Source organism: Natronomonas gomsonensis (assembly GCF_013391635.1).
Classification (GTDB): domain Archaea; phylum Halobacteriota; class Halobacteria; order Halobacteriales; family Haloarculaceae; genus Natronomonas; species Natronomonas gomsonensis_A.
In genome coordinates this window covers 1,442,473-1,548,298 of record NZ_JACAWU010000001.1, presented here as the reverse complement: position 1 = coordinate 1,548,298, position 105,826 = coordinate 1,442,473, and the positions used below count along the sequence as shown (strand labels likewise).

Genomic DNA, 105,826 nt, shown 5'->3' with positions numbered 1-105,826 from the left:
TTGGCGAGCATGACGGCGCCGTCCAGTGCCGCGTCCAACACGATTGCGATGGTGATGAACGACACGAGGAAGCCCTCGCTGGCGAAGTCGCCGGCATCGAGGTTGAACATCGCATAACCGATGGAGCGGGTTATCGATCCCTCGGCGAATCCCGTGGCGGTGCCGAATCCCGACGTGAGGAACACCGCCGAAAGGAAGCCGAACAGGGCGACGGCGAGGATGCCCGCGGCCTTGCTCGTTTCGGTGTGGAGCTGTGGGCGCGTCGTCATTGTGCCACCTCCTCGGCTTCGGGAGCGGGGTCCCGACGAACCAGCATGACGGCGAAGGTGATCAGGATGAGCACCCCGCCGACGTACACGAGTACCTGCATCGCTGCCAGGAACTCGGCGCGTAACATCACGTAGTGGACCGCGACGGATAGCAACGCTACACCCAACAGTAGCGCGGAGTGCCACACGTCACGGACCAACACGACGCCCAGACTCGCTCCGACGGTCAACAGAGCGAACAACAGGAACGCCAGTGTCTCATACGGTACTACAGCCATTGTTTACCTCTGCAGTCGGGTTCCCTTTGAAGATTTCCGTTTCCGCCCACGTATCTCCGTACGAGCGCGCACGCGAGGGGCGAACGAGGTTCTCCAACATCCACCCTATAAAAAGAGTCGCCGTGGGCCGGTTTACATCTCGACGACGTTGCCACAATCCGGACAGGTGAGCGTCACGCCCGACTCATCAACCTCGGTAACGTGGTAGTCGGCGCCGCACTCGGCACACGGGAGCTTCGCGCGCGTCTCACCCATCCCCTTGGGCGCGCCCAGCGCCAGCGCGCGCACCCGGTCGTCGCTCTCGTTGCGACCCTCTTGATATTCGCCGGGGCCGAACCGGACGACCTCGTCGGGGCCGACCTCGTAGTCGTCCTCGGGCGTCTGGAACGTCGCCGTCCCGTCAATCACGTAGAACACCTCCTCTTGGTCCATGTGGGTGTGCATCCCACCGGAGAAGGACTCCCCCGGCGCCAACTCGTAGTAGTTCAGCGCCATATCCGAGAGCCCGAGCGGTTCGGTGGCGTGTTTCTGTACGTCCGCGACGCGCGGTTCGTTGTCCAACTCGTCGATGGATACCTTCTCCATGGCGAACGAGTGGTATCGTGGGTTCGTGGTAAGTTTTGACATTGCGCGCCGCGATTGCCGGAGGTGTCGAGTTCAGTTTGGTACACAGCAGAGCATCGGCACAAAACACTTCACCGTATGTGCGGAGCGTTCCGATATGCCCTCCCGGCGCGAACTCTCGGTCGCTCTCGCAATGGCGCTCGCCGGCTGTTTCTCCTCGGAGTCGTCCGACTTCGACCCGGACAGCCACGTCCCCGACGAGTGGCACGACGAACCGAAGCGAGGCGTAGCCGAATCCCTAGAACGGTCGGTGGAGATAGACCCGTCCGATTTGAGTGGTACGCTGGAAGACGAATGCGACGACGCTGCCGGCAGGAACGTGTCCGATGTCGTCAGGGACCGACTCGACGACCCGGATAATCTGGTCGTCCTTTGTTGTAGTGACGTAGACGGACACGAGAAGTCGGTCATGGTCACCCGCCGAATGTCGGTTAGCCGAGACGGAAATCTACTCTCCGCCCCCGATTTCACGTTCGAAGCACTCCGTGAAGCCACGCCGGAATCAGTGACGATTACTGCCAGTATGTACGACGACGAACACACGTGTTCTGCCCCCGTATTCGTAGAGGACGTACTCGAACGAGAGGCGTGAGATAGAGTAGGGTTTGGTGAGACATTACGGCGCCTTCAGCGTAGAAACACCATCACCGACTGTTGGGCGAAAGGAGCATCCGCGAGGCGCGCGAAGCGCGCCGAGCGGTTCTCCCGCGCGACCGTAGGGAGCGCGGGACCGAGGGCCGACCAACGGGAGGCCCGATGTGTCTTTTTCATCGAAGTTTTTGCCGGTCGCTCGCCGACGGCGAGCGACCGTGCAAAAAGTTCGGGGTCTATTGATAGTCGACTTCCCCTTCGCCTTCCCCAATCCACGCACCACGGTCGGGTTCGCGCGAGGCGAGGGGGTCGATGTCCTTGAACCACGGGACGTTCTTCAGTTGCTCCTTGTTGTAGGCGAGGTCGTCCTTCGTGTCGCCCGTGAACTCGAAGTTCTGGGTGAGCAGGATAGCGTCGACGGGGCAGACCTCCTCGCACAGTCGGCAGTAGATACACTGGCCGATGTGGAGGTTGTACTCCTCGCCGTTGCGCTGGTCGTCCGTGATAATCTGGATGGTGTCGTTCGGACAGACGTTCTCACACTGGCGACACCAGATGCAGCGCTCCTGGGAGAACTTGTGGACGCCACGGAACCGCGGCGACACGTCGGGTGTCTCCTCGGGATACTGGACGGTGAACTTCTCGCCGTCCAGCGCGTGTTTCATCGTCGTTGCCATCGATTTGAGCATTCCAATCATGGTTAGGCGATCACCCCCACGATAACGGCAGTGAGGACGAGGTTCGCGAGCGCGAGCACGAGCATGCCCTTCCAGCCCACCTCGATGAGCTGGTCGATGCGGAGTCGCGGCAGCGCCGAGCGCGCCCACTGCGTGAACAGGAAGACGGCCCAGATTTTGATGATGAACCACAGGATGCCCGGCAACACCGGTCCGGCGGGGCCGCCGAGGAACAGCGTCGCGATGATTGCGCCGCCGAGGAAGATGTGGATGAACTCACCGAGGTAGATGAGCACGAAGTACGCACTCGAGTACTCCGTCTGGTAGCCGGCGACGATTTCGGTCGGCGCCTCCGGGATGTCGAAGGGGTTGCGGCCGACTTCCATCAGGTTCGCGACCATGAACAGCACGAACGCGAAGGGGTTGACGAAGACGTACCACGACGGAATCGCGACGCCGCCGAGGGAGACGAGCGTCTCGGTCTGTGCGGCGACGATTTCGCTCATCTGCAGCGAGCCGGCAAAGAGGACGACCGACGCCGCGATGAGTATGAGCGGAATCTCGTAGGCGAGGTTCTGTGCGACCGCGCGCAGCCCGCCGAGCATCGAGAACTTGTTGTTCGACGCGTAGCCGGCCATCACCAGCCCGACCGAGGCGATGGAGGCGACGGCGAAGACGTAGACCAGTCCCGCTTCGGGGTCGGCGAGGTGGATGCCGTTACCCATCGGGATGACGGCGAAGCCCAACAGCGCGGAACTCGCGATGACGATGGGTGCGAGGTCCCACGCCGGACGGTCGACGCCCTCAGGGACGATGAGTTCCTTCGACAGCAGTCGGACCGCGTCGGCGACGATGATGAGCAATCCGGCGGGGCCGATGCGGTTGACCGCATAGCGGTCCGTGAACGCGGCGGTAATCTTCCGTTTGGCCCACGGGCCGGCCAGCGCCGTCATCGTCAACATCAGCGTGCCGACGAGCGCCGCGCCGATGAACGACGCGATGAACGTCTCGCCGGGACCCATGTCGGTGCCGAACCCCAGCAGGTCGCCGATGATGTCGGGCAGCGGCGTCTGGGTCTGGGCCGGAATCATCGGTCCACCTCACCCAGGACGATGTCGAGGCTGCCCAGCGACGCGATGAGGTCCGGGATGTACTCGCCTTCGGTCATCTCTCGCAGCGTGTGCAGGTTACAGAAGCACGGACTGCGAATCTTGAACCGAGCGGGCTTGTCGGTACCGTCCGAGCGCATGTAGATGCCGAGTTCGCCCTTCGCGGCCTCGACGCCGCGGTAAATCTCGGTGTCGGGGTCGGGTTTGAGCGTCCGCGGAACGTTGGCCTGAATCGTTCGCTCCTCCTCGGGCCACTCTTCGAGCAGGTCGACACACTGCTCGATGATCTTCGCGGACTCCTCGACTTCGCGCATCCGGACGAGAACGCGGCTATAGTTGTCACAGCCGTCCTCGGTGATGACGTCCCAGTCGAGTTCCTCGTAGTAGCCGTAGGGGTCGTCCCGGCGCAGGTCGATGTCGACGCCGGAGCCACGGGCGACGGGGCCGGTGGCGCCGTACTGTTTTGCGACCTCCGGCGGGAGTTCGCCGGTGTTGACACACCGGAGCTGGAAAATCTCGTTCGAGGTGATGAGGTTGTGATACTCCTGGGTCTTCTCCGGGAGGTCGTCGAGGAAGTCACGGACCTTCTCGAAGAACTCCTCTCGGGGTTCGGGAATGTCCCAGGCGACGCCGCCGAGACGGAGGTAGTTGAACATCAGCCGCTGCCCGGTGAGGTCCTCGAGGATGTCTTGGACGACCTCCCGATCGCGGAAGGCGTACTGGAAGACGGCCGTGAAGTCACCGAAGACGTCCAGCGCGAACGTCCCCAGTGCGAGCATGTGACTGGCGATTCGGCACAGTTCCGCGGACATCGTCCGGATGACCTGTGCGTACTCGGGCACCTCGATGTCCGCCATGTCCTCGGCCGCGCGGGCGTAGGCCCACTCGTTGAGGATGCCGGCGGAGACGTAGTCCCAGCGGTCGGGGTACGGCATAATCTGGTGCCGGTAGGTCGACTGCTGGCACATCTGCTCCTCACAGCGGTGGAGGTAGCCGATGTCGGGTTCCACGTCGGCGATTTGCTCGCCGTCGAGGACCGTCTCGACGTGCAGGACGCCGTGGGTGGCGGGGTGGTGCGGTCCGATGTTGATGAACATCGTATCGGACTCCGACCCCTCGCCGCGCTGATCAGGCTCCAGAGGGTTGGCGTGTTCGCGGAACGGGACGACCTGCGGCTTCTCGGGGTTGTAGTCCTTCCCGAGGGGGTGTCCTTGCCAGGTCTCCGGCAGCAGGATGCGACGCAGGTCGGGGTGGTCGGCGTACTCGATGCCCACGAGGTCGTAGGCCTCCCGCTCGTGCCAGTCGGCCGTCCGGTAGACCGCTTCGCCGGACTGGCTAATCGGTTCGTCACGCGTGGTGGGAACGACGACGCCGACTTCCTGTGTCGGGTCGTCGTACTTCTTCAGGTGGTAGATGGACTCGTAGCGGTCCTCGTACTCCTGGGCGGTGACACACGAACAGTAGTCGAAGCCCGCCTCCTCGCGGAGCGCGCCGAGGGCTTCCTGTACTTCGTCCGGGCGGACCACGAACGCCGGCGCGTTGACGTGTTCTTCCCGGCCGATGACGGCGTCGCCGAGCAGCGCCTCGAGTTCGGCGTAGTCGACGTTGCCGTCGGGCGTTTCACCGACGTCCGTGGGTTTTGGTTCTTCCAGACTCATGGTGAGTTCGCCCAGTTGTACCGCATGACGAGGTCATCCTCGTCGATTTCGTCTGCGAGATGCTGTACCAACTCGTCGCGTTCGAGGTCGCCGAACTGTTCGAGTTCGTACGGTTTGACCGTCACCGGCGAGGTTTCACCGTTCGCGACTCGCTCCTGCAGTTTGGCGATGCCGTAGATGAGCGCCTCGGGGCGCGGCGGACAGCCGGGAACGTGGATGTCGACGGGGATGACCTCCTCTGCACCCTTGATGACGTTGTATCCCTCCTGGAACGGCCCGCCGGAGATGGTACACGACCCCATGCCGACGACGAACTTCGGTTCGGGCATCTGGTCGTAGACGCGCTTCATCCGCGGGGCGAACTTCGAGACGATAGTCCCCGGGACGATAATCACGTCGGCCTGTCGCGGGGAGGCCCGCGGCACACCCGCGCCGAAGCGGTCGAGGTCGTGCTTGATGGCGTAAGTGTGAATCATCTCGATGCTGCAGCACGCGATACCGAACTGCAGCATGAACATCGACGAACCCCGGACCCAGTTCATGAACTTGTCGAACTTGGTGAGGATGAACGGCGAGGAGCCGAAGGCCTCCCGAAGTTTCGAATTGAACCGGTTGTCGACGCCGTCGCCCATCCGGGCTTCCTGCGTCGAGACTGTGTCGTGGATTTCCTGTTCGCTACTCATAGTTCACTCTTGATTTCCGCACGTTCGCTCTTGACCCAGCGAACGGCACCGTTGCGCCACGCCCACCCGAGTCCGATAACGAGAATCGCGAGGAAGACGAGCATCGGGCCCAACACCGGTGTCAGACCGAACTCGGCTACTGCGTCGCTGTAAATCAGTGCCCATGGGAAAATGAGCACCGTCTCGATGTCGAAGACGACGAACAGCAGCGCGATTAGGTAGTACTGGATGTTGAACCGAATGCGCGTATCGCCCGTCGGAATCTCGCCGGATTCGTAGGTGGCGCGTTTACCTTGTTCGGGCACGCTCGGCCGGAGGAGACTCGATATCCCGATCATCGAGAGGGGTATCGCGACTCCCACCAACGCCAGCGCCCCGACGGCGATCCATGGATTGCTCATCGCTTCTGTATCGTATGACGGTTAGGAACACCGATACATAAGAGTTGATTTGTCCGGCGGCGACGCCGACTCACTGCCGATTTTCGCGGAACGCCTCGGTTCCCTCGCGGTGAAGTGCCATCGACACCTCGCCGACGCCGTCCTGGAGGTCGTCGTGGTACGCTTCCAGGCGGTCTTCGAGTTCGGGGTGTGCACGCGAGAGCGTCTGGACTGCCGACAACGCCGCGTTGAACGACTTGCCCGCATCGACGGCGACGATTGGCGCGCCCGTCGGCATTCCGATAACCGAGTCGACGGACTTCTCCTGAACTGGGACGCCGACGACCGGAATCGGGTAGGCGATGGAGGCGGTCATATTCGGGAGGTCCGCCGATTTCCCGCCCGCACCGGCGATGATTACGTCCAGTCCACGCTCCTTGGCCGTCTCGCCGTAGACGTACATCAGTTCGGGCGTCCGGTGAGCGGAGACGACGAACGTCTCGAAGGTGAACCGCGACGCCGGCGGGTCGTCGTAGTCGGTCACTTCCTCGAATCCGAGTTCCGTCAGCGCCTCATAGGCCCCGTACATGGTGTCGAGGTCCGAATCCGAGCCCATGATGATGCCAACGTCGGGCGTCTCCTCGTCGGAGCGGTCCGCCTCGGCTTCGGCCTCCAGTAGGTCGATAACTTCCTGAACTTCCGCAGAGCGTGTCATACGCGTGTCCCCGAAGGGAGGGCGCTTTGTCGTTGTGGTTGCGCGTGGGTCGTGTCACGACATATCCGTGTGTCCGACTACCGAGGACACAAAAACCACCACACATCGACGGCGGTGAAATTACGACAGTAGAGTTGTCGAATACAATTGAAATGCATCGCAGACGGACGTTTCTGAAAGGCGCTGGAATCGTCGGAACGGCCGGCATCCTCGGGGTCAGCAACGTGGCGGCGACGACCACGACGGGAATCGACGACGCACTCGACCTTACGGGTGGCGTACAGGACGCGATTGCCGTATTGGACGCCGACGCGGCGGTCGAGGGAATCGCCGAGGAGATAACGGACCTCGATGTCGACGCCGAAAGCCGAGCGTTTGAGGTGTTGCCGCTCGTGTACTTCCGAGCGCCGGGGGCCGTCATCGAGACGGTCGCCGAACTCGACGGCGTTCGCTACGTCGCCGCCAACCGCGAGTTGGAGTACTACAACGACGACGCCGCCGAAGTGACCGACGTGAATGCCGCCCGGTCGAGTCGGAACGTCGACGGCTCGGGAACCCACGTCGCCGTCATCGACAGCGGCATCGACGCACTCCACCCCGATTTGACCGTCGAGAACAACTATCAGTGGGCGGGCAATCCCATCGGGTCGCCGACGCTGTGGGTGCCGGCTCACGACCTCGACACCGACGAACTCGGCCACGGCACCCACTGCTCGGGCACCGTCGCCGGGCGGGGCGACACCGACGGCGGAATGGCCCCCAGCGCCTCGCTGACGGGGTATTCGACCGGCGCAGCCGTCTCCGTGTTGAAGTCGGCCGCGGCGTTCGACCACCTGCTCGCGAATCACGCCGACGCCGTCGACGTGGTGTCGAACTCCTACGGCGCGGCCTCGGGTGCCGATTTCGACCCGAACGCGCCGCTGAACGTCGCAACCGAGACGGCCACCTTCGATGAGAACCTCGTCTGCGTCTTCGCGGCCGGTAACGACGGCCCGAGCGCGAACACCCTGAACGACTACGCGAAGGCGCCGTGGGTACTGGGCGTCGCCGCGACGAACGACGACAAGGCGCTGATGGACTTCTCCTCGCGGGGGCGTCCCGGCGGGAAACACGACCGCTCGGCCGCCCTCGACGACGAGACGGGTATCTACCGCCCCGGCGTCGCAGCCCCCGGCAACCAAATCAACAGCACGATGTCGCCGACCGACATCCTCCAGGCGACCGCGCCCGACACCGACCCCTACTACGCCGCGATTTCGGGCACGTCGATGGCGTGTCCGGTCGTCTCCGGCGTCGCCGCGCTCATGCTGGAGGCCGCAAGCGGCACGCCCGACGCTCTCGAAGTCATCAGAACCATCGAGGCCACCGCCGACGACATCGGCTTCGACCCCTACGAGACCGGTCGCGGGTTCGTCGACGCCGACGCCGCCGTCGACCGCGCCGCCTCCGGCGACTGGGCCTGACTACTCGAAGGTCAGCCCGTCGCGCAGTTCTCGCGTTTCTTCCAACAGCTCCGAACAGTCGGAAGCCTCGTCGTCGACCAACGTGACGTGGCCCATTTTCCGGAGCGGTCGGACTTCGCGTTTCCCGTACCAGTGTAGCGATGCCTTCGGCGCCTCAAGGACCGAATCGGTCCCCGAGAGGGTCGCGGTTTCCGTTTCGTCCACATCGCCAAGCAGATTCGTCGTCACGCTCGGCCCGCGGCGCTCGGCCGAACCCAAGGGCCACCCCAACACCGCACGGACGTGCTGTTCGAACTGCGAAGTTCGTGCGCCCTCGATTGTCCAGTGCCCGGAGTTGTGCGGCCGGGGGGCGATTTCGTTGACGAGTATCTCGCCGTCGACTTCGAACAGTTCGATACCGTAGACGCCCCGACCGTCGAGGGTTTCGAGGACGTCGAAGGCAATCTCTCGGGCTCGCTCCCTCGTTTCGGGGTCGGTACGCGCCGGAGACGCCGTCTCTCGGAGAATCTCTTCCTCGTGAATCGTCTCGGTGACCGGGTAGGCACGAACCTCCTCGGCGCCTTTCACGCCCATCACCGCGAGTTCGCGCTCGAAGTCCACCATCTCCTCGGCCAAGGCGGGGCCGCCGAGGGCTTCCAGAACTTCTTCGGCCTCCTCGGGACCGTTCGCTGGCATGTTTCCACGACCGTCGTAGCCGCCCTCTCGTGCCTTACACATCAGCGGCCAGCCCAGTTCTTCGCCCGCCGCGCGCAGGTCGTCGGCGTCGTCGACCTGTCGAAACGCGGGAATCGGGATTCCCGCGTCGGTGAGCGCGCGGTTCTGGACGAGTTTGTCCTGAATCGTCCGCAGGGTATCGGGGTCGGGATGGACCGGCGTGTCCGTCTCCTCGCTGACGCGCTGCATCTCGTCGGGGTCGGCGAGTTCGATTTCGAAGGTGAGTACGTCGACCCGCTCGGCCAACTCTCGAATCGCGTCGTAGTCGTCGAAGTCGCCGACGATTTGCTCGCGGACGACCGGCGCGGCCGGACAGTCCGGCGTCGGGTCCGAGACAACCAACTCGACGCCCAGCGGGCCGGCGGCTTCGCCCATCATCCGTCCGAGTTGTCCGCCGCCGACGACGCCCAACGTCGCGGCTGGCGTGGTGTGGTTCATATGTACTTCCGGGTAGCCACCGGCCGAGAAAGTTGCTATCTGGAACGGCCCCTCACTCCAGCCGCGATTCGTCGACGTAGAAGACGAACGGCGTGTCGAAGGTCCGCATCAGGTGGACGCGAGCGTCGTAGCGGTCGTCGATGCGCTCGTCGACGGCGCCGCGTTCGTCGGCGTGGACGATGACGACCGGCGGGTTCTCGGCCAGCGTCGATTCGAGCGTCCCGTTGTCGGGCGCACAGTCGACGTTCATCTCGCCGGCTTCGAAGTACCACGGCAGCGGCAGCGAGTTGAACCAGTTCGAACACGTCGGCCGCCGCTCTAGCTCCCCATCGCCGGTCGGGTTGTAGAGATGGTCGCCGTACAGCACCACGTCAGTCCCTTCGTTCTCGTCGGCGAGCGTGCGCATATCGGTAAGCGTCGGTTCCACGTCGCCGGAGGGCTGGGCGTACTGAACGAGGGGATTGTCGTCGGATTTCGGGTCGGCAAAGCTCGTCGCGTAGCCGGTCCAGGCCATCGACCCGACGAGGACGATGCCGAGGAGGACGACCAGAGCGACGCTGACGGTGTCGTCGTCGAGTTGGGCGTCCCGGCCCCACCGATAGAGGATGCCGAGTCCGTAGGCGGCGGGAATCGCCAGCGGTAGGACGATGTGGACGACGAGCCACGCCGACCCGCCGATGTCGGTGATGAAGGGGTAGCCGACGAGCGAGGCGGCCCCCCAGTAGAAGCTGAACGAGACGAGGTCGTCGGGCCGGTCGGCGGCGTACAGCGTGACGGCGAAGCCGACCAGCGCCATCGCGACGAGCGCAGTCGAGGACTCGGCGGTGATGAGCGCCATCTCACCGAAATATTCGAGGTACGGATTGGGGTCGTCTGTTCGGGGCGTTATCCACTGACAGCCGTACAGTTCGGCGGTCGAACCGAGCGTGAACGCGAAGAGGTGCGGGAGTTCCAGCGGGTTCACGAGTGCCTCCCCGAGCGTCGGCGCGGCGCCCACGTCGAAGTAGCCATCGTAGCCGCTACAGGAGCGGTAGTACAGCCCCTGTGATGGGAGGCTGCCGCGCGGCGCGTACACGTACGTGACGGTTACGAGGAACAGCGCGACGCTGCCGGCGATGGAGCGAGCGTGGCGGACGACGCTGCCGAGCGCCCACGCGAGATATCGTCGAAGAACATCCATCGGGGATTGCTCACCGAGCCGGGCGAACAGCAGTCGGTGATGGAGGAGCAGGACCGTCGCGCCGACGAACGCAAAGAGGTACGCCAGCACGTTCTCCTTGGCGCCGAAGCCGACGGCGAGGGCGAACGTCGCTCCGTAGAGATAGCGGCCGTCGTCGAAGTCGATGGCTCGGACGAAGCAGGCGAAGGCGAGAAACGAGAAGGTGGCCGCGAGGATGTCGCTCCGCATGAACCGCGAGAAGTACAGCAACACGGGGTTCAACGCGAGCAACAGCGCCAACGAGACGACAGTCTCATCGCGCAGTCGGTGTCGGAACAGCAGTGCGGTAAGCGGCAGGAGGCCGCCGACCAAGGCGGGAAACAGCCGCATCACGAAGTCGGTCGCGCCGAGCAACTCGAACAGCGGCGCGTTGACGAGGTGCAACAGCGGGCCGTGGATGATGGGCCGGTAGAACGTCACCCCCGAGGCGGCGTAGTCAGCAATCCAGTAGGCGACGCGACCCTCGTCCCAGTGGGCGACGCGACTGCCGAGAAAGGCCAACCGGAGGGCAATCGAGACGACAGTGAGACCGAGAACGGCGAGCAGCGTTCTGTCGCGACGAACGTTCATCGGCGGTACCCAGACGCCCGGGGATTAGAATCCTTCTGGTCCGTAACTAGTCGTGTGATAACACGTAACAAGAGTCAAGTCGGTCCGAGCCCAACTCTTTTGAGACCATGTCGAGCGAACGCCCCATGTTCGAGACCCGTGACCGCAGAGAACTGTACGAGTTCATCGACTCACGCGGCGAGGTGACCTACGACGACCTCGTCGAGTCGGACCTCCTGACCGACCCCGACCGGTATCGGCAACTGGTCGCGGTGATGAAACGGGACGGCATCCTGGAGGAACACGACGGGACGCTCCGGCCGGCGCTGGACGCCGGAACCGAAGAGACACACCACATCGACGGCACGGAGGTGACCATCCGGCCGGCGAGACAGGAAGACATCTCCGGCATCCTCGGCGTGATGCGACAGGTAGCCGAGGAGAAACGCTACATCGTCGCCGAGGACGTAGCCGAGCAGTTGTCGAGCGACAGCGCCCTCGTCCGCCAGGACCTCGAAGACCAGCGGTTCTTCGTCGCCACGATAAACGACGAAGTCGTCGGGTGGTGTGCCGTCGAGACGCCCCGACTCGACAAACTCGCCCACACCGGCGAACTCACCCTCGGGGTCTTAGAGGAGTACCGGGGACGAGACATCGGCAGCCACCTGATGCAGCGGGCGCTGTCGTGGGCCTCGAAAGCCGGCTTCCACAAGGTGTACAACAGCATTCCGGCGACGAACGCCGCGGGCATCGAGTTCCTCGAAGAACACGACTGGAACACCGAAGCCATCCGCCGGGACCACTACCGCATCGACGGGGCGTTCGTCGACGAAGTGATGATGGCGCTGCAGTTGAACGACTAACCGTCGCCGGCCGTTCGGCGGTCGTTTCGGCAGTTCTTTTAGGCGCCCTGACCGAGCGACAGTCATGGTAGCGCTCGGGCTGGTAGTCGCGCAGTTCAACAAAGAGCGGCCGATTACCCACGAGATGGAGGACCGCGGACGGGCGGCCGCCGACGACGCTGATGCCGACATCGTCGAAACTATCGAGGTACCGGGGGCCTACGACACGCCGCTGGCCGCCGACCGACTGGCACGGCGGGAAGACGTCGACGCCGTCGCCGTCCTCGGTGCCATCATCACCGGCGACACCGACCACGACCAGGTCATCGCCGACGCCGCCGCACAGGGGTTGACCGACGTATCGTTGGAGCGGGACACCCCGGTCGCCTTCGGCGTCATCGGCCCCGGAATGAGTCAGGCGGAGGCCGAAGAACGAATCGAATACGGGGCGACCACCGTCCGGAGCGCTATTGAACTCGCAGAGGAACTACAATGACAATGGATTTCGCAGACCGCCTCGAGCGCGTCGAACCGAGTGCAACGCTCGCTATCAGCAACCTCGCATCGCAACTCGAAGCCGACGGCGTCGACGTCGTCGACCTCTCGGTGGGTGAACCCGACTTCCCGACGCCGGCGAACGTCGTCGACGCGGGCAAGCAGGCCATCGACGACGGCCACACCGGCTACGCCCCCTCCAACGGGATTCCCCCGCTGAAGGAAGCCATCGTCGAGAAACTCGACGGCGACGGCCTCGACTATTCGACCGACGAAGTCATCGTCACTCCCGGTGCCAAACAGGCGCTGTACGAGACGTTTCAGGCGCTCATCGAAGAGGGCGACGAGGTTGTCCTCTTGGACCCCGCGTGGGTGAGCTACGAGGCGATGGCGAAGATGGCCGGCGCAGACATCTCGCGTGTCGACCTCTCGGAACACGACTTCCAGTTGGCGCCGGCGCTCGAGGAACTGGCGGCGACGGTCTCCGACGACACCGAACTGCTCGTCGTCAACTCGCCGTCGAACCCCTCCGGAGCGGTCTTCGGCGACGATGCCCTTGAGGGCGTCCGCGACCTCGCCGTCGACCACGACATCACCGTCATCTCCGACGAGATTTACGACGCCATCACCTACGACACCGAGCAGACCTCGCTGGGCTCGCTCGACGGGATGGGCGAGCGAACGGTGACCATCAACGGCTTCTCGAAGGCCTACTCGATGACCGGCTGGCGACTCGGCTACCTCGCCGCGCCCGAACCACTCGTCGAGCAGGCGTCGAAACTCCACAGCCACTCGGTGTCGTGTGCGACGCACTTCGTCCAGTACGCGGGCGTCGAGGCACTGGAGAACACCGACGACGCCGTCGTCGAGATGCGCGAAGCCTTCGAGGACCGCCGCGACATGCTCGTCGACCTCTTCGCCGAACACGGCAAAGAGGTCCCGGTTCCGGACGGCGCGTTCTACATGATGCTGCCGGTTGATGACGACGACCAGGCATGGTGTGAGGGCGCCATCGAGGACGCCCACGTCGCCACCGTCCCGGGGAGTGCCTTCGGAACGCCCGGCTACGCACGACTCTCGTATGCGGCCAGCGAAGAGCGGCTCCGCGAGGGCGTCGAGCGGTTGGCCGACGCTGGCTACCTGTAATCGAACTGCTTACGACATCGATACGTTTCTCGGAGGAAGACGTCCGCGGCTCAGAACGGAGACGTTCAGGGCCGGCGGTAAAGTGCATCCCCACCCCGTCCCCCAGACGCCGGCGAGTCGAAGACCTCGATAGAGGGCGGCGGCCGTCTTTTGCGGCCGCGATGGGTTCGGCGACCACCCCACCGCCGAATCCCGAGTGAGGTCTCCACCTACGGCTGGCACCCACTGCGGTATGAACAGTTCTTCTAGTCCTCTAGATGCTGGAGGTACGCTTCGACGAGCGCCTGCTGTGCGTGACGGAGGTGGTAGTGGAACGTCGGGGAGCTGATGTCCATCGTGTCGGCGATGTCCTCGGCGGTGGCGTCCCGCGGCCACGAGAAGTAGCCGCCGAAGAAGGCGTGTCTGAGCGCCGCCTGCTGTTTGTCGGTCAGTCGGTCGTCGATGCCGTCGTGGAACGCCTCAACGGTCTGAACCGGCCGTTCGACCTCGTGTTTCGACACCAACTCGGCGTCGTAGAACTCCTTGGCCGCCTCGACTATCGGGCGGGGAGACGAATCGCCCGGAACTTCCGCGACGAAGGTGGTCTCTCCGTCCCGGGCCTCGAGGGATACCGGCGACGCGCCGGCCTCCAGCAGCCGACGGGTGAGGGAGTCGGTCGTCACGACCTCGAAGACGCCGTCGTCGCCGTTTGATCCGACGTACTCCGCTGATTCGACCGTCGGCGTCTCCTCGGCAATCGCCTCGACCCGTTCCGGCGGGAGCCCCGAGACCGTGATGTAGTGGCGATACCGGTCGGCGCCCGCCGGCGTACTCCACTCGTGTCGACAGGGACCGTCGGCGAGCGTCGACACTGACGCGAGGAAGGCTTCGGGACTCTCGATGCGGAAGGTGAGTCGCGTCGCGCTGTCGGAGAGGAGCAGGCGTTCGGTCTGGACGGCGTTGATGGCGAACCCGACGATTTCTCCGAGGCGTCGGAACGCCGCCTGCTCGCGGTCGTTGAACGCCTCCGACCGCGAGGAGTACACGACGAGGACGCCCAGGACGTTCCCCCGGTGGACCAACGGAACGGCGACGCCGGATTCGATGCCGCGTTCGACGGCCGCCTCCCGAACGGGGTCGGGGAACGACAACTCCGGGATTCGCTGTGCCGCCTGTGGCTCGCCGGTGTCGAGCGCTTTCTGTGCCGGTCGGGTCCACTCGAGGTCGTTGAGTCCCTCGATTACCTCGAGGAAGTCCTCGCCGACGCCGATGCCTGTCTCCGGCCTAATGCTCTCCTCGGGCGTGTTCCGTCCGACCCACACTGCCCGATACAGCTCGGAGGCGGCCAGTCGTTCACACACCGTCGATTCGATCTCCTCCCGGGTCGCGGCGTCGACGATACCTCGGATGACTCCGTGAACCGTCTCGCTGATTCGGTTCATCGTGTCGAGTTCGTCGCGCTGTCGCCGGAGGGCAGCCTCCCGGTCGTGGCGAAGCGAGATGTCGCGTGCGATGCTCACGAGCACCGTCTCGTCGCTAACCTCCAAGACGGTGCTGTTGAACTCGTGGGGAATCCGTCGGCCGTCCGTCGTTAGAACCTCGAACTCCATCGTATACCCCGGCGGGAGCGACTCGAAATCCGCGAGAGCCTCCCTCGCGTCGCCGCGCTGCTCGGAGGAGAGCAGGTCGAAGCCGTCCATCTCCGAGAGTTCCTCGTCGTCGTACCCAGTCACCTCCCGAACCTGGTCGTTCCACCACAGCAGCCCGCCATCGAGGTCCAGAATGTACACTAAATCCGGGAGTGATTCCAACAGTTTCGCCGTCGACGCGTCGATATCGAACTCCGACATATCCCACCCTACTCGCCACTCACGACGCTGAAACAAAAAACAGCCGGCTGGTGGTTCGACAGTCAGTCGTCGAGTGCGTCGGCGACGCGCTCAAGCTCGCGTCGGATGTCGTGGAGCTCGTCGCGGACCTTCCGGACCTCACGGACGAGCTCTTCGTTGTCCTCACTTTCGCCGCGGGCACCGGGGCCGCCGGGGCCACCACCCATACCGGGGGCGCCGCCCGGACCGCCGCCGCCCATCATGCCGCCCATCATCTGGGCGAACGGACTGCCGCCACCGCCGCCCATACCGCCGGGGGCGCCGCCCGGACCGCCGCCGCCCATCATCTCTTCGAGTTTCTCCTCGCGGCTCAGGCCCTCACCCTCGCCACCCTCGCCTTCGCGCTCCTCGGCTCGCTGCTGGCGAATCTCTTCGACTCGCTCGCGGAAGGACTTCTCCTCGCCGCCTTCCTCGCCGCCCTCTGCTTCGTCGGACGCGTCGTCGTTGTCCGTCATGACCCCCTCTTTCGTCTCACCGCAGAAAAGTCCACAGGTCTCGGCTACCGGAGGCGACGCAGCAGCGCGACCATTCCGGCGATAGAAACACACAGCACGGCGAAGTTGAGCCCGATTCGAGCGAACGGCTGGAACCGGTCGGCGACCCACACGTCGATGACCGCCGAGAGACTCGTATAGAGACCGATTCCGGCGACGACAGCGAGGATACCGAGTGCGACGAGGCCGCCCCACGACAGGTACGCGAGGACCGTCTCAACGTCGACGTTCGGGCCCTTCGAGCTCTCCTCCGCGGCGACCGCTTCGGGGTCGTCGCTCATGCCGACCACCTCCGGGCGGCGAACAGCGAACCGAGAAGTGCCACGACGGCGACGGCGGGGCCGAAGCCGGGTTGACCCTCACCGGCCGTCGGTGACTCCCGGACAGGACGGTCGGCGCCATCGCCGCCCGTCTCGAAGTCGCTGGCCTCGAAGGCGACCGCACGGCGCGTCTCGTTGGCCGCAAGCGTCTCCTCGGGATTGAGGTTCGCGACCGACCGCGTCGAGTCGAGAATGACGCCGTCGCGCCACAACGTCACGTCGAGGTAGTAGTTGTAGTTCTCCGGAACCGACAGTTCGACGCTGGGCGTCGCGGTTCGACCCGGTTCGATGGCTCCGACGGTCGTCTCGGTGCGTGCGGCGACGACGTTCGAGTCGGACTGGCGTGCGGTGACGACGAGACGGAGCCCCGATTCGGGGGCGTCGCCGCCGTTGGTGAGATAGCTCGTCACATCGAGCGTCGTCGTCTCGCTGTCGCTGGATTGGATGGTGTACTCGACGGCCGGTTGGGCGGAGAAGCGATGGAACGCGACGTTGGTTTCGGCGTACGGCGGCGTCAGCGCCGAGACGCCGCTAACGCTCGCCCGTGCGGCGTCGACCCGCTGGCCGTCGACGTACAGTAGCGCGGATATCTCGTAGCCACCTTCGCGTGGGACGGTCACCGAGACGGGTGCTTCGTGTTCGGTTTCGCCCTCGACCGAACCGAGGTCCGTTCTGGCGGTGTCGGCGACGAGGCCGCTGTCGGCGTCCGTCGCGCGGACGACGACGGTCACGTTGTCGGCGGGGCCGCCGCGGTGGGCGAGATACACGGTCACGTCGAGCGTCGCCGTCTCGCCGGTCACCTCACCGACGGCCAGCGTCGTCTCGGAGACGTCCAATCGGGCGGGCGGTGCGTCGCGTTCGGGTGCCGGGTCGCTGACGAACCCGGGGACCAGCGCGGCGATAGCCACCGTCGCGAGGAGGGCGACGACGGCAACGCCGGCGAGGAGGGCATCGGTTCGCATGCAAACGACTGGCAGAGCCTCGGATAAATGTCTTCTGCGGTCGAAACTCAGCCGAACGCGCCGAGACTCGACTGCAGCTGCCGGGCGGAGGACCCCTCTCGGAGTTCGTAGCCGACGAGGTCACGCATGTCGACGGCGAAGGTCCCCCCGTCTCGTTCGAGGAGGAGTACCCGACCTTTCGTCCCGAGGACCGTCCCCGAGGCGAGCGTCTCCGCGACCGGCGCGGCCTCGAGGTCCAGTCCGTACTCGAAGGCGTACGTTCCCTGTACGTCGAATTGCGAGAGCAGTCGGCTCCACGCGGTCTCGTCGACAGTCCGTCCCATCCCGTCGATTTTCGCAGGCACGCGGACGGCGTCGGGAATCGGGATGTCAGCGGCGAGTTCCGCCTCGATTTCCCTCGCGATGCGGCCGTTTTCGACGGTGTAGATGTGGGCAGCGCGGTCAGCTCCCTGCTCGCGGAAGCGGGTCTCCAGCCGGCGTAGTTTCGTCACGCCGACCTTGAACGTCTTCGGCGCGAACGCGGCGAGGTAGACGGCATGTTGCTGGTAGCAGTCCATCTCCGCCTTCAGGCACGTTCCGGTACAGCGGGCACACACCCACGTCGAGTCGTGGGACTCACAGTACGGCGCCGTGGAGTTCTCACAGGCGAGGTGGTCGGCGCCGTCGACGGTGCCGGCACAGCGGCGCTCCCCGAGTGACCACTGGAGTTGCCGCCCCGACTCCAGCGGTTCCCGCTCGACGACGCCGTCGGTGGCAACCAACAGCGCGGCCGCTGTCTCTCGGCCCACACCCGTCTCGTAGCCGACGACTTGCACGTCCCCACGTAGCCGCGGCGCGGCTTTAGGCGTTTCTTCGCTGGTTCGTGACAACCCTTTTATGTAGGAGAACGAATGGACTCCATGCTCGATGCGGCGCTGGAGGTGACCGTCGGCGACGGCGTCCACTTTACGTTCACCGTCACCAACCCGGGGGACACTCCACTCGAAGTGACGTTTCGGGACGCCTGTCGGGCCGACTTCGCCGTCTACGAGGACGACACGGAGATGTGGCGCTACAGCGACGGCAAGGCCTTCGCACAGGTCCTCACCCCGGCGGACTTCCAGCCCGGCGAGTCGGCCACGTTCGAGGAGACGTGGCCGGACCCGACCCCCGGCGACTACACCGCCGAGGCGACGCTCCGGGTCGTCGAAGACGAGATATCGGCGCGAACCCCGTTTTCCGTGTAATTACTCGAAGTCGGCCGCCAGCAGTTCCCGGACCGCCCGCCGGACGGCGTCGTCTGAGGAGCCCTCCGGCGTCCATCCGAGACCCGCCAGTTTCTCGACGGAGAGTCTCATCCGCGGCACGTCGCCGACCCACCCGCGGTCGCCGCCGGTGAAGGAGTAGGCGGGGTCGAGGTCCATCTCCGCGGCGACGATGTCGGCGATAGTGCGTACCGAGGTCGTCGTCCGCGTCCCGAGGTTGTAGGTGTTCATCGCCGCGTCCGCGTTTTCGATGACGTAGCACATCGCGTCGATGCAGTCGTCGATGTGCATGTAGGACTTCTCCTGTCGGCCGTCACCGAGGATTTCCAACTCGGATGGGTCATCTCGGAGTTTGTGGATGAAGTCGGGGATGACCGCGCCGAGCTGGAGCCGCGGGCCGACGATGTTGGCGAACCGGAAGTTCCACACCTGGAAGTCGTGGCTGTTCGCGTACACCGACAGCAGTGACTCCTCGGCCAACTTCGCGGCGCCGTACATGCTGATGGGTTCCAGCGGCGCGTAGTCCTCGGGCGTCGGGCGCGGGGCCTCGCCGTACACCGTCGAGGAGGACGTGAAGGCGACGTGCTTGCAGCCGACCGACCGCATCCGTTCGAGGACGGTCGCGGTCAACTCCGTGTTCAGCCGAAACTGTTCGTTCGGCGCGTCGCTGTCGACTGCCTTGTCGGCGGCGAAGTGAAACACGGCGTCGGTGTCCTCGTCGATGGCTTCGGTGACGGCCGCGTCCTCACGAAGGTCGCCTTCGACGAGCTCGGCGTCGTCGGGGACCCACTCGCGGCGGCCGTTGCCGAGGCGGTCGACGACGACGACCTCGTTGTCGGCGACGAGGCGGTCGGCGAGGTGCGAGCCGACGAAGCCCGCGCCGCCGGTGATACAGAGCCGCTTGCCGGAGAGGTTCATTGGCGGCGCTGGGAGTGGCGAGCGTAAGTCGGTTTCGAGAGCGGCCGTTCCGAAACCCCCTAAGCCGTCGACCGGATAGCAGCGGGCATGCAACAGGAAAACGAGGTGTGCGTCCTCCGTCTCGGCCACCGCCCGGGCCGGGACAACCGGATGACCACCCACGTCGGACTCACCGCGCGGGCGCTCGGCGCCGACCGGGTGGTCATCTCGGGTGACGCCTCGCAATCGGCCGAGACCATCGCGGACATCACCGACCGCTTCGGTGGCCCCTTCGAGGTGGAGGTGACCGACAGCCACCGGAAACTCCTCCGGGAGTTCGACGGCGTCGTCGTCCACCTCACGATGTACGGCCTGCCGGTACAGGACGTGGAGGCCGAGGTTCGGGCCGACCTCGAGGAGAGACCGGTTCTCGTCGTCGTCGGCGCCGAGAAGGTCTCCTTCGACGTCTACGAGGCCGCCGACTACAACGTCGGCGTGACGAACCAGCCCCACTCGGAGGTGGCGGGACTGGCGGTGTTTCTCGACCGACTGTTCGAGGGGCGGGAACTCGACCGCGAGTGGGTCGGCGCCAGCCACGAAGTCGTCCCGAAGGCCACGGGCAAGCAGGTCGAGCCAGTCGGCGAGGAGGAGTAGAATCCGGGAGCGGAGCTTTTAAACGACTCGCTGGCGCACGTTTACACAATGGCTTTTGACGAACTGTTGAACGACCCCGTGATTCAGAAGTACCTCCACGAACTCGTGGGGCCGACGGGGATGCCGGTCGCGGCCGCACCGCCGGACGGCGAGGTGACCGACGAGGAACTCGCCGAGGAGCTCGGTCTGGAGCTCAACGACGTTCGTCGGGCGCTGTTCATTCTCTACGAGAACGACCTCGCGACGTACCGTCGGCTCCGCGACGAGGACTCGGGGTGGCTCACCTACCTGTGGACCTTCGAGTACGAGAACATTCCCGAACAGCTCGAAGAGGAGATGCACCGGCTGTTGGAGTCGCTCGAAGAGCGCCGCAGCTACGAACAGGACAACGAGTTCTACCTCTGTAACAACTGCCAACTCCGCTTCGAGTTCGGCGAAGCCATGGAGTACGGCTTCGAGTGTCCCGACTGCGGCGGCCCGCTGGAGACGATGGACAATCAGCGACTCATCGACGCGATGGACCGCCGCATCGAGGAGTTGCGCACGGAACTGCACATAGACGAAGAAGCCGACGGGGCGGAAGCGTAGTCGATGGTCGTTCTCGCAACGAAACTGTACGTCGGCGGCGACGCAAAACAGCGGTCCCTCGATTCGCTGACCTCGCTCGTCGAAAACGACCTCGCGGACCTCGACGTGGAGTTCACCGTCGGGCTTCGCGACGACGGCTTCCCGTCGGTGACGATTACCGGCGAGGACGCTCCCGTGGCACGGAACCTGTTGGCCGAGGAGTGGGGCGCAGTCACGCCACACCGCGACGCCGGCGAAACGTACGTCGGCACGCTGGAGTCGTGGGACGACGAAGGGTTCATCCTCGATGCGGGCGAGCCGGTCCGGATTCCGGCCGACGAACTCGGCCTGGGACAGGGCAGTCCCGACCAGATTCGCAGGCGGTTCGGCCTCGTCCAGCACATGCCGCTTCGGTTCGTCGAAGGCGAAGCGGACGAACCGGCCCGCCTCGCCGACGACGAGCGGGACCGACTGTACGAGTGGACCCGCGGAACCGACCGCGTGAACGTCAACAGCGCCACGCGTGCTGAGGTTCGAGCGACCGTCAACCGGGCCGGCCACGCCGAAGACATCGTCACCGTCGAGCGCCTCGGCCTGCTCGAACAGAGCATCATCTGCCGTGAGGAGACCGACGGCCCGGGACTGCTCTCCGACATCGGCCCACACCTCCGCTCGGAGTTACTCGTCGTCGTCACCGACTGAGCCATGAACCGACGCCTCCTCGCCGCCGTCGCCCTCGTCTTTTTCGTCGGATTATCCGGCTGTACGGCCATCTTCGGCGCCAATATCGACGACCCCGAGGCGCTGTCGGCCGACGCCGAGTACGACTACGACACCGACTACGACGCCTCGCTCGTCCTCAACCGCGACAACTACACCGCCGTCTACAACGTCTCACGGAAGACGGTCGGCGACGAGGGCGAAATCGAACTGTACACGACCGACGCGCTGGCGGTCGAGCGACCCCTCGAACTCAGAGGGCTGCAGTTCCGCTACCCCAACGGGACGGTGTTGCGCTACACCAGCGATGGCGATGTCGTCCGCACCGACACCGGCGAAACAGTCGACACCCTCGAGGTTGACAGCACCCGACAGCGCTCCATCGTGGAGTTGCCAGCAGAGGAGGGCCAACTCGCCTTCACGACGCCGCGAAACGGCAAACAACTCACCGTCGAGACGCCGGTCAACGGCAGTTACGGGGTCGCGCTCCCGCCGAACACGGACGCCTCGATTCCGCTGTTGTCACAGGTTCGCCCCGAAAACGACGACCGCCGTGAAGTCGGCGACCGCGTCGTGCTGACCTGGGAGAACCTCGACACCTCGGTGTTGGTCCTGCGGTGGTATCTCAACCGCGACATCTGGCTGTTCGGCGGGCTGGCAGCCATCGGGACCATCATCGGCCTCGTCGGCGGCGTCTACTACTACTTGCAGATACAGCGAGCGAAGGAACGCCGCGAGGCGGAGGGCATCGATATCGACTACGACGACGACGGCGACGGGCCGCCACCCGGAATGCGTTGAGGTTTACCGGGTGGCTCACCTACACCGTGTATGAACATCGCTGTGGTGTGTGTCGGTGACGAACTGCTCTCCGGCGACACCGTCAACACGAACGCCGCCTGGCTCGGCGAACGACTCACCGAACGCGGTGCGACAGTCGAGCGGACGACGGTCCTCCCCGACCGCGTCGCCGACATCGCCCGCGTCGTCAACGAGTATCGAGCGGAGTACGACGCCGTCGTCACGACGGGCGGTCTCGGCCCCACGCACGACGACATGACGATGGAAGGCGTCGCCGCCGCCTTCGGCCGGAGCGTCGAGACGAACGAGGCGGCGCTCGAGTGGCTCGACGCCGAAGGGGGCTACCAACACGCCGACCTCGCGGCGGGAACCGCCGACCTCCCCGTCGGCTCGGAGCCGATACACAACACCGAAGGCGTCGCTCCGGGTTGCGTCATCGAGAACGTCTACGTCCTCCCGGGCGTCCCAGCGGAGATGGAAGCGATGTTCGAGGCGATAGAAGACGACTTCGAAGGCGAGCGACGCTACATCACTGAGGTCGTCGTCGACGAACCCGAAAGCGCCCTCGTCGAGCGGTTCGCCGAGTTACAGGAGCGCTTCGGCGTGAAAGTCGGGAGTTACCCCGGCGAGTTCGTCCGTGTGAAAATCGAGAGTACCGACGAGTCGGCTGTCGAAGCGGCCGAAACGTGGCTCCGCGAGCGAGCCGACGCGGTCGAGGCCTGATTATCGGTAGAGATACCACAGCCAGCCGACGGTGATGAGCAGACAGGCAGCGAAGACGAGCCAGCCGGAGGCATCGATAGCGAGTTCGTTGACGTTCTCCTGCAGTGGGACGTACATGGCATGGAGTTGCCGGGGGCCGCTCTTAATAAATTCCCTTTCGAGCGATGGAGGTGACGGACCGCGTCGTTTTTGGCCGGGGCGGCCCGTACTCCGGTATGCGACGCATCGGGCTCGTGGTCAACCCAATCGCGGGGATGGGCGGCCGCGTCGGGCTGAAGGGCACCGACAACAAGGTCGAGGAGGCCCGCCGCCGCGGTGCCGAACCGCGTGCACCGACCCGCGCCCGACAGGCGCTGGAACACCTGCGCGAACAGCCCGTCGAGGTCGAGTTGTACACCTACGGCGGCGTGATGGGCGAAGACGAAGCCGTCGCCGCCGGGTTCGACCCCGTCGTCGTCGGCGACCCCGAAACTGACGAGACCGCCTCCGCGGACACCCGCAAGGCCGTTCGGCAACTCGTCGAGGCCGGCGTCGACCTCGTGTTGTTCGTCGGCGGCGACGGCACCGCCGTCGACGTGGCCGAGGCCCTGGAAGACCTCGACAGCGACGTTCCGGTGCTGGGCGTCCCCGGTGGCGTGAAGGTGTACTCGTCGGTGTTCGCGGTCACGCCCCGAGCGGCCGGCCGCATCGCCACCACCTTCGAGCGAACCGAAACCCGCGAGGTCAACGACATCGACGAGGACGCCTACCGCGGCGGCGACGTGAACACCGAACTGAAAGCGCTCGTCGAAGTCCCCGTCGGCGACGAGATACAGTCCTCGAAGCAAATCGGCGGCGGTACCGTCGAAGCGCTCGCGGCCGCCGTCGCCGGCGACATCCGCGACGACGACGCGACATACGTGCTCGGCCCCGGGTCGACCGTCGACGCCGTGAAAACCGAACTCGGCTTCAACGGGTCGCCGCTAGGCGTCGACGTGTGGCGCGAGGGCAGCGTCCTCGCGACCGACGCCGGCGAATCTGACATCCTCGCCGCCCTCGGCGAGCGCAACGTCATCGTCGTCTCCCCCATCGGCGGACAGGGGTTCATTTTCGGCCGTGGCAACGACCAGATATCCCCCGAGGTCATCCGCCGTTCGGACATCGAGGTCATCGCTTCCAAACAGAAACTCGACGACATCGGTGTCCTCCGGGTCGACACGGGCGACCCCGAGCTCGACGAGGCGTTGCGCGGCTGGCAGCGCGTCCGCGTCGGGAAGTTCGAGCGCCGCCTCCTGAAGGTCGTCTAACCCTCAGTTCCACTCGGGGAGGTACTCGCCCTCGATTGGTGGGTCGGTGCTGACCCACTCCGCGCGGGCGGCGTCGCTCGTAATCGTCGTCGCCGGACCGCCGTCGACACTGTAGGTGAGCGTCAAATCCGACAACGAGCAGTGCGCGTTGTACCTGAGGGCGTCGTCCGGCGCCATGTACGACACCGTCTGCCAGTGGTCGGTGTCGGCCTCGACTGTCGCCTGCAGTTCGACGCCCTCGCCCTCCCCACGGAACCGCCAGTGGCCCGGTTCGTCGTGGAGCGTCCGGTTCGCCGAGGGACTCCACGGGACCACGTGTTTCACACGATTGAGTGGGTACACCTCGCCGTCGATGCGGAAACACAGCGAGAGGTTGTCGTCGAGTCGGAGCGCCTCCAGGACGGCCGTCTCGTCTTCGGCGAAGTCGTTACACTGCACCCACGTCCACTCCTCGGGCGGGTCCGTCGACAGCGTGTGCCCCTGGTGGCCCGGCGCGTCTTCGAGTTCGATGGTCCGGTCGCCGACCGTGATTTCGCCCGACATGAACACGGATTGGTTCCGGCTCCAGTGTTTGCCCGTCCCGATGGTCTTCGACAACACGTCGGTGAGTCGCTGGCTCCGCAACGGCGTGAACGCGTAGGTGTCGGGGTCGTATTCGAGGTCCCACGCCACATCGCCGACACTACCGGTCGCCGACGAGGAGGTGAGGACGCCGTCGCCGATGGTCAACTCGAAGGGGTCACTGTCGGGCCAGACGTCCTCGAAGGCGAAGGCCTCCGAGACGAACGTCGAGTTCTCCGGGGTCTCGCGGTCGGTTAGCGCCGCCCACAGCCGACCCTCCTGTCGGCCGCTTTCGGTCGACAACAGCGTGTACCGATACCAGAAGGCGACCGAGGCGTCCCGCGGACTCACCAGCGAGTACCACACCTCACGCCCGGGGTCGCCGACGGCGAGGGGCCACTCCATCACCGGGTCGTTGGGGTCGGGGTTCATGTGTTAGGTCCCCGAAAGGAGAGGAGTTATAGATTGGTGGTCGGACCGTAGGAAGTGTAAGAAGTATTATAATAGTCCCGGGCAGATTCGAACTGCCGTCAACGGCTGTCTTTCGCACGGGGCAACACCCGATGCGTCCAAAGGCCGCTATGATTGGCCACTACACCACGGGACTGCGAGTAATCGTAGTTGCTGCCCGCACAATAGGTTTACCGTTTCCGCCGCCGAATCAGTCCGCCGCCTCCGACTCCAACGCCACGTCCAGCAGTTCGCAGGCGTCGGTTTCGGCGTCGAAGCAGTCCGGACAGCAGTCCTGTCGGTCGATGATGGTGTCGAGTCGCTCGGCGACCGTCTCGTCGATGACGCTTTCGAGCTGTTTGGCCTCCATGCGGAACTCCTCGACTTCGAGGACTTCCCAGAGGAACCGCTCGATGATGCAGTACGTCTGGAGGGCGTCGCGTGCCCGGACGATACCCTCGTCGGTCAGTGAGACGCCTTTGTACTTCTCGTGGTCGGCGAGGCCGTGGCCTTCGAGTTTGCCGATCATTTCGTTGGCGCTGGCGGGGCTGACCTCCAGGAGGTCCGCGATTGCGCCGGTCGAGGCGGGCCCGTCTTCCTGCTCCTGTACGAGGTAGATGGCCTTCAAATACTGGTCCTGTGTGTTCATGCTCGCGTCTCCATGAGTTCCGTCACTTCCTCGACGCCCTCTTTTTCCTCCTCACGAATACCGCGAAGCGTCTCGAGCAACCGTTCGCGGTCGACGGTGAACTGTACGTCCGAACTCTCGATGGCCTCGATGAGGTCGTCGTAGAACTTGTAGGCGGTCTCTTCGTTGCACAACTGGTCGTAGAGCACGCCGTCGAAGTCGGTGTCCGACTCGTAGCGGGCGGCGACCAACTGCTCGATTTCGTCGTAGGCCACGGGGTCGGCGTCGAGTTCGTCGACGAGCGTTTCGAGGCGTTTGCGGTGCTCGGCGGACTCCTCTGCGGCGTGTTCCAGAAGCGAGACGATATCGGGGTCGAGTTCCGCATCGTCGAGCGTCTCGTAGTGTTTGTGCGCCCGGGCCTCGACGACCTCTTCGAGGACCATCCCGATTTGCAGCAGGCGCGCGAGTTGGTGGTCCGACGCGACCGGGTAGGTGAGACTCATCGTTCCACCCCGCGGTCGGCGAACGGTGCGCCGGTCATACTCACGCGTCGGCACCGCGGCGACTTAAGGGGTTCCCTTGGGCCGCTATTTTTGCGCTCTCCGAACGAAGTGTCGGTATGTCAGACGACGAGCCGGCAGACCGGATGCGAGAGCGGTCCCCTCGGAGTACGGTGATCCTGTACCTCCTGTTGGATGCGGATCGGAAACTGATAACGACCGGTATCGTCGGAGCCGTCTTCGTCGGCCTCGTCGCCGCGTCGCTCGTTGTTCCGGGCGCCGAATCCGCGCTTCGAGCGACGGATTCGGTCGATACCGCCTTTCAGGCGCTCATCGGTGCGACGGTCACCGGCGTCACGCTCGTGCTCACGCTGAATCAGTTGGTGCTGTCACAGGAACTCGGCGCCGTCGGCGACCAGCGCGAACGCATGGATGGTGCGATGACCTTTCGCGACGACGTTCGCGACCTCCTTGGCGAGACGCCACCCGCCGAACCGTCCGAATTTCTTCAGGCGATGGTCGCCGAAATCGACTCTCGTGCGGCGGCGGTCCGCGATTCGGGCCCGCTCGACGACGACCTCGAAACCATGATCGAGGGAACGGTCAGCAACGCCGATGTCGTCATCGAACGACTGGAGGACGCCGATTTCGGCGAGTTCGAGGTCGTGCGTGCGGCCCTCGATTTCAACTACTCTTGGAAGATTCACGTCGCGCGTCGGTTTCTCGATGGAGAACTCCCCGATGAAACCCGCGAGCCGCTGGCGGCGTTCGCCGACGCCCTGGAACTGTTCGGACCCACTCGTGAACACTTCAAGACGCTCTACTTCCAGTCGGAACTCATCGACCTCTCGCGGACCGTCCTCTATACGGCCGTCCCGTCGCTCGTGGTCGCCCTCGGCGTCACGTTCTACGTCGACGTCGCCATCTTTACCGACTCCATCCTCGGTGTCAACACCGGCGTGTTGCTCGTTACTGGGGCCGCAGCTGTCGTCATCTCGCCGTTCGCAGTGCTCCTGGCGTACGTGCTCCGTATCGCGACGGTGACCGAACGAACTCTCTCTATCGGACCGTTCATCCTTCGAGAAACCGACGGTGAGACCGACCGCTAAGCGGTGGTGGACTGGACGAAATAAAAAACGGCTCGCGTTACTCCCGTGCCTGCAGTCGGTCGCGGATGCGACTTTCGAAGTCCTCGCGGAGTTCCTCGACCTCGATTTCCTCGAGGACGGGGACGTAGAACCCTTCGACGAGCATGTTCTTCGCCAGTCGCTCGGGGACGCCACGCGAAGTCATGTAGAACATGTCCTCGGCGCTGACCTGCCCGACCGTCGCGCTGTGGGAGGCCTCGGTGTCGTGGTTGTTGATAATGAGTTTCGGGGAGGCGTCGGCCTCGCTCTCGTCGCTCAACATCAGGGTGTTCTCCCGCTGGTAGGAGTTGGTGTCCCAGGCCTCGCGGCCGACGTTCTGGACGCCCTCGTACACCGACCGGGCCTCGTCGTCGATGACGCCGCGAGTGACGAGGTCCGCCGTCGTGTGTTCGGCGTTGTGCCACACGCGAGCGTCGATGTCGAAGTGCTGGTCGTTGTGGCCGTAGAAGGCGCCGACCATCTTCGACTCCGAGGAGTCGCCATCCAGGTGGCTCTCGACGGAGGACTTCGTGAGATGCGACCCGATGTTACAGTCGACCCAGTCGACGGTGCCGTAGGTGTCGACGGTCGCTTCCTTCAGGGTGTACGTGTAGGTCGTCTCGTCGAGGTCCTGGAGGTTGCCGAACTGGACGTAGCTGTTCTCGGCGGCGGCGACTTCGACGATACCGCTGTAGTAGCGGTTGCCGTCGACTTCGTCGCCGGACTCCTGTCGCTCCAGAATCGTCACCGACGACGATTCCTCGGTGACGACGAGCGTGTAGTTGAACAGCGACCGGGAGTTCATCGTCGTCCGAATCTTCACGTCCTCGGCGTCGACGCCCTCCGGAACGTAGACGACGGTTCCGGTCGTGAACAGCGCCGTCGACAGCGCCGTCAGGTAGTTCGTCTGGGGGTCGACGACGCTGCCGAACCGCTCTTCGAGCAACTCGCCGTGTTCCTCGACGGCCTCGGCGAAGGGGAGTACCTCCACGTCGTCGGGACCGACCTGGTCTTTCTCTTCGGCCGCGTCGAGGGGGTCGACGAGGCTCTCGTAGTCGAGCTCCTCGAGGTTCGTCCACTTGCGACCGGGCGTCTGGATGACATCCGGGAACGCGATGTCGTCGAGGGCTTCGAGGGCCTCGAGACGCGTCTCGAGTAGCCATTCCGGCTCGTCGAGTTCCTCGGAAATCTGTCGGACCGTCGCCTCGTCGATGGATGCGTGTACCTGCGTGCTCATCCGAGCGACCCCTCCATCTCGAGTTCGATGAGGCGGTTGAGTTCCACCGCGTACTCGATGGGCAGTTCTTCCGTAATCGGCTCGATGAAGCCGGCGACGATCATCTGCTTTGCGTCGTCGTCGTCCAGTCCGCGCGACTGGAGGTAGAAGACGTCCTCGTCGCCGATCTTGCCGACGGTCGCCTCGTGGGCCACGTCGACTTTCGACTCCTCGATTTCCATGTACGGCATCGTGTCGCTGGTCGACTCGTTGTCGAACATCAGCGCGTCACACTCGACGGACGTCGAGGAGTTCTCGGCGCCGTCGGCGATGTGGACGAGGCCACGGTAGTTCGTTCGGCCACCGTCCTTGCTGATGGATTTCGACTCGATGGTCGATTTGGTGTTCGGCGCGTTGTGATACACCTTCGCGCCGGTGTCGATGTTCTGGCCCTCGCCGGCGAAAGCGATGGTGATGTGGTTGTCCGTCGCACCGGGGCCCTTCAGGATGGTACAGGGGTACAGCATCGTGGCTTTCGACCCCATGGAACCGGACACCCACTCCATCGTACCGTCCTTCTCGACGATGGCACGTTTGGTGTTGAGGTTGTAGGTGTTCTTCGACCAGTTCTGGACGGTCGAGTACTGGACGTGGGCACCCTCTTTGACGAACACTTCCACGCCGCCGGAGTGGAGGTTGAACGCCGAGTACTTCGGCGCCGAACAGCCCTCGATGTAGTGGACTTCGGAGTTCTCCTCGGCGATGATGAGGGTGTGCTCGAACTGGCCCATCCCCTCGCTGTTCATCCGGAAGTACGCCTGCACCGGCATGTTGACGGTGGTGTCCTCCGGGATGTAGACGAACGAGCCGCCGGACCAGATGGCGCCGTGCAGCGCAGCGAACTTGTTGTCGCTCGGGGGAACGCACTTCGTCATGAAGTACTCGCGGACTATCTCTTCGTGCTCCTGGACGGCCTTGTCCATGTCACAGAAGATGACGCCCTTCTCCTCCCACTGCTCCTGCATGTTCTGGTAGACGATTTCGGACTCGTACTGGGCGCCGACGCCCGAGAGGGCGTTCTTCTCGGCTTCCGGAATGCCCAGTTTGTCGAAGGTGTCCTGAATCTCCTCGGGGAGGTCCTCCCAGTTCTCGGCGCCGCCGCGGGTTTCGATGTCCGGTCGGATGTACGGGACGATTTCGTCGATGTCGACCTCGCTGAGGTCCGGCTGGCCGGGCCAGTCGGTCGGCATCGGCATCTCCTGGAACTGCTCGAGGGCGCGGAGACGCCGTTCGAGCATCCACTCCGGTTCGTCCTTGTCGTCGGAGATGATGCGGATGGTCTCCTCGGTGAGACCCTTCTCGGTCTGGAAGGCGGAGCTCTCCTCCTTCTTGAACTCGAATCGGGCCTCGGTGTCGGTGTCTTGTAGGTCTTCGGAACTCATTGTGTGGTGTTTACGTCTGTGTTCATATGAGGCTATGCGTTACCGAAACTGGTTACGCGGCTTCGTAAACTTCCTCGCGGACCCAGTCGTAGCCCTTGTCCTCGAGTTCCTCGGCGAGGCTGGCGTCGCCGCTCTTGGCGATTTGGCCGTCGAGCATCACGTGAACGTGGTCCGGTTCGACGTAATCGAGGATGCGCTGGTAGTGGGTGATCTGGAGGATGCCGGTGCCCTGCTCGTCGCGGAGGGCGTTGATGCCGTCGGAAACGTCCTGCAGACGGTCGATGTCGAGCCCCGAGTCGATTTCGTCCAGCACCGCGATGGACGGTTCGAGGATGGCGGCCTGCAGCACCTCGTTTTGTTTCTTCTCGCCGCCGGAGAAGCCGGCGTTGAGGTAGCGGTGGGCGAACTTCTCGTCCATGTCGAGCAGTTCCATCTTCTCGGCGAGCAGCTCCTGGAACTCGGCGACGCCGACGGCGCCATCATCCATGTTGCCCTCCATCGGGGAGGTGTCGTAGCCGGCTTCGTCGTCGTCTTCGGCGTCTTCCGCATCTTCGTCTTCGAACAGTTCCTCGCGCTCCTCGAGTTTGGCGTTGAGTGCCGTTCGGAGGAAGTTGACCATCGTGACGCCCTCGATTTCGGCGGGGTACTGGAAGCCGAGGAAGATACCGAGCGCGGCGCGCTCGTTGGGTTCCAACTCCAGGAGGTTCCACGTCAACTGGTCGTCGTCGACGTCGATGCCCTCGAACTCGTCTTCCTCGATGTGGAGGAGTACTTCCCCGTCGGTGACCTCGTAGGCAGGGTGGCCGGCGATGATCTTCGCTGTCGTCGACTTCCCGGAACCGTTGGGGCCCATCAGGGCGTGAATCTCACCGGAGTTCACCTCGAGGTCGACGCCGCGGAGGATGGTCTCTCCACCCTCTTCGGCGACCGCTGCGTGCAGATTTTTGATTTCTAACGTCGCCATAGTAGATGCTGTCTGAACGGTGGGGCGTGACGCTGATAATGGTTTCGGGTTCTGATGGTTTGGGTTGTGGTTTCGAAAAATAATTTTTCTTTGCGGTAAGTCACCACACCACAAATACGGCCGGAAGACAGCCGGGGCGACGGTCCCTCAGAAGTAATTGCCCAGCCCGGTCTGGGTCTGTCCGGTCTTGACCTCGTCCCACGAGATGTCGAGGGCCTCGAGGATGCGAGCGATGGGGCCTTTCAGCGTCTTGTCGAGCATCTTCTCGTAGTCGACTTCGAAGGCGTCAGGAACCTGGTCGTCGAACTCGAAACAGATGACGTCGGGGTCGCGTTTGAACTCCCCGTAGAGGGGGTCCTCCGAGGGGTCGAGTCCCATCTCGGCCTCTACCTCCCGGAAGAACTCCGGGTGGACCTTCTTCAGGTACAACCGTTTCGGCTTCGACCCGCTGGCGAAGTTCGTCCCAAGGAGGAGGTTCGCGTACTTCGCACCCCGCACCTGAGCCGTGTCGGTGTCGTAGTTGTCGAGTTTCTTGCCGATTCCACCCGGAATCCCGATTTCGTCGAGGCTCACGTCGCCGGCCTGCACGCGCTCGATGACCTCGTGGACGTACTCCTTGATGTCCTCGGGGTCTTCGCCGGTGACAATCATCTCCAGGACGCGCTTCTGGACCTCCTTCGTTATCGGCGCGATGTCCGAGCGCTTGTACTCGAAGCCCGTGATGTCGATGTCGTCGACGTCCTTTCCCTCCTTCCAGACGATGTGGCCGGCGTAGCGTTTCTTCTTGCCCGCCTGGAAGAACCGCCGATACAGTTTCTCGAACTCGATTTGGAAGCGGTGGGAGTCGGCGTTGAGATCCGCCGCGAACTCGTCGTAGGCGTCGTTGATGTGTTCCTCTATCTCGAAGGACTGCTCGATGGCTTCCTCTTTGGAGATATCGTGTTCTAACTCCAACATGACGGAGTCAGTATCACCGTAGATGACCTCCATATCGAGTTCGGATGCGGACTCCTCCGTGAACTCGATAACCTCTCTCCCTGTGGCGGTCACTGCCGCGCCCATCTCCTTGTCGTAGAGCCTGAATCGGTCCCATCCCAAAACGCCGTACAGCGAATTCATAATAACCTTGACAGCTGCCTGCTGTCGGTCGTAGGTCTCGTAGGCGTCGGTGCCGGGGTCGTTGTCGTTGCGGAGCGATTTCTTCTCCTCGCGCTCTTCGAGGAGTTCGTCGACCATCGCCCGTATCATGCCGTCCGGCTCTTTCCGGAAGTGGGTGCCGTTGGGAGCGACGTAGGTCTCACCGTCGTAGGATTGGGGGTCGACCTTCGTCTCAGGAGACGCGTTGATGGTCACCATACACATCGGGTAGAGCGACTTCAGGTCCAGTACGGAGACCATCTCCTTGACGCCCGAAATCGGGTCGAAGACAGCGCCACCTTCGTACTCCTCGGCGTCGACGGCGCCTTTCGAGGGGAGTGCGTACTCGCCGTGAATCTTGTGGAGGACGTACATGTCGACGGCGTCGCCGGGCGTCGTCGCGTCTTCGAGTTTACAGCCGACGAAGGAGGCGACCTCCTCCCAGAAGTCGACGATGTTCTGTTTGCGGTCCAACTCGACGCACAACTCCACGTCACGGAGGTTGTACTCCAGCAGGCGCTCGGGGTCGTCCTCCCAGAGGTCGCCGATGTCGCCGGGATAGCGCTCCTTGCCGACGCCTAACTCCTCCTCTCCGACGGCGTCGAGGCGGTAGGAGTCGAGTTCGGAGAACTGCGTCCGCTGGTAGGCGTACAGCAGGTCGAAGACGACCCGGCCCTTGACGTTCGGCCCACCCCACCCGGAGTCCCACACCTCGTTCACCCGGGAGAGTCGGTCGGAGTTCAGCCGGTCGTGTCGGGAGGCGAGGCGGTCGATGCGGTCGATGAGGTACGGCGCGTCGAAGTCGTCGAAATTCCACCCGGTCAGCACGTCGGGGTCGGTCGCGTCGATGTAATCGAGGTAATCGACGAGCATCTCGGCCTCCTCGGAGAACCCGCGCACGTCGATGTCGATGTCGCCCTCGCCGATGGGTTCGTATTCCTCGACGGCATCCGGGCTGGGAACGCCCTCGGGCGACTCGTAGAGCCAGACGACGTACTCGTCGTCGAAGGAGTCGTGGGCGGTGAGACAGATGATGGTCTGTTCGCCGTCCTCGGGGAAGCCGTGGCGGTCGTCGACCTCGATGTCGAGGGTATGTACGCGCGGGGCGACCGAGTAGTCGACGGCGTCGAGTTCCGTGTGGTGTATCTTCAGGCTGCCGTCGTCGAGTTCCCGAACCGGGACCCGGACGCCGCTCGTGATATCCTTGTCGATGAGCAGGCGGTTGGGAAAGAGGATGTCGGCCTCGTAGTGGTCGAAGCGGTCCCGGAGTTGTCCCACGTCGCGGGGCGTCTGGCCGAACACCTTACACAGTTTCTCGCCGCGGATGGATTCGTAGACGACGACCTCGCGCTCGTCGTGCTCGCCGATGTCTTCGCCGTCGGCCGCGCGCTCGCCGTACGTCTCGACGCCGGTCAGGCGGTCGTGGTCGAGTCGGGAGTCGACGATATCGGGGTCACTGAGCGGGTCGTCGGCGTCGACCGCGAGGTCGAGGTCCGCGAGTGGCGTATAGAAGTACGGCCGAAACCCGTAGACGCGGACGTGGACGGTGTCGTCGTCGGTACGACCGAAGACGTGGAGCACGGGGTGTTCGTCGTCACCGCTTCCCTCGATGGTGTAGTCGACCTGCGTGACACAGCACTCGACGTCGCCGTCGGCGTCGGGAAACCGGTGGTCCGAGACGTCGATTACGTCGGCGCCAGTCTCCGACGACCCTGCGACCGCGGCGGCCTCCTCGGCGGGACGGGCGTCGTCGCTCCCGCCACCGAAGCTTCCGAGCGTCCCCTGCTCCATGCCCTGTTCCATAGGTGAACTGCTTCGCCCTCACCGGTAAAAACCTCGGTGTTCTGTCGGAGCAACATAAGCTATTCGCCCAACACAGCGGCCGTGTCATCGAATGTCACAGCCACAAGGGCTTTACAATGACACACCCTACCAAAGTCCGGTGACACACCATGCCCGAACCCAACGCGACGTCTGAGCAGGACAGTGCGGGCGCTTCCGAGCGCCCCGAACCGGTGGTTGCCGACGCCGTCGAGACGACGGAGTCGTACGAGACAGAGGAGGGCGTGGTGTTCTACGACGCGGAGAACCCCCTCGCGTGGATACAGGCCGGACACGTCCTCGACCTCGACGAGGTCGCGTAGTTTTTGCTTTCGGGGGGCGTTGTCCCGCTGTGGACCCGTTCAGCGACGACGACCCGTGGCCGGATGAACCCGAGGAGTTCGACCCCGACAGTCTCGGCCCCGAGACGCCCGACGCGACTGACATCGACGCCGAGACGCTTGAGTCCGTCCCCGAAGGCCTGTTCCGGGCGTTCGTCGGCAGCGCCATCATGCTCAACGTCGCGCTGTTCGGCCTCTCGCTCGGCGCGCTACTGATTTATTTCCGCGGCGACACCGAAGTCGGCGGCGCGGCGCTGGCCGCCGGCGGTGCCGCCGCCGTCTTCGCCGGCCGCTACTACTGGCAGTACAAACGCGGCGATTTTACCGACGGTACGGCCACCGACGGCGGTGATGACTCGTGAGAGCCGTCGAACACGGCGGCGACCGCTATCTGCTCGTCAAGCAATCCGGCGAGTCGAGTCTCGTCTACGACCCCGAAACCGGCGAGGAGCGATACCTTCCGAACGAGGAACTGACCGTGACCGGCGACTCACCGCTGGAACTCGCCGCGGGGGCCGTACCCGAGGCGTCCCGACGAATTCTCACCGCCGTTCACTCCGAACAGGCGCTCGGACTCCTCGTCGAGTTGGACGAACGCGGCCCGATGTCCGTCCGGGAGGTCCTCGGCGCGTACGACCTCTGTGAGTCCGATCTCCACGGCCTCTTCGGCGAACTCCGAGCCGCCGGGTTGGTTGCCGAGACCGACGTGGTCGGCGAGCGGGGCTACCGACTCACCGACCTCGCACGCGACGGACTGGCCGAACTCCGGTAACGACGAGAAACCGGTCTACGACAACGCCTCGACGGTCGCCGAGCGCTCGACCGACGAGCGGTTCGTCGTGGGGTCTTTCCGCACCGCCACGAGGTCGTCGGCCGCACCGACCAACTCCTCGTCGTGGCTGACGACGACGATTTGGTCGACGCCGTGGTCGGTCATCGACTCGACCAACTCGACGAGTTTCGAGACGTGGCCCGAGTCGAGGAACACCGTCGGCTCATCGAGGATGAGCGGCGGCGTCGGTGCCTCGCCCTCGATGCCCTCCGACAGCAGCCGATAGATGGCACACCGCAGCGAGAGGTTGAACAGCGCCCGCTCGCCACCGGAGAGTTGGTCGGGGTCCAGCGGCGTCCCGTCCTTCTGGTAGACGGTGAGCTCGTAATCGCCATTGAGTTCGATGCGCGCATACGAGTCGTTCTGATACACCAACTCGAACGTCTCGTTGAGCATCGCCTCCAGTTTCTGGACGTTCCGCTGTCGGAGTTCCGCACGAAGGTCCGCGTAGGTCTGCTGGAGTTCGTAGGCCTCCTCGTACAGCGACTGGAGGCGGTCGACCGTCCGTTGGAGTTCCTCGCGTCGCTCCCGGAGCGCTTCGAGTTCCGACAGTTCGTTCTCGACCGCACCGATGGCGTTCTGGAGTTCGTCCCGGCGCTCGCGTTTCTCCTCCAGATACGGCTCGACGTCCGCGATGTAGCTCTCGGCTTTCTTTTTGTCCTGTTTGGCCCCTTTCATCGCCGACTCGTCGAAGGCATCTTCGAGTTCCGCCTTCCGGTCGCGTTTGTCGGCCAACTGCTCGCGCCGGAGGTCGTTCTGTTCGGCCTTGTTGTCCCGCTCGGTCCGAAGCCGTTCGACCTCGCGTTCGTTTTCCGCGATGTCATCGAGCAGTTCCGCGACCCGTTGGAGCCGCTGGCGTCGTTCGTCCAGCGTCGCCTTCTCGGCGTTCAACTCTCCGATTGCTTCCCGGGCCTCCTGTGCCTTCGATTCGGCAGCCTCGGCCGCCTCGATTGCCTCCTCGGCGGCCGTCTCGTGGTCGTCGGCCTCCGTCCGGAGTTCCTCGACGCGATTTGCTTTCTCCTCGACCGACTCGGCCTTCTGTTCGACCAGCGTCTCGACGTTCTCCTTCGAGTCTTCGAGTCGGGAAAGCTCGGTTTCGGTCTCGACCAACTCGACGGCCCGCGTACGCTTCCGGGTCAGCTCCTCGACGCGCTCCTCGGCGTTTTCGAGTTCGGTTTCCAGTTCCTCGACGCGCTCTCGGTCCTCGTCGATGGTTTCGACGTGTGGCGAGTCGTCGACTGGCTGGCCACATTCGGGACATTTGCCCTCCTCCAGCAAGCGTTCGGCCTCGGCGACCGTTTCGCGGGCATTCTTCAGGTCGGTCCGCAACTCCGCGACGCGCTCCTTGGCGGCCGTCAGTTCCTCGTCGATGTCGTCGCGGTGGGACTCGACGTTCTCGCGGGCGACCGGCGCGTCGGTCAGTTCCTCGCGTAGCGCCTCGAGTTCCTCGCCGAGTTCGGCCAACTCCTCGCGTTTGGCTTCGAGTTCCTCCGTGGCAGTCTCGACTTCGGCTTCGAGTTCTTCGGCCCGTTCGCGGGCTTCGCTGGCTGCCTCGCGGTGTTCGTTGGCCCGTTCGCGGCTGGTTTCGGCGTCGCCCGCGTGGTCTTGGGCTTCGAGTCGACGCTCCTCGATTGCGTCTCGGATGTCTTCGGCCTCGCCGTCGAGCGCCTCGAGGCGGTCCTCGACTGCCTCGGGGTCGGCCGCCTCGAGTTCGGTCTCGGCGAGTGCGGAGTCGAGTTCCTCGCGCAGTGTCTCTGTCGCCTCGCGAAGCGACCGGATTCGTTCGCTCAGGGCTTCGCGTTCCCCCTCCGTCTCCGAGATTGTCGAGGCGAGCGCCTCGATTTCCTCACCGAGGTCCTCTATCTCCTCGCGGCGCTGTGCGTACTCTTCGAGGACGCTCTCGGCGTCTTCGAGCGTCTGGCGGGCCTCGTCGCGGTTTTCCTCCTTGTCGGCGATATCGTCTTGGACCTCAGACAACTCGCTCCGCAGCGCGTTGAGTCGGTCGTGGAGGTCCTTGTCCTCTTTCGTCTCGATCTGTTCTTCGATTTGGGTCAGCGCACCCTGTTTGTCGTCGCGGACGCGGCCGACGCCGACGCGGGCGTCGCTGGCCCGCTCGCGGTACTCCTCCAGTTTCCCCAACTGGAGGAGGTCGTCTATCATGTCCTGTCGCTCGCTCGGCGAGGCGTTGATGAGTTTGTTCACCTCGCCCTGCCGGACGTACGCGCAGTTGACGAACGCCTCGGCGTCCATCCGGAGCAACTCCTCGATGTGGCCCTCGACGGCCGTGACCTGTTCGATGGGACCGTCCGGTGTTTCGAGGATACAGGTCGTCGTCTGTGCCGTGTCGCCGCGGAGTTTCACCTCCCGTTCGACGCGGTACTCCGAGCCGTTGTGCGTGAACCACAACTCGACGAGCATCTCCTCGGCGTCGTTGGAGATGACGCCGTCGAGGGTGCCGTCGATGGCGTCGGTACCGTACAGCGCGAAGAAACACGCCTCAAGCAGCGAGGACTTCCCGCTGCCGTTGACTCCGTGGATGACGGTGACGCCGGACCGGAGCGACAGGTCGGTGTCGGCGTAACACTTGAAGTTCCGGAGACGGACGCGTTCGAACCTCACAGGTAATCCTCCATGGACGACTGGTCGTCACCATCGGCCGCCGCCGATTCGGTATCCGTCGCGGGCGATTCGACCGCTGTGGCGTCGGTATCATCGGGGCACTCCTCGACGGACACCGAGTCGGAGGTGGAAGTGTCGTCGGCCTCGGCGTCATCGCTCTCGTCGCCCTCGGAAAGCCGGTCGGCGACCGTTTCGGGGTCCGAGCCGGAGGTCGAATCGAACGCTTCGGGGTCCTCGAGCAGTTCGCCGACCCGTCGTTCGACTTCGTCGGCGACGTTGGAGTCGGCCACCTTGCTCGCACGGATGGTCTCGTCGAGGTCTCGGGCGGCGTCGCTGAGCCCGAGTTCGCGAACCCGCTCTCGGACCGCCTCGTCGGGGTCGGCGAAGGACACCTCCACGTCGGGGTCGTCGCTGACCTCTCGGCGGTCGTTGACGCGGGCGACGAGTGCGCCCGCATCGTCGGCGAATTCCTCGATTCGTGCTGCCGACACGTCCTCGCCGTCACCAGTGAGGTCGACGATGACGACCGCGCCGGCGAGGTCGTGTTCGCGGAGGCGCTCGCGGACGCGCTCGAATCCCTCGTTTTCGGCGAGGTCGAGGTCGACGAAGACGAACTCTCGTGTGTCGATACCCCGCCGTGAGAGGTGGACATCTCCGTCGAACTCGACGATGTTGTAGCCGCGTTCCTCGCGCTCGCTGGCGCTGGCGCGTTCGGTAGAGCCACAGTAGGTGACCCAGACGCCGTCGACCTCCTGTCGAGTCGCGGCGTGTTCGTCGCCGAGCAACATCGCGTCGAAGTCGACGTTCGACGCCGCGAGGACTTCCGCGGCGTCCCACTCGACGTTGCCGTAGTCGGGGACGAGCGGTTCGAACAGTCCGTGGGAGACGAGCGCCGCGTGGTCGGCGTCGTGAGAGTCGAATTCGTATTCGAGGTCCTCACGTTGAGCTCGCGGGACGAAGTCGAGGCCGTAGAAGGCGGTATCGCCTATGGTCACGGGCGTCGCGCCGAGCCGCGTCGCCAGCCCCATCGCCTCGAAGAGGTCCAGCCACTGGGCCTCGCGTTTCGTCTCGTGGTTGCCCACGATGGCGAGAAACGGGATGTCGGCGTCGTCGAGGGTTTCCAGTACGTCGATGGTGCCGAGGAGGTCACCCAATCCGGGGCGGCGGTCGTGAAAGAGGTCACCGGCGTGGACGAGAGCGTCAACGTCGAGTTCGGCCGCGTCCTCGGCGACCCGGCGGAAGGCATCGAGAAAGTCTCGTTGACGCTCCGGGCGGTGGTACTGCCGGTAGCCGAGGTGGGTGTCGCCGGTGTGAATCACCCGTGTCATTGGAACGGAGGTTCGCCGTCACGTCTTAAATCGGTTCCGCGACCGAGGTGAAAGTGGTCGGCGTCGAGGTCGCCGGCGGCCGCTCGCCGAAAACGACGAAAGGCACGGAGCGCCCGCTTTCCGCGGGCCACCCGCGTCGGGTCCTCGGCGCGCTCGATAGCGCGTTCCAGTTCCACCACCCCGACGGATTCGACGAACGCGAGGGCTGCATCGAGGTCGTCCGTGGCGGCGTCGGCGCGCTCGATGACCCGCTCCTCACGCGCTACGAGTCGGCGCAGCGCCGACCTGACGCGTTCGCTGTCGGTGTCTCGGGGATCGTCGGGCGCCACGGGCGCTGTGGCCGCGGCTTCGTATAAAAACGGTCGGGCCGAGGCGTCACTCGGCGAGTGCGTAGACGCGCTTTCGCGCGTCGGTAAAGGAGAACCGCGAATCGACCGCATCGACCTCCTCGAGCCGCGTGAGCGCGTATCGGACGGTCCGGGGCGGAAGCATCGTCTCCTCGGCGAGTTGACTCTGTGTGAGCCGGTCGTTGTACTCAAGGACCTTCGCCACCAGTTTCGCGCTCGGCGGCAGGTCGGCGACGGCCTCCCAGTCGACCGTGTCTGCCTTCGACTGCACGTCGGTTACGCTCATCGTATCACCACCTATCCGATGATAGCGGATAATACTTACTATCCCCAAATATGCCTAATAGTAATCAGTTGTTCCGGCGGCACTTTTTTCGCAACGAGGAGATTCGCCGGCATGCGCCCGGTGTACCTACCCGAAACCTCTTATGACTACGGGCGCTACCGATTGGGTGATGACCGATACTGTTGACGACGTCGACCTCCCTTACGAGGACGGCGCGTCACAGCAGGAGAAAGTGGATGCGCTGGAGGAGCGGCTGGAAATCCTCGAACAGCAGAACGAGGAAATGCGCGACAAGCTCCTCGATGCGAACGCAGAGAACAACAAGTACCAACAGAAGCTCGAGCGGCTGACTCACGAGAACAAGAAGCTCAAGCAGTCCCCGCTGTTCGTCGCCACCGTCCAAGAGATTACCGACGAGGGCGTCATCATCAAACAGCACGGCAACAACCAGGAGGCCCTCACCGAAGTCACCGACGAGATGCGCGAGGAACTCACGCCGGACTCCCGCGTCGCCGTGAACAACTCGCTGTCCGTCGTCAAGAAACTCGACTCCGAGACGGACGTTCGTGCCCGCGTGATGCAGGTCGAACAGTCCCCCGACGTGGCCTACGAGGACATCGGCGGCATCGACGAGCAGATGGAGGAGGTCCGAGAGACCGTCGAGATGCCCATCGAGAGCCCCGAGATGTTCGACGAAGTGGGCATCGACCCGCCCTCTGGCGTCCTGCTGCACGGGCCGCCGGGGACGGGGAAGACGATGCTGGCGAAGGCCGTCGCGAACCAGACCGACGCCACCTTCATCAAGATGGCCGGCTCCGAGTTGGTCCACAAGTTCATCGGCGAGGGTGCGAAACTCGTCCGGGACCTCTTCGAACTCGCTCGACAGGAGGAACCCGCCGTCGTCTTCATCGACGAAATCGACGCCATCGCCGCGAAACGGACCGACTCCAAGACCTCCGGCGACGCCGAGGTCCAGCGAACGATGATGCAACTCCTCTCCGAGATGGACGGCTTCGAGGACCGCGGCCAGATTTCGATTATCGCGGCGACGAACCGCTTCGACATGCTCGACCGCGCCATCCTCCGCCCCGGCCGCTTCGACCGACTCATCGAAGTGCCCAAACCCGACGCCGAGGGTCGTGAACTCATCTTCCAGATTCACACCCGCGACATGAACATCGCGGACGAGGTCGACTTCGCGGAACTGGCCGAGGAGACCGAGGAGGCCTCCGGCGCCGACGTCAAGGCCGTCACCACCGAGGCCGGTATGTTCGCCATCCGCGACGACCGCAAGGAAGTGTGGATGCAGGACTTCCTCGACGCCTGGGAGAAAATCAAACAGACCGAAGAGGAAAGCGACGAAGTCTCGAAGACGTTCGCCTGAAACTTTTTGCACGGTCGCCAGAGGCGACCGGCAAAAACGTTCATGAAAAAGACACGGCGGCCCTCCCGTTGGTCGGGCCTTGGTCCTGTGCGTGGCGGCCTGCGGCCGCCACGACGGTTCGGTTGCGGGCCTGCCCGCAACCCGCGCGCAGGGTAACCGTGAGCGCTGCGCGCTCACGGATGCTTGCGGTGATTTTTCCGTCCTGAGCGCAGAGACGAACGCATGACCGACAGCGACGCAGTTGAGGCGTTCCTCGAACAGGCCGATTCGACCTACGAAGAGTACGAACAGGGGTACGCGGATGCGGATGCGACGCTCCGCCGACTCGAAAAGCACATCGAAGAGTTGCGGGAGGACATCGAGGCGTAAGCATCCAGCAGAATTAACCCCCCAGCGGACGCCGTATCCGCCATGACGGAGTTCTCATCACGCATCGAGAAAGTGTCCATCAGCGGTATCCGCGAGGTGTTCGAGGCGGCCGGCGAGGACGCCATCAATCTCGGCTTGGGACAACCCGACTTCCCGACGCCCGACCACGCCCGACGGGCGGCAATCGAGGCCATCGAGGCGGGGGACGTCGACGCCTACACCTCCAACAAGGGGACCATCGAGTTGCGGGAGGCCATCGCCGCGAAACACGACCGGGACAACGGCTTCTCGGTCGACCCCGAGGACATCATCGCCACCGCCGGGGGCAGCGAGGCGCTCCACATCGCCATGGAGGCCCACGTCGATTCGGGCGACGAGGTCATCTACCCCGACCCGGGATTCGTCTCCTACGAGGCGCTGACACACATCGCAGGCGGCGAGCCGCGGCCCGTTTCGCTTCGCGAGGACCTCACTATGGCGCCCGAAGCCGTCGAGGACGCCATCACCGACGACACCGCGGCCTTCGTCGTCAACAGCCCCGCCAACCCGACGGGTGCGGTCCAAAGCGAGGCCGACATGCGAGCGTTTGCTCACATCGCCGAGGAACACGACGTGCTGTGTATCTCCGATGAGGTGTACGAACCGTTCGTCTTCGACGGCGACCACCACTCGCCACTGTCGTTTACCGACTCCGGCAACGTCGTCGTCGTCAACGCCTGCTCGAAGGCGTACTCGATGACCGGCTGGCGGTTGGGGTGGGTGACGGGCGCCTCCGACCGCATCGAGCGGATGCTCCGGGCCCACCAGTACGGACAGGCCTGTGCCGCCGCACCGAGTCAGTACGCCGCCGAGGCTGCCCTGACCGGCCCACAGGACCACACCGTCGAGATGCGGGAGGCCTTCCAGGAGCGCCGAGATTTGGTCGTAGAGGAACTCGAAGCGATGGGACTGGAGGTGCCGACGCCGAAAGGGGCCTTCTACGCGATGCCCCGGGTGCCCGAGGGGTGGGTCGACGAGGTAATCGACCGCGGCGTCGTCGTCGTTCCCGGCGAGGCCTTCGGCGAGGGTGGCGCTGGCCACGCCCGCATCTCGTATGCCGCGAGCATGGAGACGCTTGAGGAGGCCCTCGATATCATGCGGGAGGCGACCGAGGCCCTCCAGTAGCGGCCGTCGTCCCCAAAGACGAACCCCCGACAGCCTGCCGACGGGAGTAGAGTAATGAGACTCGCTACCGTACACCACGTATGGAAATCGCACGGCACGGCACGGGGCTGCGGGCCGACGTGGGGGCGTTGGTCTCCCAGATTCACCCGGTGTTCATGCTACCGCCAGTGGCCGCATCGGCGTTCGGCGCGGTGCTGTCCGGGCGACTCGACGTGACCCTGCTGGTCCTCCATCTCCTCGCCGCCTTCGCCGCCCTCTATACGGCACACATCAAGGACGGCTACGTCGACTTCCACGGCCGCGGCGAGGACGACGACCACCCGCTGACGGCATCCGGCTGTCGCCTCGCGCTGGCGGGCGCGTCGGCTGTCTTCTTCTCGTGTCTCCTCGCCATCGGCTTGCTGGTCGACGTGTGGGCCGCCCTGCTGACCCTTCCGGGGTGGGTCATCGGCTACCTCCACGCGCCACAACTCGACCTGAATCCCGTCGGCGCGACCGCCGGCTACCCCGCCGGCATCGCCTTCGCGCTGCTGGGCGGCTACTACGTGCAGGCGACCACCCTCACGACCGCCGTCGTCGCCTTCGCCGTCGTCTTCCTCCTCGTCCTCTCGGGCATCAAAACCATCGACGACGCCAAAGACTACGAGTATGACCGCTCTATCGGCAAGCGAACCGTCGCGGTCGTGTTGGGCCGCCGGCGCGCTCGCCTGTTCGCCTACGGACTGATGGCTCTCGGAATGGTCGTCGTCGTCGCGCTCGCCGTCGTCGGCGTCTTTCCGCCGGCCAGCGTCTTCGCACCCGTCGTCTTCGCCGTCGTCGCGGCCTTCGCGTGGCGGGCCGGCGACGACGCTAGTCTGGCGACGAAACTCCTGATTCGGGGGTCGTATCTCTTCCTCGCGGTGCTGGTGGCTGCGGTGTGGCTTGGGTAGTTACTTCGCCGTCGAGACGATTTTGATAACGTCACCCTCCGATAGCTCGTGGTCCTCGCCGATACGGCGGCTCTCGCGGGCGTCGACGGCGTGGAGGTACCCCTCACCGATGTCGGAGTGGACGGCGAAAGCGAGGTCCTTCGGGGTCGACCCCGACGCCAGTAGGAAGGCGTCGGGGAGGACGTTGCCCTGCCCGTCGGTCCACTTCGTGTCGTTCTGGACCGGGTAGACGGTGATGCGGTCCAACAGGTCGTACACCGCCTCGTCGAGCGCGTCTTGCAGGCCGGTGCCACCGAATTCACTCATAACGCCGCGGATTCGCTCCAGTCCCTCGGCTTGCGCATCCGAGAGGTCGCCGATACGCTCGAAGTCCTCGTCGCCGGGGTCGTAGTCGACGACACCGGCCTCGACGGCCTGCCGGAGTGCGAGTTCGCCCTCGGCGGTACAGGGGACGACGCGCTCTGCGGCCTCTTTCAGTCGCTCGACGTTCCCCTCGGGTGCGATGTCGGCTTTGTTGGCGACGACGACGATTGGCTTGGTTCGCTCTCGGATGCGGCGGGCGAGTTCCTCGCGGTCGTCGTCCTCCCACGCGAAGGGGTCAGCCGAGTACTCCATCGCCCGCAGGACGGCCATCACGTCGTACTCGCTGGCACCGACGCCGGTGAGCATCTCGGTGAGCGCCTCCTCGAAGTCGAACTCCGGGGAACGGGACTGCCGTTCGACCGTCTCCCAGTTGCGGTCGATGATGCCGGCTATCCAGAGGTCCATCTCCTCCTCGATGAACTCGACGTCGTCGACGGGGTCGTACGAACCAACCTCGACGGGTTCTCCCTCGGCGTTGGTGCCGCCGGAGGCGTCGACGACGTTGAGGATCGCGTCGGCGTTGGTCAACTCGTCGAGGAACTGGTTTCCGAGTCCCTTCCCCTCGTGGGCGCCGGGGACGAGGCCGGCCACGTCGAGTAGCTCGATTGGGACGTAGCGCTTGCCGTCGTGGCAGTTGTCGTTGCCACAGCGGGTCTCCAGGTCGAGACAGGGACACCGCGTCCGGACGTGGCTGACGCCACGGTTGGCGTCGATGGTGGTGAAGGGGTAGTTCCCCACGTCGACATCGGCCATGGTTGCGGCCTTGTAGAACGTCGATTTGCCGGCGTTGGGCTTGCCGGCGAGCGCGACCGAGAGCATGCCTCATCTCCGGCGACCGGGCCGAATTGCCTTTCGGTTCCGTAGGCTCTGAAAAAGACGTTGTGACCCTAGGCGTCTTCGGCCTCGGCGATGACACCCGAGATACCGTCGTCGTCGGCATCCGAATCGTGGGTCCCGTTCTGTGCGTTCTCTGGGGTCCGTCCGTCACCGACCGACGCCCAGTCGAGGTCGCTTTCCTCGGCCGGAACGATGGCCGCCGTCGGGGCGGGTTCCGGAAACGTCCCCTCGCCGAGCGGGACGATTGCGGGGGTCGGGTCGGCGTCGTCCGCGGACTCCGATTCGGCAGTTTCGGTATCCCCGTCGGCGTGTTCCTCCTCCGGTTCCGCCGAGGGGTCGGCGTCGGCCGCCGGCGCCTTTTTAAAGCTCATCTCGCCGCGGGCACGAATCGCGCCGTCGACGTCGGCGGCCTCCGAGAGTTCACAGTCCTCACAGGAGATGTCGCCGCGGACCGAGGCACCGGGTTCGATGACCACATCACCACCCTTCGTCGTCACGTCACCGTGGACGACCGTCCCTTCGCCGACCCGGATGTCGCCTTTCGCCCGGAGGCTACCGAACACCTCGGTGTCGGTACCGACCTCGATGGATGTCGCACGGATATTCCCGTGGAGTCGGCAGTCGTCACCGATACTCGCCGGCGTCGAGACGCGCCAGGCGTCGTCGGAGACGCGCGCACCGCGCGGAATGAGTACGGGGTCGGCCTCTCGTTCCTCGGTCAGGAACTCGTCTGCGACCTCCTCTGCGGCCTCCTCCTCGCCGATTCTGAGCAACTGCGAGAGGTAGACGAAGAGGAAGACGATGGTCGGCATCGGGTTGCGGATGACGATCCAGCCGTTGGCCTCGAACCCCTCCTCGATGTCCACGTCGTCCCCGGCGTCGAGGTCGCCGGAGACGATGAGTTGGCCGGTGATGTGGACCCGCTCGCCGAGGTAGGCGTTGTTGCCGACGAGGACGTTGCCGTCGACCTCACACCACATGTCGAGTCGGCAGTCGCCGTCGGCCTCGATGTCGCCGCCGAATCGGACCCGCTCGCCCGCGATGACGGTGCCACCGCGGACCCCCAACTCGACGACGCTCTGGCCGCCGACGAGTACGTCCCCGTCCGTGACGAGGTCATGCTCTTGGACGTGTGTGCCGTCGGGCACGGCGAGTTCGTCCAGTGGGTCCGAACCAAGCACGGTGTGTATCTGCGCGCCACGGCTATTAAAACCTCCTCGGGCGTCAGACGGCCGGCAGACATTTGTCAGGTGAGCGTGTACTCCCGTCGGGGCCGTCGGTGCGCCACAGCGCGCGACCCCATGCGACGGGGAGGGGAAACCTCGTCGCGTTCTCGTGGCCCTTAAACCGTTCAGTCGCCAATTCGGTGTATGACCGTTCTCTCGTTCGACGAACAGGGTGTCGAAGTCATCTACGAAGGCACCGAGTTCCGACTGGAAAAGGACCTCATCGAGGAGGCGACCCGGAAGGACTACCCCGACGTGACCGACCACGAGGTGCTGCAACTCATCGAGGACAACCCCGCCCTCTCCGGGGAACCTCGACGAATCCAGGAGATTCTGAACTGACCCCTCGGCGACCGCCGAACCTGTCAGTACCCCAAACGCTTTGGGAGTGCCACGTCGTCTCGACCTATGCACGCGGCGCGTTTCTACCCTAACGACGGACTGCGCATCGAAGACGTTCCGAAACCCGAAGTAGGCCCTGGTGAGGTACTCGTGGCGGTCGGCGCCTGTGGCGTCTGTCACTCCGATTTGCACGTTATGGACGGCGATTTGCCGTTGGTCGAACCGCGGACGCTCGGCCACGAAGTGGCGGGCACCGTCGCCGAAACCGGCGATGGCGTGGCACTCGATGTCGGAACCGACGTGGCCGTCTTCGGCGGGTGGGGCTGTCGGGACTGCCCCGTCTGTGCCCGCGGTGACGACCAGTTGTGTAACCTGACGAACTGGCTCGGCATCGGCAACGACGGCGGTTACGCGGAGTACCTCCGCGTACCGACCGTGGAGTACTGCATTCCGTTGGAGGGACTGGACCCCATCGAGGCCGCCCCGCTGACCGACGCCGCCCTCACCGCCCACCGGTCGCTGCGAAAGGCCGACCTCGAACTCGGCGACAGCGTGGCGATTCTCGGTATCGGCGGGTTGGGCGAGTTCGGCGTCCAACTCGCTCGACTCTCGGGCTATCGGACGGTCGCCGTCGACCGCGAGCCATCGAAACTCGACCGCGCCGAAACTCTCGGTGCGGACGCGACGGTCGAAACCTCGGGGTCGGTGCCCCGAGAGATACGTTCGGCTGCGGGCGGAGAGGTCGACGCAGTCGTGGATTTCGTCGGCGTCGACGAGACCCTCCAGTGGGGCAGCAACGTCCTCGGTCCCGACGGTCGCCTCGTGTTGGCCGGCATCGGCGGCGGCGCCATCGACTTCTCGTGGAACCCGCTGGTCGGCAGCGAGGTGACCTACCGGACGGTCCAGTGGGGCACCCCCGAAGAACTGCGGTCGGTGCTGTCCCTCGCTCGGCAGGGACGGCTGGAAACGACCGTCGAGGAGGTCGCCCTCGAGGACCTCCCCGAGACGTTCGAGCGCCTCGAGTCGGGCGACATCGAGGGGCGGGCCGTGGTCGTTCCGTAATCGGTCGGTAGCGGTACACCTAAGGGAGCGCGCTCGAATCGGCGGACATGGACACCGCTGAACTCAAAGAGACCTACAGCCACGACGCGTGGCTCACGGCAGCGGGCACGTTCGCCGCCTACGGACTGATTCTGTTGGCGATGACGCTGCTGCTGTTCGGAGTGCCGTACGTCATCTTCTCGGTGCTGTAGCGCCAGGAGGCCGCCGAGGTTGGACATACGATTTCGGTGGAGACGTACCGGAGAGTGCGGGCCGTCCCGTATCCACTCAATTTTATACCGGCGCGGGTAACGGAGGGCTATGGCCGGTGGCATCGGGACGACACTCAAACGCCATCTAATCGCCCTCTTGGTGTTTCTCGTTTTGCTACTCACCGCGCTTGGCTGGCTCACGTGGCTGTTCCTCCAGACGATTCTGTAGCGTCGACGCGTTCGACCACCGGTCCGTAAAGCCAGTTTAACGACCTGCCGAAAGAGACGTAGAAGCTGCCAACGGGGGGCAGTTTACATGTAGCCGAGGTCCCGAAGCCGCTCCATCAGGTCCTCTTTGTCCTGTGCGCGGCCGGCGCGCTCGGTGGTGTTGTCGAGGTCCTGCAGCCACGCGGGCTCTTCGTCGGATTTCTCGGTCGAAATCTCGCTACCGAGCGAGCGGAAGCCGGCGAAGTACTTCGGCGAGACAGGGATGTCGTCGTGCGTGAGGTCGTTCGGCAGGTCATCGTAATCCTGCGGGACATAGCCATCGTCGGGGAACTCGGGGACCGTCTCGGGGACGACGTAGAACCAGAAGGCGTCCCAGACGTCGGCCTCGTCGAACTGCAGAATCGGCTGGATGCGGTCGTGCGGCGGGTAGATGTCGGGGTCGTGTCGCGGCGAGAAGAACGTCTCGTCGGCGCGAGCCTCCTGTTCGTCCCAGCGGATGCCCGAGATGATGCCGTCGATGCCGTGTTCTTCGAGGGTGTTGTTGAGCGCGACCGTCTTCAACAGGTGGTTGCCGACGTAGGTGTCCAGCAGAAACGGGAAGGTGTCTTCCTCGTATTCGAGAATGTTGCGGATGTGGTGCTGATTGTTCTCGTCGAGGGCGTCGACGGGAATGTCGTCGCCGGGTTCGAGGTCGTTTTCGTCGACGTACGCACCGACGTTCTCGTTGCGCGCAAAGATGACTTCGAGGTCCCACTCCTCGGCCCAGTGGTCGACGAAATCGAGCAGTTCGTCGAAGTGCTGGTAGTGGTCGATGAAGACCGTTGGCGGCATCTCGTAGTCGAACTGCTCGACGACTTCCTTGACGAAGTACAGCGTGAGCGTCGAGTCCTTCCCGCCGGTCCACATGATGGCGGGGTTGTCGTACTCTTCGAGCCCCGTCTTGACGACCTCGATGGCCTTCTCGATTTTGTCCTGAATGCTCGGGTAGTCCTCGGGGTCTTCGCCTTCGCCGTCCGTGTAATCAACGTCGACGTACTCCGGGAATTCGCTCATAACGTGTAATTACATCTCATTAGAAGCGTAAAGGGTCTTTTGGGTTCGGCCAGTGTAGCGTCAACTCCCGACGCTCCGTTCGAGAAACCAGCAACAATTGCTAGTTCCGGGTGAAACTGCCAGAAGTCACTTCCGGGAGGTGTCCGTATTCCCGACGATGCCCGAGTGTCGGAACTGCAGTGTCGAACTCGAACCGAAACTAAGCGGGTTCGCCGCCTTGCTGTCCCGGTCTCGCGTCGAGGGCTACGAGTGTACTGGCTGTGGGGCAGCGCTGTGTACGGAGTGTCGACAGGAGATGTCGATTAACGCCTTCGGTGGCGGGGAAGTAACGTGTGGGACGTGTGGCGGAACGTGGGAGCCGCGATAACTCCCGTTCCGGACGGACCGACGGCTCTGAACTGTCGCAAGAATACGTAACGGAGAAGCGTTCAGTCGTCGCTGATGAACTTGTTGTCGCGCCAGTTGACGGTGTTTTCGGCATCCCGTTCGCGTGGGTCGTCGATGACTTCGATGCTCGCCGAGCGTTCCTCGCCGTCGACGATGCGTGTCGCGACGAGTTCGTCGTCGACCGCCGCGATGGCGGTGAGCGTTCCCTTCTCGGCGAACTTCGCGAGGTCACACAGTACCTCGAACATCGGATACTGCAGGGCGGTGTTCTGCAGGACGGTCTCGCGGTCGCCCTTGAAGCAGGCGTACTCGACGAGTTTGGAGTTCACTTCGACCTCCTGTTCCTGCATCTGGCCGCCGCTTCCGAAACTGCCCCACTGGGGGCCGTCGTCGTCGTCGTCGCCGCCGGCGGCACCGCCGTTTTGGGGGTCCGGGGGCGTCTCCTGCCACCCGTCTTCCGTCTCGTAGAGACGGTTCTCCGTCACGCTCGCCTTCAGTTGGGCGGTTGGCGTGTACTTGGAGATGTTGTCTTCGGCGGCGACGGCGCTCACGATGAGCGTGTTGTTCCGTCTGGTTACTTCGACGTCCTCGATCTCGACGGGTAGGTCGTACTCGTCGAAGAACTCGTGAACGTCGTCTAGTTGCAGTTCCAGGGTCGAGTGGAGTCTGTAAACGCGGCTGGTCATAGTATCCCTGTCCCACAGGGGGCCGAGCGCCCCTGACGCGAGTGGTCCGGTTGAACGTAAGGGTTCCTCACTTATATCACCTGTCCTTCCGCATGTGCCGCATTACCACGGTTTCTGCGAACGGAATCATTCGGCGTTCAGCGTCGCCGCCAACTCGCCGCGTTCGTCGAGTTCCTCTAGCACGTCGCTCCCGCCGACGAACTCGCCGTCGACGTAGGCCTGCGGCGTCGTCGTCCAGCCGCTGTGTCGCTCCAAGGCGGCCCGGAACTCGTCGATTGAGGTCAACACGTCGATACACTCCACGTCATCACGATATCGACGCACGTGGTGAAGCGCCTTCTCGGAGTAGCCACACTGCGGCGCCATCGCCGTCCCCTTCATGAACAGGACGACCTCGTTGTTCTCGATGACTTCGTCGACCAGTTCGTCGACGTCCGCCTGTGGAAGCCCCTCGTCTATTTCGAACGACATACCCGGTGTAAGGGCCGGTCTCGGAAAGCCGTTGTGTCGTCGCCCCCTTTCGGAGAGATGTATCGACACGACACAACCGACCCGGGAGTTAAGCCGGTGGGACGGCTATCGGACACCAATGACGGACCACTACCAAGTGACGGTCGTCGGCGGTGGACCCGCTGGATTGACGGCGGCGTTGTACACGACACGACTCGGCCACGACACCGCAATCATCAACCGCGGTGGCGGCCGGGCAGCGATGATGCTCGACACCCACAACGTCATCGGTGTCACGGAGGACGTTTCGGGCAACGAGTTCCTCGCGACGGCAACCGAGCAGGTGCAGTCCTACGGCGCCGACTACTTCCAGGACTTCGTCTCCGACATCGAACCGACCGACGAGGGCTACCACGTCACCGCCGGCAACGTCGAGGTGACGACCGACCACGTCGTCCTCGCGACCGGCTTTTCTGACGAGCGGCCGGACCCGCCGCTGCCCCGAACCGGCAAGGGACTGCACTACTGTCTGCACTGTGACGCCTACATGTTCGTCGACCAGCCGGTGTACGTGATGGGGACCGGCGATTCGGCCGCCTACGTGGCGATGATCATGCTCAACTTCACGCCCGACGTGGACCTCCTGACCCGCGGCGAGGAACCGGAGTGGTCCGAGGAGACCGCGACGATGCTCGAAAACCACCCCGTCGATGTCATCCACGAGGAGATTACGGGGATGGAGAAACGCGAGGACGGCTGGCTGGAGGGCTTCGAGTTCGAGGACGGGAGCTATCGAGAGTACCGCGGCGGCTTCCCGATGTACGGTTCGAACTACAACACCGACCTCGCGGAGTCACTCGGCGTCGAGTTGAACGACGACGGTACCATCGCCGTCGACGACCACGGCCGAACGAACGTCGACGGCGTCTTCGCCGTTGGCGACGTGACGCCCGGTCACAACCAGATTCCGACCGCGATGGGCGAGGGTGCCCGTTGTGGCATCGGCAACCACTACGACCTCCGGAAGTTCCCTCGGTCCGTCGAGGATATCGAGGCGCAGGGAGCAGTCACCGAAGCCGACGTGCCCGGAACCTCCGAGCGCCTCCGCGAACGGGCCCGCAACCACGAGAGTTGGCCGGGCGTCGAAGAACAGGCCACCGCCAGCGACGACTGAGTTCGCGTCGTTCGTGATTAACGGTATCGTTTCACAATATAATGTTTTGCCGTTCGGTTGGTGCCTGTATAGTGAGTATTAATACTTCGGAGCGCGAGGGGTAGATATGGAAACGCGTAAGGTACAGCGACTGGGGCCGTCGACGCTGGCGATGACGCTCCCTGCGGAGTGGGCGAAGAAACAGGACGTCGAGAAGGGCGACGAGGTCTCGCTGCGGATGGGGTCGAAGGGAACCCTCACGGTGATGCCCGAATCCGTCCAACAGGAGGAAAGCGAGGCCGTCATCCACGCACAGAACCTCGACGCCGACGCCGTCGAGCGCGCCATCGTCGCCCAGTACGTCCTCGGGCGCCGCATCATCCACGTCGAAGTCGAGGAGGGTGGCACGCTGGATTCCGCTCAAATCAACGCCGTCTACAACGCCGAAACCCAGTTGATGGGACTGGGCGTCATCGAGGAGACCCCGGAACGCATCGCCATCCGCTGTTCGGTCGACCCCGAAGACTTCACCCTCGACAACCTGCTCGAACGGTTGGAGTCGACCGGGTCGACGATGCGAAACGAGGCCATCAAGGCACTCGCCCACGGCAACCCCGACCTCGCCCAGCGGGCGCTCAACCGCGAGCGACAGGCGAACAAGATTTTCGTCCTGCTACTCCGCCTCATCTTCACGGCCTATCAGAACCCCAATCTCGCGCGTGCGGTCGGCCTCGACTCCGGGTTCCCCCTCATCGGCTACCGCTCTATCGCGAAGAACCTCGAACTCACCGCCGACAACGCCGAGGACATCGCCGAAATCGTCCTCGAAACCGAGGGCCACAGCCTCAACGTCGAGGACAGCACGATGCGCCGCATCCGGGAGTTCACCGACCAGGTGAACGAAATCACCGAACTCGGTGTCCGTGCAGCCGTCGAACGCGACTACGACATGGCCATCGAGACCCGAGAGAAGTTCGCCGAGGTCCGCAACCGCGAGATAGAGATCCTCAACGACCTCGACGAGATGCCCAACGAGGACCTCCTCCGCGTGCGTGAGGTGCTCGTCAGCCTCGGTCAGACTGCCCAGTACGCCGTTCGGAACGCCGAAATCGCGACGAACCTCGCGCTCAACGAGGAGAGCGAACACGTCACGATTCAGTAGCAGTCGTTAGATACCGATTCCATCGTCGGTTTCGGTCGGCGTTGCGGTCTCCGATTCAGTCGCCGTCTCGTCTGTCACCGGAGTCGGTGTCTCGAGGACGCCGTCGTCGGTGGGTGTCGGCGTCGTCGCGGGCGTCGGTGTGCCGTCACTCGGTGTTGGCGTCGACTGGCTCCCGTTCGGTGCCGTACTCGCGTTCTTGTTGCCGAAGATGTCCGTCTCGATTGTCTCCTCGTAGGTGAGTTCGTCCAGCGGGACGCGAACGTCGGAGACGAGTTCCTCGCCGGAGACCACCGCGTAGAACTCGATTTTGAGTTGCGTGCGCTGGTCGTTCTGGAGGTGCGTGACCCACCACTCGTCGAGGTTTCCGTTGATGATGGCAGCCTTGGTCCGAACCGTCTCGGTCGCTCCTGGCGGAATAGCGGCGATGTCCTCGGTTTGGCCTTCGCCGACCAACACGCCGTTCATCGTTATCTCGTAGCCGAGTTCCGAAATCGTGTACGGGAAGGTCTGGGGGTTGTACAGTTGGAACTCCATGTCGATAGGCGTCTCCTCCCGGGTGACGGTGCCCCAGTCGGCGCTGGTCCGGTTGACGTACAGCACCGGGTTCGACATGACCGGCGGCGGGTCGTCGGCGTTCACCGGCCGCGTCTCCTCGGAGTTGAACTGCCCGATGAGGTCCGTCTCGACCTCCCGCTCCTGTGTGATGTCGAACTGCCGTTCGCCGAGTATCGACGTTTGGACCGTCGCGTTGATGGTGACGACGGTCCGCTCGCCGTTCTCGATGTGGGTCGTCCACCACGGCGGAATCTGCCCGTTGTCCATCGCCGTCTGGAACGCGAGCGTCGAGTTGCCCTGTTCGAGGTCGACACCCGTCCGGTTGCCCGAAGCTATCGGCACGCCGTTCATGCCGACGGTGTAGTTGATGGTCGTGCTGCCGAGTTGGATGTCGATGGGGTTGGGGTTGTTCACGACGAGGTCGGTGTGGACGATCGTCGTCTCGTCGGTCACGTCGCCGAACCGATTGTCGACGCCTTCGACGGTCGGGGCACCGACGGCGCCGAGTGCGACCGCACCGACGAGCGACGCGACGACGACGCCGAGAACCGCGGCAGCGATTTTCAGTTTGCCGAACGCGAGAATACCGGACGCCATTTGTCGGGCCGATGCGCCGAGAAAGCAAATAGGCTGTGGCCCGGTTCCGGCGGAGACCGTCGGGATTTATAATCGCAGTGCCGTAGGCGTGGGTATGGAGACCGCTTCAGCTACGGACAAACGCGTCGGCTTCCCGCTTCTGTTCGCCGTCGTCGCCGGCCTCGGCGCCGTCGGAATGGCAGTGTTCGGCATCACAGGCGACCAGGCCGCCTCGGGCGCGGCGTTCGGTGTGGCGATGTTGGCCGGCTCGCTCGCCGTCGCCGCCTACCACGTCTTCGAGTAAAGGAAGGGCCTTAAGCCGCTGCGTGACCTATGGAGCATATGAGCGAACTGAGCGACGAAGACGAGCGTATTCTCGGATACCTCCGGGAGCGCGCCCACGGTGGTGACCGCTATTTCCGCGCGAAACACATCGCGGACGCCATCGGCCTCACCGCCAAGCAGGTCGGTGCCCGCCTCCCGCGCCTCGCGGAACACTCCGAGGACGTCGACATCGAAAAGTGGTCGCGAGCACGCTCGACGACCTGGCGCGTCACACCGGAATAGACCCCCACGGGACGGCCGCAACAGTCGCTCTTTTAGTGGCCCGCCACGTCGGTTCGATATGACCGTCCGCGTCGAACGCGTCTTCGAGTTCGCCGCCCCACCGGAGGCAGTGTGGGAGTTCATCGCCGACCCCGAGCGACGCGCCCGCTCGATTAGCGTCGTCGAGGAGTACGAAGTGACCGGCGCGGACACCGCGACGTGGCACGTCCGCCTGCCGATTCCGCGGATGAACAGGACCATCGCCGTCGAGACGGAGGAACTCCGACACGACGAACCGCGCTACGTGAAGTTCATCGGTCGCTCGAAGGCGATGCGCGTCCAGGGCGAACACACCCTCGAACCGAACGATGGCGGCACTCGACTGACGAACCGGTTCGTCGTCGACGGAAAGCTCCCGGGCGTCGAGCGATACTTCAAGAAACAGCTCGACGGCGAACTGGAGAACCTCGAAGCCGCCATCCGACGCGACCTCGACTTATGAGACTCGCACTCGCACAACTGGAAATCGAGGCCGCAGCGGTCGATGCCAACGTCGACCGCGCGGTCGACGCAATCGAACGCGCCGCCGAGAAGGGCGCCGACTGCGTCGCGCTCCCGGAGATATTCGACGTGGGGTACTTCGCCTTCGATGCCTACGCCCGCAACGCCGAACCGCTGGGCGGTGAGACCCACCGACGAATCAGCGCTGCGGCGGCCGAACACGGCGTGTCGGTCCTCGCGGGAACGGTCGTCGAGGACCTCGCGGCCTCCGCCGACGCGGGGGAGTCGGTCCCCGCCGAGGAGGGATACGCGAACACCGCGGTGCTGTTCGATGCCGACGGCGAGCGGCGACTCGTCTACCGGAAACGCCACCTCTTCGGTTACGACTCCGCGGAAGCGGAGTTGCTCGTCCCGGGCGAAGACGTACAGACGGCAGAACTCGGCGGCCACACCGTCGGCGTGACGACCTGCTATGACCTCCGATTTCCCGAACAGTACCGCCAGCTCGTCGATTCGGGCGTGACGCTGGTGTTGGTGCCGAGCGCGTGGCCCTACCCCCGCGTCGAACACTGGAAACTCCTCCCGCGTGCGCGAGCCGTCGAGAACCTCACCTACGTCGGCGCGGTCAACGGGTCGGCGACGTTCGAGGACGCGACACTCGTCGGCCGCTCGAGCGTCTACGACCCGTGGGGGACAACGCTCGCGTCCGCCGACGACGACCCGACTATCGTCTACGCCGACTGTGACCCCGAGCGCGTCAAGGCAGTTCGGGAGGAGTTCCCGGCACTGGAAGACCGTCGGTAACGTCTGACGTGCGTCGGCCGGCAAACGAGGGTTTATAAGACATCCCGGCTTACGATAATTTGCCTGAACGACGCTTTTCTCGTCGTGACGGCAGAACCAACGTCCGCCGCAAACCCGTCCACCCACCTGCGCCGGATTTGCCCGGTGTCCGGCGCCACCACCCCCCTCGTTCCGTCTTCGACGAACTACACCCCGAAAGCGACCGTTATTCTTCGGTCTTGATGTCCGCGGAGAGGCCCTGTGCCATCTCGATGTCTCGGGAGTTGTTCAGCGTCCACGCCGTCCGCTCGGTGACCGCTTCGATGACCTCCCGGGCGGATGGGTAGCCGTTGCCGGATTTCTTCACGCCGCCGAACGGCAACTGCACCTCCGCACCGATACACGGGAGGTTCCCGTAGGCGAGCCCTACCTCGGCGTGGTCGCGGTAGTAGTTGATTTGCCGGTAGTCCTCGCTGATGATGGCTCCGGCCAACCCGTACGGCGTGTCGTTGTGGATCTCGACGGCGCGCTCGATGTCGCCGTCGTACTCGATTAAGGCGACGTGTGGCCCGAACACTTCTTCGTTGAGACAGCGCAACTCGGGGTCGTAGTCGATTTCGTAGACGAACGGGCCGACCCAGTGACCGCCCGCGTGGCCCTCCGGAACCTCGTCGGCGGCGAGTTCCTCGCGGTCGACCAACACGTTCGCGCCCTCCTCACGAGCGAGGTCGTTGTACCGTCCGAACTTCTCGACTTGGTCCTCGTCCACGACTGGGCCCATGAAGGTCCCCTCGTCGAGTGGGTCGCCGACGGCGACCGATTCCGCGAGGTCGACGAACCGCTGTTTGAACTCGTCGTACACGTCGGTGTGGACGATGAGTCGCTCACTCGACACACAGCGCTGGCCCGTCGTCTTGAAACTCGACATTACGGTCGAGTGGACGGCCACGTCGAGGTCGGCGTTCTCCGTGATGACGATGCCGTTCTTCCCGCCCATCTCGCACGCGGCGAGTTTACCGGGCGTCCCGCCGACCGTATCGGCGATGGAGTGACCCACCTCGGCGCTGCCCGTGAAGAGGACGGTGTCGACGCGGTCGTCGTCGACGATGGCGGCGCCGGCGTCGCCGAATCCCTGGACCATATTGAACACGCCGTCGGGAATCCCGGTATCGTCGAACATCTCCGCGACGATTTGGCCGCACCACGGCGTCTGCTCTGCGGGTTTCCAGACGACCGTGTTGCCCTCGACGAGCGTGACCGCCATGTGCCAAAACGGGATGGCGACGGGGAAGTTCCACGGCGTGATACAGCCCACGACGCCGCGCGGTTTCCGCCGCATGTAGGCGTCCTTGCTCGGAATCTCGCTCGGCACCACGTCGCCGTGGGGGTGGCGTGCGTTGCCCGCCGCCCACTCGACCATGTGCCACGCCTCGGTCACGTCGGCTTTCCCCTCCGAAATCTCCTTGCCACACTCCTTGGTGACGACTTCGCCCAACTCCTCGTGGCGGTCACGGAGTTCGTGGTAGATTTCCCAGAGGTACTCCGCGCGGTCGATGTACGACAGCGAGCGCCACTCCTCGAAGGCGACGTCGGCCGCCGCGAGCGCGCGGTCGACCTCCGATTCGGTGCCACGGGGGAAGGTTCCCAATGTCTCCCCAGTCGCCGGATTTTCGCTTTCGAAGTCGTCGCCGTCGCCGCTCACCCACTCGCCGCCGATGTAGTGGTCGTACTCTGCCATGCGGCAATATTTGCACGGCGGTCGTGAAAAAGATGGTCGGCGAACGAACTGCAGCGAACCGCTTACGTCGCCCCAGTTCCCACCGCCGAACGTGAAGGAGTTCGGCTTCGAGTTGCGGGTGTGTGAATGGGCCGAGCGGAACTGGCCGCCCGTTGGTGGCACAGGCAAGGACACCACCGCACTCGTCGCCCGCCAACTCGGCACCAGACGGCGCCGCTGGGACACCGTCGTCGTGGAGACGACCGAGGCGGGCCTCGACGGGCGCGCACCGTTCGGCGAGGATCGACTGGATTCCGATTTGCTCCACGTCGCCCGGAACGCACCCACCTCCTGGACGTACTACCGAGACGCCCTCCCCGACCCCGGCTACCCCTGGCGTTACGTCCGGGAAGCGGTCCACCGTGCGGCCGACCGCGGGTTCGTCGAGACCCGAACGGACGGCAACCGAATCGAGTTGCGGCGGCGCTACCGGTATCCCGAGTGGGCCGACCGCATCGTCGCAATCGAGAACAAACCGGACCTCGACGCCTCGGCGGCCCGCGTGCTGGCCGAACAACTCGAACACGACGTGGCGCTGGGGCTGGCCGACGAGGTGTGGCTGGCGACGGAGGCGACCCGCGAGGAGGTCGAACCGGCGCTGCTGGAGGCGATGCCCGTCGAGGTGGGCATCCTCGCAGTGTCGGAAGGGCCAGAGGGCTGGCGTGCCGAACCGGTGTGGAATCCCCGGTCGCTTCCGGTTTCGGAGCCGGGAACGCGAATTCTCGAACGTCCTGACGGGGGCGAATACGACGCTTCAGCGGCCCGCTTCGAGTACGCCGACCCCGACTGGAAGCGGCGCAAACGGCTCGAAATCGCCGAGCGGGCCTACGAGCGTGGCTGGCGCGCCTACGCCGACACGATGCGCCCCGATTGTCGGCACTTCGAGGTGGCCGAGCCGGCGGGACCGTTTCCGCGGTGTGCAGCGAAGGGCCGCGAACAGACCGCCGCGGAGTGTTCGGCCCGCTGTCGGTCGTTCGAACCCGAACCACCCGTCTGGCGAGCGAAGGAGTGGCCCATCGACGGCGGGCCGGGAGCGGCGATAAAACGGCTGCTCGCAGAAAAACGACGGCGGCACCGTTAGCTCTCGACTGGGTCTGCCAGCACTTCGACCTCGATGGTGTCACGCTCGACGGCCAACCGGAAGGTGGGGACAGTCTTGCGAATCAACGAGACGATGCCCTTGTCCTTGAGGCTGCGCAGTCCCGAGCGGACCGCGTCGGGGTCGCTGTCGACGTCGATATCACGGAGGTCGTGGAGAACGGAGACGACGCTTTGGGGGTCCTCGGCGGGGCCGGCGAGTACGTCGATGATTCTGGCCTGTAGTTCGGGGACGCGGACGATTTCCTCGCTGTCGTCCATACCGACGAGAGCGGCGGCCTCCGGCGTCGCCCGGATGAGGCTGTCCTCGTCGCGGTAGTAGTACTCCTTCAGTTCGTTCTCGAGGTACTGGTGGACCTCGCTGCCGCTGTCCATGCCCCACCGCTGTTGTAACTCGCCGTTCTTCGTCGGCTGGAGGGCGACGATGTCCGCCAACCGGGATTCGGCCTCCTCCGAGAGGGTCATGTGGAGTGAGTAGGCGCCTACTCCTAGAAAAAGGGTCGGAGTCGTCCCGGACACGTCTGACACACGACCGAACCCACGAGAGACTGTGGCGGACGGTACGAGAACAGCCTTCAAACCGGCTCATACCGGCCAATTAAGCGTTGAAACCGAACTGACAGTATTTATTCATTTAGGTGATAGTATGTTTTCTACACAATCTTTTTTACAGTATGGTCGGAGCATGAGGCACGCAGATGGTTATACCAACGCCAGACAGTGGGATTCTGAAGCGCATCTACGCCAACATCGTGGGGTCGGGTGGGTTCGTCTCCCTCGACATCCCCGAAAAGATACTCAAACGACTGTACACCTACGGAAGTCTGAAGGACACAGACCGGGGCGTCGAATTCGAGGTGAAAAACCGCCTCCAGGACGCGAAGTTCGCCGGCATCAACCGTCTCGTCATCAACGGCGACGAGATCGACTCCGAGCGAGTCCGGCTGGTGACCGCCGACGGCGACTCCTTCCGACTCGACGAAGTCACCGAGGACAGTCCGATTCAGTTCCCCGTCGGACGGACCGTCACCGTCGTCGTCGAGGAGATGAACCTCCCGACGGGCGACCACGACATCCACGTCGACTTCGTCGCAGAGCCGTTCGGCGAACTGACGCTGGAAATCGGCGACACCATCCGCGGCGAGGACGCCATCCCCGGCATTCCGCGCTCGGACGACGACAACTACAGCGAAGAGGCCATCGCCGAGCGCCACGAGTACATCGAAGAGAAGACCGGCGCCGAACTCGAACACGTCCCGGAGTTCTCCTTCGACGCCTCGATGGGGCAGGGTAACATCGAGAACTTCATCGGCGTCGCCCAGATGCCGCTCGGGCTCGCCGGACCGGTCAAAATCAACGGCGAGTACGCCGACGGCGAGTACCCGATTCCGATGGCCACCACGGAGGGGACGCTCGTCGCCTCCTACAGCCGTGGGATGAAGGCCATCAACCTCTCGGGCGGCGCGAAGACCACGGTCGTCAACGACCGGATGAACCGCGCGCCGGTGTTCGTCTTCGAGGACGCCCGCAACGCCCGTGACTTCCGCGATTGGGTGTTCGAGCACTACGACACCATCAAGGAGAAGGCCGAGGAGACCTCCAGCGTCGCCGAGTTGGTCGAAATCGAGGACTACATGACCAACAACTTCGCCCACCTGCGGTTCAGTTTTCAGACGGGCGACGCCGCCGGACAGAACATGGTCGGGAAAGCCACCTTCGCGGCGTGTAACTGGGTGCTTCAGGAGTACCCCGGCTACGTGGAGAACTTCTACCTCGAGGGCAACTTCGCGACCGACAAGAAGGCCTCGAAAGTCAACGACATGATGACCCGCGGCAAGCGCGTCACCGCCGAAGTGACGCTGGACCGAGATACCTGCATCCACCACCTCGGTGCCGAACCCGACAGCCTCGCCCACCACAGCAAAATCGCCACAATCGGGTCGTTCTTCTCCGGTGCGAACACCAACGGCGCCCACCCCGCGAACGGCCTCGCGTCGCTGTTCATCGCCACCGGACAGGACGAGGCCAACGTCGCCGAGTCCTCGGCGGCCATCCTCAACACGACGCTGCTCGACGACGACTCGCTGCACATCTCGGTTACCATCCCCTCGCTCATCGTCGCCACCTACGGCGGCGGGACGGGAATGGCGACCCAACAGGAGTGTCTCGAAATCCTCGACTGTGCCGGCCCCGGCAACGTCAACAAACTCGCCGAAATCGCCGCCGCAACCGTGCTTGCCGGCGAAATCTCGCTCGGTGCCGCCATCTCCGCCTCCGACTGGGTGACCAGCCACGAGTCGCTCGGCCGGAACCGGTGAACGACTCGGAACAGCCGTCTCGCTAATCGCCGCCGGGGACGAAGTCGGGAAGGACAGCCCCCTCAAGCGTTTCTTCGACCTGCGTCGCGACCAAGACGAGCGCCGCCAGCGCCAGCGCCGCCCCGAAGGCAAAGGGAACGACGAAGCCGTAGCCGAACAACACTCCCGAGGCCAGCGGCCCGATTGCGGTACCGAACCCGAAGGCCATCGTCAGCACCGACAGCGTCGTTCCGGACTGGCCCTCCTTGGCGAGGTCGCCGGCGACCGCCAGCGCGGGTGCGAACACCATCGCGACCGCGACTCCGTGAGCGAGGCGGGCATAAAGCATGTTCAACGGCGAGGTGACGAGTCCCTGTGCGAGCACCGCCGGCGCGAGGATGACGAGCCCGCCGACGAGAAACGGTTTCCGGCCGATGCGGTCGGCAGCCCAGCCGATAGGGACCTGCAGGACGACGTTCGCGATGACGACCGCCGAAAACTGGATTCCGAACCACGTCGAGCCCTGATTCAGACGGCTGTTGACCGGCTCCTGTAGCGTCGCGAACAGCGCAATCGAGATGGCCATGAACAGCGTGCCGACGCCGAGGACGAACACGGGGTCGAACAGTCGGTCCTCGCCCATCACCGACACCGAGAGGTCGTCGGAGGCGTCGGCCTGCGTACTCGGCGGATCGCTGATGAGCAGCGTCACGAGCGTGAAACTGACCAGCGCGCCGAGGACGGCGACGCCGAAGGCGGCGTTGAACCCCGACAGCGTCACGCCGGTCGGAAGCGCGTATGGGCCACCCTGGACGACGAGGCCGGCGACGACGGGCCCGAAGCCGAAGCCGATGAGTCGGAAGGTGTTGAACACGCCGAAGTTACCGCCGCGTTCGGCGTCGCTGCGGGCGAGGTCGTTGACCAAGGCGATGGTCGTCGGGATGACGAAGGCGCCACCGAGCCCCTGCAGCGCGCGGACGACGAGTAGCGCCTCGTAGCTGTCGACGACGGCGTAGGCGACGGAGGTGACCGCAAGCACCGTCAGCCCGAAGAGGATGTAGATTTTCCGGCGTCCGGTTCGGTCCGAGAGCCGCCCGGTGAAGGGCTGGGCGAAACTGTTCAGGAAACCGAACAGCGACAGCGCCACGCCGATGAGCAACTCGATGGTGAGCGGGATTCCGAGCACCGAGATACCTTCGAACCCCGGCAGGGCGAGTTCGCCGCTGGCGATGTACAGCGGCAGGACGATGATGAGAAACGAGTTGGCGACGGCGTCTGCCATCCGCGCCAACGCGAGCACGATGACCCGACGGTCCGTCCCGAACATCTACCGAATCGACGGGGAGGAGTCCTATCACCCTTCCGAAGACGGAACGCCGACGGAGTTTTGCCCACAGCGACCGGAGTGTACCCATGACACGAACTGTCAAACTGAGCCACATCGACGAACCGCTGGAGGCGTTGTCGTATCCGGTGTCCCGTGAATCGGCCACGACCGAACTAGACGACGTGACACTGGAGTACGCCGACGGCGAGACGAACCTCGGCGGCCTCGTCGCCGACGTGCCGAGTGAGGCGTTCGACTCCGCCGCCGAGTTGCGCGACGAGCTGTTCGGTCACCTCCCGGAGGAAGCGCTCGGCGAACCCGGCCAATCCGAGGGAGACGCTTGAACCCCGCCGTTTAAATACGGCCCGTACCGTCACACACGGATATGGAGTTCTGCGACGAGTGCGGTTCGATGATGCACAGCGAGGACGACACGTGGGTGTGTCAGTCCTGCGGCTTCGAGAAGGACCGCGACACCGAAAACGAAGCGAGCATGACGACGACGGAGGGCCAAGACACCGACAGCGGCCCGGTCGACATGTCCGAAGTCGACGACGCCGAAATCGGCCCGACGACGAAGGTCAATTGCCCAAAATGTGGCCACGATCGCGCTCGCTACGAGATGAAACAGATTCGCGCCGCCGACGAGTCCGAGACCCGCTTTTTCACCTGCGTCGAGTGCGACCACAAGTGGCGCGAGGACGACCACTGATACGGATTGTTGTAACGATGTACCGGTCAGCGCCAGACGAGTCGGCGCTGATCGGTACAGGACTACAACAATCCGGATGAACGGTTCTACGGTCGCTCGTGACTGACGGACTCGATGGCCTCGTTCAGAACGTCGACGCCGATTTCTAAGGAATCCTCGTCTACGTCGAACGTGGCGGTGTGGTGGCCACCGGGGTGGTCGGTTCCGATACCGACGTAGGTGGCGAGCCCGCCGTTGTCCTGGACGTACTGCATGAGGAAGGTCGCGTCCTCGCTGCCGCCGAGGGAGCCACGACGAGTCGGCTGTGTCACCTGGGGGTGTGTCGACGACACCGAGTGAACGACGTCGACGAGCGCCTCGTCGCTCTCGGCCGATGGGGCCTCCCCTTCGATTTCGATGTCGACTTCACAATCGTGGGAGGTCGCCGCGCCCTCGAAGACCTTCTCGGCGCGGTCGAAGGTGTAATCCCGGATTTCGGTCGTCTCGCCGCGGACCTCGCCGTGGACGAACGCCTCCTCGGGAATGATGTTCGTCGCCGTGCCGCCGCCGACCCGGCCGGCGTTGACCCGCGAGGCGCCCTCGCTGTGGCGGGGAATCCCGTAGAGGTTCTGGACGGCCGTCGCCATCGCCTGCACTGCGTTGCGCCCCTCCTCGGGGCGTGCGCCGGCGTGGCCCGGATAGCCGCTGAACTCCGTGTAGAACTGCGTGACTGCGAGCATGTCGCCGATGCCGGCGACGACCTCGCCGGTCGGGAAGTCGAGGCCGATGTGGAGCGCAAAGAGGTACGCCACGTCGTCGAGGTGGCCGGATTCCGACATCGGCTTGCCGCCGCCGATGACCTCCTCGGCTGGCTGGAAGAACACCTTCAGCGTCCCCGAGAAGTCGCTTTCCTTGATGGCCTCGATGACACCGATACCGATGGTGGCGTGGGCGTCGTGGCCGCAGGCGTGCATCGCCCCGGTTTCCGAGCGGAACCCCTCGCGTGCGGGGTGGTGGTCGTCGTCGGTCGACTCCTCACGCGGGAGGCCGTCGATGTCGACGCGCAACCCGACGACGGGACCCTCGCCCTGTTCGATGATGGCGACACAGCCGGTCCAGCCGCCGGCCATCGACTCAAGCAGGTCGGGGTCGGCGCCGGCCTCGCGGGCACGGTCGACCCACTCGGCGAGTTCCGTCTCGTCGGGTACCGAGAGGCGGTCTTCGCCGAGGGCGTCGCGACCGACGTGCAGTTCGTCGACGCCGACGGAGCGCAGTTCCTCGACGATGCGGGCTGTCGTCCAGAACTCCTTCCATGCGGGTTCGGGATGGCGGTGGAGTTCGCGACGCAACGCGACCAGACGACTGCGGCGGTCAGTGCTCATACCCGGACGTGGGTCCCCGCGAGTATAAGCCTCCGCGATTGCCCCGCCGACGGGACGCGACACCCTCTTGGATTCCCGGCGGCTACGTCGGGTATGGACGTGTCACGTCGGCGGGCGATGACCGCAGTCGGCGTCGCCGTCACCGCCGGATTGGCCGGCTGTGGCGACCCCGGGTCGCGGCGAACGTCGACACCGCTTTTCGTCACCAACGAGTCCGACATGGAGCTTCGCGTGACGCTCCGCATCTACGAACTACCCGAGCCGAGCGACGGCGAAAACGGGACCGAAACCACGAACACGCCGGCGACGAGCGACCTCGAACAGATACTCGTCGAGCGGACGACGCTCAGCGCGGAGGGTGGCGCCTTCAGCCTCGAAGCCGGCTCCGTCCCGGACGCGCCGCTGCGCGTTCGAATCTCGACTGACGAGGGACCGACCGACAGCTACGACTGGTATCGGCCTGACGCACAGTCGACGCTGGACGTTCGGATAGGGAACCAGTCGATTCGGTTCACCGAGTTAGCCTAACGGGAGCCGGGGGCGGAGACGCGCTCGACGTCGACGTCGATGTGGACGCCGGCCGGGAACTCCTGACCGGCCGTGTTGCGGGCGAACTCGTCGTGGCCAACGATCTCCATCGTTCGCGTGTAAATCGTGTAGCGCCACGAGCCGAAGGCCGCGGCGTCGGCGTCGAGACGCTTCGACTGCGGCACCGAGCGGTCGTCGGGCGACTCGGCGTGTGGCCCACGCAACTCGACGCCCTTGCGTTCCGCACGCTCCTTGATGTCCCCGGCGACGCGTTCGAGGACGTCTCGGTCCCCGCTTTGGAGCGTCAGGGTGGTGACGAAGGGCATGTAGCCTACTGCACGCTCGACACTCAAAAACGCATCTATCGGTTCGCAGTGGACGGAGGTGGAGTCTACGGTCGCTGTTGGGACGTGACACCGTCGAGGCTCCGATATTCCTTTACGTAATGACCGACTACCCCGGAGTAATGATAGAGGCCACGAGCGCGGGAGCCATCCTCTTTCGCGATACGCGTGGCCGGCGCGAGTACCTGCTGCTCAAGTCCCGGCCCGGCGATTGGGAGTTCCCCAAAGGCGGCGTCGAGGGCGAGGAAGAGCTCCAGCAGACCGCCATCCGCGAAGTGAAAGAGGAGGCCGGAATCGAGGATTTCCGGCTGTTAGACGGCTTCCGAGAAGATTACGACTACGTGTTCGAAGCGAACGGCAACACCATCCACAAGACGGTCCACCTGTTCGTCGCCAAGTCATACGAGGCGTCGGCGGAGTTGTCCTCGGAGCACCGCGACCTGCAGTGGCGCGACTACGAGCAGGCCATCAACACCATCACACAGGACGGCCCCCGAGAGATACTCGAAGACGCCCACGAGTTCATCGACGAGGCGCTCGAAGACGACGAGGAGTGAGCCACGTCAGGCGGCCAACTTCTCGATTTCGCCCTTGACGAGCGCGCCGTCGAAGTCGTGGTCGGGCCGCATCTTCACGAAGTCGAGGAACTCCCGAGCGGCCAGCAGTTGCTCCGCCGAGTAGAATTCGCTGGCCGCCTCGACGGTCACCGTCGCGCCGATGTGTGGTGCCAGCGACGCCAGCGCACACGCGAGGTCGTAGGCCGTCGCGTCCTCGATTGCGCCCTCCCGAACCCGGGTCGCGTCGATGAAGTACAGCGCCTCCTCGCCGTCGTCGTCGGGCGCCACGAGGACGTTCTCTTCGCGTAAATCGCCGTGGGCGAGGCCCGCCTCGTGCATCCGCGAGAGGTTCTCGAACAGTTCGGGCGCGAACGACTCCGCCTCCGCCGGCGGCAGTTCGTCGAGCGTCCGAAACGACGGGAGATACTCCAAAACGAGGACGCCGAAACCGTCGTGTTCGAACGCCTCGATGGGAACGGGTGCGTTGATGCCGAGTTCGTGCATCCGACTCGTCGACTCCAGTTCGTGTTCGGCCATCTCGTAGGGCGTCGAGAAGCGCTCGAAGAATCCCTCGGTGCCCGAGGAGAGCGCACCGAGGTTCCGGCCGGTCGTCAGCAGGCCGTGAAGCAGGGTGTGTTGGTCGGCGATGACCTTCACGAACCACTGCTCGTTGACGACGAGGGGGACCGACAGCCAGTTGTCGGCCTCCAGTGACTCGTACTCCGACGACGACTCCCCGTAGCGGGTCGCCACCTCCTCGGCGACGGCTTCCAACGCCGAATCCGGGACGGTCGCCTTGAGGAGTCGTCGGAATGCCATCCACAGTCGGTACGGCGGCGAGCGGCATAAATGATTTCGCCCCGCCGAGTTCCGACCGAATCGACGTGAGAGGGTTGCTCGTGGCGGCACGTTTATTTTTGCGCCGTCGAAGGTGTGTGTATGGACTTCACACTGCCTGACGAACACCGGATGATTCAGGAAGTCGTCCGCGACTTCTGTGAGGCGGAGCTCGAACCCATCGCACAGGACATCGAGGACGAACACCGCTTCCCCGAGGAGATATTCGAAGAACTGGCGGACCTCGATTTGATGGGCGTCCCCGTCCCCGAGGAGTACGGCGGTGCGGGCGGCGACTACCTCATGTATGCCGTCGTCGCCGAGGAACTCGGCCGCGTCTCCGGGTCTGTCGGCCTCTCGTACGTCGCCCACACCTCCCTCGGACTGATGCCCATCGTCAAGTTCGGAACCGAAGAACAGAAGGAGAAATGGGCTCGGCCGCTGGCGGAAGGCGAGGGCATGGGGTCGTGGGCACTCACCGAACCCTCCTCCGGAAGCGACGCATCGGACATGGACACGATGGCCGAGAAGGACGGCGACGAGTACGTCATCAACGGCACCAAACAGTTCATCACGAACGCCAGCGTCGCAAACAGCGTCCTCGTGAAGGCCGTCACCGAACCCGGCGCGGGCTACGACGGTATCTCGACGTTCATCGTCGACCCCGAGAACGACGACGGCTTCGAGGTGTCGACGGTGTGGGACAAGATGGGCTTGAACGCCTCACCGACGTGTGAAATCCAACTCGACGACGTTCGGGTTCCCGAAGAGCGCCTGCTGGGCGAGGAGGGTGAGGGGTGGAAACAGACCAAGAAGACCCTGGACGGCGGTCGCATCTCCATCGCCGCACTGTCGACGGGCCTCGGCGTCGGCGCCTTCGAAGCCGCCCGGCAGTACGCCACCGAACGCGAACAGTTCGGCAGTCCCATCTCGAAGTTCGACGCCGTTCGTGACATGGTCGTCTCGATGGACCGGAAAATCGAGCGGGCGCGACTGCTCACCCACAAGGCCGCGACGATGTACGACAACGGCGAGGACGTGACGCGCATCTCCTCGCTCGCGAAACTCGACGCCTCCGAGATATGCCGTGAAATCGCCGAAGACGCCGTGCAGGTCCACGGCGGCTACGGCTACACCACGGACTTCGCGCCCCAGCGCTTCTACCGGGACGCGAAGCTCATGGAAATCGGCGAGGGAACGAGCGAAATCCAACACCTCGTGTTGGGCCGAGAGCTCGGATTGTAAAATCGAGCCGCCCGATTACATGTAGGCGGCGTCCCAGCGAGTCGGTTTCAGCTGGTTGCCACAGGAGTCACACTCCAGTCGCCCCATCGAGTCCATCGACGTGACGAGTGACTCACAGGAACCGCAGTAGTACCCGTACTTGTTCTCCCGGTCCTCCTCGGTGTAGACGGTGTAGAAGGCGCCTTTCGAGCCGCGGTCGGAGTCGCTTCGGTCGACGTACAGTTCTCGGTCGTCGACGACGATGGGCTGGATTTCCGAGCCCTCGTGGTCGACGTAGATGTTCTCGATGAAGGCGGTGCCGTCGATTTCGACGCTTCCCTCCCCGACTTTCGTGAGTCCGCGTTTCTCCCAGAATCGGTTACCCTCGGTGTTGTCCGCGAGGACGAGTCCGCGGATGGTCTCGGCGCCGGCGTCTTCGAGGCGCTGGCGGGTCTCCTCGTAGAGGGCGTGTCCGATTCCCTGTCCACGGTACATCGCGGCGACGTGGAGCCAGTGGATGTCGCCGCGACTGTCGACGAGGACGCTCTCGGAGAACGCCACCGGTTCGCCGTCCTCCTCGGCGATGAGGAGCTGTACCTCGTCGTCCTCGAGTTTCTCGGCGAATTTGTCGACACCGTACCACTGTCGAATCGCTCCCTCGATGGTGCTCGGACTCAGCGAGTACGACGCTTCCATCGACCGGAGCGCGAGAGACCGTATCGTCGGGCCGTCGTCTGCCGTTGCTTCGCGTACCTCCATACACGCGAGGTACGACCCGCGGTGCCATAAAACCGAACGCCGCCGCTAAACGTTGCACGGATGTTCACTGGCGGTTCGGGTAGCGGGACGAAAAGCCGATTCCGAGCGAAGCGTCACTCCATCGCGTAGCGCTCGGGTACGTAGGCCGCGAACGGTTCGGGAACGTACCGGAACACTCTCGGCGCGAGGTCGGCGAGCCGGCGCCGTAGCGTAACGTACGCCGCTGCAACCCCGAGCGCGGCGGCGACAGCCCACGCGAAAGTGCCGTCGAGAACGACGAAAAGCGGCACGCCGACCGCGGCCGACAGCGCGAGGTCGCCGGGCGAACCGTCGTAGGCGACCGCCCGACGGGGTGCGAGCCACTCCTTGCGAGTGTGGTCGTACACCGCCCGCTCGGAGGTTCCCTCCCACGGCCGGAGTTCGAGGCCCCCACCGTACACGTCCATCCGACAGTGGAGTGCCGCGCCCAACAGGAACAGGGCGATTGCGACCGAAAGCGGCCCCGTCCAGACGAACGCCGCGAGGGCTGCAGGCACCGCCGCAATCGGGTACAGCGTCGGGTAGTGCAGCGTCTTCCGGTGACCCGAATACAAATCGAGGTCGGGGAAGATTCCGCCGAGGAGCCCGCCGAGAAGCGCCGCTGGCGCCAACTCAGGGGCGTACACCGCAAGCGGCGCCGCGAGCGCGAGCCCGACGAGCGCGTGTGTCGGCAGCATCATACAGTTCGAGAAAGGCGGTTCGGTCGTATAAGCACATCGGGGGTCTCGACACCGTTTCCCTCACCCCTCGACACGCTGTGACATTGTCGTAAGCCTAAAGAGTCGAACCTGCCTTTTTTCGGGCAAGATGACCGACGCATTCGACTCTTTCGTTCGGAGGGGGATACATGGGTGTTGAAATCAGGGAATCGCCCGTCTCCGATGACGAGTTCGAGGAGATGAAGCAGTTCGTCCACGATTACCTCGCGGCGAGCGTCGAGGGCGAAGACGAGGGCGGACGGATGCGGTGGTACCCGTGGCACTCCGCGGAGTACCGGTACAACCACATCCTCAACGTGACCGAACTCGCAATCGAAATCGCCGAAAAGGAAGGGGCAAACGTCGACGTGACCCGCGTTGCGTCGCTGTTTCACGACATCGCGAAACTCGAAGCCGACCAGGACGTCCACGCCGAGGCGGGCGCCCGCGTCGCCCGCGAGTACCTCCGCTCGCGGACCGACTACCCAGAATCGTTCATCGAACAGGTGTGTGACGCCGTCGAGACTCACTCCTACGAGGGTGACCTCGAGAACGTGCCGCTGGAGACCCAATGTCTCATGGAAGCCGACCTCCTCGACAAGGTCGGCGCCAACGGGACGACGCTGATGTTGCTTCGGATGGGCTACGAGGCCCGGACTCACATGGACGCAAACGAGATGGTCGGACGCGTCCTCGAGCGCGGCGAGGACGCCATCTCCCGGGTCCGGTCGGACACCGCGGAGAGCATCGCCCACCAGCGCATCAAGCGCGTTCGGTGGTTCAAGGAGTGGCTCGAAGGCGAAATCGCCGAGATGGAGCCACCGGATACCGACGCCGACCTCTTATAAGAGGAGGGCGTCGGCGAGGAAGTACACGCCGAACCCCGCGAGGACGACCGCACTCCCGTAGGCGATAGCCGGCGCCAGCGACTCCATCCGCTGTCGAGCGGCCGTCAGCGTCGCGGGAAAGCCGGTTATCCAGACGCCGATACCGCCGAACAGTCCGACGAGTAAGACCGGGCTGCCCGTCTCGACGACGACGAGGCCAGCGAGCGCCTCGCTAGCGTACGACAGCACGTCGACGGTGCCGGGCGTCAGAAGCGCCGTTCCCGCCGTGACCCAGAACAGTATCTGATAGGGGTTCGTCAACGCGAGAACGAACGCCTTCGAGAAGCCGCGACTGTCCTCGTCGCCGGGCGTCTCGGCGGCCCGAAAGCTCTCCTGTGCGCCGCGGGCGGCGCCGTAGGCGAAATACAGCATCAACAGCCCACCGACCCCGACCATGATCGATTGTAGCGTCGGCATCTCCTCGATGGCAGCGACGACGCCGAGCAGTGCCAACCCGAGGAAGACCGCGTCGGCGGTCATCGCGCCCAGTCCGGCACGGAATCCGGCGGTCCACCCCCGGAGGACGGATTCCTCGGCGATGACGGCGTTCATCGGCCCCGGCGGTGCCGCCAACGCCAACCCGAACAACACGCCTGCCGAAAGCGTCGAGAGGAGGGTCATCTCCCTGCAGTATCACGCCGCTAAATAAAAGCGTGGCGTGATGAGAGTTCGTGACACGGGTCGCGACTGCTCGCACCGCAGACGCCAGCGAGCGCCTACATCCCGCGGCCCATCAGCCGACTCCGGACGATGTCGGCGTCTTTGTTTCCGGTTCCCGTGTTGAGGAGGACGACGGTGTCGTCGGAATCGAAGGCGCCGGCGTCGGCGAGGTCCCACGCCCCCGCGGCGGCCGCTCCGCAGGCGACGCTGACCTCCAGTCCCTCGTGTTGGGCGACCGTCGCCGCGCTGTCCAGCAGGTCCTCGTCGTCGACGGCGACGCCCGACCCGCCGCTTGCGCGGACGGCCTCGACGGCGGGCAGTCCGCCGGCAGGGTCGGGCACTTCGAGGCTCCCGACGACGGTGTCGGGGTACTCCCACGGCTCGGGGTCGTCGCCGCTTTCGACGGCCTCGACGACGGGCGCACAGCCGTCCGGTTGGGCCGCGTACAGACGTGGCGTGCCATCGACGAGGCCGAGGTCGTCGAACTCCCGGGCACCCTTCCAGAGCCCCGAGACAGCGGCCCCGTGGCCGACCGGCACGACGACGGCGTCCGGAGCGGTCCACTCGAGGTCCGCGGCGAGTTCGTGATACACCGATTTCATCCCCTCGTGGCGGAACGGCGAGTCGAAGGCGGCGGCGGGGAACCACTCCTCCTCGTCGGCCGCGGGCAGTTCCTCGCGTTCGCGCTCGTAGGTCTCGCGGGCGTCGTCGAAGCGGCCCTCGACGACGCGCATGTCGCCGCCGTGGACGTTTATCATCGCCTTGTTGATGAAGTTCGCACGGCTGGGGACGAACACCCGCGAGAGCAGGCCGGCGCGGGCGGCGTAGGCGGCCGCCGACTGGCCGCCGTTGCCCGTCGTCGGCAGGGCGAGCGTATCTGCGTCGGCCCGGCGGGCGGCCTCGGCGACGACGGCGAGGCCGCGGTCGGTCACCGTCCCCGTCGGGTTGTGCGCCTCGTTTTTGATGTAGACGGATTCGACGCCCAACTCCTCGGCCAGCCGCGGCGCCTCGACCAGCGGCGTCGCCCCCTCGCCCATCCCCTCGGGGACGACCGGGAACAGCTCGCGGGCCGCCCACGCGCCCGACCGGTCCGTGAGCGTCTCCCGACTCAGTTCGGTGGCGTCGTAGTCGTACGTCGCATCGAGCGTCCCGCCGCAAGCCGGACATCTGGTGGGGGCCTCGTCGTCGGCCGTCTCCCCGCAGTCGGTACAGCGAAAGCCCTCGAAACTCGTCATACGCGAGGTTGGGACGGCGGTGGCAAAGCCCTGTCCTTCCCGGTCAGACGGACCCGTCCTCGCTCGCGGCGTCCGGACGGAAAGGCGTTTGAGGTGGCCGACCGAACCCGGAGGTATGCACGTCGTCGTCGCCGGTGGCGGACTCGCCGGACTGGTCGCCGCCCGACGCCTCGCGGAGGCGGGCGCCGAAGTCGAACTGTTCGAGGAACGCGAGGAGGTCGGCGGCCGCGTCCGCTCACGGACCGTCGACGGGTTCACGCTGGACCGCGGCTTTCAGGTGCTGTTCTCCGCCTACCCCGCCGCCCGCCGAGAACTCGACCTCGACGCCCTCGACTGCCGCCGCTTCGCCCCCGGTGCGACCATCGCCCGGCCGAACCACCGCTCGACGCTGTCGGACCCGCTCGGCCAACCGAGCGCGGCGGTGCCGACGCTGTTGAACCGCGACGTTCGGACGGGCGACAAACTCCGCCTGTTTCGCCTCCAGCGGGAGTTGAAGCGTCGCGAGTGGGAGACGCTGTTCGACGGCGACGACACCTCGATCCGGGAGTACCTCGCAGCACAGGGCTTCTCGAAGGCGTTCGTCGAGAGCTTCGCTGCGCCCTTCTACGGCGGCATCACGCTGGACCGCTCGCTGTCGACGTCGAGTCACGTCTTCGAGTACACGTTCAAGGCGCTCTCGGAGGGCGAGACCGTCGTTCCCGCGGCCGGGATGGGCGCGATACCGGCGCAACTCCGCCAGCGGGCGGAGGCAGCGGGTGCGGCTATCGAAACCCAAGACGCAGTGAGCCGAATAGATGCCGACGAGGACCGCGTGAGTGTCGAGATGAACGACGAACACCGCTCACCCGACGCCGTCGTCGTCGCCACGGACCCGAAATCGGCCGGTGACCTGACGAGCGTCGAGACGCCGACGGAGGCGAAAGCCTGCGTCACCGTCCACTGTTCGGTGCCCGATCACCAGACGCTCGACACCGAGTCACGCATCCTGCTCAACGCCGAAGACGACCGGCCGAACACGGTCGCACCGATGTCAGCCGCCGCCCCGGAGTACGCACCCGAGGGCCGTGACCTCCTCAGCGCGACGTTCCTCGGCGAACAGGAGGAAAGCGACGAGGAACTCGTCGAGACTGTCCGTGAGGCACTCGATTCCTGGTACCCCGAGAACCACTTCGGCGAACTCGAAGCCGTCGCCGTCGACCGAATCGAGTTCGCCCAGTTCGCCCAACTGCCGGGGTTTCGCTCGTCGCTTCCCGCCATCGATGCCCCCGAGGGACCGGTGTATCTCGCCGGGGACTACACCCGCTGGTCGTCGATTCAAGGGGCACTCGAGAGCGGAAAGTGGGCTGCAGACGCCGTCCTCGCGGACCACGACTGACTACAGCAGTCGGCGGAACTTCCCGAGCGGCGGGAACTCGTGGGTTTCGTCGGCGTCTTCGTCGCGGACGACGGGACGGAGTCCGTCGGCGTCGGTGACCAGCGGCGACTGGAACTCCCTCGCGGTCATTCCGTTGACGGCGACCCCGGCCGGCAACCGACTGAACGACGGCAGCATCAACACGTCCGCATCGCCGTACTGCTCGGGCCCGTACAAGTAACAGGGCCGTCGCTGGCCCTCGATTTCGATGGTCGGGTGGTCGTGGCCGACGACGTAGCAGTCGGCGTCCGTTTCCGGGCGTTCGTGGCCGTGGGTGACGACGACGCGGCCGAGGCGGTACTCCCCGGCTGTCGGGCCGTCCCACAGTTCTTCGAGCATCGTGTCGTGGTTACCCGGTGTGGCGAGGAGTCGGGTCTCGGCCGCCTCCGCCACGCCCTGTAGTTCTCGAACCGTCTCGGCGGCGCCTCGCGGGAGGCTATCGAAGGCGTGGAGTACGTCGCCTGCTAACACGGCTTCCGTCGGCGAGAACCGCTCGAGGAGCGCCTCGAAGCGCCCGATGAGGGTCGCGTGTGCGTGCTCTCCGAGCCCCCACTCGACGTTCGAGGTGGCGGCGCGGCCGACGTGGAGGTCCGCACAGACGAGCGCGTCGGCGGCCGGCAGGTACACCGCTCTGTCACACGGCTCGAACTCCATGTCGGCCGTACGGTCGGCGGCGGCAAAGCGCTGGCGGGAACCGCGACGACGGCGTCTGTGTCGCCGGGGTTTATAAATAATCGTCACGAGGGACCGGTATGGTCGATGTCCTCGACAACAAGCGCTCGGCGACGAAGTTCCGCGTCCTCGTCGAGATAGCGGACCGCCAGCCGGCGGTCAATCAGGGGGAAATCGCAGACGCCGTCGGCGTGACGAGTCAGGCCGTCTCGGAGTACATCCGCGAACTCGTCGACGAGGGGTTCGTCGAGAAGGAGGCCCGCTCGCGGTACCGCGTCACCAAACAGGGCGTCGACTGGCTGTTCCAGCAGGCCTCCGACGTGCGCCGCTTCGCCGACCACGTTACCGAGGACGTCCTCGGGAGCATGCAGGAGGACGCCGCCCTCGCCACCGCCGACATCGAATCCGGCGACGCAGTATCGCTTTTCATCCGAGACGGCCTCCTCCACGCCGACCCCGGCGAAGAGGGGCCCGCCACCGGCGTCGCCACGACCGACGCGAGTGAGGGCGAAGTCGTCGGCGTCACCGGCTTCGCCGGCATCATCGACCTCGAACCCGGCGAGGTGACGGTGTTTCAGGTCGCACCCATTCGCTCGTCGGCGCCGGCAGGGTCGGAGTCGCTTCGAGCGGCCGCCGACGCCGCCGACGTGGTCGCCGCCGCCGGCGTCGAGGCCGTCGCCGCCCTCCGGGATTCCGGCGTCGACGCCGACGTGACGTTCGCTGCCGGCGAAGTCGCCGCAGACGCCGCAGGCCGTGGCCTCGACGTGGTCGTCGTCGCCACCACTGACCTCGCCGGACGAGTCACCGACGCGCTTCGTGACGCCGGGTTGGCCTACGAAGTCGACGACGTGTAGAATCTACTGCGTGTCGCTCTGTGCCCGCTCGACGGCCTCGTAGTACGTCGCGGCGTCGGCGTCGTAAATGAACGTCGCCAGTTCCTCGTGGCCGAGGTCCTGTGCGGCGAACTGCGCGGCCATCCAGTTGTGGGGGTCATCCAGTCGCCCCGAATCCAGTACTTCACGGAGTTGTTCGACGACCGTCTCCGTGATGGGAACTCGGGTCACGAGGAGGCGTGTTGCCTGGCGGTGTCGTACGCCTCACGGACTCGTTTGAACTCGGCCTCGTCACCGCCCTGGTCGGGGTGGACTTCCTTGACGCGGCGGCGGTAGGCTTGCTGGACTGCATCCTCGCTGGCTCCACTCGGAAGGCCGAGGACGGCGTAGGCAGTCTCCGCCGGGTCGACGCTCCGGTTCGGGCGTCGCGAGCGGCGTCCGGAACCGCGGCCGGTGTCGCCGAACTCCACGTCGGGCGTCTCGAACGGCAGTCGGTTGCCGAGTGCGATACCGGGCATCTCGTGTTCCATGAGGATGGCGTACGTCGAGGTGTGTTCTAAGGCGTAGAACGTCCGTGCGTCGAACGTGACGGCCACGTCTCGGTGGGGAAGATAGAAAGCGACCGATTCACCGTGGGCACGCGTATCTTCGGCGAAGCGCTCGCCGATAGCGTCGAGATAGCGTCGAATTTCGGCGCGACGGCGGCCCTCGCTGGAGGGCCACGTCGACCGGCTCTCGTTGCCGTCCGGGAACACCCGGGAAGCGACGACGAACGTCGCCGCGACGGCGAGGCTCACGAGCGCACCGACGGACACGCCGAGGAGGAGCCATCGCGGCAATCCGAGTAGCGATTCGACGACCACACCCATTGTAGGAGCGAATCCCATAAGAGCGTGTTGGGATTCGGCAAACCGTGCGGTTATCGTGGCGAGGAATCAGCCGATGTACCGGAGGTCCTCGTCGCTCGGAGCGGCGCCCTGTTCCATCTGCCGGATGCGCTTTACCACCTCTTCCATCTCCTCGGCGCGCTCTTCGAGGGAGTCGTAGCCGATGTCGAAGCCGACGGCGTCCTGCAGCACTTCCAACACGGCACGGGCACTCTTGGGGTCGACGAGATAGCCGCTCGTCTCGCCCATCAGGCAGGCGGCCTCGTAGCCGCGGCGCTCGCCCAACCCGAGGAGGAGTCCGGAGATACCGACGATGCCGCCGGCAGGTTCGTCTTCCCGGAACTCGACGCCGACGTCTTCGAGGTCCGCGATGAACTCGTCGGTCGTCGCCGCACCGACCACGTCCGGTTCGTCGACCAACTCGCCGGTGGGAACGCCGCCCAGCGCGAAGATGCGGTCGGTCTCGAAGGCGCCAGCCACGTCGAGGAAGGTGTCGGCGAGGCGGTAGTGGCCGGGACCGTCGCCCGCCTGGTGGTCACCGGTCAACACCAGCATGTCGTGGCCGGCGTCGCGGATGGCGTGGACCTCCGCACACGCCAGCGTCGTCTTGCCGTCCTCGACGGTCACCTGCGGCGGGAAGTGCTCGGAGTACACCCGGCGCACCAACTCGGCGTCGAACTCCTCGAGTAAGTGTTCGGCGGCGAGTTTGCCGACGTGGCCGACGCCCGGCAGGCCCTCTATCAACACCGGATCGTCCAAATCGGGGTCGGCAGGTCGCTCGATATCGAACTCGTCCATGCGACTCACTGGCGGTCCACCGACTTAAGAACGCGGCGATAGTCGGCGCGTCAGGAACGCCGGCGCCGTGCCCGCCGCCGGTACTCCCCGTAGGGGTCCTCCGGCGAGAACGGGGCCGGCGCGCTGTTTTCGGCGTCGGCACCACACTCCGGGCACTGCTCTCCGAGCGTGTACACCGGCCGGTCGTGTTCGGTCTCCCAGGCCGAACACACCCGGATGTCGGCTTTCATCTACTCCTCGTCGGTACGGCGCTCGCGGTGGAACTCCCCGGTGCCGCCGACGGCCTCGATGGCCTCGCTGGCCCGCGCGGCGCTTTCCTCCAGTTGCGTCTCGGCGGTCTTGTAGTTCGGCGCCTTCACTTTGATGCGGTACTCCGGCGCACCGACGTAAGTCACGTCGAGTTCGACCTCGTCGGGGACTTCACCGTTGCCCTCGGCGGCTTTCAGCGCCTCGCGAACGTCCTCGACGCCGTCGGTTCCGGGGGCTTCGAGGTCGACGTAGCCCGTCACGGTGACGTAGGGGACGGAGACGTTCTCGCGGGCCGTCTCGACGATGGCCTCGAGTTCCTCCTCGGAGAGGTCGGTGCCCTCGAGGGCCTCGGGGCCGTGGATGGCGGCCTGTTCGAAGCCGGCGTACAGCGACCCGTGAACGTCGATGAGCTCGTTCGCGATGTCGCGGAACGTCTCGTCTTCGACGTCCTCGCCGAAGGCCAGTTCCATCCACTTGTCGGCCTTCTGTTCGCTCTTCCACTCTTGGACCTTCTCGGAGCGTTGGTGGTCGTTGACGTCCTTGATCGAGAGGTCGACCTGTTGGGCGTCTTCGTCGACCTCCAGTACCTTACAGACGACGAGTTGGTCCTCGTTGACGTGGTCGCGGACGTTCTTGATCCACCCGGAGGCGACCTCGCTGACGTGGACCAGCCCCCGTTTGTCTTCGTACTCTTCGAGGTCGACGAACACGCCGAAATCCTCGATCTCGTCGACGCGTCCGACGACGAGTTCTCCCGGCGTAGGCCAGCCACTGTATTTCATACCCTCCGCTACCCGTCTGACGAGAATAAAAGCACCGTTCGCCCGCCGGTTGCCGTCTATCGCGCTTCGACGGTCTCGACGACCTCGCCGAGGATGTCGGCCTCGCCGCCGGTCGGCGTCGCGAGCGTCGAGCCACACACCGCACACGTGACGGTGCTTGCGGCCTTGCCGAACACTATCTGCTCGTTCTCACAGTCCCCACATTGGACGCGGAAGAAGTTTCCTGCCATCGTTTACTCCTGGAAGGTGAGTCGACCGGCACGCCATCCTTCACGGAGGTGGGCCTTGCCACAATCGCTGCAGCGGTACTTGAGGTCCGTCTTCTTGGTGGGCTTGTCGCCACCGGGGACCTTCGAGAACCGCCCGGCGTTACCGATGACGGCCTTCCCGCGTCGAGTGCGGCGGGCGTCCCACTTCGTTCCCGAGGAGCGGCCCGTTCGGACCTTCTCCACCTCGTGTTCGTGGTGGGTGTTGCAGTGCGGACAGTACGTGTTGAACCGGCGTGGCATTTCCATAGTTATCGACGGCTAACGCGTCGTGGGTTAAAACGGGTTTGGTTTTGCGGCCGAACGGCCGCCATCGGGTGGCCGGCGTAGGGCCTTCGAAGCGCTTAACCCGAACTCTCACGAAGGCCCGCGCATGAAGCGGCTCATCATCCGCGGGGACCCCGGCATTCGGAAGGGCGCCGTCATCGACTACGACGGCGAGGAGTACGTCTGCTTCGGCATCTCCCGACAGGGCGAGTGGCACGGCCCCGACCGCGTCCAGCTGTGGTGTACCATCGGCAAGGAGGACGAACGCGAGGACTTCGCCAAACGGAACTTCGTCCCGATGCACCTCGACGTGGACAACGTCGACGCCGACGCTGTCGAGGTCATCAAGGCGAAGGGCGATCCCGCGACCGCCTGAGTCGACCCACTCGACCCACCCTTTATATACGAACACGCAGCCAGGCGGCGTATGCCCCGTGCAGTCACCGGCGGCCGCTTGGATACCGTGCGGCCGGCCGCCGGATACGACGCCGCCTGTTCGATATCCGCACGTCAGCGCCGAACCTCGTAGACGACTACGTCACCGCGCTGGAAGGCGGCTTCCAGTGCCGGATGCTCCTCGATTGTCACGTCGTAGCGGGCGCGCTCGGCAGGACCGACGTAGACGTACTCGACCTCGTAGCGGTCGAGTAACTCGGTCTGTTCGTCAGTCGACCCCTCGTAAATCGTCGTCACGTCTCCGAGTCGCTTCTCGTAGGCCGCTTCGCCGCGGTACTGTTCTTCGTGGAACCACCCCAGTACCGTCGGATTGCCGGTGAGACTCGCCGGCGCGGAGGCACCGTCGCCCTCCTCGGGCCGCCACCAGTACCCGCCCGGTGCCGCGGTGACGATGGTCGGTTGCCCCTCCCGGGCGTCGAGCCACTCGATTGCCTCGGCCTCCTCGGGGAAGACGGTGTGCGTGTAGGCGGTGCCGTCCAGCGTCGGGCTATCGGCGCCGACCGGTTCGCCCTCGAAGTGTGAGGGAACGGCGAACCCCGCATACAGCCCCGTCGTCAGGAGAACGACGCAGGCGACGGCGACGCCCGCAGTTCGCCAAGCCGAACTGTCGATCGAGGGTAGCGCCTCACTCGGGTCGAGCAGTCGAGCGAGTGCGACCCCAGCGGCGGGCGCCCACAGTACCCACACTTGCATGTACGTCTTGAACACCGTGTTGAGGCGTTCGAGGTTCGACCCCTGATACTGCGGTTCGACGACGTAGGCGAACTCGACGATGAGGACGAGTCCGAAGCCGGCGAGCATCAGCAGCGTCTCGAAGCCCACGTCGGCCCGGCGTCGGAGCAACAGCCACGCGACCGCCAGCAGTGGCCCGAACAGTGCGAGGGCGGCGAACCCGGCGAGCCAGACGCCGAAAGCGAGGAGTGCGGCTCCGCCGACGACGGCGACGGTCCTGTCGGCCGGAAGCCCCTCGAAGGGCTTCGAAAGCCGCCCGGCGAGATACGGTGCGAAGACGAGCAGGAACCCGCCGTTGACGAGCAACAGCGGCCCGAGTCCGCTTCGTGGTGGGAACAGTCCGACCCCACGAGAGGAGGCACTGCCGAGCCAGAACGGCAACACCAGAAGGCCAGCAAGCAGGAGCGCCATCGCGGCGACGGCGAGTGCGAGGCCGTCCCGTCGGAACTCTTCGGCGAGACCCGACCGGGTCGGAAGCCGAGCAGCCACCGGAGACGGCAACAGTGTCGCCGGGTCGGCTGGCGCGAACGCGACGGTCAAAAGAACCAGCCCGCCTGCGGTGGGGAACGACCACGTGTTGACAATCGCGAGCAGCCCGGCGACGGGGACGACAGCGGCCAATCGGAGCCGACGGCCCGTCCGTTCAGTTTCGGGCGTCTGCCAGTAACTGTAACACAGCGCCGCAACGAGAAGCAGGAACGGCGTGCTCATCATGTGGGCGTGTAAGTCGCCGTTGAGCCACGCGAACAGCGGGAACTCGTTTATCGTCCCGTCGATGACGCGACTCGAATTCCAGTAGGAGAAGTCACTCGGCGTCCACGACAGGAGGTCCGAATCGCCGGCGATGTCCGTGACCGCGACGACGGCTGAATCCGGGAGGAGCCACACCAACATCCGGCCCGTCGTTTCGAGGTTGCCGGCGACGCCGACGAAGAACGCGCCGAGACCCGCCGCGAGCCGGCGTGGGGCGTCGTGGTTCGCCGCAATAGCCCCAGCCAACCCGTAGGCGCCGGTGACGAGCGACGCATAAAATCCCGCCAACGCGAGGTTGTAGGCGAACCGGGGCGCGGTTCCGGTGAACAGCGTCAACAGCGCGGCGAGCATGTGGCCGCCGTAGTAGTACCGCACCGACTCGCCGGCGAACCACATGTCCTCCGGCGGGAGCGCTCCCGCCTGAAGCAGCGTCCGAAGCAGTCCGAAATCGAGGAACTTCTCGCCGGTCGACAGCGGCAGCGGGGCGATGGCAGGTGAAACCGACCGAATCGCGACGACGAAGCAGAACGCGACTGCGAACACGGCGGCGGCCTCGGCGAACGCACGCTCGTCTACCTCGGCGTAGTCCCGGAGGAAGGTGCTTGCGAGGACGAGAACTGCGAGCGCTATCAGAAGCGCCGGCCACCCGAAAGCGACCTGTCCGACGAGGTAGCCGACGACGGCGACGGTCGCGAGACCGACCGGAATCGCGAACGCGGCACCGCCGTCGTGAAACCGGGAAAACAGTGCCCCGGACAGCGGCAGGGCGGCGAGACCGACGGCGAGATACATCACGAGCCAGAGCGCGACGAGCCCGTACTCCATCACCCATACGGCGGACGTGGGCCCCTATACCTCTTGTGGAGTCCGGATCCGGACGAGCCGAACGGTTTTTCATCGCCCGGGCGAGAGAGAGAGGTATGTCAACGCTCGGGGTCGTCGTCCCCGCCTTCCGCCCCGACCGCCGCCGCCTCGAAGCGTACCTCCGTGCGGTTGCCGAGGAGCTCCAGCCCGACGTGCTACGGGTCGAAATCGACGACCCGCAACCGGACGTGGTGGATGACATCGCCGGGTTCGACATCCCCATCCTCGAAACCAACGCGGTACCGTACCGACGTGGCAAGGGTGCCGCCATCACCGCCGGGTTCGAGTCCCTCGAAACGGACCGCCTCGCATTCGCGGATGCAGACGGAAGCACTGCCGCCGTCGAACTGCGTCGCGTCGTCGATACACTCGACGATGCGGACGTGGCTGCAGGGTCACGACGCCACCCCGATTCGACGGTTACCAGTCACCAGACCCTCGCCCGGCGCTATCTCGGCGACGGGTTCGCGTGGCTGGCCCGCCGATTGCTCGATGCCGACCTCTACGACTACCAGTGTGGCGCGAAAGCCATCACCGCAGAGGCGTGGGAGACGGTCCGCAGCCACCTCTACGAACCCGGCTTCGCGTGGGACGTGGAACTGCTCGCGATGGCCGCCGCGCTCGGATTAGAAGTCGAGGAGGTCCCGATCGAGTGGGAGGACAAACCAGGGTCGACCGTCGACCCGCTTTCGACTGCCGTCGACCTCGGGGCCGCGCTGTTGACCGCACGGCACCGCTCGAAACGGATTCAGGACAGTAGGCTCCACGACGCGATTGCCGCGACACGGGACGAGACAGCGCTCGTCGACCGTCCGAACGACGGTCGAGGGGGACACGGCCAGTAATGACGACGGCGGAGTCCGACACCGCAGACGACGAGACGAACACGGCGGACGAAGAGTACGGGCTGGTCCAGCGTATCCAAGACCGGCTTCGCGCCCTCGTCGCGGCCGAGCGAATCGGCCAGTTCGTCTCCGTCGGCGTCGCCGGGGCAGGACTCGAAACCGTCATCGTCGCCCTGCTGACCTCCGGCGTCATCGCAGGAGTGACGGCCCCGCCGCTGGCCGGCAAGGCCGTCGGCGCCGAGGCGTCCATCACGCTGATGTTCCTCCTCAACGACCGCTGGACGTTCGCCGACGAGGGCGACAGCGGCCTCCGGTCGCTGTTACGACGCTACGGGAAGTCCCACGCCGTCCGCCTCGGCGGCCTCTCGGTGGCCTTCGGCGTCCTGTATCTCCTCACCTCGTGGACCGACGTTCGACTCGTCGTCGGCGGGGCAAACCTCTGGCCGACCGTCGCGAACGTCATCGGCATCGGTGTGGGGATGACGCTGAACTACGTCGCCGAGAGTCTCATCACCTGGCGGGTCCACGACTCGCGGTAGGATTCCACAGACGGCACGCACATCACAACCCTTAATGGTCGGACCCAAGTACGAGGATGTAGCGGGATGGGATAGCCAGGAGATTCCGCCGGGCTCATAACCCGGAGATCGGTAGTTCAAATCTACCTCCCGCTATCTTCTCTGAACTTTTTGCACGGTTGCCTGCGGCGAGCGGCAAAAATCCGTGCGAATCGCCAGCGGCGATTCGCTGGATAACGAGAGTCACCTCTGGCGACTCTCGAACCACTTCGATGAAAAAGACACTGCGCCCCTCCTTGCAGTCGGGCCTTGGTCCCGCGCCTCCCTACGGTTGGCGTGGTGGAGCCGCTCGCGCCCGCGGCGCTCACGGATGCTCGTGATGTGTTCTTAACCAGTCAGTACAGGTTAAAATGGCTTTTCAAGGGTAGTAGTCCGAAATCAGGAGGGTATGGCCTTCATTTGCGATTGATTCTGTCACAGGATTTAACATATACGTTGACGGAGAGATAGCTATGGCTCTCCGTCGGCGGACTGTATTGGGGGCGATTGGAGGGGGCTTGGTCTGTCTTTCCGGCTGCGTTGAAATCGCATCGAACACAGTATCGGGATGCGTCTCATCAGTGCCGGAAGATGCGAACTCGGCTTCCGAAATCCGTGATGCCCTCCCCGATTACGAGACTGAGGCGGCTACTGAAGACGAACACTGGGATCGGGCTGATACAATTCAAGATGCGCTTTGGCACGCTGTAGACGGTCATCCATGGCGATGTTCGATGGGACAAAAGCCAGCAGATGGGGAACTCATCATCGTGGTGGATGTGACCTGTGTGCCCCGGGCGCGAAAATATATTCCCAGCGAGTGGGGAGGGGTCACAATTCGGGTCAGGCAGACCGCATGTGGCCCCCATGAATTACAATAATTCCCTGCGGTAAGTGCGTACGTCTACTGACCGCTCTACGGTGTGATATTAACCACAAGCGTAGCATACGCCGAGCGTAGCGAGGCGTTTCACCGGCGGCGAGGCCGGAGGCCGAGCCGCCGGGTCGTTTTTTCCCCAAGTTTTTGCGAGGTGGGGTTCCCGCAGCGACCGAAGGGAGCGAGGAAACCCCTCCTCGTAAAAAGTGGGTGTTTTAGAAGTCGCCGTCTTCGTCGACGATGACGACCTCGCCGTCAATGACGTCGACGTTGATGAGCGTCTTGGCGGTGTAGGGGGAGTCTTCGAGTTTGTTCTCGCCGCCGACCTTCTTGATGACGGCGACCACGTCGACGATGTCGGCGCCGATATCTTCGAGGGCGCCGCAGATGGCGGTGAGGGTGCCGCCCGTCGAGAGCACGTCGTCGAGAACGAGGACGTTATCGCCCGATTCGACGTCGTTGATGAACATCTGGTTCTCGGAGTAGCCGGTTTCTTGGAACAACGGTGTCTCGCCGTCGAGTCCGTACTCCCGCTTTCGGATGACGACGAGCGGGATGTCGGTCATCAACGAGACGGCCGTCGAGATGTGGATACCCATCGCCGCGGGCGTGACGATTTTGTCGACGTCTTCGAGTTGCGCTTTACGGATGATTTTGATGACGATCTCGCGCAGGAGGCTCGGTTCGAGCATTGGGACGCCGTCGCTTATCGGGTGGACGAAGTAGTGGTAGCCGTCCTTTTCGATAATCGGCGCCTCCAGCAGCGACTGCTGAAGCTGATCCATGTCCGGCGTACAGGAAGCGAGCGGTAAAAGTTGACGATAGTGACTTACCCGAAGGGAAGTGCCCGTCCGCCGACGAAGGCGAAGTGCCACAGTCCCGCCAAAAGTAGGAAGACGGTGCCCGAGGCGGCCGCCAGCCCGAGTGCGACGGCGCCGAAGCGGTCCGCACGGCGGCCGGTGGTGTCGAAGAGCGTCCACCCGGCGAGCAACGCTGCGGTGCCAAGTCCGACGAGGGCGTGAGTCTGGACTGCCTCCCCCCGCGTCGCATCGACGACCCACAGGTAGACGACGAGCAGTTGACCGCCGATGAGGACGCCCGAGGCGTAGGTGAAGACAGCCAAATAGAGTCGCTCCGCGAGGACACGCCTGACGGACCCCATCCGTACCAGGGCGTACACCGCGATAGGGAACAGCGCGAGGAGATATCGGACAGTGATGGTCGCATGGAGCGGGAGCCGCGGCAGATAGACCAGCGTCAGCGCCGTCGCATAGACCGCGACGAAGGCATCGACGGTACCCAGCGCCGAGAGTCGGCGGTTCTCCAGAGCCGAGCGGAGGCGAGCGCCGAAATCCGTCCGAACCGCGATGATAGGGACCGCGAGCAACGCCGCCGCCAGCGGCATCGCTTCGAGAAAGGCGAGCCGAATCGCTTCACCGGCGTCACGGGCCGCAACGTCGGCGATGTAGCCACCTCGAACGAAGGTGTGATACAGCCGACCGGATTCGCCGACGAGTGTCTCGATACCGGAGTCGAACAGTCGGAGAACGACCTCGGTAGCCCCGATGAACGTGTCGAGGGTCTCCGAGCCCGGTTGTGGAGTCGCTTCCGTCCCAGACGATTGTGGAGTCGCTTCCGTCCCAGACGAGGACCCCGAGTTGTCACCGGCGAGACTCCCGTCGCCGCCGGCGCTGAGCACCCTTGGGGGTTGTGCGGCGTTGCCGCTGATGAGATAGTTCGTCACGAACATCGGGACGACGGAGACGACACACGTCGCCCCGGCAGTCACGAGCGACCGGAGGTCTCGACCGGCCGTCGGCACGTCCACTGCGAGCAACGCGAGGAGGAGAATCACTCCTTCGGCGGCACTAACCCACGCCGCGACGCCGACCGGTACGTAGGCGGCGGCGCGAAACCGAACGTCGACGGCGTCGCCCTCGCGACTCCGATACAGGAGGTACATCGAAGCGACGACACACAGCGTGACGAGGACGTGGCGCTTCGGGAACTGTGCCCAGAAGCCGACGGGCGTCGCCAAGCTCGCGGCGACCCCACCGGCGAAGCCGATTCGGCGGTCGTAGACTCGCGCGAGGAGGCGATAGCAGACGACACCGACGAGTGCGGCAGCGACCATCGTCTGCATCTGGAGTGCGATGAGGTAGTGGCGGTCGGCGTCGATGGTCGTCGTGCCGGCGATGGCAGCGGCAAAGCCCGTCAGAGCGAGAGCGCTTCCGACGTAGGCCGCGTACTTCGGGCGGTCGAGTTCCCGGCCGACCAAGCGAGCGAGGCCGACGACGAGGAGCGCCCAGACGGCCGCCAGTGCGACCCGGAGGTCGGCGACGGCGGCCATCGCCTCCACGAACAACAGGAACGGCACGGCGAGAAACACCTGCCCGTAGTTGCGGCCGTACAGCCGTCCGTCGACCGTCCCGGTTCCGGGCGTCTCCAGGCCGGCTCCGTAGACGGCGTCGTCGAGATACAGGTGGCCGTCAGCGACCGCAACGAGGGCGTTCGCGACTGTGTAGCTGTCGGTGATGACGATACCGATTCGCCAGTAGACGGCGTACACCGAAAGCGTCGCGAGGAAGAGTACGACGCCGCATCGGTCGCCGAAAACGGCATGACCGAGTCGTCGAATCCGTCGGTTCACCGTTTCACCTCGATGGAGATGTCGCGTTCGACCAGCAGACGGTCACTCCGCTCGTCGTAGACGTAGACCCGAACCGTCCCGTCGTATCGCGTTTCGTCGACTCGGTCGGGCGCTATCGTGGAGGCCGAAAAGGCGAGGTCGTAGCGGCCCTCGTAGCCATCGTCGAGGAACGTCACGCTCGTTCGGGAGTGGTTCAACCCGTCGACAGCGAGTTCGTAGGCGACCGTCGGTTGGCCAGACACCGACGAGACGCGAATCCGAGCAGGGTCGAGACGGAGGGTGTAGGGGCCGGAGCCGTAGTTCGACTGCGTGAGCGTCGCGGTGTCGGGAACCGTCTCGACGGTGACGTTCGCGGTTCCGGACCCCGGAGCGAACGACTGCTCGTCGGTCAGCGAGACGCCGACGAGGGGCCCCGACGCCACGGTCACGCCGATGACGACGGCAACGGTGGCGACGACGACGGCTCGGTCCGAGCGCATCGATACCCCCAAGCGGTCCTGCCGGTATAAAAACTCCGAGCGACTACGAACTCGACCCGCCCCACCGACCGATGACGTAGGTGCGTTCGCCGGCGCCCGCTACCCAGACGATGCGAACGCTCGCACCGCGTTCGACCCCGTCGACGGTGATTGAATCACCCGAACTGACCGTTCCGGAGCCACCCCACACCCGAGTACCGGTGACGCTCCCGTTGGCGTCACGGACGAGGACGAACACCTCGTCGGCGGCGAAGGCATCACCGGCGTTGTGGGCGATTGTGAGCTCCTCGGCCGCCTCGTCGTGGGTGTATTCGAAGGCGACCTTCGGAACGTCGTCGCCGGGCGTCGTGAAGTTCTGGAAGACGACGAATCCGAAGAACAGCGACAGAATAACCGCTAAGCCGACGATGACGACCATTCCGGTCACCTCGTTCTGCGCGCGGTCGTCGAACACGCTTGCGCGTTCACCACCGACCTGCAAAAGTCCTCGTTCGGGCACCGCTCACTCAGTCAACTCGGCCGCGAGCGCATCGGCAACGTGCCCGCCGATTTCGGTCTTGCTGCCTCGGTGGCTCGCGACCGAATCCGGCCGGACCAGCAGGATTCGGCTGGTGTCCTCTCCCATCACGCTCGCGTCGTTGCCGACGACGAAGTCGAGGTCGGCCCGTTCGAACGTCTCGCGGGCCTTCTCAACGAGGGCGTCGTCGTCGCCCGACGTTTCGACTTTGAACCCGACGATGGGTAGCTCCGGGTAGTCGGCGCGAATCGTATCGATGAGTTTCGGCGTCGGTTCGAGGTCGAGCGACAACTGTTGACCGGAGCGTATCTTCTCGGGCGCCGCCTCGACGGTGTAGTCGCTGATTGCGGCCGCCGAGACGAGCGCGTCGGCATCGTCGACGACCGAGCGGACGCCATCGAGCATTTCGGCGGCGCTTTCGACCTCGATTACGTCGGCGTACGGTAGGTCCGGACCGTCGTGGACCACGGTCACGTCGGCACCGCGGACGTAGCAGGCCTTCGCGACTGCCCGACCGGTCCGTCCCGACGACCGGTTCGACAGCACCCGAACCGGGTCGATGGACTCGCTCGTCGCACCGCTCGTGATGACGACGTGTTTCCCGGCGAGCGACCGGTCGCTCGTCGAACGCGCCACCTCGAGGACTATCGACTCCTCGGCCGCAATCTTGGCTTTCCCCTCTTCGAGTCGCGGGTCGACGAACTCGACGCCCCACGACTCCAGCGTCTCGATGGCGTCGAGTACGCCGGGGTGGTCGTACATCGGCGCGTGCATCGCCGGGGCGACGACGACGGGGAGGTTAGCACCGAGGGCCGTCGTCGCGGTCGTGGTCACTGGTGTATCGTCGACGGCGCTCGCGACCTTTCCGATGGTGTTGGCCGTCGACGGCGCCAACAATAACACGTCGGCCCACCCGTCGTAGCCGCCCAACTCGACGTGTTCGACCGACCCCGTAATTTCGGTGACGACCGGGTTGTCGGTGGCGAACTCCAGGGCCCACGGGTGAATGATACCGGTCGCCGCGTCGGTCATCACCGCACGCACGTCGGCGCCCTGTCGTCGGAGTTCGTGGGCCAGTTCGACCGTCTTCACCGCCGCGATGGAACCCGACACCCCGAGCGCGACGTTGACACCATCGAGCATCGGCGGACGTTCGACGCCCCCGAATAAAAACCATCGTGCCGTCATCGGGCGTCACGGCCCGAATCGTGACACTTCCTCCCACGAGGCTTAAACCCACGCCGCATGCACGGGAGAACAGCCAATCCGTTGTGGAGTTCCACGACATGTATGGCGATTCAGTTCCCAAGCGACGGAGACGCCTGGATTTCAGAGTACGGCGAGTTGCTCAACGACAACGACGACTACGACGCCGCAAGCGATGGCTGGGGCGATGGCTTCAACGGCGATTTCCTCTTCGTCGTCGAACCCGACGACGCCTACGACGGCGATGAGGTGTACTTCTTCCTCGGCTTGGAGAACGGCGAGTGTACGGACGCCTACGAGGTGACCGACCCCGAAGAGGAGGACTACGGCTTCGTCTTCCGCGGTCCCTACTCCAACTGGGTTCGGCTGTTCCAGGGCGAACTCGGCCCCGTCGACGGCATGATGTCCGGGGAGTTCGATATCGAAGGCGACATGCAGAAAGTACTCCAGTACAGCGAGGCCGCCGTCGAGATGACCGAAACCGGTCGGGACATCGACACCGACTTCGAGTACTGAGTTCGTTACGCCCCGTCTTCGCGGCGCTTCTCGACGACGCTCGGATGCATCGTCGGTTCGTCGGGGTGGTGGTCTTCGAACGCCTCGACCATCACCTCCATCGACTCCCGCTCGCGGCGGCGGCGCTCTTCTTCGTCGATTTCCTCACACCCCGGCGGCACCTCCCGGCCCCGTTCGGTGAAGTACCCCTCCGGGGCGACCCAGTCGTGGTAGTACGGCACTTCGGAGTCGTCGACGAGCGTCAGCGCCACGTCGGCGCCGTGGCCCGCACAGACGACGGTTTGGTGGGCCTTCTCGGCAATGCGACCGGCCGCATACAGCCCGTCGACGCCTGTCCGGCCGTCGTCGTCGATGTCGACGTACGTCTTCGAGCCGCGTTTGGTGAGTCCGACGCCGTCGATGGCCTCGAGATAGTCGGTGTCGGCCCACGACGCCACGAGGACGTAGTCGGCCCGGAGGTCGAACTCCTCGTCACCCTCGACGCGGAGCTGGAACGCCTCCCCGTCCGGTTCGAGGTTCGTCACGAGTCCCTGTTCGAACAGACAGCCGTTGCGGCCCGCCTGGGCTTCGAGCAACTCGAGGAACAGCCGAGAGTTGACGCCGGCCGGAAACCCGGGGACGTTTTCGAGGTGGGCGTTCCGGCGAAGGAGGGATTCGCCGTGGTCGACGACGACGGTGTCGAATCCCGCTCGTGCGAGAAAGGTTCCTGCGGTCAGTCCGGTGACGCCGCCGCCGATGACGGCGACGCGGGGGGTATCGTCTTCGCTCATGCTCGGCCGTTTTCTCCCACTCCCTACAAACGCCCCGGTTCGGACCGGGGGACGGTTTAAGCCGACGGCGCCGTACAAGCGCACGTGACGCAGTACGTACTCTACGGCGGGAAAGGCGGCGTCGGCAAGACCACCTGTGCGGCCGCGACCGCGTTGAAGTACGCCCGCAAGGGACACTCGACGCTCGTCGTCTCGACGGACCCCGCACACTCGCTTTCGGACGTTTTCGACGCCCCGGTCGACGACGAACCGACGCGAATCCGCGATGATGTCGACCTCTGGGGCGTCGAAATCGACCCCGAGGACCGCATCGGCCAGTACCGCGGACAGGTCGGCGCCGCACTCGAAGAACTCGAAGACCTCGGCATCTCTCTGGACCAAAGCGACGTCGACGACGTCCTCGAAGCCGGCGTCGCGCCGGGAACCGACGAAGCCGCCGCGTTGGACCTCTTTCTGGATTACATGGACGACCCCCGCTACGAGTACATCGTCTTCGACACCGCGCCGACGGGTCACACCCTCCGGCTGCTCAAACTCCCCGACGTGATGAGTTCGGCGATGGGGAAACTCATCTCGGTCCGCTCGCAGGTGTCGAGTCTCGCCGACTCCGTTCGGAGTTTCGTGGGGTCGGGCGAGGACGATGACGACGACACCGACACCGAGGCCGACATCGACCTCGAAGAGTTACAGGACCGCATGGAGCGCGTCGCGGCGGTGTTGCGTGACCCCGAGCGGACGGAATTCCGCGTCGTGCTCATCCCCGAGACGATGGCGGTGTTGGAGACCGAGCGCCTGCTCGCGGAGTTAGAGCGCTACGACATCCCGGCGAGTCGGGCCATCGTCAACAAGGTCATCGAGGACCCGACACCCGGCTGTGACCTCTGTCAGGACACCCACGAGAGCCAACAGAAGCGCATCGAGGAGGCCCGCGAGCGCTTCGAACTACCGTTGACGCTCGTGCCGCGACTCGGCGGCGAAGTCCACGGCATCGAGGCGGTCGAAACCGTCGCCGACCGCCTGTAGTCGGGCCAACGCTTACCACATCGCCACCCTAACGAGAGGTGTGGACACTGTCGAGGTCACGACCGTCGTCTATCTCCCGCCAGAAGAGGTCTACGACTTCCTGCTCGGCTTTCGGAGCTACGCGGAGTACTCCGAACACCTCACCGGCGTCAGGCAGTTCGGTGACGGCGAACCAGGAACCGAGTACGAACTCGACTTCTCGTGGTGGAAACTCAACTACACCGCCCGCTCCCGCGTCACCGACGTGGACCCACCGAACCGCATCGACTGGCGCATCATCAAGGACATCGACGCCGTCGGTCAGTGGCTCGTCGAACCCCACGCAAGCGGAGAGGGAACGGAGGTGACGATGCGCATCAGATACGCGCCGGATTCCGCCAACGGAAACGCGTTGAACCTCCCGCGGTTCGTCTCGCTGGACTGGGTCGTCGACAAGATAACGCCGAAAGTGAAGTCGGAGGCCGAACGCGTCGTCAGACGCATCGTCGCCGACCTCGAAGGGAAGCGTCGGGACGTGGAACTAGAAATCGAAACGTCCTGAAAACGCCGCATTTCGCCGTGAGCGTCCGTTATTCGTCGTAGTCGCCGCCGTACTTCATGAAGAAGTACCCGAGACCGAGCGTCGTCGCCAGCCCGATAAACGTCGCGACGGTCAGTGCCAGCGCGCTGTCGGGGATGATGATAGCCGGCCCTTCGCTGCCGCCGCCGACTTCGATGGTCGGGACGTCGTCACCGACCGCGATGCCACCTCGCATGCCTTGCGGTTCGTGGGGAATACAGCGGTACTCGGTGATACCGGCGTCGTCCTCGGTGAACTCGTACTCGTAGGTCGTCCCTTCCTCGGCGACCGCGGACCCGCTGTCGAGTTCGGCTTCGCCCTCGTTGGTGTTGACGTTGTGGGCGCCGCCCTCGCCGGTCCACTCCCACGTTATCGTCGTTCCGGGCGAAATCCACACCGTCGCGGGTTCGAACGCCAGCCCGTTGTCGCCCGCGCCGACGCTAATCGTCAGTTCCTCCTGTCCGCGGGCGTCCTGAACGCCGTCCTCCGAGTAGAGGTTCGCTTCGCTGAGATACCCGCTGAACTCGGGAACCTCCGTCTGTGCGGCAGCCGTCCCCGCGGCGGCAGCAGCGGTGGCCGTCCCCGCCGCTGCCGTCATGAACCCACGACGGCTCATGTCGTTCGTGCTCATACCGACCTTTTGCCACCACCCCGTACTGAATCTGTTCATTCGCGCCGACCTTTTTGCACGGGTCGGCGCAGCCGACCCGGCAAAAACGCCCTCAGAAATCGGAGATTTCTGATGGGCTCGGAAGACGCCATCGGCGTCTTCCGAACGTCGATGAAAAAGCAGCGGCGGGTTCCCTACGGTCACCCGCCTTGCCGCCGCGCTCATTCCGTTCGCGCGGCGTGAACCGCATCGGGCGGCTTCGCCGCCCTCGCGGATGCTGCGCGAGTACGCCCAATTAACCAGTTACAGCGTGTAGTCGTGGCTCCCGTCCTCGCTGTCGAGGAACGCGACGAGGAGGTCGACGACTGCGTCTACGTCGTCGACGTGGACGCTCTCGGTCGGCGTATGGAGGTACCGCGTGGGCACGGAGATGGCGCCCGCAGGCGTCGCCCCTGAGGTCCGCTGGAGGCCGCCCGTGTCGGTACCGCCGGCCGGCAACACCTCGAACTGGTGGTCGATGTCGCCGTCTTCGGCCACCGCGCGGAGCCGACGGTGGACCTTGTGGTTCGTGATGACGCTGCCGTCTTTGAGTTTGATGCCGGCGCCCTCCCCGAGTCGCGTCACCTGCTCGCCCGGTTCGAAACCGGGAACGTCGTTGGCGACAGTCGTATCGAGGGCGACGACGAGGTCGGGGTCGAGGTCGACGCCGAGCGCCTCCGCACCCCGGAGGCCGACCTCCTCCTGTGTCGTCGCCGCGAAGTGGACGGTCACGTCCGGGTTCTCGAGCCGTTTGGCCGCCTCGAGCATGGCGAAGACGGACACGCGGTTGTCGAGCGCCTTGCCGGTGACGAACTCGCCGACGCGTTCGGTGGTCTGGTCGACGGTCACGAGGTCGCCGACGGAGACGCGCTCGGAGACGGCCTCGGCGTCGAGCCCCAAGTCGACGTGGACGTCGTCGACGTCGGGCTGTTTTTCGCGCTCCTCCTCGGACAACGTGTGGGGCGGTGCCGACCCGATGAGGCCGGGAACGTCGCCGTCGTCGGTGTGGACGGTGACCCGTTGGGCGCGGAGGATTCTGGGGTCCCACCCGCCGAGGGCGTCGAGTTCGAGGAAGCCGTCGTCGTCGACGTGACGAACCATGAAGCCGATTTCGTCCATGTGGGCCGCCACGACCACGTCGTACTCTCCCGACCCGACGCTGCCGACGAGGTTGCCCATCGCGTCGGAGCGAATCCGGTCGACGCGCGGTTCGAGTTCCTCGCGAACGAGCGCGCGCACGCGGTCTTCGTAGCCCGGGACGCCCCGCGCTTCGGTGAGTGCGACGAGCAGGTCGTCGTCGAAGTCGTCCGTCATGGTTCCGACTCGGGGCGCGAGCGATTTAAGCGGTCAGATTCCGCCGCTCAAAAGAACCGCACCGACTCGGGAACGACCACCGTCTCGAAGGCGTCGGTCGTCGACAGCGTGACGGGTTCGCCTGCGGCGACGGTGCGCTCGGTTCGGCCGTCGGCCAGCAGTTCGACCGGGGTCTCGTCTCGCTCGACGGAGAGCGTCACCTCCTCCAGCGGCAACACCCACTGGTCGGCGTCGGTGGCGAAAGGAGCGAGCGGAACGACGGACACCACGTCGGTTCCGGTCGCGACCACCGGGCCGCCCGCGGCGCTGTTGTAGCCGACGCTTCCGGCGGGCGTCGAGGCGACGACGCCGTCGGCCCGGAACCTGGCGACGCTCTCTCCGCCGCATCGAACCGAGAACTCCGAGATGCGAGCCGGTTCGGCGGCCACGAGCATCACGTCGAACAGCGCGCGGACGCCGTTGAAGGCACGCTGGGCGGAGACGACCGGGTGGCGTTCAGTCCGATAGGCGCCCTCGAGAACGCGTTCGAGCGCCGATTCGAGGTCCGACGAAGGAACCGAGCGAACGCCGCTTCCCGCGTCAACCGGGAGGACGGGAACGTCGACCGCCGCCCGCAACAGGTCGACGACCGCGGCTTCGCCGTCCGCGACGGCGACCTCGATTCCGTCGAGGTCACTCGCCGCCCCGACGACCGGGTCACCGCCGGCTCCTTCGACGGCCGCCGCGAACGCCTCGTCACCGACGACACCGACGCGCTGACTCATCTGCCCGAAGGGACGGCCGGGGAGGGCAAAAAGGCCCCGTCCGCGACCGGCGCACGGGAGGGTTTTTGTCCCGCCACCGCAACGGGGGAGATATGCGTAGCGTACTCGACGAGTGGCGGCCGGTAGTCGACGAGACCATCGAGTCGCTGCTCCCCCGCGAGGTCGACGAGGCGTACCTCACGGAGTTCTTCGGCGAGGCCACGTTCGCCTACGACCCGACGGCGATTCAGCGCGCCCTCGCCGACCCCATTTGGGACCTGCTGGACCGCGGCGGCAAGCGCTGGCGGGCCGTCCTCTTTCTGTTGTTCGTCGATGCCTTCGACGAGAACCCCGAGGAGTTCCTCGAGTACGCCACTATCCCCGAAGTGTTGCACAACGGAACAATCATCGTCGACGACGTCGAGGACGGCGCGACCCACCGCCGGGGCAGTCCCGCACTCCACCACACCCACGGGATGGACGTGGCGCTCAACGCCGGCAACGCGATGTACTTCCTCCCGCTGAAGGTCATCACACGGAATCCGGCCGACCTTCCGGCCGAAACACGACTGGCCGCCTACGAGATGTTAACCTTCGAACTCAATCGGACACATCTCGGACAGGGAATGGACATCTGCTGGCACAACGAGAAGGAGGTCCGCATCAGCGAACCCGAGTACCTCGAAATGTGTGCCTGTAAGACCGGCTGTCTCGGGCGCATCGTCGCCCGGTTGGCCGCCATCGTCACCGAGAACCCCGACGCCGAGGACGCCGTCGCGAACTATGCCGAGGACATGGCCGTCGCCTTCCAGATAGCCGACGACGTACTCGACATCGAACACGCGATGGAGGAAGGCGGCTCCTTCGGAAAGGGTGTCGGCAACGACATCCGCGAAGGAAAGAAGACCCTGATGGTCATCCACGCCGCCGACAACGCGCCCGCAGAGGAGGTGGCACGCCTCGAGGAATTGCTGTGGGCCGAAGAGAACACCGACGAGGAGGTCATGGAGGCCATCGACATCCTCGAATCCGCTGGAAGCGTCGAGTACGCACGCGGCGTCGCCGAAGACCTTTCGGCGGAGTCGCAGGCCCACCTCGACGATGTGGATCTTGAAGACGGGGCGGAACGGAAGCTCCGGTCGTTCGCCGAGTTCGTCGTCGACCGGGAACGATAGCGCCCGGGATTTGGAAACACATTAATGGGCTCCGTGCCGACGCCAACGTATGGACCCATCGGTTACGCTGTTCGGCCCGGTCGATACGTATCTCGCGCCGGTCATCGGGTACGTGCTGCTGGCGCTCATCCTCCTCAACGTTCTCGGCCGAGGCATCGAGTACAGACGAATCGCAAAACAAGCCAAAGACGGCGCCGACGCCGTCAGTCGAAACCCACTCCGCGTCGCGACGAACTTCCTGCTCGTCGTCGGGTCGTTCTACTACCTCACGGTCAACCGCCACGCGGGCCTCGTCGTCTCGCTGTTCGTCGTCGCGATGGTCGTCGCCGACGTCTTCGAGTTCGAATCCCGGAAGGTCGAAGCACGACAGGACTGGGACGTCGAACGGCCGTGGGGCTCCCTCGCCGCCTCCGGCTTCGCACTCGCGTACATCGCCTACCAGACGCTGTTCTTCCTCGTTCGGCCGTTCTGGAGCGCCATCGTCTGACCGGTCGTAGCACTCGTCTCTTTTTACGCTGGCTCGTATCCGACCGGTGGACCCACCGAACGCGATTCCGAGAGCTGTCCGTCGACGCCACGCGTCACTTCGAAAGTCGTTCCAGACGGACGAGCAACTGCTGTCAGTATCGAACTGCCGTCAGGAAAGTCACACCGTGTTGCTGTCGACGGAGCGTCGACGTTACGCCTCGGCGCTTCGCTCGTCGAAGTAATCGCGCAGTTCGTAGAACGCCGGGATGAGGAACCAGAACGTGATGACTCCGATGATGACGAACCCGGCGGTCACGTCACGGAGGAGCAACACCAACTCTGCGTACGTGCCGGGGTCCTCCGGCGGCGCCGCGATGAGCTGTGTCCCTTCGAAGCTCTCGGTCGTCAGCCACGAGGAGATGGCCATCCAGACGAGCCCCCCGCCCGTGAGGATGGCGAGTCCTTTCGCGAATTCATCAGCCATTATCCGAATCTTCGTCGGTGTCGTCTTTAGACTTTCCCATTCCCGCCGTCCGGAAGCGAGTCGAGAACGCGTACACTGCGCTCCCGCCGACGATGAGCGCGAGCCCGATTGCGACGAGCAGTAGGTTCACGTCCTCCGGACTCGCCGTCGAACGCTGGGTGCCGCGGTCCAGCAGGACGAACCCCCCGAGAATCGAGACGATGGCGATGAGCGTCGAGAAGACGGTGACCGTCTTGTACAGCCGCAGCGGCACCACGATGTCCCGACCCGAGGCGCCGACCGCCACCTCCGCATCGGAGACGCGAGGGTCGTCGTCGGAGCCAGTGCTGTCGCTGTCGTCGTCGTCGGGAGTGTCGTCTGAAACCATGAGAGAACGAAAAGACGGTGAGCCGCGTTACTTCGGCGGGCGGAGCCGGTAGTACCGGCGGTTGAGTTCGAACATGTACCCCTCGCGCATCGTCTTCAGCACCGAGTAGGCGACGAAGGCGAACGCGAACGGGAGCATGAACGTCAGGATGAACAGTTCACCCGACGTCATCGGGAGCAGGTCCGTGATGAGGTTCTGAACTGCGAGCACCGCGATGGTGAACGCGAAGACTATGCCACCGACGCCGACGGCCGCCCAGAACGGCTCCTCGACGGGCCGCCGTGCGCTGCCCTTGTTCAGGAACGGAACGATGGCGATGACGCCGACGACGACGAGGTTCGCGAGCACGCCGTACGTTCGGTCCGACATCAGTTTCTGCCCGCCGAGCAGCGACAGCTCGGGGTTGATGGGCGTCAGCTTGAGTAGGCCGAACGACCAGTACAGATACCAGTCCGGCAGGATGACCGCCGGCGTGGAGTTGGGGTCGGCCGGGCCCGGGATGTGCGGCGGAATCGCCGCCGAGATGAAGAACATCGCTCCGAGGAAGAACGACGTAATCGCGAGGTTGCGAATCATCTCGTGGGGCCACGTCGGGAACGCGAGCACGTCGCGCTCGACGTAATCGGAGGCACGACGGAGGTCCTCGTCCTCCCGTCGGGACCGCTCGAAGTACTCGTAGGTCAGCCGAGCCAGCCCTTGCGTGCGCTCTTTCCGTTCGCTCCACGTCGGAGCCTGGTCGTCCTGCGGGACGATACCGCCTCCGTCCGTCTTCGGTTCGCCGCCGTCGGTTTTGGGTTCGTCGTTGCTCATTGTATCAGTGCGGTTCAGCGATGCCCTGCATCCAAACGATGCCGATGTGGATGGCGATGACGAGCGTCACCACGAACGGCAACAGGAAGACGTGCAGGATGTACATTCGTTGCAGCGTCGCTTCACCCAACGTGAAGCCGCCGAAGATGAGCTGTGCGACCCAGTCGCCGATGAGCGGAATCGACAGCGCCATCTCGACGCCAATCTGGCCGGCCCAGTACGACAGCTGGCTCCACGGCAGCAGGTAGCCGGTGTACCCGAACACCATCGTCAGCGAGATGAGGACGATGCCGATAATCCAGTTCAGCTCACGCGGCTCCTTGTAGGCGCCCGTGAAGTACACACGGAGCATGTGCAGGAAGACTGCGGCGGTCATCACCTGCGCCGACCAGCGGTGGAGGCTCCGCAGGAACGTCCCGAAGTTCAAATCGCCCATGATGAACAGGACGTTCGAGTAAGCGACCGAGGTGGCCGCATCCGCCGACGGTGCGGCCGTCGAGGGAGCGTAGTAGAAGCCCAACAGCGCGCCCGTGATGGCTGCTACCACGTATGCGATGGTACTGAACGACCCTAACGCGTACAGCGGGTACCAGTACCAGAACTTGTTGTCGAGGTTGTACTGCTCGGTGTGGCTCTTCGGCATCTGGAGGTTCGTCTTGTAGTACATGTCCTCCAGCAGCTCCAGGTAGTCGACGATGCGGAGCCGTTTGTCGAGCCAGATGAGGGTGGTCAGGTAGACCTCCTCGATGGGAGAGAGGTCCTTCGTCTCCATCCACCCTTCGTGGTCGTGTTCGTCTTTTCGTTCTAGGCTCATGGTTGTTAGTCAGGTCGCGGGAGCGCGATGAACGTCCCGAACTCGGGGGTGAAGGGGTCGTACGTGGATTGGTGGCACTGACAGTAGACGCCGTTTTCGGCGTCGTATTGGGCGGCACTCTCGCTGTCCTTGTAGCCCGGGACACAGCAGAAGTGCGTACAGACGTTGAGGTACGCGATGACGCCGTTGGCCGAGGCGGCCTCGATCCAGTTACCCGCAGGGGAGTCCTCTTGGGCCAACTCCTCGACTCGCGTGCTCCGGATGAGCGTCACGGGCAGTTGCCCCTCGACACCTTCCGAACGCCACGTCGCCTCAGCGGGCTTGCCGACGCCGTCGTCGCCGAGGCCGTTGCCCCAGTCCTCGTAGCCCTCGAAGTCGTCGATGTGGATGCGGTCCCCCTCGTCAAGTTCATCAGCCTGCCAATCGTAACTCGGTGAGCCGATGGCGCGGAAGTAGTTGTCGAACTCGGCGCTGGGTTCGACGCCTCCGGCGTTCTGCCGGCCGCAGTACTGGTACCACGCCGAAGAGTACGTCTGACCACCCAACTCCATCTCGGCGACATCGTAGGTGACACCCTCCTGAGTTACCGTTTCGACTTCCGGCCAGATGCCACGCAGGAATCCTTCCTCATCCAGCTCCAGTGGGATGTACGGCATCCCTCTGGGTGCTGGACCGCCGAGTTGCTGGATGGCGGCGAACTGCGTCGGACCGCCGCCACCACCACCCGGTTGGGTGGCGATGTCGATTGTCGCTGCGCCCCCGACGCCGACGCCGGAGAGCGCAGCACTCCCGACGACGCCTTTGACGAAGCGACGACGACCGGATTCGCTTGGGTACTTGTCACTCATTGTTATTTCTTGTAGTATGGGTAGATGGCACGCTTCAGTTTGTCCAGCGTGCCGTCGGTGATTTCCTCACCGTACATGTCCTCTTCGCGGATGTAGAGGTCCTCCCACTTACGACGGCGCTTCTTGACGACCATCACGTCCGGGAGGAACTCCTTGCGGTACAGCAGCAGGATGAACGCGAGATTGATGAAGATGGCCGCGAGCAGCAGACCGAGGAGGACGTTGCCGGCTTCCGTGCCCGTCGAGGTGCCGACGCCCCACCCGGCGGTGAAGCCGTAGGTGAACACGCCGACGAAGACGATTTGGATGACCGACAGCAACACGATGGTAATCGCGGCGACGGTGCTCTCACGCGCCGGTTCGTAGCGGTGTATCGCGCCGTAACTGTTGTCGGACATGGTCAGTTACCTCCGCTCGTGTGTGGCGATTCGCCGTACTTGAGCATGAAGAACGTGAACAGCAGCGACACCGTAATCATCAGGATGACGCTGACGCCGACCCAGTGTTCGTGGATGTCCACACCGAAGTGCGAGGGGTCCTTCAGCGACGGCCCGCTGGTGTCGATGGTGGGCACGTCGTCGCCGACGGCGATACCGCCCTTCATACCCGACGTTTCGTGTGGGTTGCAGTAGTACGTCGTGATACCGGCGTGGTCTTCCGTGAACTCGAACTCGTAGGTTTCCGAACCGGAATCGACGGGGTCGCCGCTGTTCAGTTCTGCCGGCCCCTCGTTGGCGACGACGTTGTGGGCACCACCCTCACCGGTCCACTCCCACGTCACCGTCGTTCCCGGCGAAATCCAAACGGCAGCCGGGTCGAACGCCAGGCCGTCGCCGGCGCCGACGGAGATGGTCACTTCGTCTTGGTCACGGAGGTCCTCGGCCGACTCGTACAGATTGGCGTCGTCGAGATAGGCTCCGAAGTCCGGCTCGAGGTTGCCGCCGCCGCCCGAGCCGCCTCCTTCCTCTGCGGCTGCGGCTGGCTGTGCCGCGCCCGCGGCCGCCGTCGCGGCCACCGACGCACCACCGGCAGCACGCATGAAGTCCCGCCTTTTCATACACCTGTTGGTCAGGACTGTTTGTGCTTAAACCCACCGATGGCGCCCTCGTGAGAGGCCCCTGTAGCGGCGTCTAAACGCCTGTCTCTGCGTTCTCCTCCCCTCGCGGAGCGATGGACCTCCTACCTGTCTCCCGACTGAATCTCGCTTCCCTCGTCGGCCTCCTCGATGGCCTCCCGGTGGATTCGCTCCATCGCCTCCTCGAGTTTCCGACCGCCGGCTTCGAAGGCCTCCTCCGGCAGAAACGACGGCCGCTCGTCGGAACCGGCGCCGACCGCACGGAGTCTGTCTCGGTACTGCTCGGAGCGCATCCGGTCGGAGAGTCGCGCGTTCGCCACCGTCAAGAAGAGGAAGAAGCCGATGGCGAGGAAGAACAACCCCAGCGTCACGATGATGGCGCCGCCGAAGCCGATGCCGATTAAATCGACGATGCTCGCGAGCCACACGAGGAGGAACAGGACCCCCGACAGCGTCGTCGCACCCGCGACGACCTGCAACATTCGGTTGCCGAAGTCGCCGCTCCCTTCCGGAACCGTATCGGGGTGGGGCAGGCCGGCGTCGTCGTCGACCTCCGGGACGTCGTACTCCTCCATCGCACACAGCGCAATCATCGGCTCGACGTCCCGGAGAATCGTCCCGGTGCCCTGAATCGACCCGTCCGGGCGGACGATGACGTACCCCTCGTCGGAGTAGGCCACCACCCGGTCGTCGTCGCCCTCGCCGACGCGCTCGACGACGGCGAACACCTCTCGACGCTCGACGTTCGACCGGAGTTCGTCCTCGACCCGGTCGAGCAGTTCCGACCCAGTTATCCACGAGTCCGCGTCGAAGACGGCCTCCCACTCGTCGGCGGACATCTCCGCCATCTCCGCGGGGCCGAAGTCATCGAAGTCGTACTGTTCTTCGACCTGCCGGCGCAGTTCCTCGGTCGAGAGCGTCTCCGTCCCGCCGGCGCCCGCATCCGGCTCTGTGCCGTCGGATTCGGCGGCCTCGGCGTCGGTCGACGCCGAATCCGTGGCGTCCGCTGCCTCCTCGGTCGGGTCCCGCGAGTCGGCCATTGGGGGACGTTGGGCCGTCGAGGGCTTACGCTTTCCGACCGCGGACGACACGGCACACTCAAACCGTCGCCGTCCCTACCGCCGACAATGGCCACGGACGCACAAATCGCGACCCTCGTCGTCGTCTCCGTCGCCGCCAGTTTCCCCTGTTTTCTGTACGGCGCGTGGATAATGATAGACAACGAGGAGATTACGTGGGGGATCCTCACCTACCACCTGAAGTTCATCCTCACCGGCCTGACGCTGACGACGGTGCCGCTTCTGTTCTGGATGCTTCCGCGGTTGCTCGAACAGTTCGGTGGCTTCGCGGCCGCACACGCCTTCTTCGGACTGCAAGCGTACGCGTTCCTCGCGTTCGGCTTCACCGGCATCGTCCGCATCTTCCGGGCGAAGTACGAACACGACCTCTACACCGAGTACGACGAGGACGTACTGCTCGACGAAATCGGCGGCGACAACATGGAGTTCTGGCGCCGACGCCTCCGCATCGGCGTCTTCGGCTACGTCGGCTGTTGGCTCATCGCCTTCCTGACCGGCTTCACGCGGTATCTCTCGGCGTACGTGTTCTGACGGTCGGCGCCCCGGTTTTCACCACTCGCTGCCGTCGGCGAGGTCGACGGCGCCGTCGCCCTTCTCGGAGGGACAGATGTCGGCCAACACACAGCCGGCACAGTCCGGGTTCCGGGCGGTGCAGGTCTCCCGTCCGTGGCTGATGAGCAGGTGGGTGTACTCCTTCCAGTCGTCCTCGGGGACGATGCCCATCAAATCCTCCTCGATGTTTTCCGGGGACCGCATCTCCGTGATTCCGAGGCGCCGCGAGATGCGCTGGACGTGGGTGTCGACGACGATTCCCTCCGTGAGGTCGTGCCCGTGCTGGAGGACGACGTTGGCCGTCTTGCGGCCGACGCCCGCGAGGTCGGTCAACGCCGACATCGTGTCGGGAACCTCGCCGCCGTGTTTCTCGACGATGTCGTCACACGCCGAGCGGATGTACTTCGCCTTGTTGTTGTAGTAGGTGATCGAGTTGATGTCCTCGGCGAGTTCCTCTTGGTCGGCCGCGGCGTACGCTTCCGGCCCGTCGTACTTTTCGAAGAGGTCGGCGGTGACCTTGTTGACGCGTTCGTCGGTACACTGTGCGGACAGCATCACCGCGATGAGCAACTCAAGTCGGTTCGAGAAATCGAGTGAGATTTCGGGGTCGGGGTACTGCTCGTACAGTCGCTCGAGTACCTCGACGACCTGTTCCTCGCGTGGCTCCAGCGGCGTTCCCATACCCAATGGGTGGGTGGCTCCCCCTTTTCGCTGTCGGGTTGGCGACGTTATGTGCTAATCTGTAACATACTGCCGATAGTTTCAATTCACTCTCCGTCCACGAGGGAAATATGCCCGGTCCAGCCTTCCTCCGCGGCGATACGGTCGACCTCCACACGGTCGAGGAAGACGACCTGCCGTTCCTCCACCGACTCGTCAACGACCCACGCGTCTGGCGGTCGCTGTTCAACGCCGACCCCCAGACGATGGCCGACGAGCAGGCGTTCTACGAAAACGTCGTCACCGCCGACGGCGAGGTCCACCTGCTCATCTGTGACGACGGCGACCCCGTCGGCATCGTCGGCCTCAATGGCATCGACCCGAGTTGGGGTATCGCCGAGATCGGCTACTACGTCGACCCCGACGCCCACGGCCAGGGGTATGCGACGGCCGCGGTCTCGTTGCTCGTCGAGTACGCCTTCGACCAGCGCCGCCTCGAGAAACTGAGTGCGGACGCCCTCGCGACCAACGAGGCGAGTCAGCGGGTCCTCGAGAAGAACGGCTTCGTCGAGGAGGGTCGCTTCCGGAAACACGGCTACGTCGACGGCGAACGCGTCGACGTGGTCCGGTACGGTCTGCTGGCCACGGACCGCTAGAACGCGGCCGAGGACTCCGAGACGCTCTGTCGCCACGCGGCCCCCTCGGCGGGTGTCGTGGTTTCGGCGTCGCCGTCGGCACTCGCCTCGAACAGCGCCGAGAGTTGCCACACCTCTCGCTCGGAGGCGTCACACTGCAGACACACCAACGAGACGCGCTCGAGTGTCTCGATTCGGCAGTCGACGCCGGTCTGTCGCTCGACGAGTTCCCGTGCCGCCGCCGGCAGTGACCCACCCGCCTCGACGACACCGCCGGGGGTCACCCACTCGTCGTCGCCGCTGACGGCCAAGACGCCGTCGGCACCTTCGACACGAACCCGAACTTCCGCGATGTCGCTGCGGGTGTCGACCGAGTCGAACTCCTCGCTGTCGACGGACACCGTCGTCTGCTGTACGTCGAACCCCTCGTATCGCTCGTAGAGCGCGTCCAGATAGGCGGAGACGCCGCCGGAGATATCGGGAGAACTCATTGACAGGTCGATGTTCGGGAGCCTCATAAACCCGTCCAATCCGGAACCTTACAGGACGCCGGTGACCGTCGCCGCCTCGATTGCGGCGTCCTCCTCGATGCCGTCACCCAAGATGGTGTAGCGGTCCCGAATCTCGTGGGCCGTCGTCATCGCTTCGATGAACTGCTCGGGGTCGATGCCGAGGTCCTCGGCGGTCGTCGGCGCGTCGATGCCGGCCAGCGCATCGTGGACGCGGTGCCACTCCCCGCGTTCGCCGCTGTGGAGGTACTCCGTGACGATGGAGGCGACGCCGACCTGGTGGCCGTGCAGCGCCGCTCCGGGTGCGATGCGGTCCAACTGGTGGGAGATGAGGTGTTCGGCACCAGAGGCGGGCCGCGAGGAACCCGCAATCGACATCGCCACGCCCGAGGACACCAGCGCCTTCACGACTACCCACGCCGACTCCTCTAAGCCGCGTTTGATGGACCCCGACTGCTCGACGAGCATCTCGGCTGTCATCTGTGAGAGGGCACCGGCGTACTCGCTGTACTCGACGTTCTTCAGCCGGTGGGCCAACTGCCAGTCCTTCACCGCCGTGTAGTTGGAGATGATGTCGGCACACCCCGCGGTCGTCAGCCGCCACGGCGCCTCGGCGATGAGTTCGGTGTCGGCGATGACCGCAAGCGGTGGGTCGGCGGCGACGGAGTGGCGGCTGTCGCCGTCCGGTACCGACCCCCGACCGGAGACGATGCCGTCGTGGCTGGCTGCTGTCGGTACCGAGACGAACCCACAGCCGCGCTCGTCGGCCGCCATCTTCGCGATATCGATTGGCTTGCCGCCGCCCAACCCGATGAGAAAGCCCGCATCGACCGCTTCGGCCGTCTCCAAGACCTCTTCGACGGCTGAGAAGGTGGCTTCCTCGACGATAGCTATCGCGGGGTCGAAGCCGGCGGCCTCGAAGGCCTCGACGAGGCGGTCGGCGGCCAACTCTTCCGGCGTCGGCGAGGTGACGATGAGCGGCCGTCCGGTGAGATACAACTCGTCGATGACCTCGACGGCGCTGTCGAGGACGCCGTGACCGACGACGACGCTTCGCGGCAGGCGAATCCACGACGACTTCTCGAACATAGCGGACGTGTGCGAGGACAGGTAAAAACCGTTCCCCCTACTGGACCGTCTCCAGTACGTCGAGTAAGCGCGCTTCCGTCTCGCGGTCCGGGCCGTTGTCCCGCCCCGTTCGGCCGGAGTTGCGGTAGTCCTCGACCGTCTCCGCCACCGCCGTCTCGTGAGGCGTCGACTCCCAGCCCAGCGCCCGAAGCTTGCTCGTCTCCAGCAGGTGCGGGTACCCCCGATAGATGGGGAAATCGTCCAGCGACAGTCCGACCGCGCCGAGTTCCCGCTCGCTCGCGTGAACCGTCTCGACATCTGTCTCGCAGGCGTCGGCGAGTAACTCGACCCACTCGCCGAGGACGGGCGCGTGGCCGTCGCCGACGTTGTACGCCTCGCCGGCCGAACCCTCCTCGGCGACGGTCCGGAGTGCCGAGGCCACGTCCTTCACGTAGACGAGGTGCCAGAGGTTCGTCCCGTCACCGGGAACGACGATGCGGTCGTGGTTCTCGACGCGGTCGATCCAGTAGTTGAACCGTTCGGTGTAGTCGTAGGGGCCGTAGACGACCGGCGGCCGGACAGCCATCGCGTTCACGCCGCGGTCGGCGGCGGCGAACACCGCACGGTCGCCCTCTGCCTTCCGGGGGCCGTAGGAGTCCATCGAGTCGTCGACCGCCTGCTCGGTCGAGCAGTCACACAGCGCCGTCTCCCCCTCGCGTTTCGGAATCCGCTCGTCGCCGTAGGCCGCCCCCGAGGAGATGTAGACGTAGGCGTCGACGTCGCTGAAGATGTCGGTCGCCGTGTGGACGTCGCGTGGGTAGTAGGCGACGCAGTCGACGACGACGTCGGGGTCGATGTCGAGTCCCGCCCGACGGAGTTCCGCCTCGTTGGTCCGGTCGCCGGAGACGTGGGCAACCCGGTCGTCGTCGGCGAAGGGGTTATCGTGGTTACCGCGGTTGAAAATCGTCACGTCGTAGCCCGCATCGAGGAACTCCTCGACGGTGTGTCGGCCGATGAATCGTGTGCCACCGATGACGAGCGCGTGGTCTGTCATACCGGTGGCTGGTTCCCCGCGGCGAAAAAGGGTGTGGACGGCGAGTGAAGCCTACAGCGAGACGCCGACCGCGACGACGTTCGCCGCCGATGCGAACGTCGCAGAGAGGTCCTCGCCGTCGACCGTCGCCAGCACTTCGGCGGGGCCGACCTCGTAGGCGTTGGTTTCCTGGGGGCTGTCGGGCGATTCGATGAAGTAGGTGAACGTCTTCGAGTCGCCGTCGCCGCTGGGGAGGTCGTCGGTGTCGAAGGTGCCGAAGGAGACGACGCCGTCGCCGT

General features: G+C 64.8%; 125 protein-coding genes and 2 tRNA genes (2 of these 127 running past the window's edge). 51 read left to right on the top strand and 76 right to left on the bottom strand.

Annotated features, from left to right (window positions below):
* The 3 genes from HWX69_RS08080 to HWX69_RS08070 all read right to left on the bottom strand — a co-directional run.
* On the bottom strand, window positions 1-269 hold the 5' portion of the coding sequence (locus HWX69_RS08080) for a hypothetical protein (protein ID WP_156709588.1). Its footprint begins 25 nt before the window's first position; the window shows 269 of its 294 coding nt (coding positions 1-269); the start codon lies at window positions 267-269; its stop codon lies off the left edge, out of view.
* A complete protein-coding gene (locus tag HWX69_RS08075) occupies window positions 266-547 on the bottom strand; it encodes an NADH-quinone oxidoreductase subunit J (RefSeq protein ID WP_178916554.1) in 282 nt (93 codons plus the stop codon). The genes HWX69_RS08080 and HWX69_RS08075 overlap by 4 nt, the downstream gene beginning before the upstream one ends.
* Before the next feature lie 132 nt (window positions 548-679).
* Complete coding sequence (locus HWX69_RS08070; RefSeq protein ID WP_178916553.1) at window positions 680-1,132, bottom strand: cupin domain-containing protein; 453 nt, start codon at window positions 1,130-1,132, stop codon at window positions 680-682.
* A gap of 136 nt (window positions 1,133-1,268) precedes the next feature.
* On the opposite strand from HWX69_RS08070, the gene HWX69_RS08065 reads away from it, so the two are divergent.
* Window positions 1,269-1,763 carry a hypothetical protein gene (locus HWX69_RS08065; RefSeq protein ID WP_178916552.1) on the top strand — a complete coding sequence of 165 codons (495 nt, stop codon included), beginning with the start codon at window positions 1,269-1,271 and terminating at the stop codon, window positions 1,761-1,763.
* Between the two features lie 235 nt (window positions 1,764-1,998).
* Here the strand turns inward: HWX69_RS08065 and HWX69_RS08060 are convergent, their stop codons facing one another.
* The 6 genes from HWX69_RS08060 to purE all read right to left on the bottom strand — a co-directional run bounded on the left by HWX69_RS08060 (window position 1,999) and on the right by purE (window position 6,984).
* Window positions 1,999-2,460: a NuoI/complex I 23 kDa subunit family protein gene (locus tag HWX69_RS08060; protein WP_156709584.1), complete on the bottom strand. Its 462-nt coding sequence runs from the start codon at window positions 2,458-2,460 to the stop codon at window positions 1,999-2,001.
* Window positions 2,461-2,462: 2 nt separating this feature from the next.
* The gene (locus HWX69_RS08055; protein WP_178916551.1) at window positions 2,463-3,530 is read right to left on the bottom strand and encodes a complex I subunit 1/NuoH family protein; all 1,068 of its coding nucleotides are present in this window, start codon (window positions 3,528-3,530) and stop codon (window positions 2,463-2,465) included.
* Window positions 3,527-5,206, bottom strand: a complete 1,680-nt coding sequence (locus HWX69_RS08050) for an NADH-quinone oxidoreductase subunit D (protein ID WP_178916550.1) — start codon at window positions 5,204-5,206, stop codon at window positions 3,527-3,529. The genes HWX69_RS08055 and HWX69_RS08050 overlap by 4 nt, the downstream gene beginning before the upstream one ends.
* Complete coding sequence (locus tag HWX69_RS08045; protein WP_156709581.1) at window positions 5,203-5,889, bottom strand: NADH-quinone oxidoreductase subunit B; 687 nt, start codon at window positions 5,887-5,889, stop codon at window positions 5,203-5,205. Before HWX69_RS08045 ends, HWX69_RS08050 begins: the two co-directional genes overlap by 4 nt.
* Window positions 5,886-6,290, bottom strand: a complete 405-nt coding sequence (locus HWX69_RS08040) for an NADH-quinone oxidoreductase subunit A (protein ID WP_156709580.1) — start codon at window positions 6,288-6,290, stop codon at window positions 5,886-5,888. The genes HWX69_RS08045 and HWX69_RS08040 overlap by 4 nt, the downstream gene beginning before the upstream one ends.
* Window positions 6,291-6,360: 70 nt before the next feature.
* Window positions 6,361-6,984, bottom strand: coding sequence for a 5-(carboxyamino)imidazole ribonucleotide mutase (gene purE / locus HWX69_RS08035; protein WP_178916549.1), 624 nt, complete (start codon window positions 6,982-6,984; stop codon window positions 6,361-6,363).
* Between the two features lie 152 nt (window positions 6,985-7,136).
* On the opposite strand from purE, the gene HWX69_RS08030 reads away from it, so the two are divergent.
* Window positions 7,137-8,447 carry a S8 family serine peptidase gene (locus HWX69_RS08030; protein ID WP_178916548.1) on the top strand — a complete coding sequence of 437 codons (1,311 nt, stop codon included), beginning with the start codon at window positions 7,137-7,139 and terminating at the stop codon, window positions 8,445-8,447.
* Here the strand turns inward: HWX69_RS08030 and HWX69_RS08025 are convergent, their stop codons facing one another.
* Both HWX69_RS08025 and HWX69_RS08020 read right to left on the bottom strand, forming a co-directional pair.
* A complete protein-coding gene (locus tag HWX69_RS08025; protein ID WP_178916547.1) occupies window positions 8,448-9,599 on the bottom strand; it encodes a 5-(carboxyamino)imidazole ribonucleotide synthase in 1,152 nt (383 codons plus the stop codon).
* 52 nt (window positions 9,600-9,651) lie between these two features.
* A complete protein-coding gene (locus tag HWX69_RS08020) occupies window positions 9,652-11,388 on the bottom strand; it encodes a flippase activity-associated protein Agl23 (protein ID WP_178916546.1) in 1,737 nt (578 codons plus the stop codon).
* Between the two features lie 125 nt (window positions 11,389-11,513).
* Here HWX69_RS08020 and HWX69_RS08015 point away from each other — a divergent pair, with 125 nt between their 5' ends.
* The 3 genes from HWX69_RS08015 to HWX69_RS08005 all read left to right on the top strand — a co-directional run bounded on the left by HWX69_RS08015 (window position 11,514) and on the right by HWX69_RS08005 (window position 13,850).
* Window positions 11,514-12,230, top strand: coding sequence for a GNAT family N-acetyltransferase (locus HWX69_RS08015; RefSeq protein ID WP_246286420.1), 717 nt, complete (start codon window positions 11,514-11,516; stop codon window positions 12,228-12,230).
* Window positions 12,231-12,294: 64 nt separating this feature from the next.
* On the top strand, window positions 12,295-12,705 hold the full coding sequence (gene ribH / locus HWX69_RS08010; RefSeq protein WP_178916544.1) for a 6,7-dimethyl-8-ribityllumazine synthase: 411 nt from the start codon (window positions 12,295-12,297) through the stop codon (window positions 12,703-12,705).
* Entirely contained in the window at window positions 12,702-13,850 is a 1,149-nt protein-coding gene (locus HWX69_RS08005; RefSeq protein WP_178916543.1) for an aminotransferase class I/II-fold pyridoxal phosphate-dependent enzyme, read from the top strand. Before ribH ends, HWX69_RS08005 begins: the two co-directional genes overlap by 4 nt.
* Window positions 13,851-14,095: 245 nt before the next feature.
* Here the strand turns inward: HWX69_RS08005 and HWX69_RS08000 are convergent, their stop codons facing one another.
* The 5 genes from HWX69_RS08000 to HWX69_RS07980 all read right to left on the bottom strand — a co-directional run bounded on the left by HWX69_RS08000 (window position 14,096) and on the right by HWX69_RS07980 (window position 18,309).
* Entirely contained in the window at window positions 14,096-15,679 is a 1,584-nt protein-coding gene (locus HWX69_RS08000; RefSeq protein WP_178916542.1) for a bacterio-opsin activator domain-containing protein, read from the bottom strand.
* 62 nt (window positions 15,680-15,741) lie between these two features.
* The gene (locus HWX69_RS07995) at window positions 15,742-16,173 is read right to left on the bottom strand and encodes a hypothetical protein (RefSeq protein ID WP_178916541.1); all 432 of its coding nucleotides are present in this window, start codon (window positions 16,171-16,173) and stop codon (window positions 15,742-15,744) included.
* Window positions 16,174-16,217: 44 nt separating this feature from the next.
* Window positions 16,218-16,493, bottom strand: coding sequence for a hypothetical protein (locus HWX69_RS07990; RefSeq protein WP_178916540.1), 276 nt, complete (start codon window positions 16,491-16,493; stop codon window positions 16,218-16,220).
* The gene (locus HWX69_RS07985; RefSeq protein WP_178916539.1) at window positions 16,490-17,494 is read right to left on the bottom strand and encodes a DUF7490 domain-containing protein; all 1,005 of its coding nucleotides are present in this window, start codon (window positions 17,492-17,494) and stop codon (window positions 16,490-16,492) included. Before HWX69_RS07985 ends, HWX69_RS07990 begins: the two co-directional genes overlap by 4 nt.
* A 47-nt stretch (window positions 17,495-17,541) precedes the next feature.
* Window positions 17,542-18,309 carry a DUF2797 domain-containing protein gene (locus HWX69_RS07980; RefSeq protein ID WP_178916538.1) on the bottom strand — a complete coding sequence of 256 codons (768 nt, stop codon included), beginning with the start codon at window positions 18,307-18,309 and terminating at the stop codon, window positions 17,542-17,544.
* Window positions 18,310-18,384: 75 nt separating this feature from the next.
* Here HWX69_RS07980 and HWX69_RS07975 point away from each other — a divergent pair, with 75 nt between their 5' ends.
* The gene (locus HWX69_RS07975; RefSeq protein ID WP_246286419.1) at window positions 18,385-18,720 is read left to right on the top strand and encodes a BsuPI-related putative proteinase inhibitor; all 336 of its coding nucleotides are present in this window, start codon (window positions 18,385-18,387) and stop codon (window positions 18,718-18,720) included.
* Here HWX69_RS07975 and HWX69_RS07970 read toward each other — a convergent pair whose 3' ends face one another.
* Window positions 18,721-19,656, bottom strand: a complete 936-nt coding sequence (locus tag HWX69_RS07970; protein WP_178916537.1) for an NAD-dependent epimerase/dehydratase family protein — start codon at window positions 19,654-19,656, stop codon at window positions 18,721-18,723.
* 87 nt (window positions 19,657-19,743) lie between these two features.
* On the opposite strand from HWX69_RS07970, the gene HWX69_RS07965 reads away from it, so the two are divergent.
* The 6 genes from HWX69_RS07965 to HWX69_RS07940 all read left to right on the top strand — a co-directional run bounded on the left by HWX69_RS07965 (window position 19,744) and on the right by HWX69_RS07940 (window position 24,386).
* Entirely contained in the window at window positions 19,744-20,289 is a 546-nt protein-coding gene (locus tag HWX69_RS07965) for a tRNA (cytidine(56)-2'-O)-methyltransferase (protein ID WP_178916536.1), read from the top strand.
* 48 nt (window positions 20,290-20,337) lie between these two features.
* Window positions 20,338-20,877 (top strand): transcription factor E, encoded by a 540-nt coding sequence (gene tfe, locus HWX69_RS07960; RefSeq protein WP_178916535.1) that lies wholly within the window; start codon window positions 20,338-20,340, stop codon window positions 20,875-20,877.
* Window positions 20,878-20,880: 3 nt separating this feature from the next.
* On the top strand, window positions 20,881-21,558 hold the full coding sequence (locus HWX69_RS07955) for a DUF2110 family protein (protein ID WP_178916534.1): 678 nt from the start codon (window positions 20,881-20,883) through the stop codon (window positions 21,556-21,558).
* A 3-nt stretch (window positions 21,559-21,561) separates the two neighbouring features.
* Window positions 21,562-22,377 (top strand): DUF5803 family protein, encoded by an 816-nt coding sequence (locus HWX69_RS07950; RefSeq protein ID WP_178916533.1) that lies wholly within the window; start codon window positions 21,562-21,564, stop codon window positions 22,375-22,377.
* Between the two features lie 30 nt (window positions 22,378-22,407).
* Window positions 22,408-23,100, top strand: a complete 693-nt coding sequence (locus tag HWX69_RS07945; protein ID WP_178916532.1) for a competence/damage-inducible protein A — start codon at window positions 22,408-22,410, stop codon at window positions 23,098-23,100.
* A 215-nt stretch (window positions 23,101-23,315) separates the two neighbouring features.
* Entirely contained in the window at window positions 23,316-24,386 is a 1,071-nt protein-coding gene (locus HWX69_RS07940; protein ID WP_178916531.1) for an ATP-NAD kinase family protein, read from the top strand.
* A gap of 3 nt (window positions 24,387-24,389) precedes the next feature.
* On the opposite strand, the gene HWX69_RS07935 is transcribed toward HWX69_RS07940, so the two are convergent.
* The 4 genes from HWX69_RS07935 to HWX69_RS07920 all read right to left on the bottom strand — a co-directional run bounded on the left by HWX69_RS07935 (window position 24,390) and on the right by HWX69_RS07920 (window position 26,528).
* Window positions 24,390-25,379 (bottom strand): hypothetical protein, encoded by a 990-nt coding sequence (locus HWX69_RS07935; RefSeq protein ID WP_178916530.1) that lies wholly within the window; start codon window positions 25,377-25,379, stop codon window positions 24,390-24,392.
* Between the two features lie 72 nt (window positions 25,380-25,451).
* Window positions 25,452-25,554: transfer RNA gene (locus HWX69_RS07930), tRNA-Gln, on the bottom strand.
* Window positions 25,555-25,608: 54 nt separating this feature from the next.
* Complete coding sequence (locus tag HWX69_RS07925; protein ID WP_178916529.1) at window positions 25,609-26,046, bottom strand: metal-dependent transcriptional regulator; 438 nt, start codon at window positions 26,044-26,046, stop codon at window positions 25,609-25,611.
* Window positions 26,043-26,528 carry a ferritin-like domain-containing protein gene (locus tag HWX69_RS07920; RefSeq protein ID WP_178916528.1) on the bottom strand — a complete coding sequence of 162 codons (486 nt, stop codon included), beginning with the start codon at window positions 26,526-26,528 and terminating at the stop codon, window positions 26,043-26,045. The genes HWX69_RS07925 and HWX69_RS07920 overlap by 4 nt, the downstream gene beginning before the upstream one ends.
* Before the next feature lie 116 nt (window positions 26,529-26,644).
* On the opposite strand from HWX69_RS07920, the gene HWX69_RS07915 reads away from it, so the two are divergent.
* The gene (locus HWX69_RS07915) at window positions 26,645-27,634 is read left to right on the top strand and encodes a hypothetical protein (protein ID WP_178916527.1); all 990 of its coding nucleotides are present in this window, start codon (window positions 26,645-26,647) and stop codon (window positions 27,632-27,634) included.
* Between the two features lie 37 nt (window positions 27,635-27,671).
* Here HWX69_RS07915 and sufD read toward each other — a convergent pair whose 3' ends face one another.
* The 4 genes from sufD to HWX69_RS07895 form a co-directional block, all read right to left on the bottom strand.
* Window positions 27,672-28,889, bottom strand: coding sequence for a Fe-S cluster assembly protein SufD (gene sufD, locus HWX69_RS07910; protein ID WP_178916526.1), 1,218 nt, complete (start codon window positions 28,887-28,889; stop codon window positions 27,672-27,674).
* A complete protein-coding gene (gene sufB, locus HWX69_RS07905) occupies window positions 28,886-30,310 on the bottom strand; it encodes a Fe-S cluster assembly protein SufB (protein ID WP_178916525.1) in 1,425 nt (474 codons plus the stop codon). The genes sufD and sufB overlap by 4 nt, the downstream gene beginning before the upstream one ends.
* 52 nt (window positions 30,311-30,362) lie before the next feature.
* Window positions 30,363-31,274 (bottom strand): ABC transporter ATP-binding protein, encoded by a 912-nt coding sequence (locus HWX69_RS07900; protein WP_178916524.1) that lies wholly within the window; start codon window positions 31,272-31,274, stop codon window positions 30,363-30,365.
* A 147-nt stretch (window positions 31,275-31,421) separates the two neighbouring features.
* Window positions 31,422-34,214, bottom strand: a complete 2,793-nt coding sequence (locus HWX69_RS07895) for a DNA-directed DNA polymerase (protein WP_178916523.1) — start codon at window positions 34,212-34,214, stop codon at window positions 31,422-31,424.
* Window positions 34,215-34,363: 149 nt separating this feature from the next.
* Here HWX69_RS07895 and HWX69_RS07890 point away from each other — a divergent pair, with 149 nt between their 5' ends.
* Genes HWX69_RS07890 through HWX69_RS07880 form a run of 3 tightly spaced genes read left to right on the top strand, consistent with a single transcriptional unit; the run spans window position 34,364 to window position 35,345 of the window.
* Window positions 34,364-34,555, top strand: a complete 192-nt coding sequence (locus HWX69_RS07890; protein ID WP_178916522.1) for a DUF7331 family protein — start codon at window positions 34,364-34,366, stop codon at window positions 34,553-34,555.
* A 29-nt stretch (window positions 34,556-34,584) separates the two neighbouring features.
* On the top strand, window positions 34,585-34,935 hold the full coding sequence (locus tag HWX69_RS07885) for a DUF7322 domain-containing protein (RefSeq protein ID WP_178916521.1): 351 nt from the start codon (window positions 34,585-34,587) through the stop codon (window positions 34,933-34,935).
* Window positions 34,932-35,345 carry a DUF7346 family protein gene (locus HWX69_RS07880; RefSeq protein ID WP_178916520.1) on the top strand — a complete coding sequence of 138 codons (414 nt, stop codon included), beginning with the start codon at window positions 34,932-34,934 and terminating at the stop codon, window positions 35,343-35,345. The genes HWX69_RS07885 and HWX69_RS07880 overlap by 4 nt, the downstream gene beginning before the upstream one ends.
* Before the next feature lie 15 nt (window positions 35,346-35,360).
* Here HWX69_RS07880 and rad50 read toward each other — a convergent pair whose 3' ends face one another.
* The 4 genes from rad50 to HWX69_RS07860 are packed head-to-tail and all read right to left on the bottom strand — an operon-like array spanning window position 35,361 to window position 39,985.
* Window positions 35,361-38,024 carry a DNA double-strand break repair ATPase Rad50 gene (rad50, locus tag HWX69_RS07875; protein WP_178916519.1) on the bottom strand — a complete coding sequence of 888 codons (2,664 nt, stop codon included), beginning with the start codon at window positions 38,022-38,024 and terminating at the stop codon, window positions 35,361-35,363.
* Entirely contained in the window at window positions 38,021-39,352 is a 1,332-nt protein-coding gene (mre11, locus tag HWX69_RS07870; RefSeq protein WP_178916518.1) for a DNA double-strand break repair protein Mre11, read from the bottom strand. The genes rad50 and mre11 overlap by 4 nt, the downstream gene beginning before the upstream one ends.
* Window positions 39,349-39,681 (bottom strand): hypothetical protein, encoded by a 333-nt coding sequence (locus HWX69_RS07865; protein WP_178916517.1) that lies wholly within the window; start codon window positions 39,679-39,681, stop codon window positions 39,349-39,351. The genes mre11 and HWX69_RS07865 overlap by 4 nt, the downstream gene beginning before the upstream one ends.
* Window positions 39,682-39,727: 46 nt before the next feature.
* Window positions 39,728-39,985: a winged helix-turn-helix domain-containing protein gene (locus tag HWX69_RS07860; RefSeq protein WP_178916516.1), complete on the bottom strand. Its 258-nt coding sequence runs from the start codon at window positions 39,983-39,985 to the stop codon at window positions 39,728-39,730.
* 169 nt (window positions 39,986-40,154) lie between these two features.
* Between HWX69_RS07860 and pan1 the strand changes: the two genes are divergently transcribed.
* From pan1 to HWX69_RS07840, 4 genes are all read left to right on the top strand, one after another.
* Window positions 40,155-41,369: a proteasome-activating nucleotidase Pan1 gene (pan1, locus tag HWX69_RS07855; protein ID WP_178916515.1), complete on the top strand. Its 1,215-nt coding sequence runs from the start codon at window positions 40,155-40,157 to the stop codon at window positions 41,367-41,369.
* A gap of 222 nt (window positions 41,370-41,591) precedes the next feature.
* A complete protein-coding gene (locus tag HWX69_RS07850) occupies window positions 41,592-41,738 on the top strand; it encodes a hypothetical protein (RefSeq protein WP_178916514.1) in 147 nt (48 codons plus the stop codon).
* 42 nt (window positions 41,739-41,780) lie between these two features.
* Entirely contained in the window at window positions 41,781-42,902 is a 1,122-nt protein-coding gene (locus HWX69_RS07845) for a pyridoxal phosphate-dependent aminotransferase (protein WP_178916513.1), read from the top strand.
* An 80-nt stretch (window positions 42,903-42,982) separates the two neighbouring features.
* Entirely contained in the window at window positions 42,983-43,831 is an 849-nt protein-coding gene (locus tag HWX69_RS07840) for a UbiA family prenyltransferase (protein WP_178916512.1), read from the top strand.
* On the opposite strand, the gene HWX69_RS07835 is transcribed toward HWX69_RS07840, so the two are convergent.
* Entirely contained in the window at window positions 43,832-45,013 is a 1,182-nt protein-coding gene (locus HWX69_RS07835; RefSeq protein ID WP_178916511.1) for a redox-regulated ATPase YchF, read from the bottom strand. It lies immediately after the preceding gene.
* 68 nt (window positions 45,014-45,081) lie between these two features.
* Entirely contained in the window at window positions 45,082-46,212 is a 1,131-nt protein-coding gene (locus HWX69_RS07830) for a polymer-forming cytoskeletal protein (RefSeq protein ID WP_178916510.1), read from the bottom strand.
* A gap of 189 nt (window positions 46,213-46,401) precedes the next feature.
* Here HWX69_RS07830 and HWX69_RS07825 point away from each other — a divergent pair, with 189 nt between their 5' ends.
* The 3 genes from HWX69_RS07825 to HWX69_RS07815 all read left to right on the top strand — a co-directional run bounded on the left by HWX69_RS07825 (window position 46,402) and on the right by HWX69_RS07815 (window position 47,852).
* The gene (locus HWX69_RS07825; protein ID WP_178916509.1) at window positions 46,402-46,599 is read left to right on the top strand and encodes a DUF5800 family protein; all 198 of its coding nucleotides are present in this window, start codon (window positions 46,402-46,404) and stop codon (window positions 46,597-46,599) included.
* Between the two features lie 66 nt (window positions 46,600-46,665).
* Window positions 46,666-47,661 carry an alcohol dehydrogenase catalytic domain-containing protein gene (locus HWX69_RS07820; protein WP_178916508.1) on the top strand — a complete coding sequence of 332 codons (996 nt, stop codon included), beginning with the start codon at window positions 46,666-46,668 and terminating at the stop codon, window positions 47,659-47,661.
* A 47-nt stretch (window positions 47,662-47,708) separates the two neighbouring features.
* Window positions 47,709-47,852 carry a hypothetical protein gene (locus HWX69_RS07815; protein ID WP_178916507.1) on the top strand — a complete coding sequence of 48 codons (144 nt, stop codon included), beginning with the start codon at window positions 47,709-47,711 and terminating at the stop codon, window positions 47,850-47,852.
* A 312-nt stretch (window positions 47,853-48,164) separates the two neighbouring features.
* Here HWX69_RS07815 and HWX69_RS07810 read toward each other — a convergent pair whose 3' ends face one another.
* Window positions 48,165-49,133: a phosphoadenosine phosphosulfate reductase family protein gene (locus HWX69_RS07810; protein WP_178916506.1), complete on the bottom strand. Its 969-nt coding sequence runs from the start codon at window positions 49,131-49,133 to the stop codon at window positions 48,165-48,167.
* A 157-nt stretch (window positions 49,134-49,290) separates the two neighbouring features.
* On the opposite strand from HWX69_RS07810, the gene HWX69_RS07805 reads away from it, so the two are divergent.
* On the top strand, window positions 49,291-49,500 hold the full coding sequence (locus HWX69_RS07805) for a hypothetical protein (protein ID WP_178916505.1): 210 nt from the start codon (window positions 49,291-49,293) through the stop codon (window positions 49,498-49,500).
* Between the two features lie 61 nt (window positions 49,501-49,561).
* Here the strand turns inward: HWX69_RS07805 and HWX69_RS07800 are convergent, their stop codons facing one another.
* Both HWX69_RS07800 and HWX69_RS07795 read right to left on the bottom strand, forming a co-directional pair.
* Window positions 49,562-50,206, bottom strand: a complete 645-nt coding sequence (locus HWX69_RS07800) for a DUF7110 family protein (protein WP_178916504.1) — start codon at window positions 50,204-50,206, stop codon at window positions 49,562-49,564.
* A gap of 126 nt (window positions 50,207-50,332) precedes the next feature.
* A complete protein-coding gene (locus HWX69_RS07795; protein ID WP_178916503.1) occupies window positions 50,333-50,677 on the bottom strand; it encodes a glutaredoxin family protein in 345 nt (114 codons plus the stop codon).
* A 118-nt stretch (window positions 50,678-50,795) separates the two neighbouring features.
* Here HWX69_RS07795 and HWX69_RS07790 point away from each other — a divergent pair, with 118 nt between their 5' ends.
* Together HWX69_RS07790 and HWX69_RS07785 are read left to right on the top strand one after the other, a co-directional pair.
* On the top strand, window positions 50,796-51,830 hold the full coding sequence (locus HWX69_RS07790) for an NAD(P)/FAD-dependent oxidoreductase (protein WP_178916502.1): 1,035 nt from the start codon (window positions 50,796-50,798) through the stop codon (window positions 51,828-51,830).
* Between the two features lie 106 nt (window positions 51,831-51,936).
* Window positions 51,937-52,971 (top strand): phosphate signaling complex PhoU family protein, encoded by a 1,035-nt coding sequence (locus tag HWX69_RS07785; protein WP_156709687.1) that lies wholly within the window; start codon window positions 51,937-51,939, stop codon window positions 52,969-52,971.
* A 6-nt stretch (window positions 52,972-52,977) separates the two neighbouring features.
* On the opposite strand, the gene HWX69_RS07780 is transcribed toward HWX69_RS07785, so the two are convergent.
* On the bottom strand, window positions 52,978-54,123 hold the full coding sequence (locus HWX69_RS07780) for an LEA/WHy family protein (RefSeq protein ID WP_178916501.1): 1,146 nt from the start codon (window positions 54,121-54,123) through the stop codon (window positions 52,978-52,980).
* A gap of 94 nt (window positions 54,124-54,217) precedes the next feature.
* On the opposite strand from HWX69_RS07780, the gene HWX69_RS07775 reads away from it, so the two are divergent.
* Genes HWX69_RS07775 through HWX69_RS07760 form a run of 4 tightly spaced genes read left to right on the top strand, consistent with a single transcriptional unit; the run spans window position 54,218 to window position 55,953 of the window.
* A complete protein-coding gene (locus tag HWX69_RS07775; RefSeq protein ID WP_156709689.1) occupies window positions 54,218-54,406 on the top strand; it encodes a DUF7525 family protein in 189 nt (62 codons plus the stop codon).
* 38 nt (window positions 54,407-54,444) lie between these two features.
* Entirely contained in the window at window positions 54,445-54,669 is a 225-nt protein-coding gene (locus tag HWX69_RS07770) for a DUF7123 family protein (protein WP_156709690.1), read from the top strand.
* A 58-nt stretch (window positions 54,670-54,727) separates the two neighbouring features.
* Window positions 54,728-55,150, top strand: coding sequence for a CoxG family protein (locus HWX69_RS07765; RefSeq protein WP_178916500.1), 423 nt, complete (start codon window positions 54,728-54,730; stop codon window positions 55,148-55,150).
* Complete coding sequence (locus HWX69_RS07760) at window positions 55,147-55,953, top strand: carbon-nitrogen family hydrolase (RefSeq protein WP_178916499.1); 807 nt, start codon at window positions 55,147-55,149, stop codon at window positions 55,951-55,953. Before HWX69_RS07765 ends, HWX69_RS07760 begins: the two co-directional genes overlap by 4 nt.
* 205 nt (window positions 55,954-56,158) lie before the next feature.
* Here the strand turns inward: HWX69_RS07760 and HWX69_RS07755 are convergent, their stop codons facing one another.
* Window positions 56,159-57,670, bottom strand: a complete 1,512-nt coding sequence (locus HWX69_RS07755; RefSeq protein WP_178916498.1) for an aldehyde dehydrogenase family protein — start codon at window positions 57,668-57,670, stop codon at window positions 56,159-56,161.
* A gap of 91 nt (window positions 57,671-57,761) precedes the next feature.
* On the opposite strand from HWX69_RS07755, the gene HWX69_RS07750 reads away from it, so the two are divergent.
* Window positions 57,762-58,790, top strand: coding sequence for a DUF5787 family protein (locus tag HWX69_RS07750; RefSeq protein ID WP_178916497.1), 1,029 nt, complete (start codon window positions 57,762-57,764; stop codon window positions 58,788-58,790).
* Here HWX69_RS07750 and HWX69_RS07745 read toward each other — a convergent pair.
* Window positions 58,787-59,272, bottom strand: coding sequence for a DUF5797 family protein (locus HWX69_RS07745; protein ID WP_178916496.1), 486 nt, complete (start codon window positions 59,270-59,272; stop codon window positions 58,787-58,789). The two genes, HWX69_RS07750 and HWX69_RS07745, sit on opposite strands and share 4 nt — an antisense overlap.
* 233 nt (window positions 59,273-59,505) lie before the next feature.
* Here HWX69_RS07745 and HWX69_RS07740 point away from each other — a divergent pair, with 233 nt between their 5' ends.
* Window positions 59,506-61,125, top strand: coding sequence for a hydroxymethylglutaryl-CoA reductase (locus HWX69_RS07740; RefSeq protein ID WP_178916495.1), 1,620 nt, complete (start codon window positions 59,506-59,508; stop codon window positions 61,123-61,125).
* Between the two features lie 22 nt (window positions 61,126-61,147).
* Here the strand turns inward: HWX69_RS07740 and HWX69_RS07735 are convergent, their stop codons facing one another.
* A complete protein-coding gene (locus tag HWX69_RS07735; RefSeq protein WP_178916494.1) occupies window positions 61,148-62,431 on the bottom strand; it encodes an MFS transporter in 1,284 nt (427 codons plus the stop codon).
* Window positions 62,432-62,517: 86 nt separating this feature from the next.
* Here HWX69_RS07735 and HWX69_RS07730 point away from each other — a divergent pair, with 86 nt between their 5' ends.
* Window positions 62,518-62,775, top strand: coding sequence for a DUF5789 family protein (locus HWX69_RS07730; protein WP_178916493.1), 258 nt, complete (start codon window positions 62,518-62,520; stop codon window positions 62,773-62,775).
* Between the two features lie 41 nt (window positions 62,776-62,816).
* On the top strand, window positions 62,817-63,143 hold the full coding sequence (locus tag HWX69_RS07725) for a transcription factor S (protein ID WP_178916492.1): 327 nt from the start codon (window positions 62,817-62,819) through the stop codon (window positions 63,141-63,143).
* Between the two features lie 86 nt (window positions 63,144-63,229).
* Here HWX69_RS07725 and HWX69_RS07720 read toward each other — a convergent pair whose 3' ends face one another.
* Window positions 63,230-64,504 carry an amidohydrolase gene (locus tag HWX69_RS07720; protein WP_178916491.1) on the bottom strand — a complete coding sequence of 425 codons (1,275 nt, stop codon included), beginning with the start codon at window positions 64,502-64,504 and terminating at the stop codon, window positions 63,230-63,232.
* Window positions 64,505-64,597: 93 nt separating this feature from the next.
* Between HWX69_RS07720 and HWX69_RS07715 the strand changes: the two genes are divergently transcribed.
* On the top strand, window positions 64,598-65,032 hold the full coding sequence (locus tag HWX69_RS07715) for a hypothetical protein (RefSeq protein WP_178916490.1): 435 nt from the start codon (window positions 64,598-64,600) through the stop codon (window positions 65,030-65,032).
* Here the strand turns inward: HWX69_RS07715 and HWX69_RS07710 are convergent.
* A complete protein-coding gene (locus HWX69_RS07710) occupies window positions 65,029-65,358 on the bottom strand; it encodes an uS10/mL48 family ribosomal protein (protein ID WP_156709701.1) in 330 nt (109 codons plus the stop codon). The genes HWX69_RS07715 and HWX69_RS07710 overlap by 4 nt on opposite strands.
* Before the next feature lie 140 nt (window positions 65,359-65,498).
* Here HWX69_RS07710 and HWX69_RS07705 point away from each other — a divergent pair, with 140 nt between their 5' ends.
* Window positions 65,499-65,933 (top strand): bis(5'-nucleosyl)-tetraphosphatase, encoded by a 435-nt coding sequence (locus HWX69_RS07705; RefSeq protein WP_178916489.1) that lies wholly within the window; start codon window positions 65,499-65,501, stop codon window positions 65,931-65,933.
* Window positions 65,934-65,939: 6 nt separating this feature from the next.
* Here the strand turns inward: HWX69_RS07705 and HWX69_RS07700 are convergent, their stop codons facing one another.
* Window positions 65,940-66,752: an RIO1 family regulatory kinase/ATPase domain-containing protein gene (locus HWX69_RS07700; protein WP_178916488.1), complete on the bottom strand. Its 813-nt coding sequence runs from the start codon at window positions 66,750-66,752 to the stop codon at window positions 65,940-65,942.
* Window positions 66,753-66,872: 120 nt separating this feature from the next.
* On the opposite strand from HWX69_RS07700, the gene HWX69_RS07695 reads away from it, so the two are divergent.
* Window positions 66,873-68,015: an acyl-CoA dehydrogenase family protein gene (locus HWX69_RS07695; RefSeq protein WP_178916487.1), complete on the top strand. Its 1,143-nt coding sequence runs from the start codon at window positions 66,873-66,875 to the stop codon at window positions 68,013-68,015.
* A gap of 15 nt (window positions 68,016-68,030) precedes the next feature.
* Here HWX69_RS07695 and HWX69_RS07690 read toward each other — a convergent pair whose 3' ends face one another.
* On the bottom strand, window positions 68,031-68,753 hold the full coding sequence (locus tag HWX69_RS07690; protein ID WP_178916486.1) for a GNAT family N-acetyltransferase: 723 nt from the start codon (window positions 68,751-68,753) through the stop codon (window positions 68,031-68,033).
* Window positions 68,754-68,866: 113 nt separating this feature from the next.
* Complete coding sequence (locus HWX69_RS07685) at window positions 68,867-69,472, bottom strand: metal-dependent hydrolase (RefSeq protein WP_178916485.1); 606 nt, start codon at window positions 69,470-69,472, stop codon at window positions 68,867-68,869.
* Window positions 69,473-69,639: 167 nt separating this feature from the next.
* Here HWX69_RS07685 and HWX69_RS07680 point away from each other — a divergent pair, with 167 nt between their 5' ends.
* Window positions 69,640-70,338: an HD domain-containing protein gene (locus HWX69_RS07680; RefSeq protein WP_178916484.1), complete on the top strand. Its 699-nt coding sequence runs from the start codon at window positions 69,640-69,642 to the stop codon at window positions 70,336-70,338.
* Here HWX69_RS07680 and HWX69_RS07675 read toward each other — a convergent pair.
* Both HWX69_RS07675 and HWX69_RS07670 read right to left on the bottom strand, forming a co-directional pair.
* Complete coding sequence (locus HWX69_RS07675) at window positions 70,333-70,998, bottom strand: LysE family translocator (RefSeq protein ID WP_218644687.1); 666 nt, start codon at window positions 70,996-70,998, stop codon at window positions 70,333-70,335. The genes HWX69_RS07680 and HWX69_RS07675 overlap by 6 nt on opposite strands.
* A 95-nt stretch (window positions 70,999-71,093) precedes the next feature.
* Window positions 71,094-72,272 carry a threonine synthase gene (locus HWX69_RS07670; protein ID WP_178916483.1) on the bottom strand — a complete coding sequence of 393 codons (1,179 nt, stop codon included), beginning with the start codon at window positions 72,270-72,272 and terminating at the stop codon, window positions 71,094-71,096.
* Window positions 72,273-72,387: 115 nt separating this feature from the next.
* Here HWX69_RS07670 and HWX69_RS07665 point away from each other — a divergent pair, with 115 nt between their 5' ends.
* A complete protein-coding gene (locus HWX69_RS07665; RefSeq protein WP_178916482.1) occupies window positions 72,388-73,647 on the top strand; it encodes an NAD(P)/FAD-dependent oxidoreductase in 1,260 nt (419 codons plus the stop codon).
* Here HWX69_RS07665 and HWX69_RS07660 read toward each other — a convergent pair whose 3' ends face one another.
* Entirely contained in the window at window positions 73,648-74,340 is a 693-nt protein-coding gene (locus tag HWX69_RS07660) for a metallophosphoesterase (RefSeq protein WP_178916481.1), read from the bottom strand.
* A gap of 98 nt (window positions 74,341-74,438) precedes the next feature.
* Here HWX69_RS07660 and HWX69_RS07655 point away from each other — a divergent pair, with 98 nt between their 5' ends.
* Complete coding sequence (locus HWX69_RS07655; RefSeq protein ID WP_178916480.1) at window positions 74,439-75,212, top strand: DUF7839 domain-containing protein; 774 nt, start codon at window positions 74,439-74,441, stop codon at window positions 75,210-75,212.
* Window positions 75,213-75,215: 3 nt separating this feature from the next.
* Here the strand turns inward: HWX69_RS07655 and HWX69_RS07650 are convergent, their stop codons facing one another.
* The 7 genes from HWX69_RS07650 to HWX69_RS07620 all read right to left on the bottom strand — a co-directional run bounded on the left by HWX69_RS07650 (window position 75,216) and on the right by HWX69_RS07620 (window position 78,422).
* Entirely contained in the window at window positions 75,216-75,422 is a 207-nt protein-coding gene (locus HWX69_RS07650; RefSeq protein WP_178916479.1) for a hypothetical protein, read from the bottom strand.
* On the bottom strand, window positions 75,419-76,054 hold the full coding sequence (locus HWX69_RS07645) for a DnaJ domain-containing protein (protein ID WP_178916478.1): 636 nt from the start codon (window positions 76,052-76,054) through the stop codon (window positions 75,419-75,421). The genes HWX69_RS07650 and HWX69_RS07645 overlap by 4 nt, the downstream gene beginning before the upstream one ends.
* A 72-nt stretch (window positions 76,055-76,126) precedes the next feature.
* The gene (locus tag HWX69_RS07640; RefSeq protein WP_178916477.1) at window positions 76,127-76,876 is read right to left on the bottom strand and encodes a proteasome assembly chaperone family protein; all 750 of its coding nucleotides are present in this window, start codon (window positions 76,874-76,876) and stop codon (window positions 76,127-76,129) included.
* A gap of 50 nt (window positions 76,877-76,926) precedes the next feature.
* Complete coding sequence (locus tag HWX69_RS07635; protein WP_156710115.1) at window positions 76,927-77,106, bottom strand: RNA-protein complex protein Nop10; 180 nt, start codon at window positions 77,104-77,106, stop codon at window positions 76,927-76,929.
* A complete protein-coding gene (locus HWX69_RS07630; protein WP_178916476.1) occupies window positions 77,107-77,907 on the bottom strand; it encodes a translation initiation factor IF-2 subunit alpha in 801 nt (266 codons plus the stop codon). It abuts the gene before it with no gap.
* A 56-nt stretch (window positions 77,908-77,963) separates the two neighbouring features.
* Complete coding sequence (locus HWX69_RS07625; RefSeq protein ID WP_156710117.1) at window positions 77,964-78,137, bottom strand: 30S ribosomal protein S27e; 174 nt, start codon at window positions 78,135-78,137, stop codon at window positions 77,964-77,966.
* Window positions 78,138-78,140: 3 nt separating this feature from the next.
* Window positions 78,141-78,422 (bottom strand): 50S ribosomal protein L44e, encoded by a 282-nt coding sequence (locus HWX69_RS07620; protein ID WP_156710118.1) that lies wholly within the window; start codon window positions 78,420-78,422, stop codon window positions 78,141-78,143.
* Window positions 78,423-78,546: 124 nt separating this feature from the next.
* Here HWX69_RS07620 and HWX69_RS07615 point away from each other — a divergent pair, with 124 nt between their 5' ends.
* The gene (locus HWX69_RS07615; protein ID WP_178916475.1) at window positions 78,547-78,816 is read left to right on the top strand and encodes an HAH_0734 family protein; all 270 of its coding nucleotides are present in this window, start codon (window positions 78,547-78,549) and stop codon (window positions 78,814-78,816) included.
* A gap of 134 nt (window positions 78,817-78,950) precedes the next feature.
* On the opposite strand, the gene HWX69_RS07610 is transcribed toward HWX69_RS07615, so the two are convergent.
* Window positions 78,951-81,206 carry a DUF2298 domain-containing protein gene (locus HWX69_RS07610; RefSeq protein ID WP_178916474.1) on the bottom strand — a complete coding sequence of 752 codons (2,256 nt, stop codon included), beginning with the start codon at window positions 81,204-81,206 and terminating at the stop codon, window positions 78,951-78,953.
* 95 nt (window positions 81,207-81,301) lie between these two features.
* On the opposite strand from HWX69_RS07610, the gene HWX69_RS07605 reads away from it, so the two are divergent.
* From HWX69_RS07605 to HWX69_RS07595, 3 genes are all read left to right on the top strand, one after another.
* Window positions 81,302-82,090: a glycosyltransferase gene (locus HWX69_RS07605; protein WP_178916473.1), complete on the top strand. Its 789-nt coding sequence runs from the start codon at window positions 81,302-81,304 to the stop codon at window positions 82,088-82,090.
* A complete protein-coding gene (locus tag HWX69_RS07600; RefSeq protein WP_178916472.1) occupies window positions 82,090-82,629 on the top strand; it encodes a GtrA family protein in 540 nt (179 codons plus the stop codon). Before HWX69_RS07605 ends, HWX69_RS07600 begins: the two co-directional genes overlap by 1 nt.
* Before the next feature lie 60 nt (window positions 82,630-82,689).
* Window positions 82,690-82,764: transfer RNA gene (locus tag HWX69_RS07595), tRNA-Met, on the top strand.
* Between the two features lie 975 nt (window positions 82,765-83,739).
* Here the strand turns inward: HWX69_RS07595 and hpt are convergent.
* From hpt to coaBC, 5 genes are read right to left on the bottom strand one after another with little or no spacing between them, the layout of a single operon-like run.
* On the bottom strand, window positions 83,740-84,309 hold the full coding sequence (hpt, locus tag HWX69_RS07590) for a hypoxanthine/guanine phosphoribosyltransferase (RefSeq protein ID WP_178916471.1): 570 nt from the start codon (window positions 84,307-84,309) through the stop codon (window positions 83,740-83,742).
* A gap of 44 nt (window positions 84,310-84,353) precedes the next feature.
* Window positions 84,354-86,174, bottom strand: a complete 1,821-nt coding sequence (locus HWX69_RS07585) for a hypothetical protein (protein ID WP_178916470.1) — start codon at window positions 86,172-86,174, stop codon at window positions 84,354-84,356.
* A complete protein-coding gene (locus HWX69_RS07580) occupies window positions 86,171-86,653 on the bottom strand; it encodes a hypothetical protein (RefSeq protein WP_178916469.1) in 483 nt (160 codons plus the stop codon). Before HWX69_RS07580 ends, HWX69_RS07585 begins: the two co-directional genes overlap by 4 nt.
* A gap of 43 nt (window positions 86,654-86,696) precedes the next feature.
* The gene (locus HWX69_RS07575; protein ID WP_178916468.1) at window positions 86,697-87,107 is read right to left on the bottom strand and encodes a type IV pilin domain-containing protein; all 411 of its coding nucleotides are present in this window, start codon (window positions 87,105-87,107) and stop codon (window positions 86,697-86,699) included.
* Between the two features lie 48 nt (window positions 87,108-87,155).
* Entirely contained in the window at window positions 87,156-88,313 is a 1,158-nt protein-coding gene (coaBC, locus tag HWX69_RS07570) for a bifunctional phosphopantothenoylcysteine decarboxylase/phosphopantothenate--cysteine ligase CoaBC (protein WP_178916467.1), read from the bottom strand.
* 147 nt (window positions 88,314-88,460) lie between these two features.
* On the opposite strand from coaBC, the gene HWX69_RS07565 reads away from it, so the two are divergent.
* A complete protein-coding gene (locus HWX69_RS07565) occupies window positions 88,461-88,892 on the top strand; it encodes an SCP2 sterol-binding domain-containing protein (RefSeq protein ID WP_178916466.1) in 432 nt (143 codons plus the stop codon).
* A 5-nt stretch (window positions 88,893-88,897) separates the two neighbouring features.
* Here the strand turns inward: HWX69_RS07565 and HWX69_RS07560 are convergent, their stop codons facing one another.
* The gene (locus HWX69_RS07560; protein ID WP_178916465.1) at window positions 88,898-89,662 is read right to left on the bottom strand and encodes an FAD-dependent oxidoreductase; all 765 of its coding nucleotides are present in this window, start codon (window positions 89,660-89,662) and stop codon (window positions 88,898-88,900) included.
* A gap of 84 nt (window positions 89,663-89,746) precedes the next feature.
* Between HWX69_RS07560 and HWX69_RS07555 the strand changes: the two genes are divergently transcribed.
* Window positions 89,747-90,685 (top strand): TRC40/GET3/ArsA family transport-energizing ATPase, encoded by a 939-nt coding sequence (locus HWX69_RS07555; protein WP_178916464.1) that lies wholly within the window; start codon window positions 89,747-89,749, stop codon window positions 90,683-90,685.
* Window positions 90,686-90,725: 40 nt separating this feature from the next.
* Window positions 90,726-91,226 carry an SRPBCC family protein gene (locus HWX69_RS07550; RefSeq protein WP_178916463.1) on the top strand — a complete coding sequence of 167 codons (501 nt, stop codon included), beginning with the start codon at window positions 90,726-90,728 and terminating at the stop codon, window positions 91,224-91,226.
* 28 nt (window positions 91,227-91,254) lie between these two features.
* On the opposite strand, the gene HWX69_RS07545 is transcribed toward HWX69_RS07550, so the two are convergent.
* The 3 genes from HWX69_RS07545 to HWX69_RS07535 all read right to left on the bottom strand — a co-directional run bounded on the left by HWX69_RS07545 (window position 91,255) and on the right by HWX69_RS07535 (window position 93,971).
* Window positions 91,255-91,875: a halocyanin domain-containing protein gene (locus HWX69_RS07545; RefSeq protein WP_178916462.1), complete on the bottom strand. Its 621-nt coding sequence runs from the start codon at window positions 91,873-91,875 to the stop codon at window positions 91,255-91,257.
* Window positions 91,876-92,157: 282 nt separating this feature from the next.
* Window positions 92,158-93,207: a M42 family metallopeptidase gene (locus HWX69_RS07540; RefSeq protein ID WP_178916461.1), complete on the bottom strand. Its 1,050-nt coding sequence runs from the start codon at window positions 93,205-93,207 to the stop codon at window positions 92,158-92,160.
* Between the two features lie 47 nt (window positions 93,208-93,254).
* On the bottom strand, window positions 93,255-93,971 hold the full coding sequence (locus HWX69_RS07535; protein WP_178916460.1) for an NAD(+)/NADH kinase: 717 nt from the start codon (window positions 93,969-93,971) through the stop codon (window positions 93,255-93,257).
* Window positions 93,972-94,063: 92 nt separating this feature from the next.
* Between HWX69_RS07535 and HWX69_RS07530 the strand changes: the two genes are divergently transcribed.
* Window positions 94,064-95,125: a polyprenyl synthetase family protein gene (locus HWX69_RS07530; protein WP_178916459.1), complete on the top strand. Its 1,062-nt coding sequence runs from the start codon at window positions 94,064-94,066 to the stop codon at window positions 95,123-95,125.
* Window positions 95,126-95,174: 49 nt separating this feature from the next.
* The gene (locus tag HWX69_RS07525; protein ID WP_178916458.1) at window positions 95,175-95,612 is read left to right on the top strand and encodes a DUF7313 family protein; all 438 of its coding nucleotides are present in this window, start codon (window positions 95,175-95,177) and stop codon (window positions 95,610-95,612) included.
* Window positions 95,613-95,804: 192 nt separating this feature from the next.
* Here HWX69_RS07525 and HWX69_RS07520 read toward each other — a convergent pair whose 3' ends face one another.
* The 8 genes from HWX69_RS07520 to HWX69_RS07485 all read right to left on the bottom strand — a co-directional run bounded on the left by HWX69_RS07520 (window position 95,805) and on the right by HWX69_RS07485 (window position 101,031).
* On the bottom strand, window positions 95,805-96,077 hold the full coding sequence (locus HWX69_RS07520; RefSeq protein ID WP_178916457.1) for a DUF7314 family protein: 273 nt from the start codon (window positions 96,075-96,077) through the stop codon (window positions 95,805-95,807).
* A complete protein-coding gene (locus HWX69_RS07515; RefSeq protein ID WP_348642993.1) occupies window positions 96,070-96,444 on the bottom strand; it encodes a DUF7315 family membrane protein in 375 nt (124 codons plus the stop codon). The genes HWX69_RS07520 and HWX69_RS07515 overlap by 8 nt, the downstream gene beginning before the upstream one ends.
* Window positions 96,445-96,471: 27 nt before the next feature.
* Complete coding sequence (locus tag HWX69_RS07510) at window positions 96,472-97,254, bottom strand: cytochrome b family protein (protein WP_178916456.1); 783 nt, start codon at window positions 97,252-97,254, stop codon at window positions 96,472-96,474.
* Window positions 97,255-97,258: 4 nt separating this feature from the next.
* Window positions 97,259-98,068, bottom strand: coding sequence for a cytochrome b (locus tag HWX69_RS07505; protein WP_178916455.1), 810 nt, complete (start codon window positions 98,066-98,068; stop codon window positions 97,259-97,261).
* A gap of 5 nt (window positions 98,069-98,073) precedes the next feature.
* Window positions 98,074-98,922: a Rieske 2Fe-2S domain-containing protein gene (locus HWX69_RS07500; protein ID WP_178916636.1), complete on the bottom strand. Its 849-nt coding sequence runs from the start codon at window positions 98,920-98,922 to the stop codon at window positions 98,074-98,076.
* Complete coding sequence (locus HWX69_RS07495) at window positions 98,919-99,320, bottom strand: DUF7318 family protein (protein ID WP_178916635.1); 402 nt, start codon at window positions 99,318-99,320, stop codon at window positions 98,919-98,921. Before HWX69_RS07495 ends, HWX69_RS07500 begins: the two co-directional genes overlap by 4 nt.
* Complete coding sequence (locus HWX69_RS07490) at window positions 99,317-99,973, bottom strand: halocyanin domain-containing protein (RefSeq protein ID WP_178916454.1); 657 nt, start codon at window positions 99,971-99,973, stop codon at window positions 99,317-99,319. The genes HWX69_RS07495 and HWX69_RS07490 overlap by 4 nt, the downstream gene beginning before the upstream one ends.
* A gap of 122 nt (window positions 99,974-100,095) precedes the next feature.
* Window positions 100,096-101,031, bottom strand: coding sequence for a DUF7319 domain-containing protein (locus tag HWX69_RS07485; protein ID WP_246286418.1), 936 nt, complete (start codon window positions 101,029-101,031; stop codon window positions 100,096-100,098).
* 87 nt (window positions 101,032-101,118) lie between these two features.
* Here HWX69_RS07485 and HWX69_RS07480 point away from each other — a divergent pair, with 87 nt between their 5' ends.
* The gene (locus HWX69_RS07480; RefSeq protein WP_178916453.1) at window positions 101,119-101,601 is read left to right on the top strand and encodes a DUF7321 family protein; all 483 of its coding nucleotides are present in this window, start codon (window positions 101,119-101,121) and stop codon (window positions 101,599-101,601) included.
* 18 nt (window positions 101,602-101,619) lie between these two features.
* Here the strand turns inward: HWX69_RS07480 and nth are convergent, their stop codons facing one another.
* Entirely contained in the window at window positions 101,620-102,303 is a 684-nt protein-coding gene (gene nth, locus HWX69_RS07475) for an endonuclease III (RefSeq protein ID WP_178916452.1), read from the bottom strand.
* A 110-nt stretch (window positions 102,304-102,413) separates the two neighbouring features.
* Here nth and HWX69_RS07470 point away from each other — a divergent pair, with 110 nt between their 5' ends.
* On the top strand, window positions 102,414-102,938 hold the full coding sequence (locus HWX69_RS07470; RefSeq protein ID WP_178916451.1) for a GNAT family N-acetyltransferase: 525 nt from the start codon (window positions 102,414-102,416) through the stop codon (window positions 102,936-102,938).
* Here the strand turns inward: HWX69_RS07470 and HWX69_RS07465 are convergent.
* The 4 genes in view from HWX69_RS07465 to HWX69_RS07450 are tightly spaced (at most 51 nt apart) and all read right to left on the bottom strand, a layout consistent with a single transcriptional unit that may run on beyond the window.
* Window positions 102,935-103,408 carry an NUDIX hydrolase gene (locus tag HWX69_RS07465; protein WP_178916450.1) on the bottom strand — a complete coding sequence of 158 codons (474 nt, stop codon included), beginning with the start codon at window positions 103,406-103,408 and terminating at the stop codon, window positions 102,935-102,937. The genes HWX69_RS07470 and HWX69_RS07465 overlap by 4 nt on opposite strands.
* Window positions 103,409-103,456: 48 nt before the next feature.
* Window positions 103,457-104,515 carry an NAD(P)-dependent glycerol-1-phosphate dehydrogenase gene (locus tag HWX69_RS07460; RefSeq protein ID WP_178916449.1) on the bottom strand — a complete coding sequence of 353 codons (1,059 nt, stop codon included), beginning with the start codon at window positions 104,513-104,515 and terminating at the stop codon, window positions 103,457-103,459.
* Between the two features lie 37 nt (window positions 104,516-104,552).
* Window positions 104,553-105,548 carry an NAD-dependent epimerase/dehydratase family protein gene (locus HWX69_RS07455; RefSeq protein WP_178916448.1) on the bottom strand — a complete coding sequence of 332 codons (996 nt, stop codon included), beginning with the start codon at window positions 105,546-105,548 and terminating at the stop codon, window positions 104,553-104,555.
* Window positions 105,549-105,599: 51 nt separating this feature from the next.
* Window positions 105,600-105,826 carry the 3' portion of a M14 family metallopeptidase gene (locus tag HWX69_RS07450; protein WP_178916447.1) on the bottom strand. It continues 3,088 nt past the right edge of the window, so only the last 227 of its 3,315 coding nucleotides appear in the window; its start codon lies off the right edge, out of view — the gene reads right to left on this strand; its stop codon occupies window positions 105,600-105,602.

What these genes read in the sequence shown, in the direction of transcription:
- HWX69_RS08075 (WP_178916554.1), bottom strand. Translation starts at nt 547, where the DNA reads ATGGCTGTAGTACCGTATGAGACACTGGCGTTCCTGTTGTTCGCTCTG.
- HWX69_RS08070 (WP_178916553.1), bottom strand. Translation starts at nt 1,132, where the DNA reads ATGGAGAAGGTATCCATCGACGAGTTGGACAACGAACCGCGCGTCGCG.
- HWX69_RS08065 (WP_178916552.1), top strand. Translation starts at nt 1,269, where the DNA reads ATGCCCTCCCGGCGCGAACTCTCGGTCGCTCTCGCAATGGCGCTCGCC.
- HWX69_RS08060 (WP_156709584.1), bottom strand. Translation starts at nt 2,460, where the DNA reads ATGATTGGAATGCTCAAATCGATGGCAACGACGATGAAACACGCGCTG.
- HWX69_RS08055 (WP_178916551.1), bottom strand. Translation starts at nt 3,530, where the DNA reads ATGATTCCGGCCCAGACCCAGACGCCGCTGCCCGACATCATCGGCGAC.
- HWX69_RS08050 (WP_178916550.1), bottom strand. Translation starts at nt 5,206, where the DNA reads ATGAGTCTGGAAGAACCAAAACCCACGGACGTCGGTGAAACGCCCGAC.
- HWX69_RS08045 (WP_156709581.1), bottom strand. Translation starts at nt 5,889, where the DNA reads ATGAGTAGCGAACAGGAAATCCACGACACAGTCTCGACGCAGGAAGCC.
- HWX69_RS08040 (WP_156709580.1), bottom strand. Translation starts at nt 6,290, where the DNA reads ATGAGCAATCCATGGATCGCCGTCGGGGCGCTGGCGTTGGTGGGAGTC.
- purE (WP_178916549.1), bottom strand. Translation starts at nt 6,984, where the DNA reads ATGACACGCTCTGCGGAAGTTCAGGAAGTTATCGACCTACTGGAGGCC.
- HWX69_RS08030 (WP_178916548.1), top strand. Translation starts at nt 7,137, where the DNA reads ATGCATCGCAGACGGACGTTTCTGAAAGGCGCTGGAATCGTCGGAACG.
- HWX69_RS08025 (WP_178916547.1), bottom strand. Translation starts at nt 9,599, where the DNA reads ATGAACCACACCACGCCAGCCGCGACGTTGGGCGTCGTCGGCGGCGGA.
- HWX69_RS08020 (WP_178916546.1), bottom strand. Translation starts at nt 11,388, where the DNA reads ATGAACGTTCGTCGCGACAGAACGCTGCTCGCCGTTCTCGGTCTCACT.
- HWX69_RS08015 (WP_246286420.1), top strand. Translation starts at nt 11,514, where the DNA reads ATGTTCGAGACCCGTGACCGCAGAGAACTGTACGAGTTCATCGACTCA.
- ribH (WP_178916544.1), top strand. Translation starts at nt 12,295, where the DNA reads ATGGTAGCGCTCGGGCTGGTAGTCGCGCAGTTCAACAAAGAGCGGCCG.
- HWX69_RS08005 (WP_178916543.1), top strand. Translation starts at nt 12,702, where the DNA reads ATGACAATGGATTTCGCAGACCGCCTCGAGCGCGTCGAACCGAGTGCA.
- HWX69_RS08000 (WP_178916542.1), bottom strand. Translation starts at nt 15,679, where the DNA reads ATGTCGGAGTTCGATATCGACGCGTCGACGGCGAAACTGTTGGAATCA.
- HWX69_RS07995 (WP_178916541.1), bottom strand. Translation starts at nt 16,173, where the DNA reads ATGACGGACAACGACGACGCGTCCGACGAAGCAGAGGGCGGCGAGGAA.
- HWX69_RS07990 (WP_178916540.1), bottom strand. Translation starts at nt 16,493, where the DNA reads ATGAGCGACGACCCCGAAGCGGTCGCCGCGGAGGAGAGCTCGAAGGGC.
- HWX69_RS07985 (WP_178916539.1), bottom strand. Translation starts at nt 17,494, where the DNA reads ATGCGAACCGATGCCCTCCTCGCCGGCGTTGCCGTCGTCGCCCTCCTC.
- HWX69_RS07975 (WP_246286419.1), top strand. Translation starts at nt 18,385, where the DNA reads ATGGACTCCATGCTCGATGCGGCGCTGGAGGTGACCGTCGGCGACGGC.
- HWX69_RS07970 (WP_178916537.1), bottom strand. Translation starts at nt 19,656, where the DNA reads ATGAACCTCTCCGGCAAGCGGCTCTGTATCACCGGCGGCGCGGGCTTC.
- HWX69_RS07965 (WP_178916536.1), top strand. Translation starts at nt 19,744, where the DNA reads ATGCAACAGGAAAACGAGGTGTGCGTCCTCCGTCTCGGCCACCGCCCG.
- tfe (WP_178916535.1), top strand. Translation starts at nt 20,338, where the DNA reads ATGGCTTTTGACGAACTGTTGAACGACCCCGTGATTCAGAAGTACCTC.
- HWX69_RS07955 (WP_178916534.1), top strand. Translation starts at nt 20,881, where the DNA reads ATGGTCGTTCTCGCAACGAAACTGTACGTCGGCGGCGACGCAAAACAG.
- HWX69_RS07950 (WP_178916533.1), top strand. Translation starts at nt 21,562, where the DNA reads ATGAACCGACGCCTCCTCGCCGCCGTCGCCCTCGTCTTTTTCGTCGGA.
- HWX69_RS07945 (WP_178916532.1), top strand. Translation starts at nt 22,408, where the DNA reads ATGAACATCGCTGTGGTGTGTGTCGGTGACGAACTGCTCTCCGGCGAC.
- HWX69_RS07940 (WP_178916531.1), top strand. Translation starts at nt 23,316, where the DNA reads ATGCGACGCATCGGGCTCGTGGTCAACCCAATCGCGGGGATGGGCGGC.
- HWX69_RS07935 (WP_178916530.1), bottom strand. Translation starts at nt 25,379, where the DNA reads ATGAACCCCGACCCCAACGACCCGGTGATGGAGTGGCCCCTCGCCGTC.
- HWX69_RS07925 (WP_178916529.1), bottom strand. Translation starts at nt 26,046, where the DNA reads ATGAACACACAGGACCAGTATTTGAAGGCCATCTACCTCGTACAGGAG.
- HWX69_RS07920 (WP_178916528.1), bottom strand. Translation starts at nt 26,528, where the DNA reads ATGAGTCTCACCTACCCGGTCGCGTCGGACCACCAACTCGCGCGCCTG.
- HWX69_RS07915 (WP_178916527.1), top strand. Translation starts at nt 26,645, where the DNA reads ATGTCAGACGACGAGCCGGCAGACCGGATGCGAGAGCGGTCCCCTCGG.
- sufD (WP_178916526.1), bottom strand. Translation starts at nt 28,889, where the DNA reads ATGAGCACGCAGGTACACGCATCCATCGACGAGGCGACGGTCCGACAG.
- sufB (WP_178916525.1), bottom strand. Translation starts at nt 30,310, where the DNA reads ATGAGTTCCGAAGACCTACAAGACACCGACACCGAGGCCCGATTCGAG.
- HWX69_RS07900 (WP_178916524.1), bottom strand. Translation starts at nt 31,274, where the DNA reads ATGGCGACGTTAGAAATCAAAAATCTGCACGCAGCGGTCGCCGAAGAG.
- HWX69_RS07895 (WP_178916523.1), bottom strand. Translation starts at nt 34,214, where the DNA reads ATGGAACAGGGCATGGAGCAGGGGACGCTCGGAAGCTTCGGTGGCGGG.
- HWX69_RS07890 (WP_178916522.1), top strand. Translation starts at nt 34,364, where the DNA reads ATGCCCGAACCCAACGCGACGTCTGAGCAGGACAGTGCGGGCGCTTCC.
- mre11 (WP_178916518.1), bottom strand. Translation starts at nt 39,352, where the DNA reads ATGACACGGGTGATTCACACCGGCGACACCCACCTCGGCTACCGGCAG.
- HWX69_RS07860 (WP_178916516.1), bottom strand. Translation starts at nt 39,985, where the DNA reads ATGAGCGTAACCGACGTGCAGTCGAAGGCAGACACGGTCGACTGGGAG.
- pan1 (WP_178916515.1), top strand. Translation starts at nt 40,155, where the DNA reads ATGACCGATACTGTTGACGACGTCGACCTCCCTTACGAGGACGGCGCG.
- HWX69_RS07850 (WP_178916514.1), top strand. Translation starts at nt 41,592, where the DNA reads ATGACCGACAGCGACGCAGTTGAGGCGTTCCTCGAACAGGCCGATTCG.
- HWX69_RS07845 (WP_178916513.1), top strand. Translation starts at nt 41,781, where the DNA reads ATGACGGAGTTCTCATCACGCATCGAGAAAGTGTCCATCAGCGGTATC.
- HWX69_RS07840 (WP_178916512.1), top strand. Translation starts at nt 42,983, where the DNA reads ATGGAAATCGCACGGCACGGCACGGGGCTGCGGGCCGACGTGGGGGCG.
- HWX69_RS07835 (WP_178916511.1), bottom strand. Translation starts at nt 45,013, where the DNA reads ATGCTCTCGGTCGCGCTCGCCGGCAAGCCCAACGCCGGCAAATCGACG.
- HWX69_RS07825 (WP_178916509.1), top strand. Translation starts at nt 46,402, where the DNA reads ATGACCGTTCTCTCGTTCGACGAACAGGGTGTCGAAGTCATCTACGAA.
- HWX69_RS07820 (WP_178916508.1), top strand. Translation starts at nt 46,666, where the DNA reads ATGCACGCGGCGCGTTTCTACCCTAACGACGGACTGCGCATCGAAGAC.
- HWX69_RS07815 (WP_178916507.1), top strand. Translation starts at nt 47,709, where the DNA reads ATGGACACCGCTGAACTCAAAGAGACCTACAGCCACGACGCGTGGCTC.
- HWX69_RS07810 (WP_178916506.1), bottom strand. Translation starts at nt 49,133, where the DNA reads ATGAGCGAATTCCCGGAGTACGTCGACGTTGATTACACGGACGGCGAA.
- HWX69_RS07805 (WP_178916505.1), top strand. Translation starts at nt 49,291, where the DNA reads ATGCCCGAGTGTCGGAACTGCAGTGTCGAACTCGAACCGAAACTAAGC.
- HWX69_RS07800 (WP_178916504.1), bottom strand. Translation starts at nt 50,206, where the DNA reads ATGACCAGCCGCGTTTACAGACTCCACTCGACCCTGGAACTGCAACTA.
- HWX69_RS07795 (WP_178916503.1), bottom strand. Translation starts at nt 50,677, where the DNA reads ATGTCGTTCGAAATAGACGAGGGGCTTCCACAGGCGGACGTCGACGAA.
- HWX69_RS07790 (WP_178916502.1), top strand. Translation starts at nt 50,796, where the DNA reads ATGACGGACCACTACCAAGTGACGGTCGTCGGCGGTGGACCCGCTGGA.
- HWX69_RS07785 (WP_156709687.1), top strand. Translation starts at nt 51,937, where the DNA reads ATGGAAACGCGTAAGGTACAGCGACTGGGGCCGTCGACGCTGGCGATG.
- HWX69_RS07780 (WP_178916501.1), bottom strand. Translation starts at nt 54,123, where the DNA reads ATGGCGTCCGGTATTCTCGCGTTCGGCAAACTGAAAATCGCTGCCGCG.
- HWX69_RS07775 (WP_156709689.1), top strand. Translation starts at nt 54,218, where the DNA reads ATGGAGACCGCTTCAGCTACGGACAAACGCGTCGGCTTCCCGCTTCTG.
- HWX69_RS07770 (WP_156709690.1), top strand. Translation starts at nt 54,445, where the DNA reads ATGAGCGAACTGAGCGACGAAGACGAGCGTATTCTCGGATACCTCCGG.
- HWX69_RS07765 (WP_178916500.1), top strand. Translation starts at nt 54,728, where the DNA reads ATGACCGTCCGCGTCGAACGCGTCTTCGAGTTCGCCGCCCCACCGGAG.
- HWX69_RS07760 (WP_178916499.1), top strand. Translation starts at nt 55,147, where the DNA reads ATGAGACTCGCACTCGCACAACTGGAAATCGAGGCCGCAGCGGTCGAT.
- HWX69_RS07755 (WP_178916498.1), bottom strand. Translation starts at nt 57,670, where the DNA reads ATGGCAGAGTACGACCACTACATCGGCGGCGAGTGGGTGAGCGGCGAC.
- HWX69_RS07745 (WP_178916496.1), bottom strand. Translation starts at nt 59,272, where the DNA reads ATGACCCTCTCGGAGGAGGCCGAATCCCGGTTGGCGGACATCGTCGCC.
- HWX69_RS07740 (WP_178916495.1), top strand. Translation starts at nt 59,506, where the DNA reads ATGGTTATACCAACGCCAGACAGTGGGATTCTGAAGCGCATCTACGCC.
- HWX69_RS07735 (WP_178916494.1), bottom strand. Translation starts at nt 62,431, where the DNA reads ATGTTCGGGACGGACCGTCGGGTCATCGTGCTCGCGTTGGCGCGGATG.
- HWX69_RS07730 (WP_178916493.1), top strand. Translation starts at nt 62,518, where the DNA reads ATGACACGAACTGTCAAACTGAGCCACATCGACGAACCGCTGGAGGCG.
- HWX69_RS07725 (WP_178916492.1), top strand. Translation starts at nt 62,817, where the DNA reads ATGGAGTTCTGCGACGAGTGCGGTTCGATGATGCACAGCGAGGACGAC.
- HWX69_RS07720 (WP_178916491.1), bottom strand. Translation starts at nt 64,504, where the DNA reads ATGAGCACTGACCGCCGCAGTCGTCTGGTCGCGTTGCGTCGCGAACTC.
- HWX69_RS07715 (WP_178916490.1), top strand. Translation starts at nt 64,598, where the DNA reads ATGGACGTGTCACGTCGGCGGGCGATGACCGCAGTCGGCGTCGCCGTC.
- HWX69_RS07710 (WP_156709701.1), bottom strand. Translation starts at nt 65,358, where the DNA reads ATGCCCTTCGTCACCACCCTGACGCTCCAAAGCGGGGACCGAGACGTC.
- HWX69_RS07705 (WP_178916489.1), top strand. Translation starts at nt 65,499, where the DNA reads ATGATAGAGGCCACGAGCGCGGGAGCCATCCTCTTTCGCGATACGCGT.
- HWX69_RS07700 (WP_178916488.1), bottom strand. Translation starts at nt 66,752, where the DNA reads ATGGCATTCCGACGACTCCTCAAGGCGACCGTCCCGGATTCGGCGTTG.
- HWX69_RS07695 (WP_178916487.1), top strand. Translation starts at nt 66,873, where the DNA reads ATGGACTTCACACTGCCTGACGAACACCGGATGATTCAGGAAGTCGTC.
- HWX69_RS07690 (WP_178916486.1), bottom strand. Translation starts at nt 68,753, where the DNA reads ATGGAGGTACGCGAAGCAACGGCAGACGACGGCCCGACGATACGGTCT.
- HWX69_RS07685 (WP_178916485.1), bottom strand. Translation starts at nt 69,472, where the DNA reads ATGATGCTGCCGACACACGCGCTCGTCGGGCTCGCGCTCGCGGCGCCG.
- HWX69_RS07680 (WP_178916484.1), top strand. Translation starts at nt 69,640, where the DNA reads ATGGGTGTTGAAATCAGGGAATCGCCCGTCTCCGATGACGAGTTCGAG.
- HWX69_RS07675 (WP_218644687.1), bottom strand. Translation starts at nt 70,998, where the DNA reads ATGACCCTCCTCTCGACGCTTTCGGCAGGCGTGTTGTTCGGGTTGGCG.
- HWX69_RS07670 (WP_178916483.1), bottom strand. Translation starts at nt 72,272, where the DNA reads ATGACGAGTTTCGAGGGCTTTCGCTGTACCGACTGCGGGGAGACGGCC.
- HWX69_RS07665 (WP_178916482.1), top strand. Translation starts at nt 72,388, where the DNA reads ATGCACGTCGTCGTCGCCGGTGGCGGACTCGCCGGACTGGTCGCCGCC.
- HWX69_RS07660 (WP_178916481.1), bottom strand. Translation starts at nt 74,340, where the DNA reads ATGGAGTTCGAGCCGTGTGACAGAGCGGTGTACCTGCCGGCCGCCGAC.
- HWX69_RS07655 (WP_178916480.1), top strand. Translation starts at nt 74,439, where the DNA reads ATGGTCGATGTCCTCGACAACAAGCGCTCGGCGACGAAGTTCCGCGTC.
- HWX69_RS07640 (WP_178916477.1), bottom strand. Translation starts at nt 76,876, where the DNA reads ATGGACGAGTTCGATATCGAGCGACCTGCCGACCCCGATTTGGACGAT.
- HWX69_RS07635 (WP_156710115.1), bottom strand. Translation starts at nt 77,106, where the DNA reads ATGAAAGCCGACATCCGGGTGTGTTCGGCCTGGGAGACCGAACACGAC.
- HWX69_RS07630 (WP_178916476.1), bottom strand. Translation starts at nt 77,907, where the DNA reads ATGAAATACAGTGGCTGGCCTACGCCGGGAGAACTCGTCGTCGGACGC.
- HWX69_RS07625 (WP_156710117.1), bottom strand. Translation starts at nt 78,137, where the DNA reads ATGGCAGGAAACTTCTTCCGCGTCCAATGTGGGGACTGTGAGAACGAG.
- HWX69_RS07620 (WP_156710118.1), bottom strand. Translation starts at nt 78,422, where the DNA reads ATGGAAATGCCACGCCGGTTCAACACGTACTGTCCGCACTGCAACACC.
- HWX69_RS07615 (WP_178916475.1), top strand. Translation starts at nt 78,547, where the DNA reads ATGAAGCGGCTCATCATCCGCGGGGACCCCGGCATTCGGAAGGGCGCC.
- HWX69_RS07610 (WP_178916474.1), bottom strand. Translation starts at nt 81,206, where the DNA reads ATGGAGTACGGGCTCGTCGCGCTCTGGCTCGTGATGTATCTCGCCGTC.
- HWX69_RS07605 (WP_178916473.1), top strand. Translation starts at nt 81,302, where the DNA reads ATGTCAACGCTCGGGGTCGTCGTCCCCGCCTTCCGCCCCGACCGCCGC.
- HWX69_RS07600 (WP_178916472.1), top strand. Translation starts at nt 82,090, where the DNA reads ATGACGACGGCGGAGTCCGACACCGCAGACGACGAGACGAACACGGCG.
- hpt (WP_178916471.1), bottom strand. Translation starts at nt 84,309, where the DNA reads ATGGATCAGCTTCAGCAGTCGCTGCTGGAGGCGCCGATTATCGAAAAG.
- HWX69_RS07580 (WP_178916469.1), bottom strand. Translation starts at nt 86,653, where the DNA reads ATGCGCTCGGACCGAGCCGTCGTCGTCGCCACCGTTGCCGTCGTCATC.
- coaBC (WP_178916467.1), bottom strand. Translation starts at nt 88,313, where the DNA reads ATGCTCGATGGTGTCAACGTCGCGCTCGGGGTGTCGGGTTCCATCGCG.
- HWX69_RS07565 (WP_178916466.1), top strand. Translation starts at nt 88,461, where the DNA reads ATGGCGATTCAGTTCCCAAGCGACGGAGACGCCTGGATTTCAGAGTAC.
- HWX69_RS07560 (WP_178916465.1), bottom strand. Translation starts at nt 89,662, where the DNA reads ATGAGCGAAGACGATACCCCCCGCGTCGCCGTCATCGGCGGCGGCGTC.
- HWX69_RS07545 (WP_178916462.1), bottom strand. Translation starts at nt 91,875, where the DNA reads ATGAGCACGAACGACATGAGCCGTCGTGGGTTCATGACGGCAGCGGCG.
- HWX69_RS07540 (WP_178916461.1), bottom strand. Translation starts at nt 93,207, where the DNA reads ATGACGGACGACTTCGACGACGACCTGCTCGTCGCACTCACCGAAGCG.
- HWX69_RS07535 (WP_178916460.1), bottom strand. Translation starts at nt 93,971, where the DNA reads ATGAGTCAGCGCGTCGGTGTCGTCGGTGACGAGGCGTTCGCGGCGGCC.
- HWX69_RS07530 (WP_178916459.1), top strand. Translation starts at nt 94,064, where the DNA reads ATGCGTAGCGTACTCGACGAGTGGCGGCCGGTAGTCGACGAGACCATC.
- HWX69_RS07525 (WP_178916458.1), top strand. Translation starts at nt 95,175, where the DNA reads ATGGACCCATCGGTTACGCTGTTCGGCCCGGTCGATACGTATCTCGCG.
- HWX69_RS07520 (WP_178916457.1), bottom strand. Translation starts at nt 96,077, where the DNA reads ATGGCTGATGAATTCGCGAAAGGACTCGCCATCCTCACGGGCGGGGGG.
- HWX69_RS07515 (WP_348642993.1), bottom strand. Translation starts at nt 96,444, where the DNA reads ATGGTTTCAGACGACACTCCCGACGACGACGACAGCGACAGCACTGGC.
- HWX69_RS07510 (WP_178916456.1), bottom strand. Translation starts at nt 97,254, where the DNA reads ATGAGCAACGACGAACCCAAAACCGACGGCGGCGAACCGAAGACGGAC.
- HWX69_RS07505 (WP_178916455.1), bottom strand. Translation starts at nt 98,068, where the DNA reads ATGAGCCTAGAACGAAAAGACGAACACGACCACGAAGGGTGGATGGAG.
- HWX69_RS07490 (WP_178916454.1), bottom strand. Translation starts at nt 99,973, where the DNA reads ATGAAAAGGCGGGACTTCATGCGTGCTGCCGGTGGTGCGTCGGTGGCC.
- HWX69_RS07485 (WP_246286418.1), bottom strand. Translation starts at nt 101,031, where the DNA reads ATGGCCGACTCGCGGGACCCGACCGAGGAGGCAGCGGACGCCACGGAT.
- HWX69_RS07480 (WP_178916453.1), top strand. Translation starts at nt 101,119, where the DNA reads ATGGCCACGGACGCACAAATCGCGACCCTCGTCGTCGTCTCCGTCGCC.
- nth (WP_178916452.1), bottom strand. Translation starts at nt 102,303, where the DNA reads ATGGGAACGCCGCTGGAGCCACGCGAGGAACAGGTCGTCGAGGTACTC.
- HWX69_RS07470 (WP_178916451.1), top strand. Translation starts at nt 102,414, where the DNA reads ATGCCCGGTCCAGCCTTCCTCCGCGGCGATACGGTCGACCTCCACACG.
- HWX69_RS07465 (WP_178916450.1), bottom strand. Translation starts at nt 103,408, where the DNA reads ATGAGTTCTCCCGATATCTCCGGCGGCGTCTCCGCCTATCTGGACGCG.
- HWX69_RS07460 (WP_178916449.1), bottom strand. Translation starts at nt 104,515, where the DNA reads ATGTTCGAGAAGTCGTCGTGGATTCGCCTGCCGCGAAGCGTCGTCGTC.
- HWX69_RS07455 (WP_178916448.1), bottom strand. Translation starts at nt 105,548, where the DNA reads ATGACAGACCACGCGCTCGTCATCGGTGGCACACGATTCATCGGCCGA.